Genomic DNA, 115,343 nt, shown 5'->3' with positions numbered 1-115,343 from the left:
GCGCTCTTGCAAAAGGATATGTATATCACGGCATTGATGAAAGCGATAAAAATGCGAAACTTTTTGATGGCGGCGCATTGGAAGCCGGACACGCATATTATATTTCATCATATCTGATTTCTGCGGGTGGTAGTATGGGTGGAGTTATCGTCAGTCTTTTTCGCGATCCTCATTACCGCTATGTAAACTACATAAGTCAAAAAGTAAAAGGTGAAGTGATCAATGCTGAACGTTCAATTTTCGGGGATATAAGCGTTGTAGTAGCCGGAGGAAAAGCACCTCTGTATATACCTGTCATTCTCGGAGTAGTAGAATAAATAAAGGAGAAAAGCTCGTATGGACATTAAAGATTTTACCGATGAGGTCATTGCTTTTAAAAACAAGTCGATAACCGACGAAGTATTTTTACTTATTCAAAATAACAGAGATTTTATGCAAAAATATTTGCAGTTGGTTGAAGAAAAAGGTCTTGCAGCTGTCAACAGACATATAGGTTTGGCTGTGGTGCATAAATACGGATTATCGGGGGAAGAAGGAAATATCAATAAAGAACCGAAAAGTACGCTTATTTCCTCTCATCAAAAATTTGAATAAGCGGTTTGGTACTGAATAATATTTTTAATCCCCATACCCCGACGAAAACATCGGGGTATATTGTTCTTATAAGGCGGTTGGACTCGGTTATGTACTGCACCTCATATCTCACTCTTTTTTGTTGACACTGTTTTTGTTTTGTATTAGCATTAATTAGGATGCAAAAACCTCATCATCGGTAAAAAAATCTAAAAACATTTATACGTACTGTGGCGGAGCCGGTCTTTTTTCGCTATACTGTTTATAATGACATCGATCGATTTTTTGGCATCGGAAATAACAAAGCGCTACGGTACCGTGCAGCGCGCGCGCGGCTGCTTTTTATATACGCGGAAAGGCGTGCGCCTCACCGACCTCTATCGCGAAGGGGGGCGGGCGATCCTCGGTTGGAAGGGCGGCGCAGCGCTGAAAGTTTTTAAAAATACGCTCGACCGCGGACTTGTCGGAAGCTTCGATACGGATTATGAGAGGCGCATCGCGAGGGCGGTGAGTTCGCTTATCGGGGATGAGCGCGTCGCGTACGTGTATACCGACCGTGCTTCCGCGTTGAAAACGGCGTTGGCGTTTTCGGAGAGCAGTACCGCTTTTTGGAAGCCGTGGAATCCGAATATTTCCGACTATCGAAAAATCGACTGTGTTATCGTAACGCCGCCGTTTCCGTGGGCTTCCGCGCTGTATTTTATCGCAGTACGTCCGTACGTACGTCGAGAGCGTATCGCTGCCGGATTTGTTCCGGCGGCATGCGAACGCATTCCGGCAGCCCTTGCGGCAGCTGCGGTGAGGGCGATCTACGATTGTATCGCTTCGGTAAATCGATTCGGAGAAAAAGATTGGTTTATCTACGATACGGTTTTAACAAAATATTGGACGCGCGAAGGGCCCTACCTCTATCCGAAAATCGCGGAAGCGCGCTATGCCGATTTTTTGCTGCACTGCCTTGACTGCGAGGTAGTCGTAAGCTGCGACTATAATGTACCGTCGATCGTTCCGTTCGGCGCGGACAGGGGTGTATTTACGAAGTTGAAAAATACTCCGTTCGAGTAGCTGCAAATCGATTGTTGGGGAAAAACAATGGCGCAAGGGGACATAATACTGTCGATTATTAAACTGGTGCTGGGCGGCATTTCGGCATTTTGTGCGATCATGCTGTGGTCGAAAACGCGGGATGCCGCATGGATGTCGCTCGCTGCGGGCGTCGTAACGTCGTATGCGAGTTTCGTATACGATATGATGACAAAACTCGGCGTCATCCTTCCGAACGCGTTGACCGTCGCCGGCATTCCGCTTCCGACGCTTTTGTTCGCCGTCGTGCCGAGCTGCTTTTTTATCGTCGCATTTATCCTCATGATCAGGCGGAACCGATGACGGCCGATGCCGCGTCTTATTGGCAAAAATTTTTGCAGAAAAGGGGACATAATCCCGTCGGCCGCTGCGCCGGCGAAATGTGTTTTGAAGCGGAGGGATTTTTCGGCGACGAGCTGCTCGCGCTTGTGCTTGCGGGAAAAAAGACTGCATTTTTTTCAAGCTATGCTTCATATATTATAGATAACGAAGATCTCCCCGCATCGGGAGAAAAGTACGTGGTGCTTGACAGAAGCGGTAGTCCGCGGTGTATTATCGAGCTGACTTCCGTGCGGATCGTTCCGTTTTGTGAAGTGACGCGCGAAATGGTGATCGCGGAAGGCGAGGACGAATCGCTTGAAGCGTGGCGTGAAAAAGAGAAGGGATATTTGGAAGACGAGGGAGAGATCGTCGGCTTTGCATTTGCCGAAGATATTAAACTTGTTTTTCATGAATTCCGTATTGTCGATTAGATTAAATTATTAATTAATAATTTAAGGAAAGTTACCGAAAACGGAAGTTTTGGAAACTTTCGATTATTATTAAATATTTTAGGGGGTATCGGTATGGCAGAACGGCATTCGATCGGGTATATGCTTACTCAGATCGCGCTCGGTTTGTATTTTTTTGTGACGGGAATTTGGACGCTGCAGGGCGGAAACGGCAACGAAATCGCGGCGGCGGTAAAATCGGTTACCGGCGGAGACACGGCGAGGATCATCTGCCTCGTGTTCGGAATCATCGAAGTGCTTGCGGGTCTTTTTTTGCTGCTCCGCATATTCGTAACGTTCAGTTCTCCGATTGACACGATTCTTATGGTCGTCATCATGATCGCGTGGATTGCGGCGATCGTGCTGCTCGATTTTATCGGTAAGGGCGCGCTGCCGTCGGGGAGCATCGATTCGGTTTTGCGCTGGCTCAGTACGCTTTCGCGGCACTTGCTCGTGCTCGGCGGGATCGTTATCGTAAAAAATTGAAAATAAAAAAGGCTTTGCAAAAACATGCAAAGCCTTTTTTATCCGCTTTCCATTTTGTCGAATCGGCGAATACCGCTGACGACGCGCCTGTGTGCGGCACACCGTCGGAAACTTCTGCTTTTACCGCGCGTATTCTACGATGCGCGTTTCGCGTATCATCGTGATTCTGATCCTGCCCGGATAGCGCAGATCCGATTCGATTTGTTTTGCGATATTCTGTGCGAGCGGTTTTACCTCTTCGTCGCCCACTTTCGCGTTGTCGACGAGGATGCGCAGTTCGCGGCCGGCTTGAATCGCGTACGCTTTTTCTACGCCGGAAAAACGTTCCGCCGTCTGTTCGAGATTTTCAAGCCGTTTGACGTAATTGTCGATCGTTTCTCGCCGGGCTCCCGGACGTGCGGCCGAAATGGCATCCGCGATCTGCACGTACACCGCTTCCGTACTCGTCGGTTCGATGTCGTTGTGGTGAGCTGCGATCGCGTTGATGACGCGGGGATCCTCGCCCATTTTCCGTGCGATTTCCGCACCGATTTCCGCGTGATTTTGATCGCTTTCCGTTTCGGCTCCTTTGCCGATATCGTGGAGCAGCGCCGCGCGTTTTGCAAGTTCGCGGTTTCCGCCGATTTCCGCAGCGAGGGCGGCCGCGATCATCGCCACTTCTTTCGAGTGCGTGAGTACGTTTTGCCCGTAGCTTGTGCGGAAATAAAGGCGTCCGAGCGCTCGCACGCCTTCCGTCGGCATATTGTGGATGCCTAAATCGAACAGCGCCTTTTCACCTTCTTCGTAAATTTTGTTTTGTACCTCGTGCGTAACTTTTTGCACGATTTCTTCGATGCGCGCCGGATGAATGCGGCCGTCGGATATGAGCCGTTCGAGTGCCACTTTTGCGATCTCTTTGCGCACCGGATCGAAACATGAAATGACAACCGCTTCCGGCGTATCGTCGATGATAATATCGACACCGGTGAGTGTTTCGAGCGTGCGGATATTGCGTCCTTCCCGCCCGATAATACGACCCTTCATCTCGTCGCTCGGAAGCGATACCGTCGTAACGGTAATATCGCTCGTAACTTCCGGCGCGAGGCGCTGAACGATCGTCACGAGTACGTCGCGTGCCTTTTTTTCCGCCGTGAGCTGAGCTTCCTGCTCGATTTTATTGAGCAGCGCTTGTGCATCGTGACGGGCATCGTTTTCGAGGTCTTTAATGATGAGTTCTTTTGCCTGCTGCTGCGAAAGCCCCGACACGTGCTCGAGACGCCTTCTGTATTCTTCTTCCTGCGTCATAACCGACGCTTCGCGCTTTTTCAGCGCTTCGATGCGGTCGGCAGCTTCTTTGTCGCGTTTTTCGTATTCGGCAGCCCGCTGATCGAGGAGCTCCTCTTTTTTATTTACGCGGGCTTCATAGCGTTGTACTTCGGCCCGTCGTTCTCTGTTTTCCCGTTCCTGCTGGTTTCGTTCCCGAATGAGTTCATCTTTTGCATTGAGCAAAATTTCTTTTTTCTGTGCTTCAGCTTCTCTAATTGCATCCTGTTTTACACGTTCAGCCTTTTGTTCTGACGCAGATAGTTGAAATCTGGCATACAGCCATCTAATAATCCATCCAAGAATAATTCCTGCAACCGGGAGAACAATGAATAAAATGATAATATTCATCTTTGTCTCCTTGTGTGCGTGGTATAGAATAATTCAGTATCTATATTAACCTACAATCTTCAAAATGTCAAATCGAAAATCGAAAAAACAAAAAGAAAAAAATACATATTTAAGGAAAATTTCTAAAAACCGAAATTTTTAGAGGTTCCCAAAACAAAAATTTGACAGATAAAAATACTCGTGCTATTATAATAATAATTAAAAATATACATATCGATGAAACTGTCTTGCAGTATGCAAGGATGTGTAGTCATCAAAAACAACTAAAGATTTTTATCTTTAAAAAACGCAAGGAGAATTTTCTATGCAGTACGGCATCATCGCTCTCATCCCCGTTGTATTCGTATTTGTTATCGCAATTACGACAAAAAAGACGCTGGATTCGCTTTTGATAGGTTCGTTAATCGGATTTATCATTTTAGAAAAGCAGAATTTTATCGGCGCATGGCTGGATTCGCTGATCGAAGTTTTGAAAACCGACAGCGTTTTGTGGGTTATCCTGGTAACGCTCTTTTTCGGAATTTTGCTTCAGCTGATCGAACAGTCGGGATCGCTCAGGGGTTTCAGCAAAACCATCGGCAGATACGCGAAAACAAAACGAAGCGCCATGCTGTTGTTGTGGATTTCGTCGCTCGCCATATTCATCGACGATTATCTGCACAATTTGGTCATCGGCGCGTCAATGAAAAAAGTCGGAGACGAACACAAAATATCGCGCGCGAAAATCGCCTATCTTACGAATTCGACGGCGGGAACGTTTTCATCGCTTGTTCCGATTTCAACGTGGGCGGTGTTTTATTCCGGCCTTATCGCAAGCCAAAATCTTTCGGTTGACGGAAATGCGATGGCGGGCTACATAAAGACGATCCCGTTTCAATTCTATCCGATAATCGCAATCACTATTTCGCTGCTCGTCGCGCTGCGGGTCATACCCAACATCGGCCCGATGAAAAAACACGAAGCGAATGCGGAAAGAGGAATTTTTTCGGATACGCAACAGTCGGAAGCGGAAACCGGTCAAGCATCTTCGCCGGTATGGTTTTTTGTCATACCGGTAGCGGTTTTGATTGCAGTGACGATTATTACCGGTATAGACGTTTTAAAAGGGATTATCGGTGCGCTCATCGCAGCTATCGCTTTATATTCCGTTACAAAAAAAATAAGCATAAAAGATTTTATGGATATCGCATTGGAAGGCATGAAAAATATGCTGCCGATCGCGTGTATTTTGGCGATAGCCTTTGTTCTCGTCGATGCGAATACGAAACTCGGCTTAGCCGAATACATCATCGATTTGGTTCGCCCGTTTATGTCTGGTAAAATGCTCCCTCTCGTCGTATTTTTGACCGCAGTCGCGTTTGCGTATTTTACGGGAATGTTTTGGGATATGGCGGCGGTCATGCTTCCTATCGCTATTCCGCTTGCACTGCAAGTCGGCGCGAATCCGTATTTGGTTGCAGCAGCGGTATTTTCCGCAGCCGCATGGGGCAGTCAAATCTGTATGTACGGCGATGCGGTTATCGTCAATTCGGGCGCATGTGAAATATCGCCTGCAGAAACGAGTTTTTCATCGCTGCCCTACGGCATCATCGGCGTAATCGTTTCGGCGATTTTATATACGGTATTCGGATTCATAGCATAAATTTTGTTGATTAAGAAAATTTTTTGAGGAGTCAATAATGGAACGATTGGCAAAAACATTAAGCGCGCTCGACAATACCTTCGGCGTTTCGGGCGAAGAAGAAGCGGTTGCTGCGCAGATAAAAAAAGAACTCGAAGGTTTTTACGACAGCTGCAAAGAAGATGCGCTCGGCAATATTATCCTTACGCAAAACGCGCGGGGCGGTAACAAAAAGATTGCACTGGCCGCGCACATGGATGAAATCGGTTTTATCGTGCGCTATATCGACGACAACGGTCAGCTTTTGATCGCACCTGTCGGATACCACGACGACCGCATGCTCATAAATCAGGACGTCGAAATCAAAACCAAAGACGGAATGATCGAAGGCGTCACCGGTTACAAACCCGCGCACATGCTCAAAGGCGATGAAGGAGAAAAAGTGATCCCGTTTGACAGCATTTACGTCGATGTCGGTACGCTTACGAGAGCGGAAACCGAAAAGCTCGGTGTGCGTATCGGCGATTACGGTCACTATCAGAGAACGGGAAAATTTATTAACGGCGGTAAAATCTATACCGGCAAATCCGTCGATAACCGTGTAGGCTGTACGGTCATCTGCGAAGTGATGCGGCGCGCGAAAGAAGCCGGCATAAAAAACGAATTGACGCTCATCGGAACGGTGCAGGAAGAAGTCGGCGCGCGCGGCGCCGGAGTTGCCGGTTTTTCGGTCAAGCCCGATGTCGCGATCGTCGTCGACGTAACGATTGCAGGAGGTGCATCCGGACTTGAACTGAGCGAATGCTGTATCGAACTCGGAAAAGGCCCGGCCATTAAATATTACGATTGGGACATGGGTTCCACGATGGGAAACAACGTTTCCAAAAAGATGACGCGCGCTTTCGAAGCGGTCGCCGAAAAAAACAATATCCAATTCCAGCGCGAAGTTTTAATCAACGGCGGCACCGACGGATGGACGCTCGCGACGAGCGGAAGCGGCGTGCTCACCGGTATCATATCCGTTCCGCAGCGCTATATGCATACGGCGGTCGGTACGGTATATATCGATGACTTGGAAGGTGCTGTCGATCTTATCGTAAAATACATCCAGAGCATCGACTGAAACTGTAATTGAAAACGGAAAGGCTTTCGCCTTTCCGTTTTTTTATTTGCGCAGGGGCTTATCTCACGTGCCGCGCCGGGGTTGTTGATTCGCAAGGAAAAAAAGTATGCATTATATAATAAAATATTTTTGGTCTTTGAGTATTATATGTGCGGCGGTCAATACGTTTTTTTTGATAAAACGCATGCCGAAAACGGAAGATGCGGAAGCGGCGGCCGAACAAAAAAAAGTTGTCGCCGGATATTTTTTGTTTTTTGCGCTGCCCTGTCTTTTGCTCCAGATATTTCAGCTGGCGGGAAAGTATGAAACGCCTTTATATATTTTTTCCGGAGATTTTTCAAATGTATTTTATCGATTCGGAATTTGTTCGGTGTTTTTGGATTATATCGTGTTGCTGGTTGTCGCAGTAAAATTTAAAAACTTTGAAAAATACAGTTTTCTCTTATTCCGAAAAGAGATGTCAAGAAAGCGGATCATTGTTATGGCAGTCGGCATAAGCGTATTTGCCGTCGTTATCATATTTTTCGGCACTCGACAATTAAAAGACGAAATTGCCGCAATGCAAATCGCCCCCCGATAAACGCACGGCTCGAAGATAAAACCCGGCTGCTTCGCATCGTAAGCATCGTTCGGCAAAAAATTAACAACCAGAAATCGACAGCCGGTACGGTTCGTGCATCGCTTCGGTTTCGGTTTTTTCCCTCGGATTTTCCGTGATGCGGCGTACGTACTCTTCGGCGCCCTGCGTACGTGTTGTCCTAAACCTCCGATTCGCATTATACTGCTTCTATGAATATCCACATCATTGAAATGCCGCTCGATTTCGGAGCTTCCCGGCACGGCAGCGATATGGGGCCGTCCGCGATACGGCTCGCGGGCTTACGCGCAAAACTCGAATCGCTCGGCCACACTTTGGTCAAATACAATTCGCCGATGCGCATACATCCTCAGGAATACGAAGAAGTCGGAAACCCCAAAGCAAAATATTTAAAGCCGATTGCGGATGCTTGCGGGCAGCTTGCAAAAGAAGTGGATGACTCTTTTGCTGTGGAAGAATTTCCGCTTACGCTCGGCGGCGATCACTCGATTGTGCTCGGCACGCTTGCCGGAGCCGCCGCGTCCGCAAAACGTAAGGGTCAAAGACTCGGCGTACTTTACGTCGACGCGCACGGAGATTTCAACACGCCCGAGACGACGCTTTCCGGCAACATCCACGGCGAATGCCTTGCCGCTTCGTGCGGGCTCGGTCTTCCGGAATTGACGAATTTATATTTTGACGGACGCAAAGTCGATCCGCGCAATGTGTGCTTTGTCGGCATCCGCGATTTGGATCCGGGTGAAAAAGAGCTGATGCGCAAATCCGGCGTCACGGTTTTTACGATGAGCGACATCGAACGGCAGGGCTTTCCGTCCGTCGTCAAACAAGTCGTACTCTTTTTTAAAACGCACGCGGACGTCGTACACGTGTCTTTCGATATGGACGTGCTCGATCCCATGTTCGCGCCCGGTACCGGCATTCCGCTTCCCGCCGGCATGACGAACCGCGAAGCGCTTTTGCTTATGGAAGAGATGAGCGATACCGGTATCGTAAAATCGGCCGACATCGTGGAAGTGAATCCGATCCTCGACGTGAGAAATCAAACCGCGGTGCTTGCCGTTTCTCTTGCCGCCCGCCTGCTCGGCGAAAAATTGTATTGACGCGTGCAGGGAGCTTCGCGCTCGTTGCAAGTAGCGCATTACTCGGATTTACGGAAATTAATTTTTACCTAAAAAGTCGGATGTCGAATTTTTTAAAAAGCAAATATCATTACAGCTTTTCGATTTCCGCTTCCGAAAGACCGGTCATCCGCTGTATAAAATCGACAGAACAGCTTTCTCGCTGCATCAGCTTTGCCGTCTCTCGTGCTTTTTGATGAGCTCCCGCGGCGATGCCGTCTCTTCTGCCTCTGCGTACCCCCGCAGCAACGCCTCGCTCAAAGCCGATCTTTTCACCTGCCATGCGTAAGTCATCTTCATGAATATTCAACGACATGTATACGCTCCTGAACTTTTCGTTCCGTTTCGCTTTTTCGACAAGCGCATCGATGTGCTGCGTAAAACCGCTCGTCGCCCGCCTCTCGCAAAGATACTGCAGCAACGCGCTCAATTCAGGCTCATCTTCTTTACCGTAGGCACCCACATTATAAAACACCTTAGCGCTTTTGTCATCAAGAATAATACTGCCGTCTTCACTGCACACGCTGCGGAATGTATACACGGGTAAGCCTTTGTTAAACGGATCCTGCGTACAGATAAAAATGACATAGCTCTCTTTCAGTTCGGCGTAGCTTTGACCGCGCAAGAGATTGTCGACATCCATAAGGCTTTGGTAATAACGCGTGCGCTTGGGAAGAGAAGGCGGAATCGACGTTTGTATTTCGATATCGAAGACACGCTCCGAGTCGGAAACATAAACGTCGAGGCGTATACCTTTGCTTTCGTAAAACGGTGCTATCGTTTTTTGCAGGGAGGGATATTCTATTTTGCCGACTTTGATGTGCAGGAGCCGTTCGATGACGCCTTTGCAAATTATTTTGTTTTTCATGACCGTGCCGAACATAAAGTCGTCGGTAAAGGTGAGTTCTTCGACGGGTTTATAGGTATATTCCATAGCTGCACCTTCGGTTATTGAGATAGCGCGGCAAGGAAGCCGCTGAACTATATATCGTTTACAAAGCTATAAATTACGCGCTTTTTTATAAAAATAAACGGGAACATCGTTTCCTGCGCTCGAAACTTCGCGCTTACGCGCTCGTTGCAAGTGGCGCGGGGAACTTCGCACTTCGTGCTCGTTGCAAGTGGCGCACTACTCGGATTTGATCAATATAAGTCGAGAGGCGAAAAACGCTCAACGCGTTTTTCTTTTATCCGTGCGGAGGCTTTTATACCTCATCCTTTCGGATGTAATAAAAGGTATGAAAGCCGACTGCAATTCCTTATGAGGACACACAGTGCGACGTTTACGGCGTGCTGTGTGATAGGAGACGCTCGCAAATCCTGCGCGGGGAACTTCGCACTTCGTGCTCGTTGCAAGTCGCGCACTGCTCGGAATCGTTCCGGAAGTCGAGAGTTGAAAAACGCTTATCGCGTTTTTCTTTTATAGGAGACGCGAAAAAATCCTCCGCACTGCTCGGATTTTTTCGCTCTTGCATTTTTCCATTTCTAACGCTATCATATACATATATTTCAAAACCGATGTAAATGAAAGCCGGCGGGTTTCGGCAGGAGAATACGATGTCAGACGGGATGAAAAAATTTTTACTGGGTGCGGTTGTCGGTGCGGCGGCGGCGGCGCTTATCAAAACGGATGTTTTCCGCAAAGGCTGTTCCAAACTGATGGTCGCCGGCTTGCAGCTCAAAGACGACGCTTCGGCTTTTTTTGAATCGGTAAAAGAAGACGCGGAAGACGCGGATGCCGAAGCAAAGCACAAAAAAGAAACAGCTGCAAAAGCATAATCATACTTTATGAATTTTTATGTAAAGCATTCTCTTCCGGGGCGCATCCGAATACGATATAATATATCCGAAGTGAATATGCGTCAGGCTGTGCTGGCGCAGAATTTACTCTCGGTCCAAGACGGAATGCATCAAGTGTCGGTCAATCACATCACGGGGTCATTCCTTATCTATTACGACCAAACAAGACAATCCGAACAAAGCATCAAAGCGTTGTTTAGAGCTCTTTCCGATAAATATCTCAACGACGGCGATATGCTTGCCTCCGTTGCGCTCCCGCCGAAGCAGACAAGCCTCTTCGAATCGCTCATTTCGATGGCGGTATGGCATTATGCAAAACGGCTTTTGCCGCCGCCGCTCAGATTGGTTTTCCAGACGGCTTCGATTGCGCGGCGGGTTTTAAAAGGCGGCAAACGGATTTTCTCCGGACGGCTGTTTTGTGCCGATGTGCTCGACGCAACGGCCATTACGGCAGCCGCGGTGACGGGCGATATGTCGACCGCGTCGAATATCAATTTTTTGCTCGACATCGGCGAAACGATCGAAGAATATACGAAAAAGAAATCTTATGAAGATTTGGCGTCGACGCTTTTTTCCGAAAACGATCAAGTGCAGCTCGTTGAAGGAGAAACCGAGCGCAAAGTTCCGCTCTACACGCTGAAAAAAGGCGATATCGTCGCAGTGCGCACGGGTTCGCTCATTCCGGCGGACGGTGAAGTCGTCAAAGGCGAAGCGCTTGTCAATCAAGCGTCGATCACCGGGGAACCGCTCGCCGTTGAAAAGCGAAAGGGGCAAAGCGTGTTTGCCGGAACGATCGTGCAGGAAGGGGAACTGTTCGTGCTCGTGCGTGCGACGGGCAGCCAAACAAAAGTGCAGAATATCCTCGCAATGATCGATTCGTCGCAGCAATTGAAAGTTTCGTCGCAAGTACGTTCGGAGCACCTTGCCGATCAGCTTGTCAAATATAATTTTTTGCTTTCGCTTTTGACGTTTATTTTTACCGGAAATATGGCAAAGATGCTGTCGACGCTTATGGTCGATTATTCGTGTGCGATGAAGCTCGCAGCTCCGCTTGCGGTTTTGAGCGCGATGAAAGAAGCGGCCGAACACGGTATTCTCGTCAAAGGCGGAAAATTTCTCGAAGACGCATCCCGCGCCGACACCGTCGTGTTCGACAAAACCGGCACTCTTACGGCAGCCGAACCGAAGCTTTCACGCATCATCGTATTCGGCAAAGAGAGCGAGGATGAAATGCTCGCAACGGCTGCGTGTTTGGAAGAGCATTTTAGCCATCCCGTCGCACACGCGATCGTACAGGCTGCCGTAGACAAAGGACTCAAGCATCCCGAGCGCCACGCAAAAGTCGAATATATCGTTGCGCACGGCATTGTAACGACGCTGAACGGCAAACGTCTTTCGATCGGCAGCAGGCATTTTATCTTTGACGACGAAAAGATACTGCCTCCGGAAAATCTGGATTCAATCGTAAAGGATGCGCTCGATCGAGGCGAATCGCTTTTGTATCTTGCAGAAGAAAAACAGCTGCTCGCCGCTTTTGCGATCACCGATCCCGTGAGAACCGATGCGAAAGAGATCGTCCGCCGCCTGCACGGTACGGGCATCGTCAACTGTACGATGATAACGGGTGACGATGCGGGTGCGGCGAAGACTGCGGCATCTCTTACGGGCATCGATCACTATATCGCACACGCGCTGCCGGAAGACAAAGTCGCATACATCGAAAAACAAAAACGGGAAGGGCATACCGTCATAATGATCGGCGACGGTATAAATGATGCACCTGCGCTCGCAGCTGCGAATACCGGAGTTGCCATGGGCGACTGCGCGGAAATCACCGGAGAGACGGCGGACATCGTGCTGCCGTCGGGCGACGGACTTGCGGCGCTGCTGAAAACGCGGATTATGGGTCAGCGGTTGATGAAAAAAATCGACGGCAACAATAAAAATATAATAATTATTAATTCCGCATTGATAGCCGCCGGTTTGTTCGGTTTTATTTCGCCGTCGCTCGCCGCCGTCCTGCACAATTCTTCGACGATCGCATTTGCAGTACGGGCGATGCAGCCGTTATTAAAAAAAGAATGATGCAGATCAATTATTTTCCGGGCAGACTGCGTTTGCGCGATCCCTCTCTCCGCGACGAAGCGATACGGTCGGCCGCTCTCGCCGTATTACACTCGATTTGTCCCGCAGCCGATCCGAAATACAACGAAAAAACGGGCAGCGTGCTTATCACATACGATCCTGACGGCGTGCCGCTCGAACGCTTGCAAACGCTGGTTCCCGCTTTAAAAAAGCTCCGTCAAAAACTCGCCGGTTATTCCGAAAAAAAACGCGGCGACATCCTTTCCGATATAGCGCAGATTCAATCGATTATCGATTCGTGGAAAGCGTAAATGCCGATCGTAGAATTTCATTCGTGCGGAGGGTTTAATACCCCGACGCCGCTTGAAGCTTCGCTGCGAGACTGTGTCGGGGTTGTTGATTCGTGCGGGCGCTTCAATACACAGGCTTGAAGCTTCGCTGTGAGTCTGCGGCAAGCTTGTCGATAAAGCGGTGCCGACCCGTCGCATTCGGATCGATCGGCACCTTTTTAAAACGTTTTACCGAACTCGAACGCCCTTTTCCGCAGCGGCGATAAAGCGCAGCGCTTCGCTCTTTTTTCCCTGACCGCCCAATTCTCCGCCGAGTATATAGATGCAGTCCGCACTGCTTCGAGTTTTGTAAGTAACGCCGTTCGGGTAGAGGATTTTATCGACGAAAGTGTATTGCTCGCTGTCGTAGGGTTTTCCGTCGTACGGCGGAATGCAATCGCGTTTTTGCTCCCAGCTTTCCGTCGTAGTTTTCAGCGCGCTTTTGTCCGGCTTGGGCTGCTTGGAAATAAACAGGAAGCGATAATTTTCCGCTCGCTTATTCGTAGACAAACTCAGCGCTCTTTCTTCCTGCACGACTTTACCGTCTTTAAACGCATAGCCGATCGAAAGACCGAGCGTCGTGTCATCCGCCGGCGTTAAAACCGAAGACGGCAGATCGACGGAATATGCGCCGGTTTTGAGGGCGATGCGTTTTTTTGAATAATCGAGAGAAAGAGAAGCGATAATCGGATCCCGTTTTCCCGCTTCGGCTTCGGAAAGCGAAAGGTATTCTTTCCAATTTTTCAATTCCGCCGAATACGACGGATACGCGTAATCGGCGATAAAAGCCATATCCTGCCGGTGCCCGTTTAAGACATCGCCGTACGAATCGAATTTGAGCATAACGTACACGCCGTCGGGCATAGGAAGCGCGTATGCGATCGCCATATAATCGACGAAGGGAAGCTCCCAATAGTTGATAAGCCACGTACGCCCGAAGCGGTCGATATGCTTGTCGGATTTGCACGGATCGCCGAGAGACGTGATCGCGATATTTTCACCGGCGACGTTCCGCGTAATTTTGCTCGCGGACAGGATGTAATCGACGTAGGTTTTCGGAGAAGCGATGAGGTTTTTCAGCGCGACCGATTCAGGCTTGACGATATATGCGAACGTGTATCCGAGCATGGATCCGAAATTGACAAAACCGTTGTCGCCGAGCTGATGCGTCGAAATCTCTTTCGGCCTCATGTAATCCCACTTGCCGGCATCCGACAGATATATCGTGTACGGAAAACCGATCATATACGAATTCGAAAGCATTTCAGCCGCCCCGGCAGCACGGGCAAAGCCTTCGTCCGCATCAGGCGCAAAGCGTTCGCCCAAATCGTGTACGAGGGCGTCGGTATTTTTTCTGTAACGCGACGTAATCTCCGCTCGCAGCGATCCGAGGTTTTGCGGCAGCGAAAGTTTTTCGTCGAAAATATGATAAAAGCGTTCCGTCAAAATCGTCGGCAGCCGATAGTAAAACGGAATGTGCACGACGCCCGTGTTGTCGGGGACGTTTTTCGTTTCCGCGAACGGCAGTGCGTAATTTAAATTTTCGTTTTGGCTTTTCATCGCGATGATGCCAAGCACGTCGCCTTTTTCCGTAATAAGCGGGCCTCCGGAATTTCCCGGGCTTGCTGCGGCCGAAAAACGGAGCCACTGCCACGCGCCGTTTTCCTGTTCGGGCGTACGGCTCGTGAGCACGCCGTTTCTGATGACGATGCCTTCACCGAGCGCGTTACCGACGGAAAACACGGTCGAGTTCAGCGACGCATCGGGTGCGACGGAGAGCCCCTTGTTTTTATCCGCAGTAAAATTTTCCGCGTCAAAACAAATAAAATCGCGGTCGGTCGCAAATTTCGTAACCGACGCGATCTTCCACGTTTTACCGTCTTTACCGCGCAAAAAATAATTCGTGTACAACGTTTCTTTGTACAACGAAAATACGTGTGCCGCCGAATAAAATTTTCCGTCGCTCATCAAAAACGCCGTACCGATCGGCAAATACGCGTCGTTGCGAATCGCAAACGGGATGCGTTCGAGCGGAAGTTTTTTTTCGTATGTGAGTTTTCCCTCCGCCGGTTTTTCAACGACAACTTCAAATACCGCCGCCTGCACTTTTTCCAAAACGGCGCTTTCCAAAATAGTTTGCGCGTAAACCGAAACAAACGCGCACGCCCAAACGACAAGGGCAAAATACAGTTTTCGTGTGTTTTTTATGTTTTTCATAAAACCAATTGTAACACGCTTTTATGAACATTTCCAGAGCACGAATTTCGTTTTACCGACCCCGCACAAAACATCCTCCGCAGTATTCCGTCTTCGTCGCACCTTCGCCGTTGTTGCTTTCCGCACGATGCGCTATACTTACACTATGACTCGTACAGCCCAATCTTCGCGCGTTCCGTTTTTTGCGGCGCTCTGTCTTTTTCTTTCCGCAGTCGAATACGCGATTCCGAAACCGCTGCCGTTTATGCGGCTCGGACTGGCAAACCTTCCCATCCTCATTTCGCTTGCGATGATGTCCAAACGCGACGTTGCCTTTCTTATCGTGCTCAAAGTGCTCGGTCAGGCGCTCATCTCCGGCACGCTTTTTTCATACGTGTTCGTCTTTTCCGCAGCGGGTTCGTTCGCTTCCGGCTTTGCGATGCTCCTGCTCTACGCGCTCTTTCACAAAACGAAGCTCATGTCGAATATCGGCTTGAGTCTGGCAGGTGCGCTTGCGAACAATGCGGCACAGGTTGCCGTCGCCCGCTTGATGATTTTCGGTGCCGAAACGCGCTTTATCGCTCCGCTCCTTTTTTTTACCGGACTCGTGACCGGACTCGTGCTTGGCGTTTTTGTCAATATTTTTTGCGCGAAGTCGTCGTGGTACAATCGGCTCCTCGCCGAGCAGCTTGATTCGAATACGGCAGGGGGGGAAGTCTCCCCCTCGCTCCAAAGTCCTCGCGCCGAAAGCGCTCCGGTCTTTTCCGCTGCCCCCTCTTCCGGCAGCCCGCTCGATGCCGACGCCAAAACTTCGCGCGTTCAGTTTATCGCCGCAATGATTTTGTTCCCGATCTTTTTACTGCACGGGCTGGTCGTTCCAAAAAGCGTATCCGGTATCGCGCGCATGTGCATCGTGTGGATTTTCGCCGCAGCCTTTTTCACAATGGCTGCAATAAAAAAACGCGGCCGCATCAAAGTGCTGCCGTCCGTCTTTATGACTATCGGCATTACGTTTTTTGCACTCCTTGCGCCCTCGGGCAGAGTGCTCCTTTCGCTCGGCAAATTCCGCATCACGCTCGACTCGCTCCTTGTGGGCTTACATAAAAGCGGCATCCTCACGGGTATGGTATTTCTTTCGCAATTTGCCATATCGCCGCACTTGCATTTGCCGGGCAAAGCGGGCGTATTTCTCGGGCAGATGTTTACGACTTTCGACGCGCTTACGGCAAAGCGTCTGCATTTTTCGCGCGGCCGCGTTATCGCCGCGCTCGATTCGCGCCTCAACGAATTATGGGAAGAGTGAGCGCTCAAGCATACCGATATACTGAAAAACAATAGACGCATCGACAGAGCCGCTTCGACGGATCGCAGAACGAAGGGCGGCGAAGGAGGTACGATAAAAAGCGCCGTCTGAAATATCGCCGTCGCTTTTTATCTCGAGTTTGCGTGGATGTTTGCAAAAAACGTGTATACATATTTGATTCGATGAAACTATATGAATACGATACACCCAATTTTGCAAACTCGATTATTTTAACGTGTGCGCTCACGCGCACGACTAAAAACTTTTTCGGATGTTGAAATATCCTGTAAAAGTTTTTATGGGAGTTTTCGATTATGGAATTGCAGTTTTTTATCGCGATTACGGGATTGCTTTTACTCGCCGTCATTTTATTAATCGTACTTATCATTAAAAACAACAGAATCGATTCGGCATCGGTTATGAATCGGCTTGAAAGTTACGAAAAAAATCTAAAAGACGAATTCGATCGGAGCAGAAAAGAAAATTCCGAAAGCGACAGAGAATCGCGAAAGGAAAACACCGAAACGCTCGTAAAATTTCAAGAATCGATAAACGGAAAACTTGATACGCTGACAAAAAACACGCACGAATCCCTGACTAATAATTTAACAAAATTTATGGCGCTCCTTTCCCAAAAGTTCGACAGCCTGTCGAGTGCGACGCAGGCAAACCTTTTCAAACAGCAGGAAACCATACAGGCCGGCCTTAAAAATATGCAGGACAACAACGAAAAAAAACTCGAACAGATGCGCATGACGGTAGACGAAAAACTGCAGTCGACGCTTGAAAAGCGATTGTCGAGTTCTTTCGAAATCGTGAGCAAGCAGCTCGAAGCCGTGCAAAAAGGACTCGGCGAAATGCAAAATCTTGCAAGCGACGTCGGCGGGCTCAAACGCGCATTGACAAATGTAAAGTCCGCCGGCGGCATGGGCGAAGTGCAGCTCGAAGCCGTCCTGTCGGATTTTTTGTCGACGGAGCAATACGAAAAAAACGCGCATCCGAATCCTTCCGATCCGAAAAAGGTCGTCGAATTCGCCGTAAAAATTCCGTCGAAAAGTACGGAACGCGATTATATCTATCTGCCGCTCGACTCGAAATATCCCGCCGTGATTTGGGATAAGCTCACGCTCGCGTATGAAACGGGGGATAAAGACGAAATCGACTCGCAAAAAAAAGCCTTGGCTTCCGAAATACGAAGCATGGCAAAGGATATTAAAGAAAAATATATCGAAGTTCCGTATACGACCGATTTCGGCATACTGTTCGTTCCGTACGAAAGTTTGTATGCGGAGTTGAACCGCATTCCGGGTTTTGTGCAGCAGCTGCAAAACGATTTTAAAGTTACGGTATCGGGACCGACGACGCTGACGGCTCTTTTGAACAGCTTACAGATGGGTTTCCGCACGCTCGCAATTCAAAAAGAGACGAGCAAAGTGTGGGAATTGCTCGGTGCGGTAAAAACGGAATTCGGAAAATTCGGCACGGTTTTGGCAAAGACAAAAGAAAAACTGCAGTCGGCGACAAATGAAATCGAAAACGCGGAAAAGCGCAGCCGCCAGATCGAAAAAAAATTGACACGGGTCGAATCTCTTCCCGAATCGAATGCCGGGCAACCGCTCATCGATACCGCTTTCGACGCGGAATAATTCCGGCGGAAAGCAAAACGCACGGCAGCGTTTACCTAACATCCGCCAAATCTTACCCGCGTCCGCCGAACCTTATCCGGCGAATTTCGTTTGCACACATACTAAAAAATCGATTGCCGTAAAAACTTTACCGCGCGCCGCATTGTCCGAAAGCGCGTTTAGCGATATACTCAAATTATGAAAATCGCTTCGGTATCGATAGTCGGATTGGGTGCGGTAGGAGCCGTCGTCGCGTCCCGCCTCACGTCTTTTTTGGGTAAAGCAAACGTACAGTGCATAGTCGACCCTGCTCGGAAAGCGCGTTATGAGAGCGACGGCATCTTCATCAACGGAGTGAAGCAGGATTTCAATTACCTCACGCCCGAAGATGCCGTGCCTGCGGATTTAATAATCATCGCGACGAAAAACCTTCAGCTCGGCGAAGCGCTCGAAAGCATCCGTAGCGCCGTCGGAACTCACACGGCGATCATGACACTCTGCAACGGCATTCAAAGCGAACGCGATGCGGCGGCGGTTTACGGCGAAGAGCGCGTACTCTACGGTTTTATCATCGGCATCAGTTCGATTCACGAAAAAAATCAAATCCGCTGTCCCGTCGAAGGCCGTATCGTATTCGGTGAAAAGGACAATAAAAAAACGGATCGGGTAAAAGCGATCGAAGAATTGTTTACAAAAGCGAAAATCGAAAGCGAAGTACCGGAAAACATTCACCTCGAGCAGTGGAAAAAATTTCTGCTCAACGTCGTGTTCAATACGCTGAGCGCTTTGTGCCGCGCTCCGTACGGTGCTTTTTCAGCCCCCGTTATGCGCGATCTTGCGCAGAGCGTCGGAAAAGAAGTCATCGCCGTCGCTCAAGCGGAAGGCATCCCGCTCACGCAAGCGATATTCGAAGATACGCTTTCGCTTATCATCGGTTTGGATGCGCACGGTAAAACTTCCATGCTGCAGGATTTTGAAGCAGGCAGAAAAAGCGAAAACGAGTGGTTTTGCGGCACGGTGAACAAGCTCGGAAAAGCGCACGGCATTCCGACGCCCGTGTGTACGCTGCTCGAAGCTCTCGTCGAAGGCACGGAAATCGCGCGCGGCATCTGACCGCTTCGAAGCACCGGCACGCTTTTCGAAATCAATAGGTTCAATTTCGATTTTTCCAAAACTCAATATTCAATCTGACAATCGCCCGTCGCTGAAGTTCGGGTTTTCAGCGCATTCCGCTTATTTTTTATCCGCGGCGAGTTTTTCTATCCAGCTTTCTTTTTCCGGCGTCACCGTGACGGTATGTTTATCGTCTATTTCCACTTTAATAGAACCGTTGTACAGCGTATGATAAAATTTTGAGCCGTATTTTACGTAATCGTTTACAACGTCCATACTGCCGAGTACATCGTTCATAGCGACGATAACGCTCGGATTCGTCGCTTTAATCCAGCGCCGTCTGCTGCTCGTAGCGTTTCCGTGATGATTGGCTTTTGCGACGTCGCATTTCAATTGTGCTTCATACGCATCAAGTACGGTCGTTTCGCCGCTCCGATACAAGTCTCCGCAAAAGAGCGCTTTCGATTGCCCGTAGACGAGCATCATCGAAATCGAACAATCGTTGATAAACTGTGTCGCGTTTGCCGGATAATTTTTCGGATAAACGATTTCATGCGCGGGGCCGAATATATCGACCCGTACCTTGTCTCCGAATGAAAAAGAGTCTCCCGCTTCGAGATACGACGACGGAATATCGTGCGCTTTAACGGCCGCATCGAATGCGCGCGTATAGCGCGTATCGTACTCCAAACGCGAGCGATACACGTGCGCAATCGGAAACGTACGCGCGATCAGCGGAAAGGCGCCGAGGTGATCGATATGCGGATGCGAAATGACGACGATATCGATTTTATCGATGCCGAGCGAACGCAGCAGCCTGACGACGTCTTTACCGGCATCGGGGTGCCCGCAGTCGATGAGCATCGTTTTGCCGTCGGGTGAAACGACGAGCGTGCTGTCGCCGCTTTTATCTTCGCTGTCCTTCGGAACATCCAAATCGATAAAATACATCGTGAGCTTTCCGTTCGTCCGTGCCGCAGACGCACGTTCGGATATTTTTTGCAGCGCCGGCTGACGATGTGTCTTCGCAGCGTGTGACGCCGTCTTTTGCGTTGATGCACAACGGCAAAAAAACGACAGACAAAAAACGGCCGCAAATATATAAACAATTTTTTTTCTGATTTTCATTTTTTCATCCTTATTAATGCGGCATTGCAGAAAATATCGATTTTCGAAAATGCCGCAGTAGTGTGCGAAAGCACACACGTATATCCGCGAGTTTTCAAAAGAAAACGGTTTGCCCTGCAAACTTGCAGTTAAACGGGACGCGCTATTTCAGCGTCCCGTTTAAACATTCCGTTGCAATATGCGCGGCACACCGCCGGATAATTCGTGATGATTCCGAAAATATCCCACGCATACATTTTTTCAAGTTCGGCCATCGAGTTGACCGTCCATACATTGATGCCGATACCGTGCCTCTTCAATTCCCCCACCGCTTCATCATTCAAATTTTTATAACTCGGATGGTAGAATTCAAAACCGTATTTTTTGCAGTAAAAACCGGCATTTACCAAACCCGCTTCTTCGACAAGCGCTCCGGCCGGAATCGAAGGCGCGATTTTTTTTGCCGTGATGAGCGAGCTGTGATTGAACGACGAAAACATCACTTTTTTTTCGAGTTTGTATTTATCGACGATATCGATCGTCTTTTGTTCGATGTCCTCATAATACACAAGCCCCGTTTTCAGTTCGATATTCGTCGTTATGTTTACCGTCGCCGCCCATTCGCAGTATTCTTCGAACGACGGTATCGCTTCTTTCGGATATTTTCCGTTCCACGTTTTCGCCGCGTCGAGTTTTCGAAGTTCCGCAAATGAATGATCGCGGACGGCGCCTGTGCCGTCGGTAGTGCGGTCGACTTTTTCATCGTGTATGACGACGACCGTCCCGTCTTTTGTAAGCTGTACGTCGAGTTCGATACCGTCCGAACCCGCTTCAACGGCTTTGCGGAATGCAAGCATCGTATTTTCAGGATAAACTCCGCTGTATCCGCGGTGTGCAACAACGTTCATAATGTCTCCTACTATAATTAATAATCAACTGTTTTTATTTATTTCATCGCGGCTTTACTGTAGCCGGAGAGCATATATTTTTGAAATATGAAAAATAAAATCACAACCGGGATAATCGCGAGTACCGCTCCGGCCATGATCTCGTGATTATTCATCGTGCCCTGCCCCGCAAAAGTGTCGCGGAGTTTTGCAAGACCGACGGTAAGTACGCGATGGCTTTCCTCTTTCGCGATGATCTTCGGCCAAAAATAGCTGTTCCATCCCGTCGTAAAAGTTACAAGCGTTACCGTAAACAGCGTCGAACGGCACATCGGTGTCAACACCCGCGTAATGATGCCGACTTTTCCGAGTCCGTCTATTTTCGCGGCATCGATATAGCTGTCGTCGATCGACATAAACGTCTGCCGCAGCATAAAAATATAGTACGGGCTCACGGCCGACGGTAAAATCAAGCCGGTAAAAGTATCGGTCAAATTAAAACGGGCGAACATGATATACAGCGGAATAAACGTAACCTGCACCGGAATCATGAGCGCACCGAGAACAAGCAAAAATATCTTATCGCGATATGGGAAATGACCTTTCGAAAAACCGTACGCCGCAAAGATGCCCGTTACGATTTGACTTGCCAAAATACCGAAAGTCATGACGATAGTATTGAAATAATATTTCGGAAAATTGCCTTTGCGTAAAACCGCAGTATAATTTTCAAAGTGAAATTCGCGCGGCCAAAAGGTCGGGCGCAGCTGCAGTATCTCATCTTGACTTTTTACCGACGAAATAAGCATCCAATAGATCGGATAAAACGCGATGACGGTTATAACAATCGCAAGCAGCAGTTGCAGCAGCGAGCCGTAAGAGCGATGAAAGTCGTCACGCTTTAACGCCGTAGTGCGGAACCGATTATCCATAATTGCTCCTTGGCTTACATAGCCTAAATTTCGAGTTTTCTAAAACTCGAAATTTTCCAACCGTTCCATACATCAATGAATGGCGAATTTCGAAAATAAATAAAATTATGCTTAAGGCGAGGTTCCGGCCGCGTGCCGTTTCGAGCGTTAGGCTTACGGAAGCCTGCCCTAAAAAGCTCGACCGCGGCTAAGCGGGCGGGTTCTCGCCGAAAGTATACCTTGTTAAAAAAAATACTTTCGAAATTCGCCATTCAAACTACATATCGTAATTGACGCGGCGATCGGAAAATTTCAGCGTCGACGCCGTAATGATCAACAGCAAAACGAAAAACGCGAGCGCCATGACCGACGCCCTGTCCATACGGAAGTCTTCCATCGCATATTGATAAATTTTATAGACGAATACTTCCGTCGATCGAAAAGGTCCGCCTGCAGTCATAATGTCGATACTTTGAAAAACTTTCATCGACGCGATAAACTGCGTAACGAACAAAAACAATGTCGTCGGGCTAAGCATCGGAAGCGTAATCCTGAACAGGCACTGCCAATACGTCGCTCCGTCAAGCGCGGCCGCTTCGTAATAGTCGTTCGGGATGCTCCGCATCGCCGCAAGGTATACGATCATGCCGTAACCGATGTCACGCCAACCGGTCAGCATCAACACGGAAATCATCGCACTTCCGCGTTCTCCGAGCCAATTGACGCGGTGCAAACCGATCTCCGAAAGAAAATAATTGAGGATACCGTAGTCGGTATCGAGGATCCACAAAAACACGACGGCCGCGGAACTCATCGCGACGTACTTCGGCATAAAGACGACGGCACGCATGGCGGAAAAGCCCCTGCCCATATTATTAAACGTCAACGCGAGCAGCAATCCTCCGACGATCGTGATAAAAAGAGAACCGATCGAAAATTCAAACGTGACGCGGAGCGAGTTTAAAAGGTAGCGCGTGCCGGATCCGGTAAACAGCCATTTCCAATTTTTAAATCCGACGTATTCGTACTTATCGTTTAATAAATTCCAATTCGTAAAACTGATCTGTATCAGTTTCGCTATCGGGTAGTAGGTAAATACGATTATCAATAAGAGGGCGGGAACCGTGCACGAAAAATCCTGCAGCCTATCCAATGTCCTCGGGTGAATGCCTCTGCTTTTCATGTATACTCCAAAAGAAGCGCCTGCAGATGGAACGTGCAGGCGCTTTTCGACCGGAAATCAGTCTTCGAGAACTTCGTTTATCTCGTCGGCCATTTTTTTAATATTGCTGTCGATATCCGTGTTATTGTTGTAAAATTCGGAAAGGTAATTTTTCCAAATCTCGGCCAACTGGTTCCAGTTTTTATTTTGGATACGCGGATAGATATTGTCGAGGTTGTCGAAGATACATTTGAATGCGGGCTTGCGTTTTAGAAAATCTTTGCCTTCCGCCGTTTCGAGGACGGATTTTCTCGTCGGCATATAACCGGTTGCTTCGGCCCATTTCATATTCGTATCTTTGCTGCACAAGTATGAAAGGAAATGCCATGCCGCGATTTTCGTCGCCGGCGGATTTTTTGCCGGAATCAACAAAACGCAGCCGCCGATTTCCTGTTTGCGCGTATTCGAAGCGGGAAGCCACGCCATACCCACTTCGAAGTTTTTGCACTTGCTCACATACGTGTTATACAAGCTGCTCGTGTGGATGACGGAAAACGCATTGCCTTCGATAAAATTTTGGCGCATCTTCGACGATCCGTCTTTGCCGACCGCAAAATACGCATAGCCGTTTTTAATCCATCGGCCGATCTCCTTTGTCGTATTGATCGAATTTTTTCCGCCGAGATCGGTAGAGGTTCCGTCTTTATTGATGATATTGACGCCGTTGTTGATAAAAAACGTTTCGAAATACCACTGATCCCAGCCCGGTATGATCGTCCCCCACACCTTTGTTGTCCCGTCGGAATTCAACGTCGACACTTTGGCGAGAAATTCGTTCATATCTTTAAATTGTGACGGAATGGAAACGCCCTTTGCCTTTGCCATGTTTTTATTGTAGTAAACGACTTGCGTAGAGATCAAAAACGGCAGCGATACCTGTTTGCCTTGGTATGCGGACGCTTTGATCATGCCTTCACCGAAGTCGCCGATATCGAATTTCGTCGCTTTGACATAGGGTGTCAAATCTTCGCACAGCCCGCTCGCTCCGTATTGCGCGACATAGGGCGTATTTGCAACCGTCAGCGCGGGGAGCCCCGTTCCCGCTGCATGGGCCGCGACGAGCGCTTGGTTCACCGCCGAATAATTGCCGATATACTCGGCTTTTACGGTGATCATCTTTTGGCTCTTATTGAAATCGTCTACGATCTGTTTGACAAAATCGCTGTACTGATTTTCGAGCGCATGCCACCATACGATTTCGATCGGTTCTTTTACCGTTGTGTCGCCGATAAAAGCTTTGCCCGCTTCCTGCTCCGATCCTCCCATCGCGAACGACGGCAGCATAAGCGCCGCCGCCAAAATCGCTGAAATCGCCGTTTTTTTCATAAGGCCTCCTGTGTTGATAATTCAACAAAATTAAACAACAGTTGATAGATATTCATCCGTATTTTTCATTAAATCATAAGGCCAAAACGTACACTTGTCAAATTTTTCTTGCGTTTTTTTTTAATCCGTGTTAAATTTTGTTTAATAAATGAAAGCAAAACCGACTTTACGCGATATCGCCGATGCCGTTCACGTTTCAACGGCAGCCGTTTCGATGATACTCGCAGGAAAAAATCTCTCGCGCTTTTCCGACGACACGATCGAAGCCGTCTACGCCGCCGCTCGAAAATTCAACTATAAACCGAAACACGGTATCGATAAAACGGGCATCATCGTCATCGTCTGTCCGTCCGTAATCAATCCGTACTACGCGACGCTCTTACAGGGTATGGAACTCGCCGCCGAAAAAAACGGTTATACGACGCTCATCTATAACACATATTGGAACATCGAACGCGAAAAGAACATCCTCAGCTTTGCGCAAAACCCCGCCGTGCGCGGATTGATTTTTTCGATGGTACCGCAGCAGCCCGGACTCGTCGAAAAAATGGCCGACAGTCTGCCTGTCGTCGCAGTCGGAGACAAACAGGATGCGATGCGGATCGATATGGCGGAAGTGAACAACTTCGATGCCGGTTATCAAATGGGAACGCATTTGATTTCGCTCGGACACAAGCGCGTCTGCTACGTTTCGACGACGCTCAACAAATATCATTCTTCGCGCGTATTGCGCTACAGGGGATTGTGCGAAAGCTTTAAAAAATTCGGTACCGTATCGCTTATCACGAGCGACGTCGATCCGATGTCGGAGCTTTCGACCGTTGAAATCGAACACCGCACGGGACGTGCGCTCGCGAAAAAATGCATACGGATGTATCCCGACGTTACCGCGATCGTCGCCATCAACGACATGGTCGCCTACGGCGTCATCGACGAAATCATCGATGAGGGATTCCGTATTCCCGGTGACTACAGCGTATGCGGTTTCGACAACATCTACCCGTCCAAGTTCAGCGGAGTGTCGCTTACGACGATCGACCACTTTATCAATCAGCGCGGACAGAGCGCGTTTTCGCTTTTGCAGGCGAAACTTGAAAACGGCGATATCGAACACGTCGCCTTAACCCGTCTCGAATTTAAAAACAAACTCATCGACAGAAAGACTACGGGGAAACCTCGGACGAAAGCGCATTGAAAACGCGTCGGAAAAAATACGACGATACGAAAAGCGAAAGCGCGAGCAAAACGGGAGATGCGAGAGGCCGCATATACGATGCCCATGCAAAAAACGCATACACGGCAAATACGCACAACGTCGTTCCGATATGCCGTATTCCCAAAATCAAAGCATCGTGCAGCGCTTTCCGTACCGGTATTGTAAAATACGCGATGAGCGGAAACGCCCAGCAAAACGAAGCGGCATATAAAAAGGCAAGACACGCGGCTGCGGCAAACGCGGTGATGCGGATCGGCTTCGGCACGGCGTAAAACAAGAGGGCATAAAAATCGAGCGCAAGGAAAGCGCCGCCTAAAATGAACAGCAGCCACAAGGCCGTCGCGGATTTGAAATTTCGGGCAAACGACGCGCAAAACGATCGGACGGCGTAGGATTCTTCGTCTTCCGCTTGCTTAAGCGTAAATTGAAAAAGCGCGACGGTTGCCGCTCCGGACGTAAAAAGCGGCACGGAAGCGACGAGCCAACAAAACGCGAGAATACACACGTCGGTTATCTTATCCATGAAAATCCAAAACTTGTTTTCGGGATTGAAGAGACGAGTCCAACGCATGTTATTTCAGGAACGAACCGATCTCGCTCAAGTCGCGGAAAATCGCATCGGGTTTCGTGTCGGATTTTTGTACGTCGCGCATGTTCGCTTCTCCGGTGAGCACGAGCAATCCGTGAGCGCCGTTGTTGACGCCGACTGCTATATCGGTGTAAAGGCGATCGCCGACAAAGGCGATTTCGCTGCGGTTTTTCCAGCCTGCGCGGAGCATCGCCATGTCGACGGTTTCGGGATTCGGTTTTCCGAGCGATTTTACTTCGCCGACCCCCGCCGACAGCGAAATCATCGCGCAGAACGCGCCGACGTCTGTGATGTAGCCGTTTTCGACGGGGCAGTTGATGTCGGGATGCGTCGCAAGATAGACGGCGCCGGCGCGCACGTAGTCGCTCGCTTTTACGATCTTTTCATACGTGAGCGTCGTGTCGAAACCGATGACGACGATATCCGGATCGTCTTCGACGAGGCCGATCCCTCCTTCGCGAAAACTTTTGATAAGCGCTTCCGTTCCGACGAGGTATACGCGTTTTCCCGGATACGCGGCGTTCAGATATTCGATCGTTACGTCTCCGCTCGTCATAATTTGCTTCCGCGAAATAACGCAGTTCATGCCCGCGAGCTTTTCGATGTACACGTCGGGGCTTTTCGACGAGTTATTCGTAAAAAATAAATAATCGCGTCCGGTTTTTTCGAGTGTCTTTAAAAAATCGAGACTGCCCGGCAAAATCGTATTGCCGAGATAAAAGGTGCCGTCCATGTCGAGTACAAAGTGTTTGCACGAATTGACGAGCGCGGCGCGGTCTATGTTTTTGTTAAACGCTTCGACGTCTTTCGGATCGTTGTAATTCAGCATCGCAAAACCTCATTGCCGCAATCCTAGCCGACCGGAGCGGATATGTCAACGTAAAACGTACAAGCGATATGTAAGCCGGTGCGGTAAAATCTTTCCGAAAATCCATCTTTTTTTTGATAAATTTCAAAAGCTGTGGTATAATATGAAAACATGATGATTTTAGTTAAAGGCGGCACATTTCAAATGGGTTCTCCGACCGGCATGGCCGATGAACGTCCCGTACATACCGTTACCGTCGACGACTTTTACATGGACGAACACTTGGTTACCCAAGCCGAATGGAAAAAAATTATGGGTGAAAATCCCGCGTATTTTTCAAGCAGCCCGAAAAAAGGCGAATCGCAGACAAAGCGTCCCATCGAACACATAAGCCAATACGACGTGTTCGTCTACTGCAATAAACGCAGCATCGCCGAAAAATTAAACCCCTGTTATGTCATCAAAGGCGAATCCGATCCGAAAAAATGGGGACCCGTTCCCGACGAACAAAACGACGCTTGGGACAACGCCGAATGTCGCTGGGACGCGAACGGCTACCGGCTTCCGACCGAATCCGAATGGGAATACGCGGCACGCGGCGGCGTACACGACGGTCAAAAAAAAGCGGCAAAAGACGCCGACGAAAACCGTTCATGGAACAAAAACAACAGCGATTGCATGACCCATTCCGTAGGCTTAAAGTCGGCGTCCGTGCTCGGTTTTTACGATCTTTTCGGAAACGTGTGGGAATGGTGCTGGGACTGGTACGACTGCTATATGCCCGGCGAATTCGTCAACCCGCACGGCGCCGAACGTACGATCGACAACACCGACCGCATAGGACGCGGCGGCGCATGGAATGCCGAAGCATCCGACTGCTCGCCGTATTTCAGAAACTGCGGCAGCCCCGCTTCCCGCTATAATTTTATCGGCATGCGCGTCGTCCGCTCGAAAAAATAATAGGTCGAATGTCGAGTTTGGAAAGTATAAGCTGATAAAGCCGTACTTTCGGAGAGAACGGCGTTCGCCGGCTCACGCCGTTCATTGCACTCACTGGCGAGTTTGCGTTGCAAATGCGCCGTATACATGGCGCGCTCTTTCTTTAATTATTGTCCGTCGGAATTCCTGTTCGCTGTGCGTTTCGCGCTTGACGATACCGCTTTTTTTACACCCGACGCGATTTTCTTCGCAGCTTCGGCCGCTTTTTTTTCCGCTTTCGGTGCGGATTTTTTTATTTCCGCAGTGATTTTACGCACGGTTTCAGGAGCGGTCTTTTTGACCTCATCCGCAATTTTTTTCGTCGTTGCCGCAGCCGGCGATTTTTTCAAACCCGTTGCGATCTTTTTTGCCGCCGCCGTCACCGCCTTTTCCGCAGCATCAATCGATCTCCGTACGGGGCCGACGGTTTTATGCTGTGCCGCATCGCAGATCATCGCCGCACACGTATCCAATCCGATCGCGCTGCTTTTGAGACACAAGTCATAATTTTTTACGTCCCCCCAAACGCGGTCGGTATTGTATTTGTAATAGAGCTTCCGCTTTTTGTCGCGGTCGAGCAGATAGCGTTCTATGTTCGGCGCATCGACTTTATAAATGCTGCCTGCGCGCGCGATTCGAAAATCCATATCCGCGTAGATAAAGACGTGGAAACAGTCCGTTCTGTCGCGCAGCACGTAATCGGCGCATCGCCCGACGATGACGCACGGTCCCTCTTCCGCAATCTCCCGGATGATGTTGTACTGCATCACGTACAGTTTATCGAATACCGATTGCCCCGTAGAAAACCCGCCGAAACCCGCCGGTGCGCTGTACACGAGATTTTGCCCTGCAGATGCGTATTCGCCGCGCTCTTCGATGAATTCTTTTGCGAGCCCGCTTTTTTCCGCAATCTTTTCTATGATTTCCCGATCGTAAAATTTCCAGCCGAGTTTATCCGCGACGTCTTTTGCAATGATGCGCCCGCCCGAACCGAACTGTCTGCTGACAGTGATGATTTTTATATCCATCATATAATGCCCCTTTATCGTACACACGGATACGATCCGTAAAGTCAGTATAACATATTTCGATGGATTTGTGTACGGAAAAAAAACGGGGAAAATTCTTCGGCTCGTCTGCAGTCAAGCGGTTTAAGAAAAATATTTTAAATGGGGAAAGCCTTCCCCTCGCGCGCACTCCGTTGCGCGCTGCCCCTTCCTGCGGGGACACCCCGCAACACCCCGCCCTCATCGCGGGCACTCTCTGCCTAAAAAAATTCTCCGAAAAACTTCGAAATCGCAACAGTTCCGCGATTTATATGGCAGATGGGCGCCTTCGTACACGAAGGCGCCCATCTTCGGAAGTTGAAACTTTCTGCAATGCCGCATTTTAAGGAACGACATACCCCGCCGCAAAGCGCAGGGGTATGTCGATTACGTGTTCCCGCAAACGGGAAATCGTATGCTTATTTTTTAATATAATCGCAGGCCGCGTCTCCGGCGATTTTGCCGAACACTTCGATATCCGCAACCGCGTTGCCGCCTAAACGGTTCGCACCGTGAACGCCGCCGGTCACTTCTCCCGCCGCAAAGAGACCGGGAATCACATTTCCTTTCGTGTTGAGCACTTCCGTCTTCGTATCGATTTTGATGCCGCCCATCGTGTGGTGTACGGCAGGTCCGACTTCGATCGCGTAGTACGGTCCCTTTGTCAAATCGCGCTCCAAGCCGTTCGGATTGCGGTTGAAGTCGGCGTCGTTTTTGTTGTGCACATAGCCGGCGTAAGTGTTCAGCGTCTTTTCAAATTCGGCCGCAGGTATGCCGAGCTTTTGCGCAAGCTCCGCGGGCGTTGCGGCTTCGGTCAGCAAACCTTTTTTCGCATAGCCTTCGATCGCTTTCAGAGAAGCGCGCACATCTTGATCGAAGACGAGGAACGCCGTTTTGTTCGGCTCTTTTAAAATCGCGGCGGACACGACATCGCGCGTTTCCATTTCGTTGATAAAGCGTTTGCCCGTTCGGCTTACGAGAATCGCACCGTTGCCGCGCACCGCTTCGGTGATCATAATACCCTTGCCGGGGACGACCGTCGGGTGCGTTTGAATCTGTTCCATCTGCGTGAGTGCGCCGTCGAATTTTTTGATCCACTCGAACGCGTCGCCCGTTGCGCCCGGATGATTCGTCGTACCGAATCCCGCAAGCTTCGGATTGTATTTTACGACCATGTCGGAATTCGCACCGAAACCGCCGGTCGCGATAATGATCGCTTTCGCTTTAACTTTATAATCGCCGTTCGGAGACGTGACGGTAACTCCTGCGGGCTTTCCGTTTTCCGCAAAGATGTCGGTCACTTTGTTGTTAAGGCGGATATCCGCGCCCTGCTTTTGCGCCGCAGCGTATAAAAGCGGAACGAGGTGAGAGCCGATCGCAGCTCCTCCCTGCGGACGGTGGATGCGTTTGTTCGTCGCGCCGCCGAAAAGACCGACGTCGCTCAAATCCGCACCGACGATATCCGACTGCAGCCACTCCACGATCGCCGCGGAATTGTCCACGAGCGTGTGAACGAGCGCGGGATCGTTGAGATTTTTTCCGCCCTTCATCGTATCTTCGTAAAACTGCTCTTTCGAATCTTTAATGCCGAGCTTCTCCTGCTCTTTCGTATACGCGGCATTCAAACCGCCGGTTGCACTGTTCGTGTTGCCGCCGACGATACCCATCTTTTCAAGGACGATAACTTTTGCGCCGCGGTTCGCAGCTTCCGTTGCCGCCGTAAGACCCGCGCCTCCCGCGCCGATAACGACGATATCGCACGACGTATCCGTCGCTTTTGCGGCAGCCGTCGTTTCTCCCTTCGACGCTTTGACCGCAGCCTGCAGCGCCGCAATCGTCGCGTTCGACGTGATCGTTGCGCCCGACATGATATCGAGTCCTTCGACCGACTGCTTTGCAACCGCCTGATCGATGACAAACTGTTCTGCAGGCTGCGCAAAACCGGTTTCCGATTCTTTCGTTACCTTTGCGCCTCTGATCTTTCCGCCCTTTACGGAAAGGATCAGCTCGATCGGACCGTTGCGGCCTTCGCCTTTTCCCGGCCATTCGCCGTCGACGAATTTTCCCTTTGATTTGCCTTTGTCACTCATTGCAATCGCCGCCGTCGCAGCGATGACAAACATACCGATCGCAATGCCGATAGCTTTTTTAGATTTCATATACGCTCCTCTTGCGCATGTGCGCATATAGTATACATCCAGCTTTTCAATTAGTAAGAATATAACAAATTTCCGTGCACAGTGCAATATTCGAAAAACAACCGCAAAAACGATCATTCTATCAATTACCCTTCCGCTTAAAAAAATAATAAAAAATTCCTTGCGGATTTTTCTTTTACATGCTATAATCGGTTTTGTATTTGATTTACCGCAAAATACAACCTTGTGATTTTTATTCAAAGTAAATCCAAATAACAATTATTATTTATACACGGAAAGGATTTTACCGGTAGGATTCCTTTTCATGTATACTGCGGAGAAAGCTGTTACAGCTGCAGCCTACTTAAAATACATTCCCCCTCTTTTTCCGACAGTTAAAACCGTCTTGTAGCTGAAAACAGCATTGTATGTGCCGTATATTTTATAATTCGGAAATCCGTAATTGAGAGGGAATATGTTGAATACTGAAAAAGATCGTCTGTCGTCGGTAAAATTTTCCATCCGCAAAAAACTGATATTGGTTTTTACATCCGTTATTTTATCACTCGTTTTATTTGTTTCCGTCTTTATCGGATATCGGGTAAAAAAATCGGACATCGCCTCTTTTCAAAAAAACGTTTTACGCGAGATGAAACTTACTGAAAGAGGTATACGGATATTTTTTGATAATACCGCAAAGATATTGAATACGCTTTCGGGACATCCCGATGTACGCGCGGCGGATATCTCGCTGCACTCGTATATACGGGAAAAAGAAAATATTAAATCCTCCGATGTGCTTCGCAGCGAAACCGAACTGAAAATTGCATCGTTATTCAAATCGATAGAAACCGGTTTTCCCGAATATTTAGAAGTATACATGGGAACCAAATGGGGCGGTTTCGTCAGCAGTTTCGAAGGAGAAATGTCCGCCGGTTATGATCCCCGTGAACGGGCTTGGTACGGTATCGGTTCCGACGCCAAGGGAGAGGTAGCGATTACCGACGCGTTTTATTCGGTTGATTTAAATGCCATTTCGATCGGCTTGGTAAAAAGTGCCTATGCCGCCGACAGTCGAACATTTATCGGAAATATTGCAATAGAGTTTACGCTCGATACATTAACCGATATGATTTCAAAATTCAAAATCGGAACGACGGGATATGTCATGCTTATGCAAAATGACGGGACCATACTGACCGATCCCGCCCATCCCGAAAATAATTTTAAAAACATCGCCGACACCGATTTATCAAACCCTCAGCGCTTTATGGAATTGATGGAAGGAAATATAAAAATAACGGCGGACGGTGAAAAGTGGCTTGCACAAATCTACACGATAGAAAATCCCGACTGGAAATTGATCGCTTTTGTTAAAGAAGCGGAAGTGCTCGATGAATATTATGTCATCATCAGGTCAATGGTTTTTATCGGTGTTATTTTATTGGTTCTCTTTATCGTCGTATCATCCCTCCTTGCATTCCGCATTGTTAAACCCATTAAATACATTATAGAAATACTGACCCGCGTTGCCGAAAACGACTATACGGGACAATTGACGGTTTCCGGTAACGATGAATTTTCGCTACTGTCGGAGCATTTTAACAATACCTCGTCACAGGTACGGAGTTCCATTAAATCGATTGCGAAAAATACCGGTGTCATGCGGGATATGACCGAAACGCTCGCTTCCAATATGACGGAGACCGCAAGCGCCGTGCACGAAATCAGTGCAAACATTGACGGCGTAAAACAACAAACGATGACTCAGGCCGCAAGCGTTACCGAAACGGCTGCGACCATCGAAGAAATCGTCCGAACCATTAAGCAGCTGAACGGCAGTATCGAAATGCAGGCGGCGAGCGTTGCACAGTCTTCCGCTTCGGTAGAGCAAATGGTTGCAAATATCGTCTCCATCGGGCAAACGCTCGGCAAAACCGATGATGTCGTAAAAGAGCTCACCGCGGCTACCGATGACGGCAAAGCGACGATTGCAACATCCAATACCGTTACGCAGAAGATTGCCGAAGAATCCGGTTCTCTGATGGAAGCTTCCGATGTCATTCAAAATATCGCTTCGCAGACAAACCTTTTGGCGATGAACGCCGCCATCGAAGCGGCCCATGCAGGAGAAGCGGGCAAAGGCTTTGCCGTCGTTGCCGATGAAATCCGCAAACTCGCAGAAAATTCCGCAACACAAGGCAAAACCATCACCGCTACACTGAAAACCTTATCCGGTGAAATCGAAACGCTTTCGGCTTCGTCCAAAACCGTAGAAGAAAAATTCAATACGATTTTCACGATCGCAGAGCAAGTTAAATCGATGAGCAATCGCCTCACCGAATCGATGCGGGAACAGGAAAGCGGCAGCAAGGAAGTTTTGGCTGCGATCAAAAACATCAACACGGTAACGATGGAAGTGCGGGCAGGTTCGGACGAAATGCTGAAAGGCGGAGAAGGAGTTGCATCCGAAATGCGCAAGCTCGACGATCTTACCCGCGTGATTACCGAAAGCATGAACGAGATGGCTTCCGGCGCCGTACAGATCAACAATGCCGTGCAGGAAGTCAATGAAATAACACAGAAAAATAAGCTGAGTATCGAGAATTTGGCGGAAGAGGTTGGAAAATTTAAAGTCTGATATGTAGAAAATTCACTCGGCCCTTTCGTCTTTCGCGGCTTTTTCTATGCTCACTTTCAGCGCATCGAGTTTTGCCTGCAATTCGGGAGAAAGAGGCTGACCTTTACGTGCGCCCTTTTTATCCTGCTCGCCGTAATGCGTTTTATAACGCTTTTCCATTTTCCGCCGCTCTTCGGCAACCTGTTCGTCGTAGCTTTTGCCGCAGAGTTCCGCGCCGCTTCCTTTCAGTTTAAACGACAGCGTCGTTATGCCGAGTTCCGGCGCAGCTCGCTGCAAGCCCGTCAAAATAAATTTCGAATAGAGCTGCAAAATCTGAATCCAGCCCGGATGATCGGCTTCGACAAGTAAAACGCCTTTTTCAAATTGTACGGGATTCGTATGAGCGCAAAGCTGCTCGCCGTAATCGCGGCCGGCCGAACGCACTTTCGACACGACGCGCTTCCACGTGTCGATGAGTTTTCCGCTTTCCTCGAGCGTTTTTTTGTCGAGGTTCGAAAATACGCTCGTTATCATATCCGCTGCGGAAACGATATTTTGTTCACCGTTATTCATATACGCTCCCGTATGCTCCTGCCGATTTTATTCGCGCGGCCGATTCGATAGCCCGCTCTCGCTTAAAACTTCGCTACGAGTCTACGTCGAGCTTGTTGATCTCTCTTCCCGCATCTCGTGCCATTCCCCGTTTTCGATGCCGAAAATGCGCGTCGTCGAACGTTTATAGCGTTCGTACGGTTCGCCCGGCAAAAACGTACAAAAAAGCTGATCGTAGTCTGGTAAAATCGCGGTCATCTTTTGCCGCTTGTCGGGGTCGAGTTCGAGCATGACGTCGTCCATCAAAAAAACCGGTTTTACTCCGGTAACCCTTGTATAATAAACGGCTTGAGACGCCCGAAGTAAAAGCGCCGTGAGCCGCTGCTGTCCCGTCGATGCCGTCGGTATAAATTGATTTCCTCCGCGCATAAAAACGACCCTGTCGCGGTGAGGTCCGCTCATCGTCGTCTCCATCATCTTGTCCCGATCGCGTCTTTCCGAAAGCTTCTCCCGTATTTCTTCCGGCAAAGGAAAACGCGTACCCGCTCTGTCCGGCATCTCTTTCCACGACGGCACGTAAACGATGTGCACACCGTCTATACCCGCGACGGCTTCGTATAATTTTTCGAAAATCTGATCGAATTGAAAGACCGCCGTTTTGCGTTTTTTTTGCACGTCAAGTCCGCACTGCGCAAGCTGCGTATCGTAGACGTCGAGCATTTCGTACGAACGGTCTTTTAACAATTGATTGCGGTTTTTCAAAATTTTTTTATACTTTCGCAGATCGTCGATATACAGCGTATCGAACATCGTCAGCGATTGATCGAGAAAAAAACGGCGATGCTCGGGTCCTCCGGTTGCAAAGCGCATATCGTCGTGACAAAAGAGCACGCACGGGATCGTGTTTATCAATTCTTTTCGATCCTGAACTCTCTTGCCGTTTTTTTCGATTCGTTTGATACCGTCCGCACAGCGTATGTCGATCTTTTGAACATTGCCGCTTTCCTGTTTGTAGAGCGCGTGAAGCGCAAAGGCCTCTTCTCCCGTTTTAACGATTTGCGAATCGGTATACGTGCGGAACGAAGAACCGTACGCGGAATAGTACAGCGCTTCGAGGATATTCGTTTTCCCCTGCCCGTTCGTGCCGACAAAATAGATTTCCTTTCCGGAAAAATCGATTCTGCCGTTTTTCAAATTGCGAAAATTGTCGACTGCAAGCGATAAAAACGGCATCAGTTGAGATTCATCGGCATGATGATGTGGAAATAATCGGCTGCCGGTTCGGCTCTCATCGTGATCGCTTTCATAGGTTCGGTAAATTCGAAAACGATATCTTCCGTACCGATCGCTTTGATAGGCTCTGCAACATAGAGATAGTTGAGCGCAATCGTCACTTCTTCGCCGTCGTATCTGCACGGGATCTCTTCGACCGCCGTTCCCAAATCGGTTTCAGGCGAAATGAGCGTCAGCGTACCCGGCGACACTTTGAACAAAAGACGACTCACCTTTTTGTCAATGAGGATCGTCGTGCGCCTCAGCGCCGAATCCAAATCGTTTTTATTAACTTGGAACGAAAATTTTTGTTTTTCGGGAATGACTTTTTGATAATTCGGAAATTGTCCTTCAAGAAGCGCGGAGGAAAATTCGTAATTGCCGAATTTTACGTAAATCAATTTATCGATGACGGCGACGGAAACGTTTCCTTCATCGCTCGCATTTTTCAAAATACAACTCAATATCTTTACCGGCACGATAGCCGACGGAAAATCTTTTATACCTTGCGCAATCGATTTTGCCGAATACGAAAGACGACGTCCGTCAGTCGAAACCATAACCAAATCGTCGTCTTTTTTCGTAAAAAAAACGCCCGTCATAAAATAGCGGTTCGCGTCTTCCGAAACGGCGAATATCGTCTGCGAAATCATCTCTTTCAAATCTTTTGCCGCGACGTCGAAAAAGGGCACGTCCTGTGCCTGATTGACCGAAGGAAATTTATCGCTTGCGATGCTTTTCAATTGAAATTTTATTTTTTTGGCAACGGGCGTAATCGTTATCTTTACGTCTTCCTGTTTGAACTCGATTTCACCCTGCGGAGAAGACGCGAGTATGCTCATAAACTTGTCGCAGTACACCGTCGTCGATCCTTCTTCCTGTACATCGACCGGAATTTTTGTTAAAAAACCGACCGACGAATCGGTCGCCTTTATCGTAAGCGTATTATTTTCCGCGCTGAAAAAGATATTCGATAAAATCGAAATCGCGCTTTTATTCGTGATGATTTCCTGAGCGACGGCGATTTCTTTGATCATCGCATCTCTGTCAAAAGAAAATTTCATAGTAAGCTCCTGTATCGATTACGCAATACTATTGTTTCTATTGCGTAGATTCGTTTTTATTCACAAAATGTTGCTTCTTAAATTTATATTATATATATAAATTTAGTCATAATAATAGTAAGGCCGGGCAAATTGTGGAAATCTCACGTATTTGATTGTATCATCGATATTTATACCGTATATAACTTGCTGCCCTTTGTCCACATATTATACACTTTTCCACATTGTATACCTTTTTGTGCATCTTTTCCACAGCATTATAGCACATTATTCACTTTTTGTAATCTTTGATTTCCCTCATCAAAAGTTGAATTCTCGCTTCCAGCGACGAATCGATTTTTATCTCCGATGAAATTTTATCGTACGAATGCATGACCGTCGAATGATCGCGCCCGCCGAATTCGCTGCCGACTTCCGTAAACGAATATTCGGTGAGCTCGCGTGCGATGTACATGGCTATTTGGCGCGGGATCACGTATTTTTGATCGCGTTTTTTGCTTTTCAAATCCGCAACCGAAATCGTATACAGATCGGCGACGACTTTTTGAATCGTGTCGATGGAAATCGTTCCGGCCGACGGACTCGAAAAGATATCGCGCAGCTGCTGTTGCGCCACTTCGATCGTGACCGGTTTTTGAATCAATTCCGCATAGCCCGTCATCTTCGTCAAAGCCGACTCCAAATCGCGCACGTTCGTTTCGATATTTTTTGCGATATAGTCGATGACGTCTTCGGGAATTTGCTTATCGAGCAATTTCAATTTATTTAATAAAATCGCACGCCGCGTTTCATACGACGGTAATTTCAAATCGATGCTGAATCCGTTCGACAAGCGGCTTTGCAAACGTTCGTTGAATACTTTCATCTCTTTGACCGGACGGTCGCACGTAAACACGAGCTGCGAGTTTTTATCGCGAAGCGCATTGAACGTATAAAACAATTCTTCCTGTACTTTTTCCTTTCCCTGCAAAAAGTGAATATCGTCTATGAGCAGCACGTCGAGGTTTCTGTATTTCGATTTGAATTTATCCATTTCTTTTATCTTCGATCCGATTGACCAGATAAATTCGTTCGTAAAAGATTCCGCCGAAATATAGCAGATTTTCAATTTTTCATCGCTTTGAAACAAATAATTTCCGATAGACTGCATGAGATGCGTTTTTCCGAGTCCGACTCCGCCGTAGAGCAACAGCGGGTTGAACCTTTTTCCCGGCTCTTTTGCCGCCGCAAGCGCCGCATTGTATGCAAAGCTGTTGTCTTCTCCGGGTATAAAGGTTTCAAATGTAAAAGCTTCGTTCAGCTGCGGGTGTTTTTTTTGAGAGGCCGGAAAAGCGGCTTTTTCGTCGTTCTTTTTTTGCGGAGCAGCGTTTTGTCCAGCTCCTTTTTCGGCAATATTTTCATTGCTTACGATATGCTGCAGCTTGATATTTTTTTGACCCGTCAGCGATTCTATTTTTTTTGCAATTTTATCGATATTGCCTTTTTTGAGCATCGTCTGCCACAAAAATTCGGACGGAACGGACACGGTTATCGTATTGTCGGTATCTTCAATATATTGCATATTGAACCAGAGCTTGAATTCCGTTTCCTGCTGAGGACCTGCATTTTTATATTCTTCGTGAATTTGATCCATCGCATAGAACCAAACTTCGCGATAGTTATTATTGGGCATAGAGATTAATTATAAACGAAAGTTCTCATATCTGTCAATTTTTAAAAACGGTATATCGGCTGTAACTATTATTCCATGTTATTATTTATAAAATAGATTGAGGTATAAATATGAAACGATTACAATGTATTAAAACGACTGTCGCATTTTTATGTGCCTTTGTATTGTGTGCGTCTTGTGCAAAATCGCAGGAACGAATTGTTTTGAAAAATGCTCAAAACAATGTAACATTAGGCGGTAAAACAATGAAACACGAAAAAGAAATCTTCCTTGCAGGCGGCTGTTTTTGGGGCGTCGAAGCCTATTTCGAGCGTCTTCCCGGCGTCGTGCTCACCGAAACGGGATACGCAAACGGAAAAACCGACAAAACTTCGTATTACGAATTATCCAAAACCGATCACGCGGAAACCGTCCGCATCGTCTACGATCCTACGACGATTACGCTGGAAGAATTACTTGCGCATTATTTTAGAATCATCGATCCGACTTCCGTCAATCGGCAGGGAAACGACAGAGGCCGCCAATACCGCACCGGCATTTACTATACCGATACTGCAGACGAAAAAAACGTGCAGGCATTTTTGGATTTTATGCAAAAAAAATATTCCGAACCGCTCGCTGTTGAAACGGGAGCGTTAAAAAATTTTATCCGCGCTGAAGACTATCATCAAAAATACCTCGATAAAAATCCAGGCGGCTATTGCCACATCGATTTGCGCCTCGCGGAAAAACCGCTGTACGATGAAAGCCGTTTTGCAGTACCGACCGAAGACGCGCTCAAAAAAAAGCTTTCTCCGCTGCAATACGACGTAACGCAGCGACAAGCGACCGAACGCCCCTATACGAGCGAATACGACGCTTTCGATGAAAAAGGGATCTACGTCGACATCGTAACGGGAAAGCCGCTTTTTTCTTCAACCGACAAATACGACGCGGGCTGCGGTTGGCCGAGTTTTACGAAACCTATAACGACAGATGCCGTCGGTTACGAAAAAGACACAAGTCTCGGCATGCTGCGCACCGAAGTGCATTCCCGAACGGGGGACTCTCATTTGGGACACGTGTTCGACGACGGGCCGGAAGATGCGGGCGGACTTCGTTACTGCATAAACGGAGCTTCTCTCAAGTTTATCCCCTATGCCGACATGGAAAAAGAAGGCTACGGTGACTACATACCCTATGTAAAATAAAAACGCCGCAAGTTTTTAATCGGACGGAGCCGGTCGGAAGATCCCGCCCTCCGCGGCTCACTCACGCTCGGCCTCCTCGCTCGCTTGCGCTCGCTCCGGTGGCTGCCTACGGCACCGCTCCGGCCGGGCGTAGGTTTTTATACTTTATCTTTTCGAATGCGACAAAAGGTATACAAGCCGACTGCGATTCCTTATGAGGACATAAAGCGCGGCGTTTATGCACGCTTTGTGATAGGAGACACTCACAAATTTTCGATTTCCGCTTCCGAAAGACCGGTCATAAGACGAATCTCAGAGAGCGGGTACTTGCGTTCGGCCATCAGCTTTGCCGTTTCCCGTGCTTTTTGATACGATCCTGCGGCAATACCGTCGCGTCGACCTTGTAAGAGTCCGTCTCTTCTGCCTTTGCGTATTCCCCGCTCAAAGCCGATCTTTTCACCCAGCTGTAAACTTTCTCTACGTAAGTCATCTTCATGAATATTCAACGACATATACCAGCTCCTGAACTTTTCGTTCCGTTTCGCTTTTTCGACAAGCTCATCGATCCGCTGTGTAAAACCGCTCGTCGCCCGCCTCTCGCAAAGATACTCCAACAAAGCGCTCAATTCAGGCTCATCTTCTTTACCGTAGGCACTCACATTATAAAATACTTTATACGATTTGTCATCAAGAATAATACTGCCATTCTCACTGCACACACTGCGAAACGTATACACAGGTAAGCCTTTACCGAAGGGATCCTGCGTACAGATAAAAATGACGTAGCTCTCTTTTAATTCGGCGTAACTCTGTCCCCTCAAGAGGTTATCGACATCCATAAGGCTTTGGTAATAACGCGTACGTTTGGGAAGAGAAGGCGGAAGTGACGTTTGTATTTCGATATCAAATACGCGGTCGGAATCGAAGACATAGACGTCAAAGCGTATACCCTTGCTTTCGTAAAAGGGTGCTATCGTTTTTTGCAGGGAGGGATATTCGATTTTGCCGACTTTGATATGCAAAAGCCGTTCGATGACACCCTTGCAGATCATTTTGTTCTTCATGACCGTGCCGAACATAAAGTCGTCGGTAAAGGAGAGTTCGTCGACGGGTTTATGGGTATATTCCATAGCTGCACCTTCGATTGTTGAGATAATGCGGCAAGGGAGCCGCTGACCTATATATCGTTTACAAAGTGATAAATTACGCGGTTTTTATGAAAATAACCGTAACTGCCCCGAACGGCGGTTCCGTAGCTCCTTTTCCAAAATTGCTTCAAAAAACTCCGAAATTGCAACATCTCCGCGATATATATATAGCGGAGGTATTTTATGGCAAAGCATAATCGTCGATATAAGGATTCGGTCTTTGTCGATTTTTTCGGCGAAGATAAAAACGCAAAGGCGAACTTCCTCGCTCTCTACAACGCATTGCATGAGACAGAACTTGACGCATCGGCGGAACTCGAACCGCTCCGTCTCGAACAGGTGATGTATATGGCTTTCCGCAATGACGTCGCCTGTCTCGTCGACGGAAAGATCATCGTATTGGTAGAACACCAATCTACAATCAACGCCAACATGCCGTTGCGATTTTTGCAGTATGCCGCGCGCCTCTATGAGCGCATCGAAAACCCGCGTGACCGCTATCTCCGCAGGTTGAAAAAGATTCCGACGCCGGAGTTCTACGTGTTCTACAACGGGGAAGAAGATTACCCTGAAACAGCGACATTACGTCTTTCCGATGCCTTTATGACGATGCCTGAAAAACCTGCTCTCGAAGTCGTTGTCAGCGTGACGAATATCAATTATACTAAGGGAAGTGAAATCTTACATACGTGCAAACCGCTGAAAGAATACACGCTGTTCGTAGAAGCCGTACGGCGGCATACGAAGCTCGACAGTGAAAACGGCTTTCAGAACGCGATCAAAGAGTGCATACAAAACGACATCTTACGGGAATACTTACAGCGAAAATCACGGGAGGTTATGAACATGTTGATAGCCGAATACGATTACGATGTGGACATCGCCGTGCAGCGGGAAGAAGAAAGAGAAATTGCACTACAGGAAGGCCTTTCCAAAGGCTCATATCAAGCGAAGCTCGAAACGGCACGCATATTAAAGCAATTGGGCGACTCGGCACAAAAGATAATGCAAGCTACCGGCCTCACCGAAGCGGAAATCGAACAGTTGTAAACAGAGCCGTCTCCCGCGGCAACAATTCGTCATATCTCGATTCGGCGCGCCTGCCCTGAAAACAATAATTAATAAAGCGAAAATATCACGTGTCCTCGATAAAATAATTAATAAAAGTTGTGAAAAGCGATGAAATATGTTATAATAATAAACGGCGGTTTATCCCGTCGAAGAGGAGGTTTATGATGAACAAAGTAAAATCGAACCCTGTACGTTTGTATAGGGGGGGGGGGGGAGCTCGGTAAAGCCCTTTTAAAAAAAGTACCGATTGCAGCGGCCGGCGTTTTGCTTTTTGCCGCAGCGCTCGTTTTTACAGGCTGTTCGAACGGCAGCGATTCCGGCGGCGGAACACCCAAACACGCCGTAACGTTCAGCGTAGACGGCGGCAACGGTACGATCAAAGCGACGGTCGACGGCAGCGAAATCAATTCGGGCGATACGGTCGAACAGGGCAAAATCGTCGAGTTTACCGCAATGCCGGACAATCCCGCGACGCACAACGTTGACTTTTGGTCGGTAGACACAGGTGCCTTTGAAGCGGGAACGGGAGCAAGCGAGAGCACGATTGCAAAGATAAAAGTAGTGCAGCCGGTAAGCGTAACGGTGAAGTTTAAGCTTAAAAGCGCGCCGCCGACAAAGTACGCGGTAACCTTCGGCGTAGAAGGCGGAAACGGAAAGCTCACAGCAAAGGCGGACGGAGGCACGGAAACGGAGACGAGTCCCGTAAACGTCGAAAAGAACAAAACCGTAACCTTTACGGCGACGCCCGCTGCAAATCACAAAGTAAAAGAATGGAAGGTAGACGGCGCCGTTATAAGCAATACGACGACTACCCATACCCTCATCGTAACAAAGGCGGCAGATGTCAAAGTGAGCTTCGAAGCGCTTCCGGCAGGCCAAGCTTCGTATACGGTAGAGCACTATCGGGAAAAAACGGACGGCACCTACCCTGCAGAGCCGACGGAAAGCGAAGACAAAAGCGGCACGGCGGGAGACCCCGTCGTATACACGCCGAAAGCCTACGAAGGCTTTACCTACAAATCGAACCTCACCGAAATAAACGGCACCGTGCAGGAAAACGGCACGATAGCCGCCGACGGCAGCACTGTTATAAAACTCTATTACGAGCGCAAAACGGTAAACGTAACTTTTAAACTTGCAGGCGGTAACATTGCAGGCGATACGGCCGATGTCGTAAAAACAGGCAAATACGGCACGGCATTGGAAGCTCCCGTCGATCCCGTACAAGCGGGTTTCGTTTTTAAAGGATGGACTCCCGCGCTGCCTGCACCGCTCGTCTTCCCCGCTTCGAATGCGGAATACACCGCAAACTGGGCGCAGCTTTATACTATCGATTTCGGCGTGGACGGCGGAAACGGTACGCTTACAGCCGAAGTTGACGGTACGGAAATCCATTCGGGCGATACGGTCGAACAGGGTAAAACCGTTGTCTTTACCGCAGAGGCTGATCTCGGCTATGCGGTGGAAAAATGGACGGACGGAGGAACGCCCATCGCCGCGGCGGGAGCAAACGCAACGTACAGCCATACCGTAACGGAAGATGCAGACATCGCCGTGCACTTTAAAACCGTCCCCGTCGACGTGTACGTTACGGGAACAAGCGGCGGCAAAGGCTATGTGTGGAAAAACGTCGCGCCTACTCAACTGAGCGCGCACGAAGCTGCCCCCGGCGAAGTATCTCCGTATGCAGTGCGTTCCCTTGGGAAAAACGTATACATTACAGGTAAGGAAAATGTCAGCGGTGCTACTCGGCCGCTCGTGTGGAAAAAAGACGGCAGCCTGCACTGGATCAGCAAGTACCGGTGGTCTGATGCGTATGACATCACCTTTTATAAGGGAAAAACCTTTGTTGCGGGCAAAATGTATGACTTCACCGATGAAGGTGCAAGCATTACCGATATCAGCGACCCCGAAAACCCTACCGTAACCTTTTTATGTAAAAAAACACCCCAGATGAGCGCGCACGCCCGTGCGCTGTGCGCCGGCACCGGCAAGTTGTATGCGGCAGGCCATAAACGTGACAACGATACCCTGAAAGATACCGTCTTTTTATGGACAAAACCCGATGCGGGCACGGTGAGCGAATTGGAATTGGGGCTTGTAGGCACTTATACCGACATTCCCTACGGCGTATGTACGGCGGGCTCTTCGGTCTATGTTGCCGCAAGAAAGTTATGGAAAGTAGACGATGCGACCGTTACCCCGATTACCGTTCCCGAAGCCAACGGGGTCTATGCCCTGTGCGTGTGTAACGGCACCGTCTATGCCGCAGGACAGACGAACGGTGAAGCTGCCGTATGGAAAATCGAAGGGATAAATGCGTCGCTTCACAAAAAGCTTTCAACCGTTTATAGCGCTTCTCTTGCGCTGTGCGCTGGCCGCGATGACTTGTATGCCGCAGGTTTTTATGAGGATACCGACAACAAGTACAAACCTGTGTGGTGGCACATTGCAGCAGACCTTAGCGTTACCGAACACAAACTCGGCACCGACGAAGGCGAAGCGCTCGGCATTTGCGTTGCACCGCAGGAGTAATAATTGAGCACCGCCCAAACCTCCGGTTTGGGGATTCCAAAGGGGTGTCCCCTTTGGCAGTGCGAGGAAGAAGGATGGGGTTATAGGGGCAGGGAGAAACCCCTGCCCTGAACGGGGGTGTCGCCCTGCCCCTGTTTTATTACAAATTGAAAACGGATTGACCGCTCTCAACTCGGACAAAGTTCCGGCTTGGGGGCGGTTTTTTTGTGTGCGGGATGAGCTCAATGCTCAAAACGCCTCGCGTCCGGCACCTCTCTCGCCGCCGGTTTTCCCCGCCAACTACGGCGGAACAATAATTGCAAAAACTTTTCCCTTTTGTTCCTATTTTTATTACGCGACGGGACAAAAAAGGTTATAATAAATGCGGAAGCTTTTAGGAAAGCCGAGAATAAAGAACTCAAAGGCTTTTTGGAGTATGTCAAAACCGGGACGGCGAATACGGAGTATACAGGGAGGATAGAAACGATGATACAGGCAGTAAAACAGAACGAACAGGCGCGGCAGGAATACCGCTTTATGTCGGGGTTTGAAATGGATGCCCGGGAAGAGGGCATACAGCAAGGTTTTGCCGACGGATCGTACCGAAAAGCTCTTGAAACGGCGAAGATACTGAAACAGCTCGGCGATTCCGTTCAAAAGATAATGCAAGCTACCGGCCTTTCTAAGGAAGAAGTAGAAGCGATTAATTAATTGGTAATTGGTTTCGATAATTACAAATTAAAATAATCGGCCGCTCTCAAGAAAGAAGCGTATAATAAAATAAAAAAGGCGGAACGCGAGGCATAGGAAACACACGAAAATCCTGCGCGGGGAACTTCGCACTTCGTGCTCGTTGCAAGGTTGCGCGGGGAACTTCGCACTTCGTGCTCGTTGCAAGGCACGGAGGCCGTGTCGTATTTTTGCAAAACAGTCGCGTATTTTTGCTGCGCAAAAATACGGTAGTGAGCGCTGCACGGATGCTGCGCGAACGACCACTGCTCGAAATCGCTCGTTCTTTACTTTTTTCCCTTTTTTTGCTATATTAAAATATCAATTTTTTCTATAATATATACAAATATACTGAAAATCATCAAAGGTAAAGCATGAGTCAATCACCGGAAAATTATTCAGCGGGCAGCATTCAAGTTTTAAAAGGTCTCGAAGCGGTGCGCAAACGGCCGGGTATGTATATCGGTTCGACCGGGCCGCAGGGACTTCATCATCTCGTATATGAAGTCGTAGACAACAGTATCGACGAAGCGATGGCAGGTTTTTGCGACCGGATCATCGTTGCCCTCGAAAAAGACGATATCGTACGCGTCGAAGACAACGGGCGCGGTATTCCCGTCGGTATGCATCCGACGGAGCACGTGAGCGCGCTGGAACTCGTTTTAACGCGTCTGCACGCCGGCGGCAAATTCGACAAAGGCGCGTACAAAGTTTCCGGCGGTCTCCACGGCGTCGGCGTCAGCTGCGTCAACGCGCTTTCCTCATGGATGGAAGCGACGATCGATTCCGACGGCAAACGCTGGTTTCAGCGGTACGAAATCGGTGTACCCAAGACGAAAGTGCAGGAAATCGGGCCGATCGACCGACACGGTACGCAGATACGCTGGAAAGCCGACAAAACGATTTTTACCGAAACGACGACATACGATTTCGACGTGCTTGCAAAGCGCTTGCGCGAACTCGCGTTTTTGAACAGCGGCATTACGATCGTATTCCGCGACGAGCGGCTCGAAACGCCGAAAGAGGTCGTCTTTAAATTTGACGGCGGCATCCGCCACTTCGTATCTTATCTCAACGAAGGGAAAAACGTCATTCCAGCGGAACCGGCGTTTATCGAAGGCGAAGACAACGGCGTTATGACCGAACTCGCGCTCCAATACAACGACGGCTATAACGAAACGATTTATACTTACGTCAACGATATCAATACGGTTGAAGGCGGAACTCACCTCGACGGCTTTAAAATCGCGCTGACTTTTGTACTCAATAAATTTTTGGAAGCGAATCAAAAACTTTCCAAAAAAATGGACGAAAAGCTCACCGGCGAAGACGTCCGTGCGGGCATTACCGCCGTTTTATCGCTCAAAGTGCCCGAACCGCAGTTTGAAGGGCAGACAAAAACGAAGCTCGGCAACAGCGAAGTGCGCACGATCGTTGATTCCCTCATCAAAGAAAAATTGACGCTCTTTTTCGAACAGCATCCGCAGGATTTGGAAAAGATCCTCGAAAAAGCGGTCGGAGAAGCGAGCGCGCGGATCGCGGCTCGGCGGGCAAAAGAAGCGACGAGACGTAAAAGCGGTCTCGACAGTTTCGGTCTTCCGGGCAAACTTTCCGATTGTTCGTCGAAAGATCCCGCCGAATGCGAAGTGTACATCGTTGAGGGCGATTCCGCAGGCGGTTCGGCCAAAAAAGGCCGCGATTCGAAGCGGCAGGCCATCCTTCCGCTGTGGGGCAAAATGCTCAACGTCGAAAAGACGCGGATCGATAAAGTGATCAACAACGACAAACTCGAACCGGTTATCGCGTCTTTGGGCGCCGGGATCGGAAAAGATTTCGACATATCGAAACTCCGCTATCACAAGATAATCATCATGGCCGATGCCGATGTCGACGGTTCGCACATCCGCACGCTGCTGTTGACTTTCTTTTTCCGCTATATGCCGCAGATCATCGAAGACGGCTATGTGTATCTTGCGATGCCGCCGCTGTACAAAGTGAGCTGGAATAAAAAAGAGTGGTACGTATACGACGACAACGAAAAAGCTGAAGTTTTGAAGCAGCTCGGCGACAATGCGGTAAAGGCTTCCGTTCAGCGCTACAAAGGTCTCGGCGAAATGGACGGTACGCAGCTGTGGGAAACGACGATGGATCCCGCGAGACGAAAAATGAAGCGTGTGACGATTCCCGATGTCGTCGCCGCCGATAAAATGTTCAGCGTGTGTATGGGAGAAGCGGTTGAACCGCGCCGCAAATTTATCGAAGAAAACGCCGTTTACGCCAATTTGGACGTTTGACGTTTTGCGCTTGTTATCCGCCGGCTCGATCGCTCGCAGCTCGTGCTTTCGGCGGCAAAACGCAAGCATAATGACCCGATAAAATCAATAAGGATTGCAATTATGGAAGAGATACAAACACCGGAAGGCGGTACGCTGATACCGATTCCTATCGATGCGGAAGTCAAACAGGCGTATATCGATTATTCGATGTCGGTCATCACGAGCCGCGCGCTCCCCGACGTCCGCGACGGATTAAAACCCGTTCACCGCCGCATATTGTACGCGATGGACGAACTCGGTCTTCGAAGCAGCGGTGCGACGAGAAAGTGCGCGAAAATCGTCGGAGACGTGCTCGGTAAATTCCACCCGCACGGAGATGCTTCCGTCTACGACGCGATCGTTCACTTGGGTCAGGATTTTTATCTGCGCTATCCGGTGATTACGCCGCAGGGAAATTTCGGTACGATTGCCGGAGACCCCGCTGCCGCATACCGCTATACCGAAGCGAAGATGGCAAAGCTCGCCGAAGAGATGGTCGCGGACATAGACAAAGATACGGTCGATTTTGTTCCGAACTTCGACGAAACGGCAAAGGAGCCGACCGTACTCCCGTCGAAACTGCCGTATCTGCTCGTGAACGGTGCGTCCGGCATCGCAGTCGGTATGGCGACGAATATGCCGCCGCACAATCTCCGTGAAATCGCGTCGGCCGTATCGGCCTATATCGACAATCCCGACATAACGATAGAAGAATTGAGTAAAATCGTGCGCGGCCCCGATTTTCCGACCGGCGGCATTATCTTCGGGAGAGGCGGCATCAAACAGGCGTACAAAACGGGTCGCGGTAAAATAATCGTGCGCGGCCGGTTCAATATCGAAACGGCGAAGGGCGGCCGAGAGTCGATTATCTTTACGGAAGTGCCCTACGGTGTAAATACGAAAGTGCTGTGCGAACGCATCGGCGAACTCGCGCGCAACAAAGATATCGACGGTATAACCGGCATAAACGACGAAAGCTCCGACCGCACCGGTATGAGGATCGTCATCGATTTGAAGCGGGGTGCAATTACGAAAATCGTATTGAATCAGCTGTTTACGAAGACGGCGCTTCAATCGAATTTCGGCGTTATCAACCTCGCGCTCGTCGGCGGGCGGCCGCAGATACTCACGCTCAAACAGCTTGTACAGCATTTTGTCGAACACCGCGATCAGGTCGTCACGCGCCGTACGCAGTTCGAACTCAACAAAGCGCTCGCGCGTGAGCATATTTTGCAGGCGCTTATCGTCGCGATCAACAATATCGACGAAGTGATCAAAATAATCCGTGCGAGCCGCGATACCGAAGAAGCGAAAAACAATCTCAAAAAGCGTTTCGATTTCGACGACGTGCAGGCGCAGGCGATCGTCGATATGCAGTTGAAACGCCTCACACACCTTGAAATCGACGATCTGAAAAAAGAGCTTGCGGAACTTGAAGCGCTTATCGCACACTTACGCGATCTCCTTGCGCATCACGAAAAGCTGCTTGCGCTTGTCAAAACGGAAACGAACGAACTTGCCGAAAAATACGGCGACGACCGCCGCACCGATATCGTTGCGGATGAAATCGAAGAGATCAACGTCGAAGACATGATCAAACAGGAAGACGTCGTTATCCTCGTTTCAAAGCTCGGCTATATCAAGCGGCTTGCCGCGACGCAGTATAAAAGTCAGGGGAGAGGCGGCAAGGGCAGCTTCAGCGCAAACCTCGTCGAAGACGATTACATCAATCAGATTTTTATCGCATCGACGCACGACTGTATCATGTTTATCACGAACGAAGGAAAAGCGTATTGGATAAAAGTCCACGAAATTCCCGAAGCGTCGAAGATGAGCCGCGGTTCGCACATCAAAAGCCTGCTCGCCGTTTCCGCCGACGAAGAGATTACGACGACGGTGACGGTAAAAGAATTCAGCGGAGATAATTACGTGCTCATGGCGACGACGAACGGCGTCGTCAAAAAAACCGCACTCAGCGATTTTGCAAACGCAAAGACGAAGGGCGTTATTGCGATCAGACTCGACGGCGGCGACAAGCTCGTCAGCGCGATTTTGACCGCCGGCAAAAACGACGTATTTTTCGTTTCACGCAGAGGCAAAGCGCTCCGCATATCGGAAGACGACGTGCGGCCGATGGGGCGGGCGAGCCGCGGAACGCGCGGTATGAAACTTGCCGAAGGAGACGAAATCGCGGCGGCCGTGCGGGCGGAAGCGGGTAAGAGCATCATGCTCGTCACCGAAAAAGGCTTCGGCAAGCGCATCAATCCCGAAGACTTCAAATCGCACGGACGCGGTACCGGCGGCCAGCGGTGCTACGGCAATACCGAAGAGCGCGGCGAAATAATCGGCGCCCTTGCCGTCGCCGACGGAGATGAAGTGCTGTGTATTACGAGCCAAGGGAAAACGCTTCGGGTTGCGGCAGGCGATATCAAAGAGCAGGGCACTGCTTCGACGGGGGTTTCCGTCGTAAAAGTCGACGCACCCGATTATTTGGTCGGCATCGACCGCGTAGCCGATGAAGAAGCGGATAAAGACGATACAAAAAACACGTAGTCGTATGTATTTTGTTATAATACAAAGAAATAGACGGTTTTGTCGGAGTCGATTTTTTTAAGAAATTTCGTATTTTTTTTAAGAATATGCTGACAAAAATGCAACATTGCCGTATAATGAGATAATACGGGACAACCGATGTTGCGCATTTTATACGGTTGCGGGTGGTCATCAGGCAAGAGCCGGATCGCGGAAAGCGATCCGGCTCTCTTTTTTTTGTTTAAGGGTTTTTGGTATTGCCGATGCGGCCGCCGCTTTCCGCGAATTCAAAATACAGCGCAAACCTGTGAACTCGGAACGATTGTAATACTTGCAGGGTTTTCAACAATGGGCATAACTTGTGGAAAAACCTTGCCTGCCGCTTGATGTTTCACGTGAAACACACTCTGCGCTCTGAGACTGCTGTGGGACGGGTAAAGCGCATTTGCAGTGATACCTGCCGACCGTCGGAGATTCGAATCGGTATTCGGCCGATATGTTTCACGTGAAACAATTGAAAAAGCAAACGCGATAATACAAAGTTAGGAGTGAATGTAAGATCGAAGGTTAAAAAACACTGCGGGCGGAACAAAGCTTTCGGCAGGCACAGGGTAGGGTAATTTTATAAAAAATATAGAAGAACTTTCGGTATGCGGTAAACTTTACCGATATTTTGATCGGCGTGTCAGATGTTTCACGTGAAACAAAAAACTTATCCACAGCTTTTCAACAATGTGGATAACTAACGAACGGTTGTTTGTATGTCTGCAAACGGACCTTTGTTTATTCCGTTGCTGCCGTCGGTTGGCCAAAAACTGTAAGCCTACCGGCTTGTTCTGAAAGGAAATTTATCATAGTATCCGCCAAAGCGGATCGCAAATCGATTTTTTGAAAGTTTCCTTGATTTAGTATTCGGCTGTATTTTTTATTATATATAGTGTATGCTTACTGCGATGAGGATTTTTTCAACGGGCGATACTATATGTATCATATCGTTTATACCCGGTATGATCGGATTGCTTTTGATACTTGTCGGCTTGATTCTATTGCTTGTTCGAGCCGTTCGCAAAAAAATAAGTGGGGTGCAAAGACCCAAAAAGAAAGCCGTAAAATGTATTGTGATCGGCATAATTTTTGTAGTGCCTCTTTTTATCGGGATAATCTACGATGAAAATATTCAGCCTGTCATCGATGCGGTAGTATTCAAATCGACTCGAGGACCGCTGCTTCCGGCAATAGAGCGGATAGATAAATCCCGCGTTGCCCGTCTCCTTGAAAAAGGTGCGGCCGTCAATTATGTGTCATGGGACGGTGCGACTCCTTTGACGGCCGCATGCGTCATAGCGCGGCGGCGTGACAAGCTGACGAAAAAGCAGCTCGACGATATAATGGAAATTATAAGACTTTTAATACGATTCGGCGCAGATATGGAATTGCGTCCTGACGAAAAAATCGGAAGAGGTCACGCAACCCCTTCTCCGAAAAGCATCAAGTACATCAATCGCGCCGTTCAATCGCGCCTCGACAGTTACACAACCCCCTTACAAGGAAGCATTAGGTACGGCAATAATGATGCGCTCGTAGAGCTGCTGTTGAAATCGGGTGCCGATCCGAATAACGGACGTACTAATAGTCCGTTATCGATCGCCGTATATTACAATATGGAATACGCAGAGATGCTCGTCCGGTACGGGGCAGATGTCGAGCGAGCTCTTTTTTACGTTTGCAAAGATTCCCATTCTTACAATGAATTGTATATCGACGATTTGCCGAGCGTTATACGGTATTTGTGTGTTCATTTCGGCGCCGATAAAAATGCTGTGGACGCCAAAGGAAACCGTCCGTACGACATAGTAAAAAAGCAGTATCTTGAAGATGAAAACGCTTTTCCCGAAAAACTCAAGCAATGTAACGACGAGGGTGAACGTCAAAAGCTGCAGGAGCAGTTCGAAAAAAAACGGAAAATCTACGAAAAAACACTCGCGCTGTTACAGTAAACGTTTTTTTATATTTCCCAGCGGTGTTTTTCCAGATCGACGCAGGTGTCGTTTTTGAACGCAACGCCTTCGGCAAGCAGGCGATCTTTTTGCTCGGGAAAATTCGGCGCGATGCGGCCCGAATGATTGACGACCCGGTGGCACGGATAGTCGCCGTAATCTTCGGCGCGGCTCAGCACTTTTCCCACAAGACGCGCGTTTTTGTCCCTGCCGATGAGGCGTGCGATTTGCCCGTAGCTTGCGACCTTGCCATCGGGGATTTCTTCGACCGCCGAAAGGATTTCGTATACCAAATCTTCCGTTACGATTTTCCGCATGGCGAATGTTCCGTTTATATGATTTGCAAAAATTCAGCCGGCGTATAAACGGCAATTTTAGAAGCAAGAAAATCAACGATGATATTCGTATCAAGTAAGACTTTCATATTTTTTCAATATGGCGTTGCCGACCTCCCGTTTGTAATCGATATCGGCAGGCAAGCAACCCGTATAGTTTAATAATTTTTGAAATGCGTCGGATTTTGCTTTTTTAGAAGACGGATCCGATACGCCGTTTTGAGATGTTTTTGCTTTGAAGAAAAGATATTCGACGTAATCCTGCACTTCTCTTTGCAGTTTTTTTGGAAGCGAATCGTATTGCTGTAAAAACATATCGCTCATGGAATACATCCTCTTTTTAATTATATCACGGTTTTTTAAATTTTATAAGACGTTATCCCAAAAACCGTCAATAACTATCATTGTTACGATTTTCCGCATGATGAATGTTCCAAAAGCACTTTTAATAATCGTTCGACCTGCTCGTCCGTCGTTGCCCAGCTTGTCGCAATGCGGACGACAGAGTGCGCTTCATCCGTTTTTTCCCAAAAAGAAAGACCGATTTTTTCAGAAAGCAGGGCGTAGTTTTCGTTTTTCAAAACGATAAAAATTTGATTTGTCGGGGAGGCGAAATACTGCCGGAAACCGTAGGCATCGAGGAATGAGCGGATTTTGTCTGCAGCGCGGATCGCGTTGCTTCCGATACGGAAGTACAGGCCGTCTTCAAAAAGCGTTTCAAATTGAACGCCCAAAAGCCTGCCTTTTGCAAGAAGTGCGCCGTGCTGTTTTATCGTCGTTATAAAATGAGGCAAACGGTTTTTATCGGGAATAACGAGCGCTTCGCCGAAAAGAGCGCCGCACTTTGTCCCGCCTATGTAAAAAGCGTCCGAAACGGCCGCAAGGTCGGAAAGCGTTACGTCGTTTTTCGGAGATGAAAGCGCATAAGCAAGCCGCGCTCCGTCGATGTAAAACGCAAGCGCATATTCGCGGCATAGGGCGGCAATATCGGAAAGTTCCTTTTTCGAATAAAGCGTGCCGCATTCGGTCGGCTGGGAGATATAAACCATACCGGGCTGAACCGCGTGCGCTCTATTTTCATCGGCATAAAAATCGTGCAGATACCGCTTGAGCGTTTCGGCCGAAAGCTTTCCCGCCTCTCCTGCAAGCGTGAGCACTTTGTGGCCGCCTGCTTCGATTGCGCCGGCTTCGTGTACGGCGATGTGTCCCGTGTCAGCCGCGATGACTCCTTCGTACGGGCGCAAAAACGCGTCGATGACCGCTGCGTTCGTCTGCGTTCCGCCGACAAGAAAATGAACGGCGGCATTCGGACAGCCTGCAGCTTTTCGTATCAGATTCCGTGCGCGTTCGCAGTGTTCGTCCGTTCCGTAGCCGGAAGTTTGCTCCGTATTCGTTTCCGCGAGGCGCTGCAAAATTGCCGGATGAGCACCTTCCAAATAGTCCGATGCAAAATTCGGTTTGTTTTCGGTTTGCATAGCGGGTGTATAGTATCACAAAAGCTTTGCAAGGGCGAGAGCGGTGTTGACGTTGCGTATCGTTATATCTTTAAAAAAATCCCGCCGCGCAACGCGCGGCGGGGTCTCTCTGAAAACTTTAACTCATACGGCACGATCGATGTACCGTGCGGTCTGCCCGTGCCGTATCTTTCGTTCATCCTTCGTCAGTCGGCAGTGATAGCTATGCGTTTGGGAGCGGAAAGCGCTTTACGCGGTATGGCTACCGTGAGCACTCCGTTCTTAAAGGACGCGGCAACCTGTTCGCCGTTGACATCGTCGGGAAGCGTAAAGCGGCGACTGAACTCGCTGACGCGGCGTTCGCGGATGAGCCATTTGCTTTCATCCTTTTTCGCGTTTTTATTCTGCTCCTCTTTTTTCTCTTCGTGATGCGAAGAGATGGTCAAAACGTTGTGATCGAGTTCGACGTTTACGTCCTTTTCGGTCATGCCGGGCAAATCCATTTCAAGCATGTACGCGTCTTTCGTTTCTTTTACGTCGACTTTCGGCACGTTGAAAGAAGTACCGAAATTGAAATCGCCCATCGTGTCGTTCAGCGCGTGATTAAAAAAGCTGTTGAAAAGTGCCAATTCGTTCATATCAAACCTCCATAAAAACTTTTGCAGAAAGTTGCAACTTTCGAAAAAGTTTTTAGCCGTGCGCAAATGCGCACACGTTCAATAATTGAGTTTGCAAATACAGTGTTATTGTACTCGTACGATTTTTATCGGAACGATATATATACACGTCTTCTGCAAACATCCAGCAAACTCGAGATAAAAAGCGACGGCGATATTTCAGACGACGCTTTTTATCGTACCTCCAAATGTTTTTGTAATTCACGGAAGCCGCTTTTTAGAGCCGTTTCCGAGCGGGTTGCGATCCTTTCGATTTCGCAGCTCTCACTTATCTTTATAGCAATTTTTATGCCAACTGTCTAAAAAAAGGTAAAAGCAGTAAAAAACGCCGATTTTATCCCGTATAGATCGATAAAACGACGTTTTTGTCGAAAATTTTGCATTGGAACAGAAAATTTTTTTTCTGCAGAGGTAAACGGCACCGAATTTTTTACGGATGAGGAAAAATCTTGTCAAAAATATACATATTGAATCGTTTTGGCGCGCTTATATGTGTCAAAAATACACATTTCGATGTGTCTGTTAGGAGCGATTGTGAGTATGCGTATTCTTAATTGGCAATTTCCGTTTCCACTGCTGCGCGATACAGCCTACGCCGCCGTGGAGCCGTGCCGAAGGCAGCGACCGGAGCGGAGCGAGGACGCCGCGCGTGAGCAAGCGGCGGAAGGGCGGCCGGCAAAAAGGTTTCGTCCCGATTAAAAAACAAAGAGCCGAAGGGGCACAGTAAAGCCTTGCTGCGGGAAAACTTAAAATACGGGAAAAACCGCCTGTGAAAAATATTTTCTGCGCGTTTTATAAAGCGGTGCTATACTGATAACGTTATGGCAAAAAAGTTGAAAAAAGACCGTGAAGAAAAAGTAAAAGTTTTTCGCATTCTCAAAATCGACGAAATCATCCGTTACGGGAAATTTCCGAATGCATCGTATCTGTGTAAAAAGTTTGAAGTGTCGCGCAGTACGATTATGCGCGATATCGATTTTTTGCGCGACCGGTACAACGCTCCGCTTGAATACGATGAGGCAAAGCGCGGTTATTATTATACCGATCCGACGTTTTTTATAAAGAGCGTCATGCTTTCCGAAGGCGATCTGTTTGCGGTGTCGGCGGTTATTCCGCTCTTGGAGCAATATCGAAATACGCCGCTCGAATCGTCCATGAAAAATATTTTCGATACGATTATAAATCTTATGCCCGAAGAAGTTTCCGTCGATTCGTTTTTTTTGTCGGGCGATTTAAGCTTTATAAGCGATCCGCTGCCGCAGATAGACAACGGCGTTTTTTATGCGGTTTTCGAAAGTCTGAAAATGCAGCGTACGCTCGAATTCGAATACAAATCGCTCGGAGATAAAACGTATTGCGTGCGGCTCGCCCAGCCCTATCACGTGATTTGCCAAAAAGGGAACTGGTATATGCTCGCTTATTGTTTGAAACACAAAAAGTGCAGGATATTCGCATTTTCGCGGATGAAAAATCCGAAAACGACGGAAGAGCGTTTTGACCGCCCGAAAGATTTTAATCCGAAAAAATATTTCGACAGCGAATTCGGCGTTTGGAATACCGCCGGCGCTCCGGTGAAGATAGAGCTTTTGTTCGATGAAAAGATAAATACGTATATTTTGGAACGCAGCTGGCACCCGACGCAGCGCCTTCGGCACAACAAAGACGGCAGCGTATATCTTTCATTTAAAACGAATCAACTGCCGGAAGCGCTTCATTGGGTTATGAGCTTCGGGAGCGCCGTTACCGTGCTCAATCCGCCCGAACTTGTCGAAGCGGTAAAAGCGGAAGTTCGAAAGATGGGTAAATTGTATTGACGAAACGGAGCAAGTGCGTAAACGCGCCGCCCGCGATTTTTTAGTTTTTTACCGGTTTTGATCAAATCAAAAAAATAATAAAACGGCTCACCTGTATCATTTGTTGACACACCCCCTGTTGTATACTTTCTTTGTAAAGCTCTTACAGCACTGTTACGGCAATGATTGTGCCGCAGCGATTCGGCACGTTTATCGAGCTGTGTGCAAGGAGGTTTGTATGACGGAACAACAGATGAAAAATCGAAAGATGCTTCAGGACGGAGCGGCGCTTACGGCGCTTGAATGCCTGGATGAGTCGGGCGGAGATATGGACTATGCTTGGGAAAGTATTCAAGGTTATTGTCTTACCTCTGCGGAAAACACTCATATCATTCACGAAGCAAAAAGAGCGTATAAACAGGTGCTTAGAATGCGGGAAGAGGAAGAACGGCTCAGAAGAGAAGCCGAAGCAGCTTCATGGGGAGGACTCATCGGTGAGTTGATTACTTTGGGCAGTGTTATTCTGTTTTTTTCATGGGTTTGGCGAGCATGTACTTCTTTTTGAAAAGGCTGCGTATCATTGCTGACGATACGCAGGATCATGTAACCGTAGGGATGATAATCAAAGATGAGAGGTTTGTATGACGGAACTGAAAAATCGAAACGATGCGGATGTCATCGTTCTGGCGGCAGGAAAAACGGATCCCCTTTGTTGGGGCTTTAATCGGACGCGGACGGGGCAGCTTGATTTTTGCGGAAAGCTTGAAGGCATCACGGACGGAGTGCTTGCCGCAAGACAGATGCTCGACGGAAGCGCATATTTTTCGAGCGCATGGTATACGTATGCGGACGAAACGCTTTGCAGGGACATCCGCGTGTATCTTGCAAACGATTTTGAAATCGCGGATGCCGATACGTTTGCGTTTTTGACCCACGTCGGCGCGCTTTTGCTTGCAGTCGAAAACGGCGATTCTTTGCTTGCCGCGGAACTGCTTGCACGCCGGACGGCTTTGTTTATGAAGTTTCCGCAGCTTACGCTCTTTATCGTAAAACCGGTTGCGGCGGAAGCGCTTTTTGCGTGGCTATACGGGCGCACGCACAGCGATACGGCCGCCTTTACCGCGCTGTACAAAACGAATGCGTTGCTCGGTGCAGGCAAAACGGATACGGGGTTTTTGCTGTATTGCGCGGCAAAAGATGTTTTAAAACCTGATACCGCAAACGAAACGCCCGAGCAAATGTTTATACGGTATTTTAAAAATCGCAATGCGGCATTTACGATCGGCATTGTCGGGACGAACTTTTACGGTTGGAACGACGGATCGGATTTTCTCGATGATACGCTTTCCGAAAAAATCGGCGACGATATTTTAAACGGCACGCAAAAAGTACGCGACGCAAAGAAAAAGCTCTATGCTTCGCTCCGTGTGAGCGTTCAAGCCGAACCGTATAATCCGCACGATGCCAATGCGATTTCCGTTTCGGCGGAAGACGTTTGCGCGAAAGTCTTGGGCAATGCGGGTTTGCAGCGTGCCGGGTACATCCGTGCGACCGGAGCTGCGATCCTTCGCGCCGCCAAACCGAATACATTCCGTTTTAACGCACGCCTTGCACGTATCGGCGATATGCAAAACGGGCGCGGCGGTATCGTTGTGCGGGTGGAAGTGTGAGAGGGGATAGGCGTCTTCGGCTGACGCAAGGATGAGCTGTAAGCGGGTAGGCGGTAAAACGCTACAGGCAGGTTCCGCATAAAATGAGTTGCGGAACCTGCCTAGTGTAGACATTATACACAAACAATAAGTTTCAATTCACGTGTTTGACAAGTCGCTCCCTCGCGGGAGCGTGAATTGAAACTCCTTGTTCGAGAAAAACGTTTTTACAGGAGTTTTCCGAAACGCCGGATGCGACGTTTACATTTGACTGCGCATTTTTTTATTCGACAGCATGAGCCCACAGATCGTCAGCGCGACACCCGCTATGCCGGGTGCGGTGATCCGTTCACCGAGTGCAAAATACGCGAATACAATCGTCACGACGGGAATTAAATAAATGCCGACGGTTGCACGGACGGAACCGAGCTTATCGCATGCGGTGTTCCACGCGGCAAAACAGAGCGCGGACGCGGCGACGCCGAGAAAGAGCAGATTTATCCAGTTGAGCGGTTTTGCAAAACGGGACATATTGACAGCCGCATCGAACGTTACAAAAAAATTGTTATTGTCTTTTGCAAGCGGTGACAGAGCACCGAAAAGTACGAGCGGTACCATGCAAACGATCGCGTAAAAGAATATATGTCGTACGACTGCCAATTTATTGCAGCGCAACGCGTTGATTTTCGTGACAAAGAGCGTATAGAATCCCCATGAAACTGCGGAGCCGAGCGCAAGCAAGTCGCCTTTCGGCTTGAGATGAAATTCCGCCGCTCCGTTAAAGCTTACGAGTGCGACACCTGAAATCGCAATGACAAAACCGGCGATAAAAAAAGGCGTGACGTGTTTTTCGTGCAGAAAAATCTGTGCGACGATTGCAGCGAAGATCGGACAGATCGAAACGATAACGCTTATGTTCGACGCCGACGAAAACATGATCGCGATGTTTTCGAGAAATTGATATACCGCAACGCCGCTTAAGCCTGCCGCGACGAAAAGCCATTCGTCTTTTTTGCACGCAAGCCGAAGCGGATGCGGGCACAAAATCCACAGCATGACATAGGCGAATAAAAATCGGATGACGAGAATTTCCAGTGCGGAAAAATCTTGTAAAAGCGATTTCGTACAAACAAAGGTGATGCCCCACACAAAGATCGAAAAAGCGGCAAAGAAAAAACCGGTGAGCGATTTTTGCGGTTGTCGATTTTTAAACATGACGAAAGTATAGCACATTCGCTTGATAAAAAACAGCGTATTCGATACGATAATACCGTGCACGAGCACGGTATTATCCCTTAATCAGGAGAACACAGCTATGAAAAAAATTACAAACGTCCCCGAAGTCAAACTCGGGATCATCGCGGTAAGCCGCGACTGTTTTGTCATCTCGCTTTCGGAGCGGAGGCGCAAAGCAATCGTAGAATCCTTTTCGCAGTACGGCACGATTTACGAAGCGAAGACGACGGTCGAAAACGAAGTCGATATGCTCAAAGCCGTCGACGAAGTAAAACAGGCGGGCTGCAACGCGCTGTGCGTATTTCTCGGAAACTTCGGCCCCGAAACGCCTGAAACGCTCATCGCAAAAGAATTCGACGGCCCCGTATTGTACGCCGCTGCGGCCGAAGAGCGCGCAGGCGATTTAATCGACGGGAGAGGAGACGCGTACTGCGGTATGCTCAACTGTTCGTACAATCTCGGGCTTCGAAAACTCAATGCAGTCATCCCCGAATATCCGATCGGAACCGCCTGCGACATTGCAAAAATGCTGCGTGATTTTATTCCGGTCGCGCGTGCCTGCATCGGCATCGCGAATTTGAAAATCATCACGTTCGGCCCTCGCCCTCAGGATTTTTTTGCGTGTAACGCGCCGATCAAAGCGCTCTACGATATCGGCGTCGAAATTCAGGAAAACTCGGAACTCGATTTACTCGTGTCGTACCGCGCGCATAAAGACGACGGCCGCATTCCCGAAGTCGTAAAAGATATGGAAAGTGAACTGGGTACGGAAGGCAACCGATTTCCCGATCTGCTCCCGCGCATGGCGCAGTTTGAACTTACGCTGCTCGATTGGGCGGAAGCGAACAAAGGTGCGCGAAAATACGTCGCGTTTGCAAACAAATGCTGGCCGGCGTTTCCGAAAGAATTCGGCTTCGAACCCTGCTATGTAAACAGCCGTCTTGCGACACGCGGCATTCCGGTTGCGTGTGAAGTCGACATCTACGGCGCGCTCAGCGAATATATCGGCACCTGTGTGACGGGCTCTCCGGTCACGCTCCTCGATATCAACAATTCCGTACCCGCCGATATGTACGAAAACGATATCAAAGGAAAATTCCCTTACGCTTACAAAGCGACGGACGTGTTTATGGGATTTCACTGCGGTAATACGCCGTTTTGTCGTTTAAATCCGAAAAGCAAACCCGCGATCAAATATCAGCTCATTCAGCATCGCCTGCTCGAACCGTCGGGCAGTGCACCCGATTTTACGCGCGGTACGCTCGAAGGCGATATCGATTCCGGCGATATCACGTTTTTCAGACTTCAGAGCGCTGCGGACACGACGCTGCACGCGTACATCGCGCAGGGCGAAGTGCTTCCCGTCGCGACGCGTTCGTTCGGCGGCATCGGCGTGTTTGCGATTCCCGAAATGGGCAGGTTTTACCGTCACGTACTCATTTCAAAACGGTACCCGCACCACGGAGCGGTAGCCTTCGGACACGCGGGCAAAGCGTTATTCACCGTGTTCGACTATCTTGGCGTACAGGATATTTCATACAATAAACCCGCCGGGCAGCTGTACGGTGATGAAAATCCGTTTGAAAACCGATGCGACGAATACCGGGCGTAAAAACCGCTCGGCATTCGATCGATATCGAAAAGGCTGAACATGGCTGTTACGATAAAAGATATTGCGGCAAAAGCCGGCGTGTCCCGCGGAACCGTCGATCGCGTGCTTCACAACAGAAAGGATGTCAAACCCGAAGTAGCGAAACGGATCCTTCTCATCGCCGACAAACTGGGCTACATACCGAACCGCGCAGGCAAAGCGCTTGCAGCTCGCAAACAGCCTATTCGCTTCGGCTGCCTGCTTCCCGACAGAGACAATCCGTTTTTCAACGATGTCATCAAAGGATTTCGGCGAGCCGAAGCGGAGCTTAAAGATTACGGCGTAAGCGTAGAGCTGATTCACATACGCGGATTCGACGCACAAACGCATATCGCCGCGATAAAAAAAGCGACAAAAAAAGGCTACAGCGGTATGTGCATCACAACGCTCGACTTACCCGAAGTACAGCGGGAAGTTTTCGCGTTCACGGACGGCGGCATCCCCGTCGTCAGCGTCAACACCGATATCCCCGACAGCGGAAGAATCTGCTATGTCGGCACCGACTACAAAAAAGCGGGGTACACCGCAGCGGGCATGTTGTCGCTTATCACAAAAGAAAAACAAAAATTATTAATCGTAAGCGGTTCATTCCACATGCGCGGGCACAACGATAGAATCAAAGGATTTTGCTCCGGGCTTGCAAAACACGGCATTGCATACGAAATTATTAAAACGGTAGAAGCTTTCGACAACAATGAAGATTCATATACGCTCACACGCACGATTCTTTCGGAGCATCCCGAAATCACCGGCGTCTTCGTCGTCGCAGGCGGCGTCCCCGGAGTATACCGTGCGATAAAAGAGCTCGGTCGCTCTTCAATCGCGCTACTCGTGTTCGACGATTTGCCGGAGATTAAAAAAATTATTAAAGAAGGCGGCATTGCTTTTACGATCTGCCAAGAGCCGGAAACGCAAGGCTATATCGGCATCATGCGATTGTTCTCCTATCTCATGGAAGAAGGCAAAAAGCCGCCCCAAGACTATATCACACAGACGATTATTAAAATCGCCGGCAACCTATAGGAATAGCGTACCGAAAAAACGCGTTGTCACGTGCGGCGCAATCGGCTACAATAAATTCATGCGAAACAAACAAAACGACGAACTTGCGGTGTGCGGACTTTCCGCCGTAAAAAAGCTCGAAAAAAAAGATTGGAAAAAAATCCGCCGATTGTATTTTACAAAAGAAACCGCGCCGTTTTTCGGAGGCTTGTGCAAAAAGCTTGCGGAAAAGGGCGGCATATATAATTTGGTCGAGCCGGCCGATTTGGAAAAACTTTCCGGAACCGTGCATCATCAGGGCGTCGTCGCGATGATCTTTATGCCGAAAATTATGCCGCTCGATTCCGACGTCGCGGACGAGTGGATCGCAAACGGCGAAAACGTGCTCGTGCTCGACCGCATCGGCAATGCGAACAATTTCGGCGCAATCGTCAGGAGCGCAGCTTTTTTCGGTATGAAAAACATCGTTATCCCGGCGGACGAATCGCAGTCGGCCATTACGACGAGCAGCTACCGCATCGCCCAAGGGGGCATGGAATTCGTCGATATCTATTCGGCGAATTCGATTGCGCGTTTTATGGAAGCGGTACGCGGATGCATGATGCGGATCGGCACCGATTTGCGTGCAAAAAAAACGCTTGCGGAAATTGCCGGTATGCGCGGCGAAAAACCTCTGCTCATCGTGCTCGGCAACGAAGAGGACGGCATCTCAGACGACGTGCGCAAAAACTGCGATGAATGCGTCATCATCCCCTTTGCCGGGTTCGCCGAAGGAGCCGAACCTGCGATACAGAGCTTAAACGTCGCGCAGGCGGCATCGGTCATTTTATACGAACTGCAAAAAACGCAGCCGCCGCACTGATGCGGGACGGAAAATATGATTTCCGATATTGTTGTCCCGAATGAGATATTTTCAAAACATTGTCAAAAGACGCTAAGCGTGTTATGATTCGTATTATGAAATACTTTATCATGTCCGATATTCACGGAAGCGCCGCCGCGTGCGAAAAAGCGCTTGCGCACTTTCAAACGCTCGAATGCGATAAAGTTATTTTACTCGGCGACGTGCTGTACCACGGACCGAGAAATCCGCTACCGGAAAATTATGCGCCCGCCCTTGTCTCGCAAATGCTCAATCCGCTTGCACATAAGATAATCGCGTGCCGCGGAAACTGCGATGCCGAAGTCGATCAGATGGTACTTGCCTTTCCGATTTCTGCGGATTACGCCTGTATCGTCGATGACGGTGTGAGAATTTTCGCATCGCACGGGCATATCTATTCTCCGGCGAAAAAAACGTCGGACGAAGCGGTCGTCGCCGGAAGCAAAATTCCGCCGCTTTCGCCGAACGATATCGAATTGTTCGGACACATCCACGAACAGCATTTGTATAAAACGCAAGAAGGTGTGCTTGTATGCAATCCCGGTTCGACATCGCTTCCGAAGAACGGCTCTCCTGCGGGATTTGCCGTATACGAAAAGGGTGAAATCGCACTGTACGATATGGATGGGCGAGAACTCAAGCGGATGAGCTGCAAATAAGCAGCCCGCAAAAAATTGCATTAAATTAAATCAAGGAAACTGTCCATAAACTGAAGTTTTTGGACGCCGCCTGTGTAATTTTAAGGGACGGCAAACCGGTTTTGTCTGAATATATTTGGAGGACTTTACATGATGAAAAAAATTATTAATTTCATACTGCTCGCATTTGCAGGGGCGGTACTTTTTGCAAATGAAAAAACCGGAGAGCGCTCTCCTGTACGAAGTGTGTCCGAAACGAAACCGCGCGTAGTTGCGTCGACGTCGTGGACGGCCGCCTTTGCCGATATCGCAGGAGCGGACGGCGTCGAAACGATCGCACCCGCAAACCTCCGTCATCCGCCGGAATACGAAGTGACGGTGAGCGACATTCAAAAAATCGCAGCGAGCGATTTTTTCGTCTACGCCGGTTTTGAGCGTATGATGAAAACACTCGGCACTTCCGTCGGCACTGTGCAGATGATACGGATTGCGAACAACAATTCGATTGCGACTGTGACGAGCGAAACGGCAAAAATCGCGGAAAAGCTGGGTACGGAAAAAGAAAACGAAGCGCGCCTCGCGCTCTACGTAAACGCAATACGAGAAGCGAAAGCGGAAATCGAGCGCAGAGGAAAATCGAATGCAAAAGTTCTGTGCCACACGCATCAGCGCTATCTCGCCGCCGATTTGGGTTTTACCGTTGCGGCGATATTCGGAGCGGAGGGAGTGACGGCGAATCAAATCGCGGATGCGAAAAGCGGCGGCTACGATATAATCATCGACAACGTGCACAACCCCGTCGGCAGCCCGCTTGCCGAAGTCGCGCCGAAAGCGGTATACGTCGTGTGGCGGAACTTTCCCGATAAAGTTGAACGGAACGCGCTGCTGCGCGTCGTACAGGAAAATATCGCCGCGCTGATGAAGGCGCTCTAACAATTTACTCGATGCGGGTTTATGCTATTGATTTGCCGCTTTATAAATTTCGAACATATCCGCTTCGTATAACACTTTTGCAGAACCGCGCTTGCCGCCCGTCGCGAGGCTGCATTTGTGCGCGAGCGTTTTCATTTGCTCTTCGGAAAGATTGATGTCGAGCTCTTTGAGGTTCGTCGGCATTTTTATTTTGCGGAAGAATTTTTCCATCGCTTGAATGCCGCGCAGTGCGATCTCTTCCGGATTACCGTCCGCAATCCCCATGACGTTAACGGCAAACTTATGGAAACGCGGCAGGCAATCCTTATACACGTAGCGCGCCCAGCTTCCCCAAATCGCCGCGAGTCCTGCGCCGTGCGCGACGTCGAACATACCGCTCAATTCGTGTTCGAGCGCGTGCGACGACCAATCGCCGCCGCGGTCGTTACCGCAGCCGGTGAGCCCGTTGTGTGAAAGGCTTCCCGCCCACATGATTTCCGCGCGCGCATCGTAATTTTGCGGTTCGTCGCGCAGTATCCGCGCATTTATCATAACCGTGCGCATGAGCGATTCGGCGATGCCGTCGGTGATTTCCATATTGCCGCCGTTTGTAAAATAGCGTTCCATCGTATGCATGAGGATATCGGTACAGCCGCACGCGGTTTGATAATCGGGAAGCGTCATCGTCAATTCGGGATTCATTATCGCAAATTTCGGACGGCAAAAATCCGTATTGCAGCCGCGCTTTACCTGCCCTTCTTCTTTGGTGATAACCGTACTGTTGCTCATTTCGCTTCCTGCCGCTGCAATCGTCACTACGACGCCGATCGGCATACACGCTTCCGGCACACGCGTGTGTTCATAGAAATCCCACACGTCGCCTTCGTTTGCAACGCCGTAGCCGATTGCTTTTGCCGAATCGATAACGCTGCCGCCGCCGACTGCAAGGATAAAATCGACGTTTTCTTTTTTAACAAGATCGATGCCTTGATACACGAGGGAAAGGCGCGGGTTCGGTACGACGCCGCCGAGTTCAATATACGAAATATGCATTTCATCGAGCGATTTTTTTATGCGGTCGAGAAGCCCCGACTTTTGTACGCTGCCGCTCCCGTAATGGATGAGTACCTTTTTGCATTTTTGTTCTGCGACGAGCGCACCGATTTGCTTTTCCGTCTCTTTTCCGAAAACGACTTTCGTCGGTGTAAAATATGTAAAATTGAACATACAACCCCCTATAAAGTTGAAATACAAAGCGACGGCGATATTTCAGACATCGCTTTGTACCTCCTTTCGTTACGGTTTCGATAGTTCCAGTATATATCGATTGAACGACACGTGCAATAAGTTTTTATCTGCCGTGTCTAAAAAGCCGTTCGGCGGCTGCCCGTACACTGATTCGCGCAGAGGCTTATCTCTCATGCCTGCCCGTCCGTTGATGTGTGCCGATTGTTGATTGCACTGCACGCTTGTGTTATGATAAAAAAGGAGGCCGGTATGATTATTAAAAAAATCGCTTTGCCGCTTTCCGTACTCTGCGCGCTTGCATTCGCATTTTTTCCCGCATCGTGTACCGTAAAATCTTCGGAAAAAGCGGCACAGGAAGCGACCGACGCACTCGCGATGCCTTTTGCGCCGATCGATTTCGACAAAGCGGAAGCCGCAAATGAGGGGCTGCAAAAAGAATCGGAGACGGGGAAATAAGAGCGTTAAATTATCTACCTTTTTTCGGAAAAAAACGAACTTTTTCGCGGCCGCGGCTGCGATCGTACGGATATCGGCTTCCGTTCAAAAAAACTTAAACCGAAATCGATAAAATTATTTATGTACTTTTTTAAAATACCGCCGTACAATCGATTCATCGGTTCTTATAGAAAAGGAGGAACTTTATGAAATTGATTAAAACGATAAGCTGCATCGTAGCGGCAAGCATCTGCATGGCGGGCGCGTTTGCAGCCGGACCGAAGGGTGTCATCACGGTCGGCTATGCGCAGGTCGGCGCCGAATCGGATTGGCGGACGGCGAACACGGAATCTTTTAAAAGCACGTTCACCAAAGCGAACGGCTATAAACTGATTTTCGACGATGCACAGCAAAAACAGGAAAATCAAATCAAAGCGATCCGCAATTTTATCCAACAGGATGTCGATTACATCGTCGTCGCTCCCGTCGTTGAAACGGGATGGGAAACGGTTCTCAACGAAGCCAAGCGCGCAGGTATCCCCGTTTTGCTTTCCGACCGCTTAATGAAAGTTTCCGACAACAGCTTGTACGTCTGCTGGGTCGGCGGAAATTTCGTCAAAGAAGGAAACGATGCGGTCGCGTGGCTCAACGGATATTTGCAAAAAATCGGCCGCGATAAAGACGATTTGAATGTCGTCCTCATTCAGGGAACGATCGGTTCTTCCGCACAAGTCGGACGCACGCAGGGCATCACCGAAGGGCTCGCAAAAAATCCCAAATATCATCTGCTTGCAAAACAATCCGGCGAATTCACGCAGGCAAAGGGACAGGAAGTGATGGAATCGTTCTTAAAAGCGTATCCGAAAATCGACGTCGTATTCTGTGAAAACGACAACGAAGCGTTCGGCGCAATCGATGCCATCAAAGCCGCCGGCAAACGCCCGGGCAAAGACATCATCATCATTTCGTTTGACGCCGTTCACGAAGCGTTTAATAAAATGATCGCAGGAGAGCTCAACTGCGCGGTCGAATGCAATCCGCTTCACGGGCCGCGTATCGCCGAAATCATTCAAAAACTTGAAAAGGGTGAAAAGGTTGAAAAGATTCAGTACGTTGTCGAAAGCGTGTTCGATCAGGCAAATGCTGCAAAAGAATTACCGAACCGCAAATATTAATTGCACAATATATTAATAAATTTGCCGGAACGCCTGAAGCCCGTGCGTCTCCGGCATTTTCAATTAGTCGAAATCTCGAAAAAATCGCTAAAGGCGAGTTTTTCGAGATGCCTTATCGCAACAGCGGAGGAACTATGAACGGCGATGTTATGCTTTCTATGAAAAATATTTCCATAACATTTCCGGGCGTAAAAGCGCTTCAGCATGTCGATTTCACGCTGCGCCGCGGAGAAATACACGCGCTGATGGGAGAAAACGGCGCCGGAAAAAGTACGCTTATCAAAGTTCTCACCGGAGTACATACGCGGGACGAAGGGACGATACTGCTAGACGGTAAAGAGATCGACAACCGTTCGCCCGAAGAAGCGCTGCAAAACGGTATCAGTACCGTATATCAGGAAGTAAATCTTTGTCCGAATCTTTCCGTTGCCGAAAATATTTTCGTCGGACATCAGCCGAAAAAACATTTTGCCATCGATTGGAAAAAGATGAACGAGACGGCAAAAGAAATTCTCGGTAATGTCGGACTTTCGCATATCGATGTAACGCGCGCGCTCGGCAAATACTCCGTCGCGATCCAGCAGATGATCGCCATCGCGCGCGCGGTCAACTTCAACTGCAAAGTGCTCATCCTCGACGAGCCGACGAGTTCGCTCGACGATCGTGAAGTCGCAAATCTCTTTGCGGTTATGAAAAAATTAAAATCGCAGGGAACGGGTATCGTGTTCGTTACGCACTTTCTCGAACAAGTATACGAAGTGTGCGACAGAATTACCGTGCTTCGCAACGGAGAGCTCGAAGGCGAATTTCCTATCGGCGAACTGCCGCGTGTCAAACTCGTTGCGACGATGCTCGGCCACGAATTCGACGAACTCGCGTCCATCCGCAGCAATACGCAGGACAGCGATCGTTCCGATCACGCAGCGGAAGTCGTTCGTGCGGTCGGACTTTCTCACACGGGTACGATAAAGCCGTTCGATATCGCAATCAAGCAGGGTGAAGTCGTCGGGCTGACGGGATTGCTCGGCTCCGGCCGCTCGGAGCTTGCGCGCACCTTGTACGGTGCGGACAAAGTCGATACCGGTACGCTGTTTTTCAAAAACGAAAAACTGAAAGCGTCGGAACCGATCGACTCCATGCGCGCGGGAATGGCGTTTTTGCCGGAAGACCGCAAAGATGAAAGCATCATCGCCGATCTGTCGGTGCGAGAAAATTTAATAATCGCGCTGCAGGCTAAAACCGGCGTTTTCAAACTGCTGCCGGCGGCGAAGCAAAACGAACTTGCCGAACGGTACATCAAAGCGCTCAATATTAAAACGCCGTCACCGGAAACGCTCGTTCGTCAGCTGTCGGGCGGAAATCAGCAGAAAGTGATCATCGGGCGATGGCTTATAACGCATCCCGATTTTTTGATTCTCGACGAACCGACGCGCGGCATCGATGTCGGAACAAAAACGGAAATTCAAAAACTTATCGTTCAGCTTGCAGGGCAAGGCATGACTATTATGTTTATCAGTTCCGAAATCGACGAAATGCTCCGTACGGTGAACCGTCTGTGTGTACTCCGCGACGGAAAAAAAGTCGGCGAACTCGAAAACGACGACCTCACGCAGCACGACGTTATGGCGGCGATAGCCGGAGGAGAAAACAATGGCAACGAATAAATCGCTGCGGCAATCGTTAACGCGCAATCCTCTGTTGCTGCCGGTCGCCGCGCTTATCATCATGCTTTGCGTAAACGTAATCATTACGCCGTCGTTTTTTAAAATATCCATTCAAAACGGTGTGCTGTACGGCTATACGATCGACATTTTAAACCGTGCGTGCGAATTGGTCATTTTGTCGATCGGCATGACGCTCGCCGTCGCTTCTTCACGCGGTACGGATATCTCCGTAGGTGCGGTCGAAGCGGTCGCAGCCGCAGTCTGCGTCCGCCTGCTCGGTTCAAGCTACGACGCGTATGCCGTCCCTTTCGCATTCGCGGCGTTGATGTGTCTGATTGCAGGCGTCGCGTGCGGCGCGTTCAACGGGTTTCTCGTGGCTCGCCTTCGTATACAACCGATGATCGCCACACTTATCCTGTTTACCGCAGGGCGCGGCATCGCGCAGTTGTTGAGCGCGCGGGAGATCAACGGCGTCATGGTGCCCGGTCAAATTCTCTACGTGCGCATGGAATCGTTTAAATACATCGGAGGTTTTATTCCGGGCGTCGTCATTCCCACGCCCGTTTTTATCGCCGCCGCTTTCGTCATCGCGACGACGCTGCTGCTCAGAAAAACCGCGCTCGGTATGTATATTGAAACGGTCGGCATAAATCCGAAAGCGGGCCGGCTCGTCGGCATCAATTCGACGCTCGGCATCTTTTTTTGCTATGTGTTTTGCGGACTCGCATCGGGCTTCGCAGGTCTCATCTCGTCGAGCCGTATCTATTCGAGCGATGCAAACAATATCGGACTCTACATGGAGCTCGATGCGATCCTCGCGGTAGCCCTCGGCGGCAACAGTCTCGGCGGCGGTAAATTCAATCTTGCCGGTTCCGTCATCGGCGCGATTACGATTCAAGCGCTCACGACGGGACTCTATGCCGTGGGCGTTTCGGCGGATCAGCTTCCCGTATATAAAGCGATCGTCGTCGTTCTCATCGTGACGCTGCAGTCGGAGGAGTTCAAACGGATCCGTGCGGTGTATAAGCTGAAGCGCAGACATGCCCGCAGCGCAACGATGGAGGCATCACAATGAAAACTCAGCTGTTCAAACGAAAACTCGACGGCAGCAATTTTTTGCTTTTCGTTACGATCGTTCTGTTCGTCATAATGTATATCGCAGGCTGTATCATCTTTGCCGATGCGGGTTTCGGTAAATTTCAAACGTTTTGCAATATGCTTATCGACAATGCAGGATTGATAATCGCCGCTTCAGGTATGACGATCATCATGATCACCGGCGGCATCGATATTTCCATCGGTTCGGTCGTCGGTCTTGTGTGTATGATGCTCGCGTATTCCATGCAAAACATGGGGATGAATGCGTGGGCTGCGATTTTTTTCGTGCTGCTGTTCGGGGTCGTATTCGGAGCGGTTCAGGGATTTCTCGTCGCCTATATGAAGCTGCAGCCCTTTATCATCACGCTCGCGGGAATGTTTTTTTGCCGCGGACTGACGGCGATCATCAGCGTCAACCAAATCGCCATCACCGAAAACCGAACCTTTCTCGCCATCGCGAATAAAGATATCCATCTGCTTATCGGCGCGACGGTAAACAGACGCGGTGTAAAGATGTATCCGTTTATCCATCCGAGCGTTATCATCGCGCTCGCCGCAATGGCCGTTATCTGGTACGTTTGCAAGTATACGAAATTCGGACGCAATCTTTTTGCGGTCGGCGGCAACGAACAGTCGGCTCTGCTTATGGGTATCAATGTGCGCAAAACGAAATTCCTCGCGTATATGCTCAACGGATTCCTCGCCTCTCTTGCGGGATTCGTCTTTTGTCTCAACACGACGAGCGGTTTCGTCGAACAGGCGCGCGGCTTTGAAATGGATGCCATCGCATCGGCGGTTATCGGCGGTACGATGCTTACCGGCGGCGTCGGCACCGTTGTCGGAACCTTTTTCGGCGTGCTCATCAAAGCGACGATCGAAACCTATATCCGGTGTAACGGAACGCTTTCGTCGTGGTGGAATAAAATCGTGCTGTCCGCACTGCTCTGTTTTTTCATCGTGTTGCAGAGCGTCTTTATCATGATGAAAAATCAAAAGCGGCAGTAAGTGCAAATGCGCGCGTCGGCGCGTTCGGTATGTCCGCATCGTTTGTATTTGCAGCCGTTACGGTGTATAATGCGCTATACGGAAAGTATTATGCGTAACATAAGCCTTTGTATCGGAGCTGCGTTTTTGTGTGCGCTCTCCGGCTGTACAAAAAAAGCAAACGAAGAGCGGACGCAAAGCAGTATCATACTCGGATTTTCGCAGATCGGCGCGGAAAGCGCATGGCGCACGTTCAATACAAAATCGATGCGCCTTGCCGCCGAGCGCTCAGGTATCCGGCTCCTGTATGAAAATGCCGAACAAAAGCAGGAAAATCAAATCAAAGCGATTCGTTCGTTTATAGTTTATCAAGTCGATGTCATCGTTTTCGTTCCGATCGTGCAGGACGGCTGGGACAATGTATTGCGCGAAGCGAAAGATGCGGGTATTCCCGTCATCGTGTACGACAGAAAGCTCACCGTGTCGAACGAAGACCTCTATGCCGGATACATCGGAACGGACAGCGTCGAAGAAGGACGCGCCGCCGCGCGTTTTTTGCTCGGTAAATTTAAAAACAAGGGCGGCCCGTTCAATATCCTCGAAATACGCGGTACCGACGGGTCATCCGCATCGGACGGCCGCTCAAGCGGCTTTCGGGAAGTGCTCGGGGACGATGACCGCTTTTCGATCGTATACAGCGAAAGCGGAGACTTTATCCGGTCGCGGGGAAAAGAGATCGCAAAGACGATTTTAGCGGCGAACGGCTCCCTTTCGATAGACGGAAAGCCGATCGATATAATCGTCTCCAACAACGACGGGATGACGCTCGGTTTTTTGGACGTGCTCCGCGAACACGGAATCCGAACGGGAAAGGATATCGTCGTCGTAAGCTACGACGCGGAACAGGAAGCGCTCGATAGGCTGAGGGCGGGAGAGATCAACTGTGTCGTCGAATGCAATCCCGACAGCGGTGAGCGTGTTATGGAACTCGTCAAACTTTTGGCGGCGGGAAAATCCATTCCGCGTCGTACCGATATACTCGAGCGGGTGTTTACTGAAAACGACAATCTCGATGATGTGCCGCCGCGAGGTTATTGATATACGATCATGCAAAAAACGAACAGCATAAAAAAGCACTTGAGCTTTTCCTATATCTTCATCATCGTCCTCATGATCATACCGACGGCTTATTCCATAATTGCGCAGCGCATGTACACGCTGCAGTACGATAAAATCATTACCAACGTGAGCCGTGCGAACAGGCTGAGCCAAATCGTCAAAACCGAAATTTCCGACGAAATATGGGACATCGTTGCGGGAAAAGTCGATTTTGCCGAAGGACGGCAATACGTCATACTCGAACGCATACGATCGGGCATCGCCGAGATCGCGCGCTCGACGATACGCGATGACAACCGGCAGCTGCTTGTCGTCGTTTCGCGGGCGGAAAAAACGCTTGAAAATTACGTCGATATGCTCGGCAGGCAAATCGACTCGGGCACAACGGTCGCCGAAAACGAAAAGACGATGGATGAAATACGCGGCGTATCATCGCTCATCTACGACATTTTGCAGGATTACATCGTTGCGGAAATCGAATCGTCGACGAATACGAACGAAAGTTTAAAACACTCGTCGATTACGCTTATGTATATACAGATCGGCATCATAATAATTATTATTATGATTTCCGTGTACGCGTTCACTTCGGTATCGGAAAACATACGGCGTCCGATCCACGATATGGAAATACTGTCGTCGCGCATCGCGAACGGAGACTTGAGCGCGCGTGCGGAAAAGCCCTATGTAGAAGAGCTCGACAACCTTGCGCTCAACCTTAACATCATGGCGGGAAAGATAACCGACCTCATCGATGAGAATATTAAAGAGCAGCAAAATCTGCAAAAGGCGGAAATGAAAACGCTGCAGGCGCAGATTACACCGCACTTTTTATACAATACATTCGATACGATTATCTGGCTCGCCGAATCGGAAAAAAAAGACGCCGTCATAAAAATAACACGCGCGTTTTCCGATTTTTTTCGCATTTCGCTGAGTAAGGGACACGAGTGGATAACGATCGCACAGGAACTCGATCACGTGCGGAATTACCTGACGATCCAGCGTATCCGCTATGCCGATATCCTCGACTATACGCTCGATGCCGATGAAGGGATCGGCGACATCCCCGTCCTTAAATTGGTTTTGCAGCCGCTCGTCGAAAACGCGATCTATCACGGTATCAAAAATAAACGAGGGCGGGGGATTATCTCCGTAACGGCAAAAAAAACTACGGCAGCGGACGGCGGCGATACGCGCATACGATTTACCGTCGAAGATAACGGCATAGGATTTACGGAAGAGCGGCTTAAAATCATCCGCGATGAGTTGCTGCAAACGTCTCCTGCGGAAAACCTGCACACATACGGTCTGTACAATGTGAACAAGCGCCTCAATCTGTATTACGATACGTCGGTGTCGCTTTCGATAACGAGCGAACGCGGCAAAGGGACGCGCGTTTCGTTTACGGTGCCCGTCGAAACGTACGGGAGCGGGGGATAATATGTACAGCGTTTTTATCGTCGACGATGAAATGATCGTCCGCGAAGGTCTCCGTACAAAAATCGATTGGGAAAAGTCGCGCTTTTCGTTTGCCGGCGAAGCGGGCGACGGAGAAATCGCGCTTTCGATGATACAGGATATAAAGCCGGACATCCTCATCACCGATATCAAAATGCCGTTTATGGACGGGCTCGAGCTCGCGCAGGCGGTAAAAAAATTGCAGCCGAAAATATCGATCATCATCCTGTCCGGACACGACGAATTCGATTACGCAAAAAAAGCGATTTCGATCGGTGTGGAAGATTATATTTTAAAACCGTTTACGCTCGATGAAATTCTTCGCTGCTTAAACCGCGTTGCCGAAAAGCTCGACTTGGAGCGCCGGCAATTTACCGACATCTCGCGGATGAAAGCGGAACTCGAATCGAATATCGTGCTCGCTCGCGAAAAGCTTTGTTCGGATATCGTACTCGGCGCACTCGATACGCATACGGCCATCCAAAAAGCGGAAGCGCTCGGCATCAATCTCGTCGCGCGCTTTTATATCGTAAGCGTCGGCACGATCGCAAGCGCGGACGATACGGTCGATGCGTTGATCGCCGCAAAATCGATTGTCCTGTCGGTAAGCGCAAGCATGCCCGACAGCATCGGATTTTTTATCGCGCCCGATACTTTCGTTTCGATCATCAAAAGCGGCGCAAAAGAATCGTGCGAAGAGGCGGCGTTCAACATCGCCGACACGATCCGGCATGAAATCGCAAAAAACACGGCGTGTACGGTTATCACCGCGATCGGTTCGGTCGCCGAACACATATCGCACATCGTCAATTCGTTTCAAGACGCATCGTCGATTTTAAAACGCTGCCGCATTTCGGACAAAAATAAAATAATAAGTGCGGGTGATATCGACGCATCGCAAAACAATTCCATCGTGCTGCAGGAAAACGATCCGCTGGTCGAACGCCTCAATTATGCCGACGAAAGCGAAATCGATCAAATCATACGGGAATACATAGCGCTGCTCGGCGACAATCGGGAGCGCTTTTCGATCATCGCATCCTATCTTCTCGTCGACGTGATCATGGCGGTGTCGAAGATAATCGAACAGTTCGGCGGAAACATTCAAAGCGTTATGCCGGAAATCCTCACGCATGCGTTTATCGATGCCGCCGTGCAGAACGAAAAAACCTTTATCGCGGAAATCGAAAAAGTGCTCGCTTCCGTGCTGCGCTACCGCAACGAGCACGTACGCGGACACTACGCCGACGTCATCCTGCGCGCAAAAAAATATATCGACGCGAATTTTGCAGACCCCGACATTTGCCTGCGTTCGGTTGCGGACGCGGTGCATTTCAGTCCGAATCATTTCAGCACGATATTTTCACAGGAATGCCATACGACGTTTATCGAATATTTAACGGGGGTACGGATCGCCCGCGCAAAAAAATTATTAAAATCGACCGATATGAAAAGCGCGGACATCGCATACAAAACAGGTTTCAACGATCCGCACTACTTCAGTTTTATTTTCAAAAAAGTGACCGGGCTTTCGCCGCGCGAATACCGAACCGATCCGGCAAACGATACATACGCACCGCGGCGATCCGGCTCGGTTTCGGACAACGGCTGAGCGTTTCGTTTAAACCTCGGAAAAACGATCACTTTTTCAGCGCGAGCGTACACCTTTCAACTTCGTCGAATGTCGGAATCGACGGGGATGCGCCTTTTCGCGACACCGCAATGGACGACGCTTTCGATGCGTATTCGAGCGCTTTTTCGACGGGCATGCCGAGCGCGCGGCACACGATAAAATAGCCGGTAAAAGTATCTCCCGCCGCCGTCGTGTCGACGACATCCACGTCGTAAACTCCGTGGCGGTACGTGCCGCTCGCATCTTTGTAGGCGACGCCGTGTTTTCCGAGCGTCAGCACGACCGACGCGCTGCTGAATTTTTGCGTCACGGCGCGAAGGAGTTCATCGCCGTCTCCGAGAGGCGTTTCCGCGATATCGGCGGCTTCCACTTCGTTTACGAGAAAACAATCGACGTAGTGCAGCGGCAGATCGAGAATGCTTTTTTCGAACGGCGACGGATTGAAAAAAATCACGAGTCCGCGCTCGTGCGCTTTTTCGATGATGTAATCGAGCATATTGATTTCGTTTTGGAGGATAATAAAATCGCCTTTTGAAAAATGAGCGAGCACGCCGTCGATGAAATCTTTCGTCTGCATTTTGTTCGTTCCGGCGTAATAGACGATGCTGTTTTGCCCCGATGCGTCCACTTGTATAAACGTGTGTCCCGACGGCGCATCGTATTCTCCGAGCAATGCCTTATCGACGTTCATATCGATGATCGCCTGTTTTAAAATCGCGCCGTCGTTTTTACCGATCCCGCCTGCAATGCAGATTTCAATACCGGACGCTTTGCCGAGCGCGCGGGTAAGCGCCGTCGTCTGATTCAATCCTTTGCCGCCGGGAAATATGTCGCGCCGCACGGCCGCAAGCGTTTCTCCCGGACGCACGAAATGCGGCACCGTATAGACATAATCGATGTTCAACGAACCGAAATTGACTATTTTCATATAATCCTCCGAAAACAATGTAAATAAAAAACACATTTAATCATGTAATGCGCCGTTACGGTTTTTTGCATGTTATAAAATGTTCCAGCGTTGCCCGATCGACGAGCGAAGGAACCACGCCCACACGAGTTGTTGAAAAACCTGCCGCATAGGCGGCATACTGTAAGGCATCCGCAAGGCTTTTATTTTCCGATAAAAATACCGCCAATGCCGAAATAAATGCATCGGCGGCACCTGTCGTATCGACGGGGTCGAAAGAACCTGCTGCGGGAAAGTACCGTTCAACTTCCCGCGTCCGTACGTAGCAGCCGCCGCTGCCGAGCGTTACGATAACCGTTTTAACGCCCTTTTCCAAAAACAGGTCGGCCTTTTCTTCCAATGAATTGCCGGCCGGACAAAGCCGATACAATTCTTTGCGGTTGGGAATAAAATAATCCAAATCCCGCAAAAGTGCATCATCGATTGTTTTTGCGGCGGAAGGTTTTAACATAATCGCAACGTTGTTTTTATGCGCAACGCGGACAGCAGCTTGCACGGCATCCGTCGGAATTTCGGTTTGCAAAAGACAAAAGGTCGCATCCGTAAAAAGGCTCTCGTTACGGTACACCGTTTCCGCCGAAACCGATTCGTTCGCTCCTCCGTATAAAACAATCCCGCTCTCTCCGTCTTCTTGAACGTGAATATACGCTTTGCCCGTAGACTTTTCCCCGTCGATTTCCACGGCGGACGTATCGACACCGTTTTCATACAGCACATTCAAAATCATATCGCCGTCGAAATCCCTTCCCACTTTTCCAATCAACGATACCTTTGCGCCGAGTTTCGCTGCGCCGACCGCTTGGTTTATTCCCTTTCCTCCCGGAAGTATCGAAACGTTATCCGCGGAAATGCTTTCTCCCGTCTGCGGATAATTCTTTACGGCGAGCAATATATCGGTATTGATGCTGCCCGCAACGATGATACGTTTTTTCCGCAACGGAAAAGGCAAATCGATACTACCGCCGCCCTTACAACTATAGCTCCCTGCGTATACCGAAACGACGTTCTTTTTCTTTTCGATTTTATTAATCATATAATCGCACGCAAATGCTCCGAAATCGAACAACGGAAGCGGAAGTGCGGATAACGAGGGAAACGATTTGATATTTTCCGCATCATCGATACATAACACGGACACATCATGCGGTATGCGGAATTTATGCAGCGCCGCATATTCGTATGCCGCCAGCGCCGTATCCCAAGTACAGCAAATGAGCGCCGAACAGCCGTGTAGCGTCAGCGCTTCCTGCAAGCAGCCGTATTCATCGGAAAGGCAATGGTTGTCGAACAGACATCGCTCCACTCCGCTGCGCATCGCACATTGGCGTTCGTCGGTCGGATCATACAAACAATGTATTTTCGTATGTCCCGATGTTATTACTATTTTTGCGGCGTCATATCCCGCTTTTTTATAATCGTAGGAAATACTGTCTTCCGAATCTCCTTCACCCAACAGCACACAAGAAATGCCGCTTTTATGCAGCAAAGAAAGCGCTTCGACATCATCACCGGCGATCCGTTCCCGTAAAATCGCATCCGCCCGATTTTTACACAGCGCCGCAATATGTTTCAGTTCGCTTTCCGCTGAAGATGCGAGGCATACCTGTACTTGGTACCCTCGTTTTTCCGCTTCGTGTAAAAACCCACGTTGAAACGAATCGCGTTTTTTTGTACCGGACAACAAAAGACCCAGCAAAAAATTTTTCGCACCGGTATTTTTTTTAATAAAATCGTAAGGTTTATAGCGGTAGTCTTTAACGATTTTAAGCACCCGCTCGCGTGTTTCGTTTTTGATACCCGCGTCTTTACCGTTAATAATTTTTGAAACGGTCGAAACGGAAACGCCTGCAAGTCCTGCGATATCGTTAATTGTCAAAGAAAATCCCTCTCGCCGAAATCGGGGATTGAACGAGGTTATACGAAACGGCAATTACGATGCCCGTACGTATACGGCAAAATACCGCAGCGTCATTTAAACCGGCACTATATAAAGCGCTATTGTATGATATTTTCGTCATAATAATCCTTGTCACATAATAGCTGCGTTACGATACAAAGCCATATCGCATAAAGAATTACAGACACTAATAAGTATACCACAAAGCTCTGACAATTGCTATCTTTAGCGAACAGATCGTGATTTTATAGGTATATGTACGTCTGCCGAAACGACGGAATGATTTTTTAATAATATGCCTTTACCGTCTTTTGCTGCAGTACGCGCGAACACCCGCTTTCAGACGCACAAGACCGTCGTCGACCGTCGCGTTCGGACAGGCGACGTTCATGCGGAGGAATTTATTTCCGTTTCCGCCGTACACCGAACCTGCCGTAAGGTAGAGTCCCGTTTCGCTTCTGATAAACGCGGCAAGTTCTTTTGAGTCTTCGGTGATTTTCGAACAGTCGAGCCATAAAAGGTAGGTCGCGTCCGACGGAACTGCAAAGATTTCGGGAATTTCCTTTTTAATAAATTCGCGCACCGTTTTTTTATTTTCGAAAATGTACGCGCGGAGTTCGTCGAGCCACGCACCTCCTTTCGTAAAAGCCGCCGCAGCCGCGATGCATGCAAATACATTCGGTTCAGCGACTTCGTCGGTGTTGAGCGCACGGTCGATCTTTGCGTGAAGTTTGGGATTTTTTGAAAATACCGCTGCCGTGTGCAAGCCTGCAATATTGAACGTTTTCGACGGTGCGATGCACGTAACGCCGTTCATCGCACAAGTTTCAGAAACCGATGCGAACGGAACGTAGTTTTTCCCGGGATCGGTGAGATCGCAGTGGATTTCGTCGCTTATGACGGTAACGCCGTGCTTTGCGCAGAGCTCTCCGATACGCCCAAGCGTTTCGACGTCCCAAATTTTTCCGACAGGATTGTGCGGATTGCACAAAATAAAAAGTGACGTCTGTGGATCAGAAAGCTTTTTTTCAAAATCGGCAAAGTCGATTTCATACGCGCCGTCTTTGTATGCGAGCGGGCTTTCGAGAATACGTCTTCCGTTATTGACGATGGAGTTGAAAAACACATTGTATACCGGCGTCAAAACAACGACGTATTCGGCGGGCGTCGTAAATTTTCGAACGGCGCTCGAAAGCGCCGGTACGACGCCTGTACAAAACGAAAGCCATTCTTTTTCAATCGGAAAGTCGTGCCGCGCTTTCCACCAGCCGATAAGGGCGTCATACCAATCGTCTTCGATGACCGGATAGCCGAAAACGCCGTGCTTTATGCGTTCGGAAATCGCATCGATTATTTCAGGAGCGGCTTTAAAATCCATATCGGCGACCCACATCGGAAGCTCGCCGTCTTTTACGTCCCATTTATACGACGCCGTATGTCTCCGATCGATGATCGTATCGAAATCGTATTTTGCCATTTCCGTCGCCTCCGTAAACATATATGTTTGCACACGCGCAACTATATGCGTTTTATTAATTTTATAACAATCCGATATTAATTTTCTTCCACATCTTTGCACACGATTTTCGTTTTTGCCGGATCGACTTGCTCTTTTTCGACAATGAGCTTTGCGATGCGTTCGGCGCGTATCGTACCGCTTGAAGGATTAAACACGCTGTCGATCACATTCGTTATGTCGGCGTTGACGGACGAGTATTCGAAAGCGAGCGTCGTATTGATGAGCTTACAGTTTTTCATGACGAGGTTGTCGATGTAACACATGCCCTGCAAGCTTTCGATCGTGCAGTTTTCGAACGTCAGATTTTTCGAATTCCAGCCGAGGTACTCGCCCGAAATAAATGAGTTGCGGACGACGATGTTTTCGGCATTCCATAACGGGTCTTTTGAAATGAGTTTTGAATTGTCGATTTCGATATTTTGTGCGCCGTCGAAAGGATAGTTCCCGTCAATAATGAGCTTGTCGATTTTCATGTTTCGACTGTTCATCGCAAAATAGTCGCCTCTAGCTCTGACGTTTTCGAAAACGACACCGTCGCACGACCAAAACGTTTCGGCAGCGTTCGGCATGTCGACATTTACAAGACGCACGTTTCGGCATCGGCGGAAATTTTTCGGCGCTTCGATGACGCAGTCTTCGACCGTGATGTTATCCGTGTACCATACGCCCGCGCGCCCCATTTCAAACCACGTACAGTTTTTCGCCTTAACGTTTTTACCGTACCACAGCGGGTATTTCCATTTGAACATACAGCCGTCAAGTTCGATATCCGATGCGTGCTTCAGCGGCGATTCGCCGTCGGCAAAAATCGTGTCGACGATTTTCATATCGTGTGCTTGGAACAGTGCGCGTTCACCCGTCAAAAATTCCTGCTTAATTTCTTTCATACCGTAATCCTTGTGCGCTTACGTATAAAATATAATGAAATACCAACGAAAGTGCAAACGGAAAGTGTACGGTTTACCTATACCGGCGTAGTCGTGTAAATAAAATGTCCGATTTTTTATGCCGGATCGATATCAAGTTGATGAAATGATGCATCGATATGATCGCGCATATACGAGCCGGCGGTATCGACATCGTGATTTTTTATTGCATCAACAATTTTCTGATGCCAGATAATTCCAAGTTCGTTTCCTTGAGGATTTTGTTCCAATCTGATACGGATATATTCTTTTATCATATCCATAATCGAATTGATGAGCACGGCAAGCAGCATATTGCCGCTGCATTCCGCTATGTATCGATGAAATTCACAATCTATTTGGGTACGTTTTTCGGTATCAGTATTGTCTTTATACTGCTTCATTCTATCTAGAATTGCTTCCAACTCGGCGATTTGTTTGTCCGTGGCATTCTTTGCCGCATCTCGGACTGCAGTAACTTCCAATGCGATTCTAATTTCAGTAATATTGTCGTCGGAGTAACGATTAAATTGAATAACTCGCCTTAAAGTTTGACTGATTAATGTCGAACCGGGACGCACAGTATATGTTCCGTCGCCTGCCCGCATTACAATTAATCCTCGTTCTTGCAATAATTTTAAAGCTTCACGAATAACGGATCGGCTTACTCCATATTTTTCCGATAATTCGCGTTCGGTTGGAAAACGCGTTAAATTATCGCCTTTTTGAATAATGATATGTTCTAATTCGTCTGATATTTGCTCCGAAAGCGTTCTGTAACGGATATTTGATGTATCGATTTGCCAAATTTGTTCTACTGCCATACAAATTTAAATAATACTTTATATGGTCTTTATTTGTCAATGTAATAAAAATTATGTTAACTCTAAAAAATACTTGACAAATCCATAAAATAGGGTATTATCATATTGTCTGATAATATGATAATTGTATTATTATCCGAATTTTTAGGAGGTCCTTATGAAAAAGATTTCGGCATTGATTGCAATGGTATGCGGTGTATGGGCTTCATTGTTTGCAACAGGGATAAATGAAACAAAATTTCCGACACGGCAAATCACTATTATTTGTCAGGCTAATCCAGGAGGATCTTCCGATTTAAATTGCCGGACTATTGCACCCGGCATTTCGGAAAGTCTTGAAGTACCAGTAACAGTTGAAAATAGACCGGGTGCGGGCGGTGGTGTTGGTATTTCATACGGCGCAGCGGCTGCACCGGACGGTTATACGATTGTTCACTTGCCGAATGATATTGCCCAAATAAAGCCTGCGGGTAATGCCGATGTCACGCCTGATGATTTTCGTTTTCTATGTCGCGTCGTAACTCATCCTGCTTCCATCGCAGTTCTGAAAAATTCTCCATACAAAAATTTTAATGATTTTATCGTCGCAGCAAAAACAAAACCAGGGAAAATTTCTGTCGGCAACTCCGGGACCGGCGCCGTTTGGCATCTTGCGGCATCACAACTTGAACAAGTATGCGGTGCTACGTTTAACCATATTCCATTTGAAGGAGCGGCGCCAGCTATTACTGCAGTTATGGGAGGTCATATCGATTCGATTTGCGCTTCGGCAGCAGAAGTTCGTTCTTATGTACAAAACGGTGATTTACGCTTGTTAATTGTGATGAGCGATGAAAAGTTTGGCTTGTTTCCCGATGTTCCGACGGCAAAAGATTTGGGATATGACATCAATATCCAGGCATGGCTTGCTTTCGGCGTACCGAAAAATACTCCAGATGACATTTTTTCCATTTTATATAACGCCATGAAAAAATCATATAAATCCGATACATATCAAAAAATGCTCCGCCAAAACGGATTTGTTCCCGGTTGGATGGAACCGGCGGAAATCCAAAAATTTGCACGCGATGAATATGAAGTGTATCGTAAATTAATACCACGCGTACTCGGCTATAAGGAAGTCCCTCCGCTTAAATAAATTATTAATTACTGAAAAGAAAGAAAGATTGTATAAAGCTACCTTAAAATATAACGGGTAGCTTTATAAGAATGAAAATATTACAGGAGGAGGCTATGTCGAATATAATCGTTTGTATAATAAATATAGCGTTTAGTTTATTTTTGCTGATCGTGTCCTGTTTCTTTCCCGTATCAATGAAGCAGAATATTCCCAGCGCTTCTTTCTTTCCGCGTATTGTCGGCAGTATTTTATTGTGCCTCAGTGTATATAATTTTATACGTGTCATTTTTGTATTACGCAAAAATAAAAAATCGTTTTCTGCAGAAAAAAACACTATAGCGAAAGCAAAGATTTTTCAAATCCTTGAAATTATTTTGCTGTTATTCGCATACGCGGTCTTATGGCAATTACATATCGGGCATTTTCTTTTAAATTCATTTGCAGCTTTTATTCCCGTTTCCATTTTGCTTGGAAATGAGGTCGCTTGGTACAAAAGTACAATATATACAATCTGTCTCATCATATTTATCTATTTATTTTTTACTTTGTTATTGAGAGTGAAACTTTGGTAGGAGGTATATATGCCGGAAGCGATACATAGCGCATTTTCTACGGTATTTACGGGACCGATATTAATTTATACATTTGCCGGCGTAATACTCGGTATGTTTATCGGAGCAATGCCCGGATTATCGGCAACAATGGGCGTTGCCATCTTATTACCGATTACGTTTTGGCTTGAACCGCGAGCCGGACTCGGTATGTTATTCGGAATTTATAATTCTGCAATTTATGCGGGCGGTATTTCTGCTGTCCTACTCGGTATTCCGGGTACGCCGGCATCAATTGCATCGACATTCGACGGCCCTGCGATTTCCAAACGAGGCCAACCAACGCTTGCACTCTGGATAAATACAGTATATTCGGCATCCGGCGGTATTTTCGGTATTATTATTTTAATGGCAGCTTCTTTTCCTATTGCGCGCTTTGCGTTGCGATTCGGCGCGCCTGAATACGCGATGACGGCATTATTCGGTCTTTCCATGATAGTTGCGGTTTCTGGTAAAAACATATCAAAGGGACTCATGATAGGATTTTTCGGTCTCGGACTTGCAATGGTCGGTATGGATTCCATGCAGGGAGTAAAGCGGTATACATTCGGATTACCGATTTTGCTTGACGGTTTTTCTTTTGTACCGATTATGATTGGGCTTTTCGGTATTGGTGAAGCACTTAAACAGTTATCTGAAAGTCCGATACCGAATTATAAAAAGGTAGATAAAAAAAGTACACAGTCGGATTTTATTAAAGAAACTCCCGAAGTAAAAAAGCGATTAACGATAAAAGAAATGTTTGCATATAAATGGGCATTTTTCTTAACCGCGATAATAAGCGTATTTATCGGAGCAGTGCCCGGTACAGGCGGCGACATCGCATCGCTTGTTAGCTGGACGCAATGCAGAAATTTTTCTAAAGAACGTGAAAAATATGGCAACGGATCCGAAGAAGCCTTAGCGGTTACCTGTACGGCAAATAACGCAAGTATCGGAGGTGCTATGACAACAATGCTTTCGCTCGGTATTCCGGGAGATTCCGTTACTGCGATTTTAATCGGTGCATTGATGATGTATAATTATACACCCGGCCCATTGTTGTTTAGAGATCATGCCGATATGGTATATGTCATTTTTTTGCTGTTGATTATCTGTAATGCTATGATTTTATTTCTCGGTAATTTGAGTTCAAGGATATTTGCAAAATTTACCAAATTACCGCGCGCATGGATTTCTACAACAATCGTTTTATTTTCGTTTGTCGGATCCTATGCTATCCAAAACAGCACTTTCGATGTTTTCGTATGTTTTGCGGCAGGCTTGCTCGGTTTTACTTTGGCGAAAGCAGGTATTTCATCCGGACCGCTTGTACTTGCATTGATTCTCGGTGATATGCTCGAATCGAATTTTGTACGCTCTATGATGTTACCGCCGGGAACATATGCTACGTTTTTTGTACGTCCCATTTCTTTTATTCTTATCATTTTAATAATCTTATCCTTGTTCGGGAGAAATATTATCGATACAATATTAAATTCATTGAAAAGGAATAGACGCTAAAATGATTAATTTAAAAGAAAAATTACATAATTGCGAACCGGTCGCAGGAATGCATATTTCGCTTACCGATTGCTGTTGTACGGAACTGTGCGGTAACATCGGTTACGATTTTTTATGGATCGATACCGAACATAGTGCTATCGATTTACATTGTTTGGAAGAGCATATTATTAGCGCAAAAGCGGCAGATGTGTGTTCATTGGTACGTATTCCTTGGAACGATCCCGTTATGGCAAAACATGTACTGGAAATGGGGCCGACTGGTATTATTTTTCCTATGATAAATACAACTGAAGAACTTGACAAAGCAATGAATTCGACATTGTATCCTCCGCTTGGAACGCGGGGATTCGGGCCGATGCGGGCGGTACGGTACGGATTGGATGATATCGATGAATATATACATAAAGCAAGCCTTGACATAGTACGCGCAGTACAAATTGAAACCGAAACAGCGGTCGACAATCTTGAAGCGATGGCAAAAAATCCCTATGTTGATTGTTTCATTTTCGGCCCGTGCGATCTTTCGGGTTCTATAGGACAACTGAATCGCGTTTTTGAAGATAAAACACAAAATTTAATAAAACGGGCAATAAAAATATTAAAAAAAGCGGCACATAAATCGATTGGAGTTTCTACCGGTTCTAATGATCCTGAAATTATAAAACGATGGGTTGCACTCGGGATCAATTTTATCAGTGCAGGGACAGATTATCTGCATATAGTAAGCGGAGCAAAAAAAGAACTTGCTACTATACGGCAAGCTCAAAACAAGATATTCGATTGATTTGTGGGAAGGGGCTGTCTCAAAAGTCGGTTACTTTTTCGACAGTCCTTTTTGAAAAACCTGTTACCTATCCAAAACCGATGTCTCGTTTTTCGTCGAATTCAGGCAATATGCCGTTTTCGCTTTGACGAAGCTTTCGCACGAACATGAATAAATATCGGAAATAAAATCCTTTTCCCTATTAAAGATCGTAAAAAACTCCGGCGCCGTACATATTTCCGCGCGCCTTGCCCCAAATTTCACATTGCGATATACTGAATTTCAAATGGACGTAAAAATTATTAATCCGTTTTTAATATCGTGTGAAAATGCATTTAAAAATATGTTCGATATGCCGCCGCAGCATAAAGATCCGTACCTGCTCGACCCGAATGCCGGCCATGCGTGGGAAATTTCCGGACTGCTCGGCCTCACGGGCGATTGCAACGGCGTCGTCGCGTTTCGTCTGCATAAAATCCTTGCAGACAAAATGCTCGAGCGTTCGGGTATAGAGATCGTCATAGAATCGGAGCGGGAAGAGCTCGCAAAACAGCTCGTAAGCGAGTTTACGAATATCATCGCCGGGAACGCGATTTCGGAAATCAAAAACCGGGATATACAAGTGTCGCCACCCGTCGTTGTAGCGGGGAAAGATCACACGCTTTCATGGCCGAAAAATTATCCGATTATCGGCATCCCGTTTGCGACGCAATACGGACCGTTTGAAGTCGACGTATGTTTTAAATAATATCGATCAGGTTTTTATAAGTACGCATATAATTATAATGAGGAGCATATATGGACGAAAAATTTATCAACGCTTACAAAAAATTTTTGGACGGTGGAAAAACCGAACGCGAATGTGCTGCACAAATCATCGCAGCGGCGGAAAAGCACGGTTATAAAGACATTGCGAAATATACGACGCTGAAAGCGGGCGATAAAGTTTACGTGCAAAAGATGAATAAAACCGTCGCCCTGTTCGACATCGGAACGGCGAGCCTTGAAGACGGCATGAACATCCTCGGTGCGCATATCGATTCGCCGCGTCTCGACGTAAAGCAAAATCCCGTCTATGAAAAAGACTGCATCGTGTATTTGAATACGCACTACTACGGCGGCATTAAAAAATACCAATGGGTAACGCTGCCGCTTGCGATTCACGGCGTCGTATGCAAAACCGACGGCAGCGTCATTCACGTAACAATCGGCGAAGCTGCGAACGATCCGGTGTTTTGCGTATCGGATATTCTGCCGCACCTCGCACAGGAGCAGATGAAAGAAAAGGCGTCGGATTTTATCCCCGGCGAAAATCTCGACCTCATTTTGAGTTCCGGCATTCCGCAAAAAAAAGACAAACAAAAAGAACAAAGCGATGAAAAATCTTCGAAGAATAAAGAAAAATATAAAAAAGCCGTTTTAAAATTATTAAAATCGAAATACAATATCGACGAAGACGACTTTGCATCCGCCGAACTTGAAATCGTTCCGGCAGGCTTATCGCGCGATTGCGGCATCGACCGGTCACTCATCCTCGCTTACGGACAGGACGACCGCGCGTGCGCATTTACATCGGTGCAGGCGCTTTTCGACAGCTCGGCTAAAGCGCGTACGAACTGCTGCCTCTGCGTCGATAAAGAAGAGATCGGAAGCGTAGGAGCTACGGGCATGGGTTCGCACTTGCTCGAAAATGCGGTCGCCGAAATCATTTCGCGTATGAGCGGCGGCTACAGCGATCTGACGCTCAGGCGCTGCCTCGCACATTCGGCGATGCTTTCAAGCGATGTCAACGCCGCCTTCGATCCGATGAACGGTAATCTCTACGACAAAGATAATTCATCGTTTCTCGGCGGCGGAATCGTCTTTAATAAATACACCGGAAGCCGCGGCAAATATTCCGCAAGCGACGCGAATCCCGAATTCATCGCAAAGGTGCGCGCACTTATGGAAAAGAACGATATCCCGTTTCAAATGGCCGAGCTCGGAAAAGTCGATCAAGGCGGCGGCGGTACGATCGCCTATCTTGCGGCAAAGTACGGCATGGACGTGCTCGACGCGGGCGTTTCGGTTTTAAGTATGCATGCACCGTGGGAATTGACGAACAAAGAAGACATCTGCACGGCATATAATTGCTATAAAATATTTTTATCGCTTGAAAAATAATATCGGTATCGTTGTACGGAGGCGTATAATGTGGCTGTCGTTTGCCGTCTGTTCAGCAGTGTTCGCCGCGCTCACTTCGATCCTCGCCAAAATCGGAATCGAAGGAGTCAATTCGAATCTCGCCACTGCTATTCGAACTTTTGTCGTACTCGCGATGGCGTGGCTTATGGTTTTCATCACACACGAACAGAGCGGCATCACGACGATTTCAAAAAAGAGCTGGATCTTTTTAATTTTGTCGGGACTTGCGACTGGCGCATCGTGGCTTTGCTATTACCGTGCGCTGCAGACGGGAGAAGCTTCGAAAGTCGTCCCCATCGACAAAATGAGCGTCGTGATCACGATCGCGCTCGCCTTTATTTTCCTGCACGAAAAGGTTTCGGTAAAATCGATCGCCGGTGCGTTCCTTCTCACTGCAGGTACGCTCGTCATGGTGTTGTAAAAACGGCGGATGCGTAAGGGAGCGTTCAGCATAATTTAATAAGCAAGATTCCATCCGAATTCGAATGCAAAATAATTTTGCTTTTTAGTTTCATGAATGACATAACGCAAACCCGCGCGCAGGGTCGATGTCAAAAGCGGCGTCGCTGCGGCACCGAAGTTCGGTGTAAAGGTCAGCGACGCGGACAGTACGGCCGAATCGCAATAGCGCATTTCGCCCGAAAAAAGATTCCGTACAAGATGCGGCGTATCAAAAAAATCCCACGATGTGCCGCCCGTATAATCGAAGCGGCCGGTATACGATGCACGCAGTGCCCAGCGGTTTACGTAGAAAAGCGGAATCGCTTTTTGCACTTCGCCCGCAAACAGGATGATTTCGGCGGTATTTTTAATAAAAGTCGATTTGTTCGGAAAAAGCTGTGTGCCGAGCGCAAACGGAAAATTATACGTATAATCACAGCGGCATACATACGGCAAAAGACGCGGCGAACGCAGAGCGGCGTTGACGGAAATGTTCTGATATACCTTATCCTGCGAAAAAGGCGTTCCCGGCTCGGATTCGTATTTGGCAATATATAACGCGCCTGCGGCAAAGCCCGCTCTCTCATATACACCCGCACCGGTTTTATAAATATTCGAATAACCGACGGATAATTTATTAATTGCGATAAACATCGGTAAAGCATCGTCATCTTTAAGGATGCCGAAAAGCGATGTGCCGTCCTTTGGGAATTCCGTGCGGCTTTGCCTGCCGGCAAAAATATGTGCATCGTTCCCGAACGTAAGGCGCGATATCCTGCCGACGGGAATCGCCGATGAAAGATTCACCGTGTGAGCCGTCTGCTTAAAGCCGCGACGATCGAATTCGATTTGATCGCTGAGCGAATATTTGAAAAGCGAAGTCGCCGTTCCGCTTTGGAAGCGCGTTTCGATCGCTCCGCTGTTTGAAAGAATACTGTAGCCGCCGCTCACGATTGCAATTTTCGACGACCACGGATTATTGGACGCATAGGTAAGTCCCAACGGCAAAAGCATACTTGTCACATCGCCGCGCGCATTATGTCCGTATGTCGATGCGATGCCGACCGGCAAAAAGATGCCGCGTTTATAATAATCGAACGGATTGTATTTTTTCGATCGGGCAAAAATCGTTTGTACGTCTCGATTGCCGGCCGCCTGCTCTCCGCTTTGCACATTGTCGGCAGTTTCCACCGATCGCGCTTTGTCTGCATCGGAATTTTCAACTCTTTCGCGTTTTGCGTCGAGCGCGATTTCCCGCATCGTCATACTGTCGCTTTCCGCAGTCAAAAGGCGATTGTCTCGGAAAAAATGTCCCGTATACGCGATACTACCGTTTTGCAGCATGACGGGATTATATACACCGCCTGACACATCGTCCGTCTGTAAAAGCATTACGGCGGAATCTCTTCGTTCGTCATCAGAATTATTAATTATTAATTTTCCGAAGCGCGGCATCGTATCTTCGGCAGCCCACGAAAACGTAAATACTTTTTCAGCGTTAGCCGAGTTTGCAAGAGAGACATCGCCGATAACCATGCGATCGTACGGCGCATCGTATACCTTTTCCGTACCGTCCGCAATCGAATACAATCGAATCGACCGGTGCATACCGCTTTTGCATACGTATACGATCTCACCGCCGCCCGCATCGCTCGGCGTAAATGCGACGTCTCCTCGAGCGAGGGGACGGGATGCGATAAGCGAAGCGCCGCGCACTTTGCCGTCCGCTCTTTTGTCGAGTTTGTAGACAGTGAGCGTGCTTTGCTGCGACTTCGTTTTTACCGCCGCGAGATAATATGAATCATTCCATAAAACGACGGCTGCATCGCGCAGACTCGTTTCGCTCATCGTATATCGCGAGCGGTTTTTCATATTAAAGATATGCACTTCGCTTTTCGGAACGGCATGCCTTTCGCTCATCACGCTGAAGGCCGCATATTCGCCGTCAGTCGAAAGAGATGTGTGCCGCAGATTTTTGACGGTACATATTTTTTTTGCGCGATCGTAGCATCTTCGTTCGGCATCCCATTTTGAAAAATAAAAACTTCCGGCTGCGTCGTCGACAAAGCCGAAGCCTGAGCTGCACGAAACGAGCGACGCATATCGTGAGGCGCGCGCGTTTTCTTTCGAGCGTTTATCGGTGCCGGAAAAATAATCCTTGCATCCGCCTTTAACGAGCGGGTCGGGATACTGCGCGGCGGAAGCGGGCACGGCGACCGAATCGTAAAAATGTTTCCACGCTTCTTTGACGGAAATCCCATACACCGATTTGAATGCGGCGGATGCGTGTACCGTTTGAAAGTTGACGCACTTGTATAAAAACCGCGCGTAGTTTTTCATACCGTACGTTTTTTGAATCCAGTTTTCAAATGCCGCACCGAAATGATAATTCGTATCGTACGGATAGATATCGCGTGAACCGTAGATATCGGCATGCGACGGAAAAGCGCTTTCGATCTTTGCCTGCCGCACCGTTTGCGCGCTGTACGGGTCGTTCAACCGTCCTTCGCCGCCGGCACTTTCCGATGCGACGGCAACGCCTTCTGTTCGCGACCGCGTGATAAACAGGTATGCAGGATTTACGACGTCGCCGAAGACCGCGCCGACTCCGCGCCAAAATGCATTTTTCATATTGTACGAAACGGCGTGCGTGAGCTCGTGTCGGAACGTCGACAAAAAATCGTCCGATGCGACGGCGATTTTTTTCGTCACCGGCGTATCGTACATGACGATCGTGTCGTAACACGCAGGCGAATAGTATGCGTTGAATTCGTCCTGTGCAGGCGTTATGACGACGGGAAAACGCTTCCATTGCTCGGTTTCAAGATACGCGCATACGTCTTCGTATATCGCATCCGCATGACGCGCGAGATGTTCGGCGCTTTCAGCGGAATCCGGAGCATAGATGATATCGAACCACTGCGTCTTTACGACGCGGATATCTTTTTCGCCCCACATGACACCGTCGGCGGCGCTGAGCGAAAGCGATACGAAAATCGAGACGATAAAAAAATTAATTATTATTTTTTTCATACACTATACTGCTCTTGCCGCCGTTTTGCGAAGCGGCAAAATCGCGCGGCAAAGCCGTCTTACCGCGCATTTCTCTTTCTTTCCGCCATACCGGAAGCTCAGGTATTTCATCGCCGCGACGGACATATTCGAGCCAAGCTTCGGGTTCGGGAACTTCGAAGCGTACGGTTTTGTGCGTTGCGGGATGGACGAATTCGATAGTACGCGCGTGAAGCGCAAGGCGGCAAAACGGATCGGTACGAGCGCGGTGCGTTTCATCTCCCGCAATCGGACAGCCTTTCGACGCGAGGTGCGCGCGTATTTGATTTTTTTTGCCGGTATCGAGGTCGAGCTCGAAAAGCGTATGCGTCTGCCCCCGCTCTACGATGCGATAGCGTGTACGCGCTTCGACCGTTTTAAACTTCGCCTTTCCGCCGGAAAAATCCAGATGCTTCACGTAAGTCGTTTTATTTTTATCGGATCGTTTTATCCGGTACGCTTTGTCGGAAGGCTTATCGTCCGCTTTCGGAACGAAGCCGATATTGTACGCGTTGTACGCAAGAGGCGCGTCGATGACGCCGAAATCGGGAAGCGCAGGCCCCTTCGGATTTTCGGCAACGGCGCGATATATCCGCTTACTGACGACTTTTTTCCAAGAACGCATAAGCGAGCGCTGTACCTGCTCGCTCAGCGCAAAGAGCATGACGCCGGACGTGTCGCGGTCGAGGCGGTGTACGACGAAGGGACGATGCCGCTGCGAATACGTACCCTTACTCCTCATGATGCGGCAGAGCACGTCGAGCGCCGTCCGAGCTTTGCTGCCCGGATACGGAACGGAAAGCATGCCCGACGGTTTATGTATGACGACGATGTATGCGTCTTCATAGAGGACATCGATTCGCTCGCGGCCGAAATCGATTTTATGTTCGCGCTTGTATTGTGTGCTCGGCTTTTCCATACGGCTGTCTTTCGATAAGCATCAATAATGCGGCGGCATGCGGTTGGGAATCTCTTCCGCCGCATCGGCCAATTCGCGCAGTTTTTCCGACATCTCTTTGCACTGCGCCGTAATCCCGTCGATCGATTTCGTGTGAACGACGGAAACGCCCTGCAGCTGATTTACAAAATCTTCGAGATAGGCAAGTTTCGTTTCGAGCGCGACGATGCGCTTTTCGGTTTCGATATCCGTAAACAACTCCTTGTAAGATGCGGTTTATCGCTCTTCGAAATATTCGTATGCATCGACGATGTCGAGGTAAACGCCGTCGAATCCCGCATCGATAATTTTTTGAATATACGAATCCTTGCCGCCGCAGATGATAGTTTGCCAATCTTCGTTCCAGTATTGCACTTTGTAATTTCCTTTCCAATCGGGATTCAATTTGTCGAGCCACGCGGGCGCATTTTTTGTCAATTTTTTTCCGCGTATCCAGCGCTCATCCCAATACCAGCGATAGTCTTCCGCTTCGCCGATACTCATATATGCGATGACAAAGCGCGCTCCTCCGGAAGCTTTTTTCTTAATCGATTCGACAGCCGCACGGGAAAACGGCACATTGCCGCCGTCTACAAAGGCGTCCATGATCACGGCGTCGTAATCCGTCGCCCGTATTTTTTTGATGAGCGCACTTCCGTCCGCGTCGCCTGAAGACATGCCGAGCAAAAATAAAAAATTTTTCGCGTCGGAAAGTTTCGTCACGTCGTTTCGGTTTTTACGGTACGGATAATACTCTCGCCCGTATCCGCTTTGTTCCGGAATAAGGGCGAGATTTCTGTCGGGCGCGGCAAAACCGATAAAGCCCGCCGCGGCGTTTTTCGCGTAAGAGTCGGCGATCGCGGCTCCGGAAGAACAATAATCGATCGAAAAGACGGTCTTACCTTTTTCCGAAAATTTTTTGCACGTACCGACAAAATATGCGGACGCCCTCGAAGATGTCGCTTTGCCCGCTCCCCTTTCGCCGTAAAACGTATCTTCGCGGCCGCATCCGTCGATTGCATCCATGTACGACGTATCGGCTTCCGTAAGCGGCACGCCGTTTTCGTCGGTTGGGACATCGCTGTCCCACGCGACCGTCTGCCCGTTTTGCGGAATGACGACAAAGTGCGGGTTCTGCGCCTTTGCATAGGCGGATATTTTTTTAATAAACGCGCGCATTTCTTCGCGGTAACGCGGCGGCACATCGTGTGCGATACAGGGTGAATTGTCGCTGCAAAAAGCGGCCGCGGCAAACATAAAATTAATAATTATTAAAATTGTACATCGTCTTCTGTCGTTTTGTTTCATACTGCTCCCTTGGAAGTGCTCCGGACATCTTTAAACATCGCCATGTTGACACCTTCCAGCTCAAGAAGTTTTATTTTTTTATCGATACCGCCGGCATATCCGGTCAGCTTTCCGTCCGATCCGACGACTCTGTGACACGGAATGATTACGGAAACGGGATTATGCGCAACCGCTCCTCCGACCGCGCGCGCCGATACCTGTTCAAACCCTTTGCGTTTTGCAAGCGTTCGGGCGATGTCGCCGTAGGAAAGCGTTTTACCGTACGGAATCTTTCGGAGAACGGCCCATACCGCCTGCCGAAAATCGCTTCCTGCCGGAGCGAGCGCGAGTTCCGCTGCATCCGGTTTTTGTCCCGCAAAATATCGATCGAGCCAACGTTTTACTTTGACCAATATTTTATCGTCGTCTTTCGGCACCGCCTCCGAAATCGCCGCGCCGTAATATTTTTGCCCTTCGAACCACAGTCCGACGAGCGCTCCGTCCTTTTGCGCCAAGAGCATATCGCCGAACGGCGACGAATAAAATGTCGTATATATTATCATAACACTCCTTACCGGGACACGCCCGTTTAATGCGCCTTTGTATTTTCGAGCGAATACTTACAGCCGCAATAGTCCTGCCGATACATGCCGTATTCTTTGCTGATTTCGAGACTGCGTTTAAAACCGTTTCGCTTTTTAAAATCGCTTGTGAGAAAACGCGGTCCGCCGGAAGCTTCGAGCATCGCACCGATACCGTTGATTTTATCCGCGTCTTTAAACGGGCTGATCGAAAGCGTCGTCGTAAACCAATCGAAAGAGTGAGCGCGCGCGTATTCGTATGCGCGCTTCATACGCAGTTCGTAGCATCGTCTGCATCGCTCTCCGCGTTCGGCTTCGGAAGCGAGTTCGGGATTTTCGGCTACGCGCACGGCCTCTTCGAATTCGCGTACATCGTAATCCGCACGTATGAGCCGAACGCGGTTTTCGAGCGCCGGCGGAAATTGCGGCAAAAAAACTTCGAGTTCGTGTAAGCGCCGCTCGTATTCTTTTTGCGGATGGATATTCGGATTGTAATAATAAATCGAAATGTCGAAATAGGATGCGAGATATTCGATGACATAAGATGAGCACGGCGCGCAGCACGCATGGAGGAGCAGCGAAGGCTTTGCTGCAGGCGCTCCCGCTCTTTCTTCCGCTGAGATGCGGTCGAGGATGCCGTCGAGTTCCGATTGATAATTACGCTTCATCGCTTTAGATTATAGCACTTGCCGACAGACGCTCGCAATACGATACGGCTTACGCCGCCGTGGAGCCGTGCCGAAGGCAGCGACCGGAGCGGAGCGAGGACGCCGCGCGAAAGCAAGCGGCGGAAGGGCGGACAGCAAAAAAGTTTCGTCCCGAAGACAAACCGATGAAACTGCTTCAGATATGACGCGGGATTTAAATTGTTAATTTGTAAATTGTATGCTCGTTTGAACCGATATCATCGCATTATCGATTATCAATTTATTTAAACCTTCTGCTTCATGCGCTCTTCAAGTATCGCAAGGTATGCCTTTTTTTCCGCTGCCATATACTGACAGTGCCCGTACCCTTTATGCAGTACGATATGCACAAAAGGGTAGCGGCGCAAAATCGTCTTTGCTTGCCGTGCATCTATTTCTTTACTGCCGAATTCAAAATACATACGCTGCTGCACATCTTTCGGATACGGATAAAAATCGAAGCGGCTGCATGCCGCTATGATATTTCGCAGGCTTTTTTCACACATGCTTTCAAACGTGCTTCCCATTACTTCGCCCGCTTCACCGAACAATGCGGTCATTTTCTTTTGAGCAAACCCCTTGCATTTTCGCGCCTTTTTCCATTTGCTTAAAAAGACGGCGGTATACACAAAGCGCAAAAAGCGGGCATTTTTGTATACCGGCGCACCGTCCAAAACAATGCATTTCCAGTGTATGTCGTCATCCTTCAACAGTTCCAGCACAATCCGCGCTCCCAGGGAAATACCGAGCGTCAATGCAATATCCGTATAGCCTTTTTCTTTCAGATAGCAAAGGATTTGCGCAGCTTCGTTTTCGGCGGAAACAAACTCGCTCGAAGATGCTTGCCCGTGAGCCGACAAATCCGGCGCAATAATACAGTACCGATCGCTTAGCGGCGCAAACAGCTTTGCCGCAAAGGCACCGGTCAGCAACATCGGGTGCAAAACCAGTATTTTTTCCGCCTCAATGTTTCCGTATTCGTGTATAACCATATCGCCTGTTCTCCCGCAAAATAATAATGTTTACCACGTGTTGAGCCGTGCGTCGCTTTTTACACCTTCCACTCGATGCCTTTTTGGAAGTTGTCCCACATGCCGGCATAAAGACCTTTGCGTTCGAGCAGCTCGGTGTGGGATTCCGTCATCCGAATCGAAAGGTTTTCCTGAATGGTAAACGCGGTCGTATGCGAAAGCATAAGCGCCGCATAATAGAGCACAAAGCCTGTTGCAGCCGAACCGACGAGAGCGCTCAAGCCGGAAAGCACGAGCGGCAGCGACAAAAGCCCTCTGCTCTTTCCCGCATAGCTTAAAAGCCGCTTGATAGTCTGCTACTTTGCGGGATTGCGTTCCGCGCGCGGCTCCGTCTGCTTTCGGTTTTCCGTCCGATTTTCCGATGCCCTTTTTTTGTTTCATTCATATAATAATTCTCCCGATTATCAATTACCCGTTCATCCTCTTTTCCACGGAATAAAGCGGTTGACTCGTTTGCAATACGCCGCATATTCATCGCCGAAGCGTTCGATAAGCCATTTTTCTTCCGTCAGCTTCATAAACACGGTAAGGTACAGCCAAAAAAGCGGCGGTAAAATCAACACGTACCGATTTCGGCAAAACAGCAGTGCGCCGGTACAAATAAATAAAAATGCCGAATAAATGGGATTGCGCACAAGGGCATATACGCCGTCGGTTGCAAGCCGATTCGATTTTATCTTGATGTCGATGCGCGCGCCGAATACCGCGGCGCACCACAACGCAACGCCGCCTGCAATACACAGGATTCCGGCAATGATAAAAAGAATCGCGGCCGGCGTGCCGTTCACTTTTCCGCCGGCAAACATATCGAATTTGACAAGCGCAATGCCCGCAGCCGTAAATGCAATCATAATCGCAATGCACACCGGTCCGATGCCCATCACCGGAAGATGCTCTTGCGGAGCAGGCGGTAAAATTTTATCCTTCCGTTTAATAAACATACGTCTCCGTCAAACCCGACTTTTCAATCATGTCGCGGTAGAGCGGTGAGGTTTTTAGGAGTTCAGCGTGTGTACCTTCCGCATCGATTTTGCCCTTATTCATTACGATGATTTTATCGACGTTTTCGATCGACTTTAAGCGATGTGAAATGATAATCACGGTTTTGCCCTTTATGAGCGTGTTGAGGCTTTCCTGAATGTTCATTTCGTTTTCCACATCGAGCGAAGCGCTGATTTCGTCGAGGATGATAATCGGCGCATTTTTCAAAAGGGCGCGGGCAATGGAAAGACGCTGACGCTCTCCGCCGGAAAGCCTGCTGCCGTTTTCACCGATGACCGTATTATAGCCGTCCGGCAGCGCTTCGATAAACTCGGTGCAGTTTGCAAGGCGCGCGGCTTCTTTTACTTCGTCGTCGTTTGCGTTTTTGTTTCCGACGCGGATGTTTTCCATAATCGACGTATTAAAAAGTCCGACATCCTGAAACACAATCGAAATTTTGTCGAAGAGGCTGTCGGTGTCGATCGTTGCAATGTCTTTGCCGTCGATGAGGATTTGTCCTTTGTCGTAATCGTAGAGGCGGGATGCAAGGCGGAGCACGGTTGTTTTTCCGCAGCCTGAAGGACCGACAAGGGCGGTAACGCGGTTTTGTTCGGCCGTAAACGAAATACCGTCGATAACCTTTTGCCCGCTGTTATAGGAAAACTCGACGTTTTCAAATTGAATGCCGTAATGCTGCAACGAAGCGGGCTCGCCGTCCTGCGTTTCCGTTTCGCGCAGCTCGTTAATGCGTTTAACGCGCGAATCGATATACATCATTTCGGCAAGATTCGCTTCAACGCCTGCAACCGCATCCGTAACACGGGAAGCGGCGATAATATAGCCGATAAGATACAAAAGCGGTGCCGTGCCAGCCAAATACATTTTTAGTCCGAAAAATACGGTAACGCCGATGGAAAACTTTAAAAACAGCAGTGCAATATTGAGGGGAATCGCTTGATGCGCTTCCACAACCAAATGCAGTTTTTCCGCTTCGTCGACATTGCGATTCAATTTTGTCGCCGTGTCTTCCGTAAGACCATAGCTTTTAATTTCCTGTTGCAGTTCTATCGTTTCCTGAAAAAACTCAGAACGTTCACGCTGCTTATGAAAGTCGCGCGTCGTTTCCCGTATTTGAATTTTTTTCGACAAGATTAACAGAATAAAACTGATGATAATCGGAACAAACACGCACAAGCCCAATCCCGGGTGTGCGGCAATCATCATCGCGCCGATTACAATCAAATACAACACAAGACCGATTGTTTGCGGAATTGCGTGGCTGAGGGCATGTTCGATTGCGGCAACGTCGGTCATCACCGTTTGCGACAAATCGGAAACGTCGTGCTTCGAAAAATACGCAAGCGGCAGGGCTTTGAGCCGGTCGGCAATGTTGACGCGCAGTTCCGTGCATTCTTTGAACGTCGCCGTGTAGAGCGTGTTGTAATTGATATGCACGAGCACATACATCACAAACGCAAGGGCAGCGATAATACCGATATAAAATCCCGCCGGCCGCAGTGTTCCGTCAAAATAACTTTGCAGGAAAAACATTGTCAAAAACATCGGTAAAATAAACGAAATATCCGCAAGCATCGACCATACCGACGCCGTAACTATTCCTTTTGCTCCCGATTCGGTAACCCCGAACCATTTTTGTAATTTAGTCATATTACACCCTCCAGTCATTTGCCTTAGAATACAGCTTTTGCAGCCGGCTGTACTTTCCGCCTTTTTGCATAAGTTCGGCATCGCTGCCGCGCTCGACGATGTTTCCGTCTTCGACAACCAAAATTTCATCGACATTTTTAATCGAGCTGAGGCGGTGGGCAATCATAATAACCGTTTTGTTTTTCATCAAATTGGAAAATGCCTGCTGAATTTCGTATTCATTTTCGGGGTCGGCGGCCGCGGAGGCTTCGTCCAAAATGATGATGTCCGCGTTTTTCAAAATAGCGCGGGCGATCGCAACGCGCTGAATTTCTCCGCCGGATAAGTGTACGCCCTTTGAACCGATAACCGTTTTTTCACGTTCGGGGAATTTTGCCAAAATGTCTTCGCAGCGGGCAAGCCGAAGCGCATTCATCACTTCTTCATCGCTTGCATGTTTATTACCCATTTTGACGTTTTCAAAAATGCTTGTTTTAAAGAGCTTCGATGTTTGGAACACAAAGGCGATACTGTGCATGAGCGCATTCCGTGAATATGACGAAATATTTTTTCCGCCGATTAAAATTTCACCCGAATTTATTTTATAAAAACCCGAAATCAATTTTGCTATTGTACTCTTTCCGCCGCCTGAAGAGCCGACAAGCGCGTAGGTTTTATTCGGAGCCAAAGTAAAGCTGACGTCTTTTAAAATCTTTTCGTCGGTATAGCCGAACGAAACGTTTTTAAATTCGATTCCGAAGTTGTCAAACGTTTCTTCCGTGCCGTGTTCAAGGTTATCCTTTTCCATGTCTGCAAAAAGATTTTCAAGTTTATCCACAACGCTTTTTGCCTGAAAGTTGTACATTCCGACATACATCACGCGCATAAACGCCGAAAAAAGAATGCCGGCAATGCACACAAAAAAGACGATTTTTGCAATGATGAGATTTCCGTCAGCGCCCTTATTCATAAAATAAATGGCGGCAGGAATGGTGAATACCGCGAACAGGTTAAACAACACTTGAAACATCACATACGGAGAACGGCAGCTGAGCGTGTACTTGTATGCCAAATCCGAATAACCGGTAATCGCTTCGTAAAACGCTTTGAAAGATTCAACGGTGCTTCTAAAGATTTTTACAATCTGCATACCGCGCACATATTCGACCGCTTCGGCATTCATCCGCTCCAACGCCGCTTGATACTTCTGCATAAAGTTTTTATTGCCCATCATAAACATCATCTGTACACCGCCGATAAGGGCAACGGCAACCAGCAAAAGACCGAGCTTTACATCGACCGCAAATACGATGATAAACATAAAAATCGGCGTAAACAATGCGGAAATATTGTCGGGAATTAAATGCGCAACCAGCATATGCGTTTCCTGCGCATTGTCGTCTATGAGCTTCCGGATTTTTCCCGACGGGTTCAGATCGAAAAACGCAAACGATGCGTTCATCAAATGTTTGATCGCGGTTTTGCGCAAATTCGATTCAAGCCGAAAGCCGAGCACGTGCGATGCCCACAAAGCGGCAAAGTATACAATCGAATAGCCCGCCAACAGTGAAACGATCACCGTTGCGTACATCGAGCCGTCCGTAACGTTTTTTGTAACCAAAAGCGCGTACAAAAACTTCCATAAAAACCAAAATGCCCCCATCTGAGAAGCGACTCCCAGCATGGCGCATAACGCCGAAATATACACGCAATGTATTTTTTCCGGCGTATATTTAAACAATCTTTTATATGTGTCCATTCAGACCTCCTATACTTATTAATTAGTAATTGATAATTTGTAATGTTTAATTTAATGTGTAATTGTTAATTTGTAATGAGTAATTGCGTACGCTTTAATTACCAATTAAACATTACCCATTAACTCTTCACTTGCTCCATCCAATATTGTTTCCAGCCGGCACAATGGTATACGTTAAAATCGAGCACATATTCCACCGCTTCCGATTTTTTTAAATTATGATAAAAAATCTCTTTTAAATTTTCACAGTGGGACGTTACCATGACGTGAATAAAAAATCGTATGCGGCGCGACATCTTAACACCGTCTTGTTTCAGCCATCGAAGTGTTTCACGGTCGATTAAATCGATTGCTTTATCAAAAATGCGCTCATAGGAGCTTCCCTTCGAACAGCAGACAATCAGTTTCATCGCATCCCAATTATCGTAAAAAAAATCCACCATTTTTAAGAACCGGCGTTGCGATAGTTCGATAATTGCTGAAAGCTCGCTTGTTTTCATACCGAAATTTTCAGCGTCGAATACATTGCGATGCGCTACTATGTCTAAAAATTCGTCGAACACACCGCTTACAAGAGCTTCGAATATGCCGTCCTTGTTATCAAAAAGGTTATACAGTGCCCCCGTCGTAACCCCTGCCTTTTCGGCGATAGTGCGCACATTGGTATCTGCAAAGCCGTTGGCAAAAAACTCCTGTTTTGCAGCGCGTAAAATCTTTGCCCGTGTGTTCAGTTCATCTTTATCGGCTAATATTTTTTCCATAATAGTTATCCATATTTGTCATAACATTTCTATTAATTGATAACAATGTTACTAAAAAGAGCTGGAAATGTCAAGTATGGATAATTATCATAATGCAAAATCCGGATATGAAAAGGAAACATCGAGCAGTGTTATTATTCCGATAACTGCTCCAAAATAAAATCTAAATATGTTTTACTCGATGCCATAATTATCCATTCTATTCGCTCTAAAATTTCAATAGGCCATCTTCGTCAAATTGAAAATTGGGACCCCAAGATACTTCCCAATAGTATCCATCTAAATCGGAAAAATATGCATGATATCCGCCCCAAAATACTTTTTGCGGCTCTTTAACAATAGTTCCTCCGGCTTTTCTTACCGAATTTCGCACGCCTAAACAAATACATGTTATTTTATTCGTGCGGAGGGTTTAATACCCCGACGCTTTGCGTCGTAACAAGGGGTATTAAAGCCCGACTGCAACCACCTTATGAGAACAACATACCCCGATGCTCTGCGTCGGGGTATGTTGATTCATTTCTCACTCCATACATTTCAGATTGCTGATTTCCTTAATCTACTGTTTTTAACTATTATTTGTCTATACTGTTGTTAGATAAAGGCTTTCAGAATACAACAATGGAAGATGTCATTACGGAAATAGGTATGAGTAGAGGCGGCGTGTATCATCATTATGCAAGTACAACGGAAATGTTGAAAGACTTAATGCTTGATGGAAATGAATACAGAAATAGCTTGATAACCGAATATTTAGCGCATAATCGGAGCAAAGATAAATATCGGCAAATGGGTGATATTTTAACAAGTAAGGCATTAGCGAAAACCGATTTAATGAAGCTGTACGCACTTCTTTTGCAAGCAAAAAATTATAATCAAGATTTGGAAGATTTATATCAAGAACTAAAATTGCACACAGCTAAAGAACTTGATCTCATTGCAAAGAAACTGGGAATTACGGCACATATTTTTAAGGATGGTTTTTTAGTTCATTACATTAACAGTTTAATAGTGAGTTCGGAAGTGCTTAATGCACGGAATTCTTTTGACGCGCATAAGAAGTATATAAAAGAAACAATGATACAATACATTATTGATCTTGAAAAAAAATAACTAAACCAATAAGGAAATTTAAAAATAAGAAATAATATTTTAAGAGGTGAGTTGCAATGAAACAAGATATGAAAACACAGCTATTAACTAAAAGTCCTAAAGAATTGTTATTCAAGTTAGCTATCCCGGGAATAATCGGAATGCTGGTTATCGGTCTGTATCCGTTTATGGATGGGATATTTGCAGGGCGGATTGCAAACGGGGTTCGTCCGAAGTAAAAACAAACCGATGAAACTGCTTCAGATATGACGCGGGATTTAAATTGTTAATTTGTAAATTGTATGCTCGTTTGAACCGATATCATCGCATTATCGATTATCAATTTATTTAAACCTTCTGCTTCATGCGCTCTTCAAGTATCGCAAGGTATGCCTTTTTTTCCGCTGCCATATACTGACAGTGCCCGTACCCTTTATGCAGTACGATATGCACAAAAGGGTAGCGGCGCAAAATCGTCTTTGCTTGCCGTGCATCTATTTCTTTACTGCCGAATTCAAAATACATACGCTGCTGCACATCTTTCGGATACGGATAAAAATCGAAGCGGCTGCATGCCGCTATGATATTTCGCAGGCTTTTTTCACACATGCTTTCAAACGTGCTTCCCATTACTTCGCCCGCTTCACCGAACAATGCGGTCATTTTCTTTTGAGCAAACCCCTTGCATTTTCGCGCCTTTTTCCATTTGCTTAAAAAGACGGCGGTATACACAAAGCGCAAAAAGCGGGCATTTTTGTATACCGGCGCACCGTCCAAAACAATGCATTTCCAGTGTATGTCGTCATCCTTCAACAGTTCCAGCACAATCCGCGCTCCCAGGGAAATACCGAGCGTCAATGCAATATCCGTATAGCCTTTTTCTTTCAGATAGCAAAGGATTTGCGCAGCTTCGTTTTCGGCGGAAACAAACTCGCTCGAAGATGCTTGCCCGTGAGCCGACAAATCCGGCGCAATAATACAGTACCGATCGCTTAGCGGCGCAAACAGCTTTGCCGCAAAGGCACCGGTCAGCAACATCGGGTGCAAAACCAGTATTTTTTCCGCCTCAATGTTTCCGTATTCGTGTATAACCATATCGCCTGTTCTCCCGCAAAATAATAATGTTTACCACGTGTTGAGCCGTGCGTCGCTTTTTACACCTTCCATTCGATGCTTTTTTGGAAGTTGTCCCACATACCGGCATAAAGACCTTTGCGTTCGAGCAGCTCGGCATGCGTTCCCGTTTCGGCAAGCTTGCCTTCATCGATGACACAGATTGTATCGGCGTTGACGACCGACGAAAGACGGTGAGCGATCATAATGACGGTTTTGTCTTTGAGCAGCACGTCGAATGTTTTTTTGATTTTGTATTCGTTTTCGGCGTCGGCAAAGGCGGTCGCTTCGTCAAGTACAATAATCGGTGCGTCCTGCAAAAGCGCGCGGGCAATGGCAAGCCGCTGCGCTTCTCCGCCGGATACGTATGTGCCCTTGGTGCCGTAGACGGTGTCTATACCGGCAGGCAGTTTTTCGATGATATCCATGCACTCGGCTTTACGGAGTGCTTCCGTCACTTCTTCGCGGCTTGCGTCTTTTTTGCCGTAGCGGATATTTTCGAAAATGCTTTCTTTAAAAAGCTTGTTTTCCTGAAACACGAAGCCGACGGTGTGCAAAAGGTCGCTTGTTTTAATATCGCGGATATCGACGCCGCCGATACTGATTGTACCCGAATCAACTTCCCAAAAGCGGCCGAGCAAATTGACAAGGGTAGTTTTGCCGCCGCCTGAGGGACCGACCAGCGCGGTCAGCGAATGTTCGGGGATGTGCAAACTGATGCCGTTTACTGCGGGGCGGCCGGCGGTTTGCGGCATTTTATCGCCGCCGGGGTTTGTGTTCTCCGTTTCCGCAGATCCCGCCGTTTCCGTTTTATAGGAAAACACCACATCCTTAAATGCAATATCGTATCTTTCCGGCAGCACGGACTTTTCCGGTTCTTCGGTCAGCGGTGCCTGTAAAATATCTTCAATACGGTTGAGCGCATCGTTCGACCGCTGATGAAAGGTATTTGAGTACATGATTTTTATCAGCATGGTGTAAGTAACCGGTGCAAAGGCAAGGTAAAACACAAAGCTGTAAAAGAAACGCGCATCGAGCGTTGCCGTTCCGGCTATCAAAAGCGCGGCAGGCAGCAGGAATAAAAAGCCCGCTTTAATGAGCGCGAGAAAAATCGAATACCCGTTTTCCCACGATATCGAATATTTGTGCACGAACTCTTTGTAGTTCATAATCGACGTGTAGAAGTTTTTAAAATAGTAGACGGACTGATTAAAGGTTTTAATAACCGAAATACCGCGCACATATTCGGTGCCGGCATTATTCATTTGCTCAAGCGCGTCTTCGTACTTTTGCATAAAGCCCGAGCTTGAACTGATGCGCATTAAAAGCATTTGCAGCACGAACGCAAGCACGAGCGGCAGCAGGGACACCAGCCCCTGCCGCCAATCGAAGGCGAGCATGAGAACGAGTATCGCAAAGGGAGAAACCGTATTTTGCGCGGTATCCGGCAGGCTATGAGCGATCAGCGTTTCAAGCTGGTTGACGTTTTTTTCAAACACTTTGCGCACTTTACCGCTCACATGCGTGATATGCCAGCCGATGGGAAGTTCCGCAAGCGTTTCAGTCATCCGAATCGAAAGGTTTTCCTGAATGGTAAACGCGGTCGCGTGCGAAAGCATAAGCGCCGCATAATAGAGCACAAAGCCTGTTGCAGCCGAACCGACTGCCCACAGTCCGTAACGTGCAAGGGCGGCGGCGTTTACCACCTCTTTTGCCGCAACTGAGGAAATCACGTCGCGCATTACAAAGAACACCATAATGTACGGCACAAAACCGATGAGGGCGCTCAAACCGGAAAGCACAAGCGACAGCGACAAAAGCCCTCTGCTCTTTCCCGCATAGCTTAAAAGCCGCTTGATAGTCTGCTGCTTTGCGGGATTGCGTTCAGCCGTTTGCTGTGCCGGCTGTTCTTTTGCCGGATTTTCCGCCGGCCGGTTTTGTTTATTATTCATAGAGAAATCCCCCTACTTATCAATTACGCATTACCAATTATTAAGCCGACCACTGCTCGCTTTCCCGCTGCAGCCGATACATCTGTCGATAAATGCCGTCCTTTTCCATCAACTCGGAGTGGGTGCCGGTTTCGGCAATCATACCCTTGTTGAGTACGATAATCTTGTCGGCGTTTTCGACGGTGCGCAGGCGGTGAGCGATGACGATAACGGTTTTGCCCTTTATAAGTGTGCCGATAGCGTGTTGGATGAGCGTTTCGTTTTCAGGGTCGAGGGCGGCGGTCGCCTCATCCAAAAGGATGATCGGCGCGTCTTTTAAGAGGGCGCGGGCAATGGAAAGCCGCTGACGTTCTCCGCCTGAAAGGGTATAACCGTTTTCGCCGATTTCCGTGTCATAGCCTTGCGGCAGTTTTTCGATAAACGAATCGCACCGGGCGGCTTTTGCAGCGGCAAGCACTTGTTCCCTTGTAGCGTTTCGGTTGCCGATTAAGATATTGTTGTATACCGTATCGTTAAAAAGCACGACGTCCTGAAACACAATCGAAAAGGCTGCGAGCAGGGTTTCCGGATCTACGGTGGAAACATCGACGCCGCCGACGCTCACCGTGCCCGATGAAGCGTCCCAAAAGCGAGCCGCCAAGCGTGCAATCGTGGACTTGCCGCAGCCGGAGTGCCCGACGAGGGCGGTAATTTCGCCCTGCTTTGCGGTAAAGTCGATTCCGCTTACCGTGTTTTCTTCGGTATCGCTGTCCGCATCTTTGCCGTTCGGTTCATTATATGAGAATGAAACATTATCGTAGCGGATGTCGTAACCGTTCGGCTTGAAGGTTTCGCTTCCCGTCTGCTTGGGATAGTTGACAATCGCCTGTTTGCGTTCAACGGCAATCATCATTAAAAAGAATTCGCCGAGCATCATAAACACCGTCGTCAGCGGATCGAAAATACGGCAGGAAACGAGCAAAAAGACGATATACGTCAACAGTTCGATTCCTCCCTGCGACAAGAGGTACGCGCCGTATGAAATCACCAGCGGAAAGCCGAATCGGACAATCGCCGCCGAACCGAAAATAAACGCTCCGCCCACTGCTTCCGCTTTGAGCGTTACGTACGTTGACTCGGTAATATCGTCTTTGAGTTTTTGCACATACACCGCTTTTTTATCGGAAGATTTCAGCACTTTGATATTGTCGATCATCTGCTGAAAGGAATCGTAGATCAAATCTTTTCGCGCAAACACCTGCTTTGCTTTTTTATCCAGCACTGATCGGGCGGCGACGATGATAAAAAATCCTGCAAAAGCGAAGATAAAAAGCGCAATCGTCATCCGCCAATCCAAAAACGCCAACAGTGCGGCAGCAATCAAAATCGAAATGACGCCGCCGAACAGCTCCGGTACGGCGTGCGAAAGCGATTCTTCAATCAGAGTAACGTCGTTCAAAAGCGTCGAAGTCAAATACGACAAATCCCGCCTGCCGAAATACGACAGCGGGAGTTTCCGAAGCGATTCGGCAAGCGAAATGCGTACGTTTGCCGCTTCTTCATACGCACCGTTGTACATTCTGCCGTACTTCAGCTTTTCGAGGATGAACAGTACGGCAATCATCGCGAGAGCGGCCGCCGACACCGCCCATACATTCGGCACTTGAAAACCTTGTTGCATAATGCGCGCCAAAAAATACTGCAGCACATACAGCGAAAGCCCCAATGGAACCATCAAAAACAAATTGATAATAGTGCCGAACGTAACCGCCGAACGCAAGTTCCGCGTCCCCGCGTCAGACAACGCGAAAAATCTTTGCAGCATAAAACCCCCGTAAATTAGCTTTGGCTAACATAACATTGTTATAATACAGACCGCAAAGAAATTTGTCAAGGAAAAAAGCGGCGAAACGCTAAAGTTCTTAAAAACAAAACCGAAAATCGTATCAACCGTACGATGTCTGCTCGGGTACTCCTATAGGCAAATCGAAAACGGCGCACCGGGTCGCAAAAGCAATCATCCTTCCCACTTGGTAAGACCCGAGCGCAGCAAGCGGAATTCGCGTTTGAGCAATATGACGATGGGAAGTGCCGTCGTCAATTCGATCAAAAAGGTGCCGTAATATACGCCCGTAACTCCGGTAAAGATCGGCAAAACAAGCATGGCCGGAACGTATAACACAATTTGCTGCAAAATACCGATGATTGACGCGATGTGTCCCTTGTTGATTACCGGAAAAAACGCAAGCGTCAAAAAGCTGAGCGGCATGACGGGCAGCAAGGCCATGTAGAGCCTGAAGTTAAACATATCGGATGCGCTCAGCGAAGAATTTTTCATCATAATCGATACGGCGCCTTCGGGAAAGATAAGCATGCACAACCAAAACGGTATAATGAGCGCAAGTGCAGCCGCCAAAAAGCATTTAAAGCCCGCGATAACCCGATCGATTTTTGCCGCCCCGAAATTGATTCCGATAATCGGCGGCAGGGCAATCATAAGTCCCGAAAGCGGCTGCACAACAAAGCTGAAAAGCCGCGTAACGACGCCGTAAAACGCTATATCGGCTTCACCGCCGTAGGCGCTCAGCACATTCAAAACAAGCACGCTTTGCACGCCCATCATAATCTGTATAATAAAAGCGGACAGTCCCATGCCGGAAATTTTTGCGATAATATTTTTGTCGAAACGGAATGCAAAGGTTTGCCGGAACAAACCGAATTCGCCGGCGAGCGGTTTGCGCAAAAAGTACGCAATGCTGATAAACGATTGTAGGGCCATGCCGATATTCGTTCCCAATGCAGCCCCGCGGATGCCCATGCCGAAAATCACCATCAAAACATAATTCGCACACGCATTGCACGCAAGACCGCATGCCATAATCAGCGCTCCGGTTTTCATCTTACCTTCCGAGCGGATAAGCGCATTGGAAGCGATTGCGTAAATCCAAAACGGAGCGCCGTACAGCAAAGTCCGATAATATGTTTCGCCGAGCGCCAAAGCTTCGCCGCGCCCTCCCATCAAAAAAACGATGCGGTGCGAAAATGCAAAACCGATGCACATCAAAAAGAGCGCGCTCATAAGCATGAGCGTATTCATATTACCCAAGAGTTTTTTTTGAATATCCTTATCGCCGGCCCCGATCGCAATGCTCAAAAGAGAACCCGCACCCGTTCCGCACAAAAGGGCAAAGCCGATTAATACAAGCAGGGGCGGAAGAACTACGGAAATACCGGCGAGCGCTTCCGGCCCTACAAGGCGGCCTACAAAGACACCGTCGAGCACATTGTTCGCGCCCAAAAGCGCCATGGCGACTACGGCCGGCCATGAAAAATCGAAAATAAGCTTCCACAAACCGTCATTTAAAATACGCTGTTTTTGTTTTTCATCGTTCATAATAACCCCTTGTGCAGTAAGGCGTAAAACGCAGGTTTTCATTTTCCGATGAGGCAATTATCGCACAGGATTTTGTACCAGCCGGCTTCGTAAAACTCGTCGAGCAGGGCAACATACTTGAGCGCGCCTTCGTAGGGAATGTCCAAGCGGACGGTTTCGAACAGGCAGTTCCAAAAGCTTTTGTCGATCGCAGAATACAGACGCAAATCTATGCCGGGACGCAGTACACCGCCGCAGTCTTTGAGCGACGACAAAGCGCGCACATCGGCTTTGTACGTATCTTCCATCATCAGTGAAAAAAAATCGGCATAGCGGGTACCGGCCGAACCGCACACGAGCAGTTTTACCGCCCGGTAATTTTCGTACACAAAGTCGATCGTTTTTTTGCGGCTTTCAAAACGGAAGGCGCGCCGCTTTTCTATGTCGGGCGGTATCGTAAAAAAAGTGTCGTACATTGCGCGGTGGTTCGCCAAAAGAGAATCGTACACGTCTTTTACAAGCGCGTCGAAAAGCGCTTCTTTATTTTTAAAATGAAAGTACAGAGAACCGGTCGTAAGGCCGGCAAGTTTTGCAACCTCTCGCATCGAACTTTTCGCCCAGCCCTTTTGCAAAAATTCGGAAGCGGCGCACTGCAAAATGCGCTCTTTGGAATTCGGCGCTTTTGTCTTTGCGTGTTTCGTCGATCGCTTCGATTGTATCGGCGATTTTATCTTTGTATGCTCCGATGCTTGTTCCGATTGCGACGGCGATTTCGTATGAGTTTTCGTTTTTCCGAGTTCGGATTTTGCTGTGTTTGCTTTCATATCGGCTGCAAATAACGCTAATGTGTTTTTATCGCTTTGTCAATGTTTGGCAGTTTGTATTCGGGGCTTCCGCATGAAAATCTGTATTCCTCAAAAAATAAGCGTTACCGTAAAAATCGGCTGCACTCCCGGCAGCAGCCCTGCCGTTCACCGCGGCTGACCGTGATTGGAATCGGACTGCGCAAAATTTCTTCGAAATTTTGCTTGCCATCGGTCAGAGCGGCTCGGCGGCATTGCCGCTGCCTCGCGTTCCGCCTTTTTTTATTTTATTATACGTCTCTTTTCTGTGTATACATTTTTCATGCGGAATCCCTGGTTTGCACTTTCGCGCCGCGCTGTTTGCGCAATATGCCTGCGGATAAAGCGCCCGCATTACGACACCGCCTACGCCGCCGTGGAGCCGTGCCGAAGGCAGCGACCGGAGCGGAGCGAGGACGCCGCGCGCGAGCAAGCGGCGGAAGGGCGGATGGCAAAAAGGTTTCGTCCGAAAACGACGTCTCCGAAACCTGCGCGCTTTAGAGGTATTGTTTCATCGCTTCGCCTTCGACGCCGGCGAGCAGTTCGATGTAGGGTTTTGCGGGGCTTGCGTTTATCTTTTGCAGCAACACTTCTTCGATTTGGAAAAAGCCGACTTCCGCCGACATGTATATTTGAATGCGCACGGGTTTTTCGCTGCCTGCGCCGATTTCGACGCGTTCGATCGAGTTCGCCGAATACTTATGGATATCGCCGATCGTCGGAGCGTTGTCGAGTCCGAGGGGAATACGTGCTCTGCCCTTTGTCATATCGCAGCCGTCGGCGATGAGGATGATGCCGGCTTCGAGCGAATGGATTTTGTGCGTACCCATGTGGCCGATGATGCCTTCCATCGCGAGCGAGCGGACGGTTACGCGCCGTACGATGTTTTCGCCTCCGGGAATGAATTTGTTGAGAAGCCGTTCGATGACGGGAAGCGCGAGAAAAACGCTGTACAATTCGTGATCCTGCCGGCCGATCGACATACCGAAGTCGTGCAAAAACGAAGCGAATATGACGGCGGTCAAACTGTCGGCAAAGGTGCCCGCTTTTTCTTTTTGCAGGCTCAACTGTACGCCCGCTTTGTACAATATCTCCGTCATTTTGATCGCGTTGTGCGTAACCGTGCGCATGTGTACCGGCCCGTGATCGTTGTAGCCGAGCCGTACGATCGAAACGTTGTTGGCATAATTTTGCACCGCTTCGATTTCCTGGTCGCGCATGAGCGCTTTTGCGACGGTGAGCGGTAAACCGTCTTTTTCCGGCGTAAGCGCAATCAGCTTTTCAAGCGCGGATATGATTTTTTTATCGACCGAAATTTCTTTCGGCGATCGTTCGGTTTTCATGATTTGCTCCTATGAGTATTGCGCTTTCCATTGTAAACGGAATGCGTAAAAACGTCATCAGAGGACAGGTTCGTATCTCCGATCAAATGCGGCGGCACAATAACGATGTGTTAATAATTATCGCACGGTAACCGCATTGACAGGGCGGTCGATTCTTTGTATTATTTTATTATCTTATCTCTCAATCCTTATATGGAGTTATTACATGGCAAAGACAAAACTCGTTTATTTTTTCGGTAACAAAAAAGCCGAGGGCAACGCCGATATGCGTGCCGAACTCGGAGGCAAAGGTGCAAACCTTGCCGAAATGACGAACATTGGTGTTCCGGTTCCGCCGGGATTTACCATTTCAACCGATGTGTGCAAGATGTATTACGATAATGACAGAAAATATCCTAAAGAGCTGTATTCCGACGTTTCGGCAAATCTTGTAAAACTCGAGCGCGCGTTCGGCAAAAAACTCGGCGCAGAGGACGATCCGCTGCTCGTTTCCGTCCGCTCGGGCGCTGCAATTTCTATGCCCGGTATGATGGACACGATCCTGAACCTCGGCCTCAATGACAAATCGGTGCTCGGCCTTGCAAAAAAAACGAACAATCCGCGCTTTGCGTGGGATGCGTACCGCCGCTTTATCCAGATGTTCGGTGACGTCGCGATGGGCGTTCCGCACGATGAATTCGAAAAAATCCTTTCGGAAGCGAAAGCGCGCGCGGGCAAAAAACTCGACAACGAACTCGATACGTCCGAACTTCAGGAAATCGTCGGAAAGTATAAAGCGTTGTACCAAAAGACGACGGGAACGGAATTTCCGCAGGATCCCGAAAAACAGATGTGGCACGCGATCAACGCGGTTTTCGGTTCGTGGATGAACGCACGCGCCATCAAGTACCGCGAACTCAACAATATTAAAGGCTTGAAAGGAACGGCCGTCACCGTTATGGCGATGGTGTTCGGTAATATGGGCAACGATTCCGGTACGGGTGTATGCTTCAGCCGCAGTCCTTCGACCGGTGAAAATAAATTCTTCGGCGAATATTTGATAAATGCGCAGGGCGAAGACGTCGTCGCCGGCATCCGTACGCCTGAGGAAATCAGTCAGCTGAAAAAAGACAATCCGAAAATATACGACGAACTCATCAAAATCCGCAACAATCTCGAAAAGCACTATCACGATATGCAGGACATGGAATTTACCGTTCAGCAGGGTAAACTCTACATGCTCCAGTGCCGCAACGGCAAACGTACCGGTCCTGCGGCGGTCAAAATGGCCGTCGATATGGTCGGCGAAAAACTCATCACGAAAGAAGAGGCGATTCTCCGCGTCGATGCGGAGCAGATCGACCAGCTGCTCCACCCGATGATCGATAAAGATGCCGCAAAGCGCTCCGGCGTCATCGCGAGCGGTTTGAACGCTTCTCCGGGAGCGGGCTGCGGTCAAATCGTGTTTACGGCAGACGAAGCGGAAAAGCTTGCAAAAGAAGGCAAAAAAGTGCTCCTCGTCCGCAAAGAGACGAGTCCGGACGATATCGCCGGTATGGCGGCCGCTCAGGGTATCCTCACTGCAACGGGCGGACGCACGTCACACGCGGCTGTCGTCGCACGCCAGATGGGTAAGCCCTGCGTTTCGGGTGTCGAAGCGATTCAGTTTTCCGCAGGCGGCATTACCGTTAACGGTAAATCGTACCGGCAGGGCGATTGGCTTACGATCGACGGTTCGACGGGCAACGTATACGCCGGACAGATTCCGACAAAAGAACCGCAGATCACCGGAGACTTCGGCACCTTTATGAAGTGGTGCGATGAAATCCGTAACGGATCCGTCCGCAAAGTCGGTAAGTCGACGATCAAAGGTTTCGGAGTGCGCGCAAATGCCGACCAGCCGGATCAGGCGCAGGCTGCGTTCAACTTCGGTGCGGAAGGTGTCGGACTGTGCCGTACGGAACACATGTTCTTTGATCCTGCAAAGCTCGTATACTTCCAGGCGATGATCGCGTCCGATACGACTGCTGCGCGCGAAAAAGCGCTTGCAAAGATTATGCCGCTGCAGAAAAAAGATTTTTCCGGCATCTTCGACGCGATGAAGGGCAGACCTGTCATCATCCGCTTCCTCGATCCGCCGCTCCATGAATTTATTCCGAAAGACGAAGAGGGAACGCGCAAAGTGCAGCAAGTGCTGAAAGAAGAAGGTATCGACGTGTCGGTTGAAACGCTCACCGCGCGCTTCAACTCCTTGAAAGAGTTTAACCCGATGCTCGGCCACCGCGGCTGCCGCCTCACGATCACCTATCCCGAAATCTACAAAATGCAGACGGAAGCGGTTACGCTTGCAGCGATCGAATGCAAAAAGCGCGGCGTCCCCGTCCGCCCGATGATTATGATTCCGATCGTGTGCGAACCGACAGAGCTTGCGACGATCCGCAAAGAATGTGAAGAAGTCATCGCGAAAATCGAAAAAGAGAGCGGCATGAAAGTCGCAATCGAAATCGGTACGATGATCGAAGTTCCGCGCGCCGCGCTCCTTTCCGGAGAGATTGCGAAGGTTGCGGATTTCTACAGCTTCGGTTCGAACGATTTGACGCAGTTGACTTTCGGCTTCAGCCGCGACGATGCGGGCAAATTCCTCGACGCGTACTACCACCGCAACATCCTCGACGACGATCCGTTTAAGACGCTCGACGAAAAGGGTGTCGGTAAACTCATGGATATGGCGGTTGCGGCTGCGCGCGAAGTCAAACCGGAAATGCACCTCGGTATCTGCGGTGAACACGGAGGCGATCCTGCGACGATCGACTTCTGCTACCGCGTCGGTCTCGATTACGTTTCGTGCTCGCCCTATCGCGTACCGATCGCACGTCTTTCGGCGGCGCAAGCGGTTATCCGTGCGGTAAAAGCGAAAAAGACCGCCGCAAAAAAAACGGCTGCGAAAAAAGCTCCGGCAAAAAAAATCGCCGCAAAAACGGTAAAAAAAGCCGCGCAGAAAAAAGCCGTCGGAAAAACGACAGCGAAAGCTTCAGCAAAGAAAGCGGCAGCCAAAAAGCCCGTTGCAAAAAAAGCCGCCGCGAAAAAACCGGTTGCAAAAAAAACCGCGAAAAAAGCAAAAAAATAATGTAAGCGGTTCTGTTTGACAGCGAAAACCGTCCGGTAAAACGCGAAAGCGAAATACCGGGCGGTTTTTTTATGTGTTGACGTATGTAAACACTTCACGCAAAAATTTCCGACATGATCGAAACATAGCAATTTTCCGCTGTTATTATCTTTAAAATCTTGCTATACTTTTTCCATGTTTCAATTATTGCTCGCCATCATCTATACCGCCTTTATCAGTCTCGGTTTGCCGGATGCGCTGCTCGGATCCGCATGGCCGGTTATGTACCGCGAATTCGGAGTGAAGGTTTCTTATGCCGGTATCATTTCGATGATCATAGCTTTGGGAACCGTCGTTTCGAGTTTGCAGAGCGATCGATTGACGAAAAAATTCGGAACCGGACGAGTGACCGCCGCGAGCGTTGCGCTGACCGCGTTCGCGCTTTTCGGTTTTTCGCTCTCGCATTCGTTTTATGCGCTCGTTTTTTTGGCCCTTCCGTACGGACTCGGTGCGGGCAGCGTGGATGCGTCGCTGAATAATTACGTCGCGCTGCATTATAAAAGCCGCCATATGAGCTGGCTGCACTGTATGTGGGGAGTAGGAGCGGCCGCCGGTCCCCACGTTATGGGTTTTATGCTTGCGCACGGGAACACGTGGAATGCGGGTTATCGCACGATTGCGGTACTGCAAACTGCACTCACGGCGCTTCTCGTTTTCAGTTTGCCGCTTTGGAAGCGAAACGATAAAAACGATGCAGCCGAACGGATATCCGGAGCAGCGCAAGCTTCCGTATTCGATATACGCCCATCCGTGCCGAAGACGACGGAGGCTTCCGCATTCGATTCGGCAAATACCCGTCCGCTTTCGCTTGAAGAAATTATTAATTTACCCGGCGCAAAAGCGGTGATGCTTTCATTCTTTTGTTATTCCGCGGTGGAACAGACGAGCGGCCTTTGGGCTGCAAGCTACGCGGTTTTGTACAACGGTGTTTCGACGGACGTCGCGGCGCGCTATGCAAGTCTCGTCTACCTCGGCATTACCGTCGGCCGAGCGCTCGGCGGTTTTCTTTCGATGTATTTGAGCGACACGCAGATGGTGCGAACGGGCGAAATCGTTATCCTTGCCGGAGTGATTTTGCTCTTTGTGCCGTTCGGAAATGCGTTTACACTTTCGGGTTTCGCGCTTATAGGGCTCGGCTGTGCGCCCGTTTTTCCGAGCCTCATCCATGCAACGCCGCATCATTTCGGGGCAAATAAATCGCAGGCGGTTATCGGTGTACAAATGGCAAGCGCGTATATCGGCACTTGCTCGCTGCCGCCGCTCTTCGGTTTTATCGCGAACAGATTCGGCATCTCGCTTTTGCCGGTATACGTGCTGTTCTTTTGCGCTCTCATGATCGCTTCTCACGAGCGGCTCATACGGCTGACAGAGCGGCGGCCTGAATAGGTTGTGTGAAAATCAGCTTAATAATTTATTCGTGCGGAGGGTTTAATATCCCGGCGCTCTAGGCCGTATAAAGCTGTGCTTTCGACGAAAAGCCGTCCGTTCAGCCGGTAAAATCCTGCACACACATAAAACGATATATTTTATGCGGACCGCAGCCGATACCGACGTGCGTATAAGCACGGCTCAAAATAGTTTTCCGGTGTTCGCGTCCCGGCACTTTATCGTCTTCCAAAAGTTGGATGACGATTTTTCTT

At 48.6% G+C, this 115,343-nt stretch carries 98 protein-coding genes and 3 pseudogenes (2 of these 101 cut by a window edge); 53 read left to right on the top strand and 48 right to left on the bottom strand.

The window, feature by feature from the left end:
• From IZU26_RS10510 to IZU26_RS10485, 6 genes are all read left to right on the top strand, one after another.
• Positions 1–317, top strand: the 3' end of a protein-coding gene (locus IZU26_RS10510) for a hypothetical protein (protein WP_433278904.1). 520 nt of this gene lie to the left of the window's left edge; only the last 317 of its 837 coding nucleotides appear in the window; its start codon lies off the left edge, out of view; its stop codon occupies positions 315–317.
• A gap of 19 nt (positions 318–336) precedes the next feature.
• The gene (locus IZU26_RS10505; protein ID WP_433278902.1) at positions 337–594 is read left to right on the top strand and encodes a hypothetical protein; all 258 of its coding nucleotides are present in this window, start codon (positions 337–339) and stop codon (positions 592–594) included.
• A 246-nt stretch (positions 595–840) separates the two neighbouring features.
• Positions 841–1,638, top strand: a complete 798-nt coding sequence (locus IZU26_RS10500) for a hypothetical protein (RefSeq protein ID WP_433278900.1) — start codon at positions 841–843, stop codon at positions 1,636–1,638.
• A gap of 27 nt (positions 1,639–1,665) precedes the next feature.
• A complete protein-coding gene (locus IZU26_RS10495; protein WP_433278898.1) occupies positions 1,666–1,959 on the top strand; it encodes a hypothetical protein in 294 nt (97 codons plus the stop codon).
• On the top strand, positions 1,956–2,408 hold the full coding sequence (locus tag IZU26_RS10490; RefSeq protein WP_433278897.1) for an ASCH domain-containing protein: 453 nt from the start codon (positions 1,956–1,958) through the stop codon (positions 2,406–2,408). Before IZU26_RS10495 ends, IZU26_RS10490 begins: the two co-directional genes overlap by 4 nt.
• 93 nt (positions 2,409–2,501) lie before the next feature.
• Positions 2,502–2,912 (top strand): hypothetical protein, encoded by a 411-nt coding sequence (locus IZU26_RS10485; RefSeq protein WP_021330487.1) that lies wholly within the window; start codon positions 2,502–2,504, stop codon positions 2,910–2,912.
• 120 nt (positions 2,913–3,032) lie between these two features.
• On the opposite strand, the gene rny is transcribed toward IZU26_RS10485, so the two are convergent.
• A complete protein-coding gene (gene rny, locus IZU26_RS10480; protein WP_021330425.1) occupies positions 3,033–4,565 on the bottom strand; it encodes a ribonuclease Y in 1,533 nt (510 codons plus the stop codon).
• A 304-nt stretch (positions 4,566–4,869) separates the two neighbouring features.
• Between rny and IZU26_RS10475 the strand changes: the two genes are divergently transcribed.
• The 4 genes from IZU26_RS10475 (at position 4,870) to rocF (ending at position 9,007) form a co-directional block, all read left to right on the top strand.
• A complete protein-coding gene (locus IZU26_RS10475) occupies positions 4,870–6,207 on the top strand; it encodes a Na+/H+ antiporter NhaC family protein (protein WP_433278894.1) in 1,338 nt (445 codons plus the stop codon).
• A 37-nt stretch (positions 6,208–6,244) separates the two neighbouring features.
• Entirely contained in the window at positions 6,245–7,309 is a 1,065-nt protein-coding gene (locus IZU26_RS10470; RefSeq protein ID WP_433278892.1) for a M42 family metallopeptidase, read from the top strand.
• 136 nt (positions 7,310–7,445) lie between these two features.
• A complete protein-coding gene (locus IZU26_RS10465; RefSeq protein WP_156002096.1) occupies positions 7,446–7,889 on the top strand; it encodes a hypothetical protein in 444 nt (147 codons plus the stop codon).
• 209 nt (positions 7,890–8,098) lie between these two features.
• Positions 8,099–9,007 (top strand): arginase, encoded by a 909-nt coding sequence (rocF, locus tag IZU26_RS10460; RefSeq protein ID WP_433278890.1) that lies wholly within the window; start codon positions 8,099–8,101, stop codon positions 9,005–9,007.
• A gap of 109 nt (positions 9,008–9,116) precedes the next feature.
• Here the strand turns inward: rocF and IZU26_RS10455 are convergent, their stop codons facing one another.
• Entirely contained in the window at positions 9,117–9,959 is an 843-nt protein-coding gene (locus IZU26_RS10455) for an Rpn family recombination-promoting nuclease/putative transposase (RefSeq protein ID WP_433278888.1), read from the bottom strand.
• A 623-nt stretch (positions 9,960–10,582) separates the two neighbouring features.
• Between IZU26_RS10455 and IZU26_RS10450 the strand changes: the two genes are divergently transcribed.
• The 3 genes from IZU26_RS10450 to IZU26_RS10440 are packed head-to-tail and all read left to right on the top strand — an operon-like array spanning position 10,583 to position 13,221.
• Positions 10,583–10,804 carry a hypothetical protein gene (locus tag IZU26_RS10450; RefSeq protein ID WP_021330250.1) on the top strand — a complete coding sequence of 74 codons (222 nt, stop codon included), beginning with the start codon at positions 10,583–10,585 and terminating at the stop codon, positions 10,802–10,804.
• 9 nt (positions 10,805–10,813) lie between these two features.
• Positions 10,814–12,910 (top strand): heavy metal translocating P-type ATPase, encoded by a 2,097-nt coding sequence (locus tag IZU26_RS10445; protein ID WP_433278885.1) that lies wholly within the window; start codon positions 10,814–10,816, stop codon positions 12,908–12,910.
• Positions 12,907–13,221 (top strand): hypothetical protein, encoded by a 315-nt coding sequence (locus IZU26_RS10440; protein WP_433278883.1) that lies wholly within the window; start codon positions 12,907–12,909, stop codon positions 13,219–13,221. Before IZU26_RS10445 ends, IZU26_RS10440 begins: the two co-directional genes overlap by 4 nt.
• Before the next feature lie 207 nt (positions 13,222–13,428).
• On the opposite strand, the gene IZU26_RS10435 is transcribed toward IZU26_RS10440, so the two are convergent.
• Positions 13,429–15,456: a S1 family peptidase gene (locus IZU26_RS10435; protein WP_021330260.1), complete on the bottom strand. Its 2,028-nt coding sequence runs from the start codon at positions 15,454–15,456 to the stop codon at positions 13,429–13,431.
• A 145-nt stretch (positions 15,457–15,601) separates the two neighbouring features.
• Here IZU26_RS10435 and IZU26_RS10430 point away from each other — a divergent pair, with 145 nt between their 5' ends.
• The 3 genes from IZU26_RS10430 to IZU26_RS10420 all read left to right on the top strand — a co-directional run bounded on the left by IZU26_RS10430 (position 15,602) and on the right by IZU26_RS10420 (position 19,476).
• Positions 15,602–16,738, top strand: coding sequence for a Gx transporter family protein (locus tag IZU26_RS10430; protein ID WP_433278881.1), 1,137 nt, complete (start codon positions 15,602–15,604; stop codon positions 16,736–16,738).
• 314 nt (positions 16,739–17,052) lie between these two features.
• Positions 17,053–18,384, top strand: a complete 1,332-nt coding sequence (locus tag IZU26_RS10425; protein ID WP_433278879.1) for a DNA recombination protein RmuC — start codon at positions 17,053–17,055, stop codon at positions 18,382–18,384.
• A 177-nt stretch (positions 18,385–18,561) separates the two neighbouring features.
• Positions 18,562–19,476 (top strand): ketopantoate reductase family protein, encoded by a 915-nt coding sequence (locus IZU26_RS10420; protein ID WP_433278877.1) that lies wholly within the window; start codon positions 18,562–18,564, stop codon positions 19,474–19,476.
• Positions 19,477–19,596: 120 nt separating this feature from the next.
• Here IZU26_RS10420 and IZU26_RS10415 read toward each other — a convergent pair whose 3' ends face one another.
• The 5 genes from IZU26_RS10415 to IZU26_RS10395 form a co-directional block, all read right to left on the bottom strand.
• Positions 19,597–20,604 (bottom strand): ComEC/Rec2 family competence protein, encoded by a 1,008-nt coding sequence (locus IZU26_RS10415; protein ID WP_433278875.1) that lies wholly within the window; start codon positions 20,602–20,604, stop codon positions 19,597–19,599.
• 128 nt (positions 20,605–20,732) lie between these two features.
• A complete protein-coding gene (locus tag IZU26_RS10410) occupies positions 20,733–21,491 on the bottom strand; it encodes a glycerophosphodiester phosphodiesterase (RefSeq protein ID WP_433278873.1) in 759 nt (252 codons plus the stop codon).
• A 38-nt stretch (positions 21,492–21,529) separates the two neighbouring features.
• Entirely contained in the window at positions 21,530–22,402 is an 873-nt protein-coding gene (locus IZU26_RS10405; protein ID WP_433278871.1) for a carbohydrate ABC transporter permease, read from the bottom strand.
• A gap of 256 nt (positions 22,403–22,658) precedes the next feature.
• On the bottom strand, positions 22,659–23,564 hold the full coding sequence (locus IZU26_RS10400) for a carbohydrate ABC transporter permease (RefSeq protein WP_433278869.1): 906 nt from the start codon (positions 23,562–23,564) through the stop codon (positions 22,659–22,661).
• 57 nt (positions 23,565–23,621) lie between these two features.
• Positions 23,622–24,929: an ABC transporter substrate-binding protein gene (locus IZU26_RS10395; RefSeq protein ID WP_433278866.1), complete on the bottom strand. Its 1,308-nt coding sequence runs from the start codon at positions 24,927–24,929 to the stop codon at positions 23,622–23,624.
• A 148-nt stretch (positions 24,930–25,077) separates the two neighbouring features.
• Between IZU26_RS10395 and IZU26_RS10390 the strand changes: the two genes are divergently transcribed.
• The gene (locus IZU26_RS10390; RefSeq protein WP_433278864.1) at positions 25,078–26,124 is read left to right on the top strand and encodes a LacI family DNA-binding transcriptional regulator; all 1,047 of its coding nucleotides are present in this window, start codon (positions 25,078–25,080) and stop codon (positions 26,122–26,124) included.
• Here the strand turns inward: IZU26_RS10390 and IZU26_RS10385 are convergent.
• Both IZU26_RS10385 and IZU26_RS10380 read right to left on the bottom strand, forming a co-directional pair.
• A complete protein-coding gene (locus tag IZU26_RS10385; RefSeq protein WP_310824357.1) occupies positions 26,093–26,668 on the bottom strand; it encodes a DUF624 domain-containing protein in 576 nt (191 codons plus the stop codon). The two genes, IZU26_RS10390 and IZU26_RS10385, sit on opposite strands and share 32 nt — an antisense overlap.
• Before the next feature lie 49 nt (positions 26,669–26,717).
• A complete protein-coding gene (locus IZU26_RS10380) occupies positions 26,718–27,563 on the bottom strand; it encodes an HAD-IIA family hydrolase (protein ID WP_433278862.1) in 846 nt (281 codons plus the stop codon).
• A gap of 150 nt (positions 27,564–27,713) precedes the next feature.
• Here IZU26_RS10380 and IZU26_RS10375 point away from each other — a divergent pair, with 150 nt between their 5' ends.
• A complete protein-coding gene (locus tag IZU26_RS10375; protein WP_433278860.1) occupies positions 27,714–28,502 on the top strand; it encodes a formylglycine-generating enzyme family protein in 789 nt (262 codons plus the stop codon).
• Positions 28,503–28,648: 146 nt separating this feature from the next.
• Here the strand turns inward: IZU26_RS10375 and IZU26_RS10370 are convergent, their stop codons facing one another.
• Together IZU26_RS10370 and IZU26_RS10365 are read right to left on the bottom strand one after the other, a co-directional pair.
• A complete protein-coding gene (locus IZU26_RS10370; protein WP_433278858.1) occupies positions 28,649–29,551 on the bottom strand; it encodes an AAA family ATPase in 903 nt (300 codons plus the stop codon).
• Between the two features lie 434 nt (positions 29,552–29,985).
• Positions 29,986–31,725: a flavocytochrome c gene (locus IZU26_RS10365; protein ID WP_433278856.1), complete on the bottom strand. Its 1,740-nt coding sequence runs from the start codon at positions 31,723–31,725 to the stop codon at positions 29,986–29,988.
• A gap of 454 nt (positions 31,726–32,179) precedes the next feature.
• On the opposite strand from IZU26_RS10365, the gene IZU26_RS10360 reads away from it, so the two are divergent.
• Positions 32,180–34,345, top strand: coding sequence for a methyl-accepting chemotaxis protein (locus tag IZU26_RS10360; protein ID WP_433278854.1), 2,166 nt, complete (start codon positions 32,180–32,182; stop codon positions 34,343–34,345).
• A gap of 12 nt (positions 34,346–34,357) precedes the next feature.
• Here the strand turns inward: IZU26_RS10360 and IZU26_RS10355 are convergent, their stop codons facing one another.
• The 4 genes from IZU26_RS10355 to dnaA all read right to left on the bottom strand — a co-directional run bounded on the left by IZU26_RS10355 (position 34,358) and on the right by dnaA (position 38,884).
• Complete coding sequence (locus IZU26_RS10355; protein WP_433278852.1) at positions 34,358–34,897, bottom strand: DUF721 domain-containing protein; 540 nt, start codon at positions 34,895–34,897, stop codon at positions 34,358–34,360.
• 81 nt (positions 34,898–34,978) lie between these two features.
• Positions 34,979–36,109, bottom strand: coding sequence for a DNA replication/repair protein RecF (gene recF, locus IZU26_RS10350; protein ID WP_433278850.1), 1,131 nt, complete (start codon positions 36,107–36,109; stop codon positions 34,979–34,981).
• Positions 36,109–37,212 (bottom strand): DNA polymerase III subunit beta, encoded by a 1,104-nt coding sequence (dnaN, locus tag IZU26_RS10345; RefSeq protein WP_310824342.1) that lies wholly within the window; start codon positions 37,210–37,212, stop codon positions 36,109–36,111. The genes recF and dnaN overlap by 1 nt, the downstream gene beginning before the upstream one ends.
• A gap of 271 nt (positions 37,213–37,483) precedes the next feature.
• The gene (gene dnaA, locus IZU26_RS10340; RefSeq protein ID WP_433278848.1) at positions 37,484–38,884 is read right to left on the bottom strand and encodes a chromosomal replication initiator protein DnaA; all 1,401 of its coding nucleotides are present in this window, start codon (positions 38,882–38,884) and stop codon (positions 37,484–37,486) included.
• A 110-nt stretch (positions 38,885–38,994) separates the two neighbouring features.
• On the opposite strand from dnaA, the gene msrB reads away from it, so the two are divergent.
• Positions 38,995–40,074, top strand: a complete 1,080-nt coding sequence (gene msrB, locus IZU26_RS10335) for a peptide-methionine (R)-S-oxide reductase MsrB (RefSeq protein ID WP_433278846.1) — start codon at positions 38,995–38,997, stop codon at positions 40,072–40,074.
• 242 nt (positions 40,075–40,316) lie between these two features.
• Here the strand turns inward: msrB and IZU26_RS10330 are convergent, their stop codons facing one another.
• Positions 40,317–41,183 carry an Rpn family recombination-promoting nuclease/putative transposase gene (locus IZU26_RS10330; protein WP_433278844.1) on the bottom strand — a complete coding sequence of 289 codons (867 nt, stop codon included), beginning with the start codon at positions 41,181–41,183 and terminating at the stop codon, positions 40,317–40,319.
• Between the two features lie 201 nt (positions 41,184–41,384).
• On the opposite strand from IZU26_RS10330, the gene IZU26_RS10325 reads away from it, so the two are divergent.
• The 6 genes and pseudogenes from IZU26_RS10325 (at position 41,385) to IZU26_RS10300 (ending at position 52,359) form a co-directional block, all read left to right on the top strand.
• Positions 41,385–42,251, top strand: coding sequence for an Rpn family recombination-promoting nuclease/putative transposase (locus IZU26_RS10325; protein WP_433278842.1), 867 nt, complete (start codon positions 41,385–41,387; stop codon positions 42,249–42,251).
• Between the two features lie 285 nt (positions 42,252–42,536).
• On the top strand, positions 42,537–44,807 hold the full coding sequence (locus IZU26_RS10320) for an InlB B-repeat-containing protein (protein ID WP_433278840.1): 2,271 nt from the start codon (positions 42,537–42,539) through the stop codon (positions 44,805–44,807).
• A 330-nt stretch (positions 44,808–45,137) separates the two neighbouring features.
• Positions 45,138–45,497, top strand: a pseudogene (locus tag IZU26_RS10315) (hypothetical protein); the annotation flags it as partial.
• A gap of 392 nt (positions 45,498–45,889) precedes the next feature.
• Complete coding sequence (gene gyrB, locus IZU26_RS10310; RefSeq protein ID WP_433278838.1) at positions 45,890–47,809, top strand: DNA topoisomerase (ATP-hydrolyzing) subunit B; 1,920 nt, start codon at positions 45,890–45,892, stop codon at positions 47,807–47,809.
• 102 nt (positions 47,810–47,911) lie between these two features.
• Positions 47,912–50,383 carry a DNA topoisomerase (ATP-hydrolyzing) subunit A gene (gene gyrA, locus IZU26_RS10305; RefSeq protein WP_315602285.1) on the top strand — a complete coding sequence of 824 codons (2,472 nt, stop codon included), beginning with the start codon at positions 47,912–47,914 and terminating at the stop codon, positions 50,381–50,383.
• Between the two features lie 1,097 nt (positions 50,384–51,480).
• Positions 51,481–52,359, top strand: a complete 879-nt coding sequence (locus IZU26_RS10300; protein ID WP_433278836.1) for an ankyrin repeat domain-containing protein — start codon at positions 51,481–51,483, stop codon at positions 52,357–52,359.
• Between the two features lie 8 nt (positions 52,360–52,367).
• Here IZU26_RS10300 and IZU26_RS10295 read toward each other — a convergent pair whose 3' ends face one another.
• The 4 genes from IZU26_RS10295 to IZU26_RS10280 form a co-directional block, all read right to left on the bottom strand.
• Positions 52,368–52,676 (bottom strand): MGMT family protein, encoded by a 309-nt coding sequence (locus IZU26_RS10295; RefSeq protein ID WP_433278835.1) that lies wholly within the window; start codon positions 52,674–52,676, stop codon positions 52,368–52,370.
• 90 nt (positions 52,677–52,766) lie between these two features.
• Complete coding sequence (locus IZU26_RS10290) at positions 52,767–53,018, bottom strand: hypothetical protein (protein ID WP_277055473.1); 252 nt, start codon at positions 53,016–53,018, stop codon at positions 52,767–52,769.
• Positions 53,019–53,101: 83 nt separating this feature from the next.
• Positions 53,102–54,169, bottom strand: coding sequence for a threonine aldolase family protein (locus IZU26_RS10285; RefSeq protein ID WP_433278833.1), 1,068 nt, complete (start codon positions 54,167–54,169; stop codon positions 53,102–53,104).
• A gap of 185 nt (positions 54,170–54,354) precedes the next feature.
• Entirely contained in the window at positions 54,355–54,786 is a 432-nt protein-coding gene (locus IZU26_RS10280; protein ID WP_021331300.1) for an Hsp20/alpha crystallin family protein, read from the bottom strand.
• A gap of 860 nt (positions 54,787–55,646) precedes the next feature.
• Between IZU26_RS10280 and IZU26_RS10275 the strand changes: the two genes are divergently transcribed.
• The 3 genes from IZU26_RS10275 to IZU26_RS10265 all read left to right on the top strand — a co-directional run bounded on the left by IZU26_RS10275 (position 55,647) and on the right by IZU26_RS10265 (position 58,288).
• Positions 55,647–56,639: a helix-turn-helix transcriptional regulator gene (locus tag IZU26_RS10275; RefSeq protein ID WP_433278831.1), complete on the top strand. Its 993-nt coding sequence runs from the start codon at positions 55,647–55,649 to the stop codon at positions 56,637–56,639.
• 217 nt (positions 56,640–56,856) lie between these two features.
• Positions 56,857–57,183, top strand: coding sequence for a hypothetical protein (locus IZU26_RS10270; RefSeq protein ID WP_021331296.1), 327 nt, complete (start codon positions 56,857–56,859; stop codon positions 57,181–57,183).
• 76 nt (positions 57,184–57,259) lie between these two features.
• The gene (locus tag IZU26_RS10265; protein WP_433278829.1) at positions 57,260–58,288 is read left to right on the top strand and encodes a hypothetical protein; all 1,029 of its coding nucleotides are present in this window, start codon (positions 57,260–57,262) and stop codon (positions 58,286–58,288) included.
• 240 nt (positions 58,289–58,528) lie between these two features.
• On the opposite strand, the gene IZU26_RS10260 is transcribed toward IZU26_RS10265, so the two are convergent.
• A complete protein-coding gene (locus IZU26_RS10260) occupies positions 58,529–59,482 on the bottom strand; it encodes a DMT family transporter (RefSeq protein WP_433278827.1) in 954 nt (317 codons plus the stop codon).
• Between the two features lie 100 nt (positions 59,483–59,582).
• Here IZU26_RS10260 and IZU26_RS10255 point away from each other — a divergent pair, with 100 nt between their 5' ends.
• The 5 genes from IZU26_RS10255 to IZU26_RS10235 all read left to right on the top strand — a co-directional run bounded on the left by IZU26_RS10255 (position 59,583) and on the right by IZU26_RS10235 (position 64,610).
• Complete coding sequence (locus IZU26_RS10255) at positions 59,583–61,115, top strand: L-fucose/L-arabinose isomerase family protein (protein ID WP_433278825.1); 1,533 nt, start codon at positions 59,583–59,585, stop codon at positions 61,113–61,115.
• Positions 61,116–61,154: 39 nt separating this feature from the next.
• Positions 61,155–62,177, top strand: coding sequence for a LacI family DNA-binding transcriptional regulator (locus tag IZU26_RS10250; RefSeq protein WP_021331141.1), 1,023 nt, complete (start codon positions 61,155–61,157; stop codon positions 62,175–62,177).
• 58 nt (positions 62,178–62,235) lie between these two features.
• The gene (locus IZU26_RS10245; RefSeq protein WP_433278823.1) at positions 62,236–63,018 is read left to right on the top strand and encodes a TrmH family RNA methyltransferase; all 783 of its coding nucleotides are present in this window, start codon (positions 62,236–62,238) and stop codon (positions 63,016–63,018) included.
• A gap of 95 nt (positions 63,019–63,113) precedes the next feature.
• Complete coding sequence (yfcE, locus tag IZU26_RS10240) at positions 63,114–63,698, top strand: phosphodiesterase (protein ID WP_310824303.1); 585 nt, start codon at positions 63,114–63,116, stop codon at positions 63,696–63,698.
• Positions 63,699–63,827: 129 nt separating this feature from the next.
• Positions 63,828–64,610, top strand: coding sequence for an ABC transporter substrate-binding protein (locus IZU26_RS10235; protein ID WP_433175458.1), 783 nt, complete (start codon positions 63,828–63,830; stop codon positions 64,608–64,610).
• A 24-nt stretch (positions 64,611–64,634) separates the two neighbouring features.
• Here IZU26_RS10235 and IZU26_RS10230 read toward each other — a convergent pair whose 3' ends face one another.
• Entirely contained in the window at positions 64,635–65,816 is a 1,182-nt protein-coding gene (locus tag IZU26_RS10230) for an iron-containing alcohol dehydrogenase (protein WP_433278820.1), read from the bottom strand.
• Between the two features lie 270 nt (positions 65,817–66,086).
• Here IZU26_RS10230 and IZU26_RS10225 point away from each other — a divergent pair, with 270 nt between their 5' ends.
• The 8 genes from IZU26_RS10225 (at position 66,087) to IZU26_RS10190 (ending at position 75,385) form a co-directional block, all read left to right on the top strand.
• Positions 66,087–66,293, top strand: a complete 207-nt coding sequence (locus IZU26_RS10225) for a hypothetical protein (RefSeq protein ID WP_433278818.1) — start codon at positions 66,087–66,089, stop codon at positions 66,291–66,293.
• Positions 66,294–66,478: 185 nt separating this feature from the next.
• Positions 66,479–67,447: an ABC transporter substrate-binding protein gene (locus tag IZU26_RS10220; RefSeq protein ID WP_433278816.1), complete on the top strand. Its 969-nt coding sequence runs from the start codon at positions 66,479–66,481 to the stop codon at positions 67,445–67,447.
• 134 nt (positions 67,448–67,581) lie between these two features.
• Positions 67,582–69,111: a sugar ABC transporter ATP-binding protein gene (locus tag IZU26_RS10215; RefSeq protein WP_315328754.1), complete on the top strand. Its 1,530-nt coding sequence runs from the start codon at positions 67,582–67,584 to the stop codon at positions 69,109–69,111.
• On the top strand, positions 69,098–70,186 hold the full coding sequence (locus IZU26_RS10210) for an ABC transporter permease (protein WP_433278814.1): 1,089 nt from the start codon (positions 69,098–69,100) through the stop codon (positions 70,184–70,186). The genes IZU26_RS10215 and IZU26_RS10210 overlap by 14 nt, the downstream gene beginning before the upstream one ends.
• Positions 70,183–71,214, top strand: coding sequence for an ABC transporter permease subunit (locus IZU26_RS10205; protein WP_433005157.1), 1,032 nt, complete (start codon positions 70,183–70,185; stop codon positions 71,212–71,214). Before IZU26_RS10210 ends, IZU26_RS10205 begins: the two co-directional genes overlap by 4 nt.
• Positions 71,215–71,304: 90 nt before the next feature.
• Entirely contained in the window at positions 71,305–72,291 is a 987-nt protein-coding gene (locus tag IZU26_RS10200) for an ABC transporter substrate-binding protein (RefSeq protein ID WP_433278811.1), read from the top strand.
• A 9-nt stretch (positions 72,292–72,300) separates the two neighbouring features.
• Positions 72,301–73,755, top strand: coding sequence for a sensor histidine kinase (locus IZU26_RS10195; RefSeq protein ID WP_433278810.1), 1,455 nt, complete (start codon positions 72,301–72,303; stop codon positions 73,753–73,755).
• Between the two features lies 1 nt (position 73,756).
• Positions 73,757–75,385, top strand: a complete 1,629-nt coding sequence (locus tag IZU26_RS10190; protein WP_433278808.1) for a response regulator — start codon at positions 73,757–73,759, stop codon at positions 75,383–75,385.
• A 28-nt stretch (positions 75,386–75,413) separates the two neighbouring features.
• On the opposite strand, the gene IZU26_RS10185 is transcribed toward IZU26_RS10190, so the two are convergent.
• From IZU26_RS10185 to IZU26_RS10165, 5 genes are all read right to left on the bottom strand, one after another.
• Entirely contained in the window at positions 75,414–76,334 is a 921-nt protein-coding gene (locus tag IZU26_RS10185) for a ribokinase (protein WP_433278806.1), read from the bottom strand.
• A gap of 55 nt (positions 76,335–76,389) precedes the next feature.
• A complete protein-coding gene (locus tag IZU26_RS10180) occupies positions 76,390–78,249 on the bottom strand; it encodes a PfkB family carbohydrate kinase (protein WP_433278804.1) in 1,860 nt (619 codons plus the stop codon).
• Positions 78,250–78,571: 322 nt separating this feature from the next.
• Positions 78,572–79,747: a MalY/PatB family protein gene (locus IZU26_RS10175; RefSeq protein WP_433175437.1), complete on the bottom strand. Its 1,176-nt coding sequence runs from the start codon at positions 79,745–79,747 to the stop codon at positions 78,572–78,574.
• 77 nt (positions 79,748–79,824) lie between these two features.
• Positions 79,825–80,676: a DUF3737 family protein gene (locus IZU26_RS10170; RefSeq protein ID WP_433278802.1), complete on the bottom strand. Its 852-nt coding sequence runs from the start codon at positions 80,674–80,676 to the stop codon at positions 79,825–79,827.
• A 116-nt stretch (positions 80,677–80,792) separates the two neighbouring features.
• Positions 80,793–81,518, bottom strand: a complete 726-nt coding sequence (locus IZU26_RS10165; RefSeq protein WP_433278800.1) for a FadR/GntR family transcriptional regulator — start codon at positions 81,516–81,518, stop codon at positions 80,793–80,795.
• A gap of 157 nt (positions 81,519–81,675) precedes the next feature.
• Between IZU26_RS10165 and IZU26_RS10160 the strand changes: the two genes are divergently transcribed.
• The 7 genes from IZU26_RS10160 to IZU26_RS10130 all read left to right on the top strand — a co-directional run bounded on the left by IZU26_RS10160 (position 81,676) and on the right by IZU26_RS10130 (position 88,123).
• Positions 81,676–82,656, top strand: coding sequence for a tripartite tricarboxylate transporter substrate binding protein (locus IZU26_RS10160; protein ID WP_433278798.1), 981 nt, complete (start codon positions 81,676–81,678; stop codon positions 82,654–82,656).
• 71 nt (positions 82,657–82,727) lie between these two features.
• Positions 82,728–83,210, top strand: coding sequence for a tripartite tricarboxylate transporter TctB family protein (locus IZU26_RS10155; protein ID WP_433278796.1), 483 nt, complete (start codon positions 82,728–82,730; stop codon positions 83,208–83,210).
• Between the two features lie 9 nt (positions 83,211–83,219).
• Complete coding sequence (locus tag IZU26_RS10150) at positions 83,220–84,752, top strand: tripartite tricarboxylate transporter permease (RefSeq protein WP_433278794.1); 1,533 nt, start codon at positions 83,220–83,222, stop codon at positions 84,750–84,752.
• Position 84,753: 1 nt separating this feature from the next.
• Complete coding sequence (locus IZU26_RS10145; RefSeq protein ID WP_433278792.1) at positions 84,754–85,539, top strand: HpcH/HpaI aldolase family protein; 786 nt, start codon at positions 84,754–84,756, stop codon at positions 85,537–85,539.
• Between the two features lie 265 nt (positions 85,540–85,804).
• Complete coding sequence (locus IZU26_RS10140) at positions 85,805–86,266, top strand: chemotaxis protein CheX (RefSeq protein ID WP_021330919.1); 462 nt, start codon at positions 85,805–85,807, stop codon at positions 86,264–86,266.
• Positions 86,267–86,316: 50 nt separating this feature from the next.
• Positions 86,317–87,681: an aminopeptidase gene (locus tag IZU26_RS10135; RefSeq protein WP_433278790.1), complete on the top strand. Its 1,365-nt coding sequence runs from the start codon at positions 86,317–86,319 to the stop codon at positions 87,679–87,681.
• Between the two features lie 25 nt (positions 87,682–87,706).
• Positions 87,707–88,123 carry an EamA family transporter gene (locus IZU26_RS10130; protein ID WP_433279015.1) on the top strand — a complete coding sequence of 139 codons (417 nt, stop codon included), beginning with the start codon at positions 87,707–87,709 and terminating at the stop codon, positions 88,121–88,123.
• A gap of 35 nt (positions 88,124–88,158) precedes the next feature.
• Here the strand turns inward: IZU26_RS10130 and IZU26_RS10125 are convergent, their stop codons facing one another.
• The 13 genes and pseudogenes from IZU26_RS10125 to IZU26_RS10065 form a co-directional block, all read right to left on the bottom strand.
• A complete protein-coding gene (locus IZU26_RS10125) occupies positions 88,159–91,176 on the bottom strand; it encodes a hypothetical protein (protein ID WP_433278788.1) in 3,018 nt (1,005 codons plus the stop codon).
• A complete protein-coding gene (locus IZU26_RS10120; RefSeq protein ID WP_433278786.1) occupies positions 91,157–92,113 on the bottom strand; it encodes an RluA family pseudouridine synthase in 957 nt (318 codons plus the stop codon). The genes IZU26_RS10125 and IZU26_RS10120 overlap by 20 nt, the downstream gene beginning before the upstream one ends.
• A 21-nt stretch (positions 92,114–92,134) precedes the next feature.
• The gene (locus IZU26_RS10115) at positions 92,135–92,350 is read right to left on the bottom strand and encodes a SlyX family protein (RefSeq protein WP_310824237.1); all 216 of its coding nucleotides are present in this window, start codon (positions 92,348–92,350) and stop codon (positions 92,135–92,137) included.
• Between the two features lie 18 nt (positions 92,351–92,368).
• Positions 92,369–93,439: an endo alpha-1,4 polygalactosaminidase gene (locus IZU26_RS10110; protein WP_433278783.1), complete on the bottom strand. Its 1,071-nt coding sequence runs from the start codon at positions 93,437–93,439 to the stop codon at positions 92,369–92,371.
• Positions 93,436–93,981, bottom strand: a complete 546-nt coding sequence (locus IZU26_RS10105; protein ID WP_433278781.1) for a methylated-DNA--[protein]-cysteine S-methyltransferase — start codon at positions 93,979–93,981, stop codon at positions 93,436–93,438. Before IZU26_RS10105 ends, IZU26_RS10110 begins: the two co-directional genes overlap by 4 nt.
• Before the next feature lie 26 nt (positions 93,982–94,007).
• Positions 94,008–94,667 (bottom strand): epoxyqueuosine reductase QueH, encoded by a 660-nt coding sequence (locus IZU26_RS10100; protein WP_433278779.1) that lies wholly within the window; start codon positions 94,665–94,667, stop codon positions 94,008–94,010.
• Positions 94,668–94,930: 263 nt separating this feature from the next.
• On the bottom strand, positions 94,931–95,677 hold the full coding sequence (locus IZU26_RS10095; RefSeq protein WP_433278767.1) for an alpha/beta fold hydrolase: 747 nt from the start codon (positions 95,675–95,677) through the stop codon (positions 94,931–94,933).
• A gap of 59 nt (positions 95,678–95,736) precedes the next feature.
• Entirely contained in the window at positions 95,737–95,964 is a 228-nt protein-coding gene (locus tag IZU26_RS10090; RefSeq protein WP_021331290.1) for an ABC transporter permease/ATP-binding protein, read from the bottom strand.
• 168 nt (positions 95,965–96,132) lie between these two features.
• Complete coding sequence (locus tag IZU26_RS10085) at positions 96,133–96,657, bottom strand: methyltransferase family protein (RefSeq protein WP_433278777.1); 525 nt, start codon at positions 96,655–96,657, stop codon at positions 96,133–96,135.
• Positions 96,647–98,365 (bottom strand): ABC transporter ATP-binding protein, encoded by a 1,719-nt coding sequence (locus IZU26_RS10080; RefSeq protein ID WP_433278775.1) that lies wholly within the window; start codon positions 98,363–98,365, stop codon positions 96,647–96,649. Before IZU26_RS10080 ends, IZU26_RS10085 begins: the two co-directional genes overlap by 11 nt.
• Position 98,366: 1 nt before the next feature.
• Entirely contained in the window at positions 98,367–100,103 is a 1,737-nt protein-coding gene (locus tag IZU26_RS10075) for an ABC transporter ATP-binding protein (RefSeq protein WP_433278773.1), read from the bottom strand.
• 119 nt (positions 100,104–100,222) lie between these two features.
• Positions 100,223–100,886 (bottom strand): annotated as a pseudogene (locus IZU26_RS10070) (TetR/AcrR family transcriptional regulator).
• Between the two features lie 186 nt (positions 100,887–101,072).
• Positions 101,073–101,237 carry a VOC family protein gene (locus tag IZU26_RS10065; protein ID WP_433278771.1) on the bottom strand — a complete coding sequence of 55 codons (165 nt, stop codon included), beginning with the start codon at positions 101,235–101,237 and terminating at the stop codon, positions 101,073–101,075.
• Between the two features lie 206 nt (positions 101,238–101,443).
• On the opposite strand from IZU26_RS10065, the gene IZU26_RS10060 reads away from it, so the two are divergent.
• Complete coding sequence (locus IZU26_RS10060) at positions 101,444–101,977, top strand: TetR/AcrR family transcriptional regulator (protein ID WP_433278769.1); 534 nt, start codon at positions 101,444–101,446, stop codon at positions 101,975–101,977.
• A 56-nt stretch (positions 101,978–102,033) separates the two neighbouring features.
• Positions 102,034–102,171, top strand: a pseudogene (locus IZU26_RS10055) (MATE family efflux transporter); the annotation flags it as partial.
• A gap of 133 nt (positions 102,172–102,304) precedes the next feature.
• On the opposite strand, the gene IZU26_RS10050 reads toward IZU26_RS10055, so the two are convergent.
• From IZU26_RS10050 to IZU26_RS10025, 6 genes are all read right to left on the bottom strand, one after another.
• On the bottom strand, positions 102,305–103,051 hold the full coding sequence (locus IZU26_RS10050) for an alpha/beta fold hydrolase (protein ID WP_433278767.1): 747 nt from the start codon (positions 103,049–103,051) through the stop codon (positions 102,305–102,307).
• A gap of 59 nt (positions 103,052–103,110) precedes the next feature.
• Entirely contained in the window at positions 103,111–105,021 is a 1,911-nt protein-coding gene (locus tag IZU26_RS10045; protein ID WP_433278765.1) for an ABC transporter ATP-binding protein, read from the bottom strand.
• A 40-nt stretch (positions 105,022–105,061) separates the two neighbouring features.
• Complete coding sequence (locus IZU26_RS10040; RefSeq protein WP_433278762.1) at positions 105,062–106,825, bottom strand: ABC transporter ATP-binding protein; 1,764 nt, start codon at positions 106,823–106,825, stop codon at positions 105,062–105,064.
• Positions 106,826–107,017: 192 nt separating this feature from the next.
• Complete coding sequence (locus IZU26_RS10035) at positions 107,018–108,394, bottom strand: MATE family efflux transporter (RefSeq protein ID WP_433278761.1); 1,377 nt, start codon at positions 108,392–108,394, stop codon at positions 107,018–107,020.
• A 38-nt stretch (positions 108,395–108,432) separates the two neighbouring features.
• Positions 108,433–109,197: a TetR/AcrR family transcriptional regulator gene (locus IZU26_RS10030; protein WP_433278759.1), complete on the bottom strand. Its 765-nt coding sequence runs from the start codon at positions 109,195–109,197 to the stop codon at positions 108,433–108,435.
• A gap of 515 nt (positions 109,198–109,712) precedes the next feature.
• Positions 109,713–110,558: a phosphohydrolase gene (locus tag IZU26_RS10025; protein WP_433278757.1), complete on the bottom strand. Its 846-nt coding sequence runs from the start codon at positions 110,556–110,558 to the stop codon at positions 109,713–109,715.
• 205 nt (positions 110,559–110,763) lie between these two features.
• Between IZU26_RS10025 and ppdK the strand changes: the two genes are divergently transcribed.
• Both ppdK and IZU26_RS10015 read left to right on the top strand, forming a co-directional pair.
• Complete coding sequence (gene ppdK, locus IZU26_RS10020; RefSeq protein WP_433278754.1) at positions 110,764–113,664, top strand: pyruvate, phosphate dikinase; 2,901 nt, start codon at positions 110,764–110,766, stop codon at positions 113,662–113,664.
• 174 nt (positions 113,665–113,838) lie between these two features.
• On the top strand, positions 113,839–115,089 hold the full coding sequence (locus IZU26_RS10015) for an MFS transporter (RefSeq protein WP_433278751.1): 1,251 nt from the start codon (positions 113,839–113,841) through the stop codon (positions 115,087–115,089).
• 100 nt (positions 115,090–115,189) lie between these two features.
• On the opposite strand, the gene IZU26_RS10010 is transcribed toward IZU26_RS10015, so the two are convergent.
• Positions 115,190–115,343 carry the end of a CAP domain-containing protein gene (locus tag IZU26_RS10010; RefSeq protein WP_433278749.1) on the bottom strand. The gene runs 419 nt beyond the window's last position, so only the last 154 of its 573 coding nucleotides appear in the window; its start codon lies off the right edge, out of view — the gene reads right to left on this strand; its stop codon occupies positions 115,190–115,192.

The sequence above is a fragment of the Treponema sp. SP13 genome (assembly GCF_050938355.1).
Classification (GTDB): domain Bacteria; phylum Spirochaetota; class Spirochaetia; order Treponematales; family Treponemataceae; genus Treponema_D; species Treponema_D socranskii.
Note: the sequence above shows the minus strand (reverse complement) of the source record. Positions and strands in the feature narration are given on the sequence as shown.

What these genes read in the sequence shown, in the direction of transcription:
- IZU26_RS10505 (WP_433278902.1), top strand. Translation starts at nt 337, where the DNA reads ATGGACATTAAAGATTTTACCGATGAGGTCATTGCTTTTAAAAACAAG.
- IZU26_RS10500 (WP_433278900.1), top strand. Translation starts at nt 841, where the DNA reads ATGACATCGATCGATTTTTTGGCATCGGAAATAACAAAGCGCTACGGT.
- IZU26_RS10495 (WP_433278898.1), top strand. Translation starts at nt 1,666, where the DNA reads ATGGCGCAAGGGGACATAATACTGTCGATTATTAAACTGGTGCTGGGC.
- IZU26_RS10490 (WP_433278897.1), top strand. Translation starts at nt 1,956, where the DNA reads ATGACGGCCGATGCCGCGTCTTATTGGCAAAAATTTTTGCAGAAAAGG.
- IZU26_RS10485 (WP_021330487.1), top strand. Translation starts at nt 2,502, where the DNA reads ATGGCAGAACGGCATTCGATCGGGTATATGCTTACTCAGATCGCGCTC.
- rny (WP_021330425.1), bottom strand. Translation starts at nt 4,565, where the DNA reads ATGAATATTATCATTTTATTCATTGTTCTCCCGGTTGCAGGAATTATT.
- IZU26_RS10475 (WP_433278894.1), top strand. Translation starts at nt 4,870, where the DNA reads ATGCAGTACGGCATCATCGCTCTCATCCCCGTTGTATTCGTATTTGTT.
- IZU26_RS10470 (WP_433278892.1), top strand. Translation starts at nt 6,245, where the DNA reads ATGGAACGATTGGCAAAAACATTAAGCGCGCTCGACAATACCTTCGGC.
- rocF (WP_433278890.1), top strand. Translation starts at nt 8,099, where the DNA reads ATGAATATCCACATCATTGAAATGCCGCTCGATTTCGGAGCTTCCCGG.
- IZU26_RS10455 (WP_433278888.1), bottom strand. Translation starts at nt 9,959, where the DNA reads ATGGAATATACCTATAAACCCGTCGAAGAACTCACCTTTACCGACGAC.
- IZU26_RS10450 (WP_021330250.1), top strand. Translation starts at nt 10,583, where the DNA reads ATGTCAGACGGGATGAAAAAATTTTTACTGGGTGCGGTTGTCGGTGCG.
- IZU26_RS10445 (WP_433278885.1), top strand. Translation starts at nt 10,814, where the DNA reads ATGAATTTTTATGTAAAGCATTCTCTTCCGGGGCGCATCCGAATACGA.
- IZU26_RS10440 (WP_433278883.1), top strand. Translation starts at nt 12,907, where the DNA reads ATGATGCAGATCAATTATTTTCCGGGCAGACTGCGTTTGCGCGATCCC.
- IZU26_RS10435 (WP_021330260.1), bottom strand. Translation starts at nt 15,456, where the DNA reads ATGAAAAACATAAAAAACACACGAAAACTGTATTTTGCCCTTGTCGTT.
- IZU26_RS10430 (WP_433278881.1), top strand. Translation starts at nt 15,602, where the DNA reads ATGACTCGTACAGCCCAATCTTCGCGCGTTCCGTTTTTTGCGGCGCTC.
- IZU26_RS10425 (WP_433278879.1), top strand. Translation starts at nt 17,053, where the DNA reads ATGGAATTGCAGTTTTTTATCGCGATTACGGGATTGCTTTTACTCGCC.
- IZU26_RS10420 (WP_433278877.1), top strand. Translation starts at nt 18,562, where the DNA reads ATGAAAATCGCTTCGGTATCGATAGTCGGATTGGGTGCGGTAGGAGCC.
- IZU26_RS10415 (WP_433278875.1), bottom strand. Translation starts at nt 20,604, where the DNA reads ATGAAAATCAGAAAAAAAATTGTTTATATATTTGCGGCCGTTTTTTGT.
- IZU26_RS10410 (WP_433278873.1), bottom strand. Translation starts at nt 21,491, where the DNA reads ATGAACGTTGTTGCACACCGCGGATACAGCGGAGTTTATCCTGAAAAT.
- IZU26_RS10405 (WP_433278871.1), bottom strand. Translation starts at nt 22,402, where the DNA reads ATGGATAATCGGTTCCGCACTACGGCGTTAAAGCGTGACGACTTTCAT.
- IZU26_RS10400 (WP_433278869.1), bottom strand. Translation starts at nt 23,564, where the DNA reads ATGAAAAGCAGAGGCATTCACCCGAGGACATTGGATAGGCTGCAGGAT.
- IZU26_RS10395 (WP_433278866.1), bottom strand. Translation starts at nt 24,929, where the DNA reads ATGAAAAAAACGGCGATTTCAGCGATTTTGGCGGCGGCGCTTATGCTG.
- IZU26_RS10390 (WP_433278864.1), top strand. Translation starts at nt 25,078, where the DNA reads ATGAAAGCAAAACCGACTTTACGCGATATCGCCGATGCCGTTCACGTT.
- IZU26_RS10385 (WP_310824357.1), bottom strand. Translation starts at nt 26,668, where the DNA reads ATGGATAAGATAACCGACGTGTGTATTCTCGCGTTTTGTTGGCTCGTC.
- IZU26_RS10380 (WP_433278862.1), bottom strand. Translation starts at nt 27,563, where the DNA reads ATGCTGAATTACAACGATCCGAAAGACGTCGAAGCGTTTAACAAAAAC.
- IZU26_RS10375 (WP_433278860.1), top strand. Translation starts at nt 27,714, where the DNA reads ATGATGATTTTAGTTAAAGGCGGCACATTTCAAATGGGTTCTCCGACC.
- IZU26_RS10370 (WP_433278858.1), bottom strand. Translation starts at nt 29,551, where the DNA reads ATGATGGATATAAAAATCATCACTGTCAGCAGACAGTTCGGTTCGGGC.
- IZU26_RS10365 (WP_433278856.1), bottom strand. Translation starts at nt 31,725, where the DNA reads ATGAAATCTAAAAAAGCTATCGGCATTGCGATCGGTATGTTTGTCATC.
- IZU26_RS10360 (WP_433278854.1), top strand. Translation starts at nt 32,180, where the DNA reads ATGTTGAATACTGAAAAAGATCGTCTGTCGTCGGTAAAATTTTCCATC.
- IZU26_RS10355 (WP_433278852.1), bottom strand. Translation starts at nt 34,897, where the DNA reads ATGAATAACGGTGAACAAAATATCGTTTCCGCAGCGGATATGATAACG.
- recF (WP_433278850.1), bottom strand. Translation starts at nt 36,109, where the DNA reads ATGCCGTTTTTATCGCTTGCAGTCGACAATTTTCGCAATTTGAAAAAC.
- dnaN (WP_310824342.1), bottom strand. Translation starts at nt 37,212, where the DNA reads ATGAAATTTTCTTTTGACAGAGATGCGATGATCAAAGAAATCGCCGTC.
- dnaA (WP_433278848.1), bottom strand. Translation starts at nt 38,884, where the DNA reads ATGCCCAATAATAACTATCGCGAAGTTTGGTTCTATGCGATGGATCAA.
- msrB (WP_433278846.1), top strand. Translation starts at nt 38,995, where the DNA reads ATGAAACGATTACAATGTATTAAAACGACTGTCGCATTTTTATGTGCC.
- IZU26_RS10330 (WP_433278844.1), bottom strand. Translation starts at nt 41,183, where the DNA reads ATGGAATATACCCATAAACCCGTCGACGAACTCTCCTTTACCGACGAC.
- IZU26_RS10325 (WP_433278842.1), top strand. Translation starts at nt 41,385, where the DNA reads ATGGCAAAGCATAATCGTCGATATAAGGATTCGGTCTTTGTCGATTTT.
- gyrB (WP_433278838.1), top strand. Translation starts at nt 45,890, where the DNA reads ATGAGTCAATCACCGGAAAATTATTCAGCGGGCAGCATTCAAGTTTTA.
- gyrA (WP_315602285.1), top strand. Translation starts at nt 47,912, where the DNA reads ATGGAAGAGATACAAACACCGGAAGGCGGTACGCTGATACCGATTCCT.
- IZU26_RS10295 (WP_433278835.1), bottom strand. Translation starts at nt 52,676, where the DNA reads ATGCGGAAAATCGTAACGGAAGATTTGGTATACGAAATCCTTTCGGCG.
- IZU26_RS10290 (WP_277055473.1), bottom strand. Translation starts at nt 53,018, where the DNA reads ATGAGCGATATGTTTTTACAGCAATACGATTCGCTTCCAAAAAAACTG.
- IZU26_RS10285 (WP_433278833.1), bottom strand. Translation starts at nt 54,169, where the DNA reads ATGCAAACCGAAAACAAACCGAATTTTGCATCGGACTATTTGGAAGGT.
- IZU26_RS10280 (WP_021331300.1), bottom strand. Translation starts at nt 54,786, where the DNA reads ATGAACGAATTGGCACTTTTCAACAGCTTTTTTAATCACGCGCTGAAC.
- IZU26_RS10275 (WP_433278831.1), top strand. Translation starts at nt 55,647, where the DNA reads ATGGCAAAAAAGTTGAAAAAAGACCGTGAAGAAAAAGTAAAAGTTTTT.
- IZU26_RS10270 (WP_021331296.1), top strand. Translation starts at nt 56,857, where the DNA reads ATGACGGAACAACAGATGAAAAATCGAAAGATGCTTCAGGACGGAGCG.
- IZU26_RS10265 (WP_433278829.1), top strand. Translation starts at nt 57,260, where the DNA reads ATGACGGAACTGAAAAATCGAAACGATGCGGATGTCATCGTTCTGGCG.
- IZU26_RS10260 (WP_433278827.1), bottom strand. Translation starts at nt 59,482, where the DNA reads ATGTTTAAAAATCGACAACCGCAAAAATCGCTCACCGGTTTTTTCTTT.
- IZU26_RS10255 (WP_433278825.1), top strand. Translation starts at nt 59,583, where the DNA reads ATGAAAAAAATTACAAACGTCCCCGAAGTCAAACTCGGGATCATCGCG.
- IZU26_RS10250 (WP_021331141.1), top strand. Translation starts at nt 61,155, where the DNA reads ATGGCTGTTACGATAAAAGATATTGCGGCAAAAGCCGGCGTGTCCCGC.
- IZU26_RS10245 (WP_433278823.1), top strand. Translation starts at nt 62,236, where the DNA reads ATGCGAAACAAACAAAACGACGAACTTGCGGTGTGCGGACTTTCCGCC.
- yfcE (WP_310824303.1), top strand. Translation starts at nt 63,114, where the DNA reads ATGAAATACTTTATCATGTCCGATATTCACGGAAGCGCCGCCGCGTGC.
- IZU26_RS10235 (WP_433175458.1), top strand. Translation starts at nt 63,828, where the DNA reads ATGATGAAAAAAATTATTAATTTCATACTGCTCGCATTTGCAGGGGCG.
- IZU26_RS10230 (WP_433278820.1), bottom strand. Translation starts at nt 65,816, where the DNA reads ATGTTCAATTTTACATATTTTACACCGACGAAAGTCGTTTTCGGAAAA.
- IZU26_RS10225 (WP_433278818.1), top strand. Translation starts at nt 66,087, where the DNA reads ATGATTATTAAAAAAATCGCTTTGCCGCTTTCCGTACTCTGCGCGCTT.
- IZU26_RS10220 (WP_433278816.1), top strand. Translation starts at nt 66,479, where the DNA reads ATGAAATTGATTAAAACGATAAGCTGCATCGTAGCGGCAAGCATCTGC.
- IZU26_RS10215 (WP_315328754.1), top strand. Translation starts at nt 67,582, where the DNA reads ATGAACGGCGATGTTATGCTTTCTATGAAAAATATTTCCATAACATTT.
- IZU26_RS10210 (WP_433278814.1), top strand. Translation starts at nt 69,098, where the DNA reads ATGGCAACGAATAAATCGCTGCGGCAATCGTTAACGCGCAATCCTCTG.
- IZU26_RS10205 (WP_433005157.1), top strand. Translation starts at nt 70,183, where the DNA reads ATGAAAACTCAGCTGTTCAAACGAAAACTCGACGGCAGCAATTTTTTG.
- IZU26_RS10200 (WP_433278811.1), top strand. Translation starts at nt 71,305, where the DNA reads ATGCGTAACATAAGCCTTTGTATCGGAGCTGCGTTTTTGTGTGCGCTC.
- IZU26_RS10195 (WP_433278810.1), top strand. Translation starts at nt 72,301, where the DNA reads ATGCAAAAAACGAACAGCATAAAAAAGCACTTGAGCTTTTCCTATATC.
- IZU26_RS10190 (WP_433278808.1), top strand. Translation starts at nt 73,757, where the DNA reads ATGTACAGCGTTTTTATCGTCGACGATGAAATGATCGTCCGCGAAGGT.
- IZU26_RS10185 (WP_433278806.1), bottom strand. Translation starts at nt 76,334, where the DNA reads ATGAAAATAGTCAATTTCGGTTCGTTGAACATCGATTATGTCTATACG.
- IZU26_RS10175 (WP_433175437.1), bottom strand. Translation starts at nt 79,747, where the DNA reads ATGGCAAAATACGATTTCGATACGATCATCGATCGGAGACATACGGCG.
- IZU26_RS10170 (WP_433278802.1), bottom strand. Translation starts at nt 80,676, where the DNA reads ATGAAAGAAATTAAGCAGGAATTTTTGACGGGTGAACGCGCACTGTTC.
- IZU26_RS10165 (WP_433278800.1), bottom strand. Translation starts at nt 81,518, where the DNA reads ATGGCAGTAGAACAAATTTGGCAAATCGATACATCAAATATCCGTTAC.
- IZU26_RS10160 (WP_433278798.1), top strand. Translation starts at nt 81,676, where the DNA reads ATGAAAAAGATTTCGGCATTGATTGCAATGGTATGCGGTGTATGGGCT.
- IZU26_RS10155 (WP_433278796.1), top strand. Translation starts at nt 82,728, where the DNA reads ATGAAAATATTACAGGAGGAGGCTATGTCGAATATAATCGTTTGTATA.
- IZU26_RS10150 (WP_433278794.1), top strand. Translation starts at nt 83,220, where the DNA reads ATGCCGGAAGCGATACATAGCGCATTTTCTACGGTATTTACGGGACCG.
- IZU26_RS10145 (WP_433278792.1), top strand. Translation starts at nt 84,754, where the DNA reads ATGATTAATTTAAAAGAAAAATTACATAATTGCGAACCGGTCGCAGGA.
- IZU26_RS10140 (WP_021330919.1), top strand. Translation starts at nt 85,805, where the DNA reads ATGGACGTAAAAATTATTAATCCGTTTTTAATATCGTGTGAAAATGCA.
- IZU26_RS10135 (WP_433278790.1), top strand. Translation starts at nt 86,317, where the DNA reads ATGGACGAAAAATTTATCAACGCTTACAAAAAATTTTTGGACGGTGGA.
- IZU26_RS10125 (WP_433278788.1), bottom strand. Translation starts at nt 91,176, where the DNA reads ATGAAAAAAATAATAATTAATTTTTTTATCGTCTCGATTTTCGTATCG.
- IZU26_RS10120 (WP_433278786.1), bottom strand. Translation starts at nt 92,113, where the DNA reads ATGGAAAAGCCGAGCACACAATACAAGCGCGAACATAAAATCGATTTC.
- IZU26_RS10110 (WP_433278783.1), bottom strand. Translation starts at nt 93,439, where the DNA reads ATGAAACAAAACGACAGAAGACGATGTACAATTTTAATAATTATTAAT.
- IZU26_RS10105 (WP_433278781.1), bottom strand. Translation starts at nt 93,981, where the DNA reads ATGATAATATATACGACATTTTATTCGTCGCCGTTCGGCGATATGCTC.
- IZU26_RS10100 (WP_433278779.1), bottom strand. Translation starts at nt 94,667, where the DNA reads ATGAAGCGTAATTATCAATCGGAACTCGACGGCATCCTCGACCGCATC.
- IZU26_RS10095 (WP_433278767.1), bottom strand. Translation starts at nt 95,677, where the DNA reads ATGGTTATACACGAATACGGAAACATTGAGGCGGAAAAAATACTGGTT.
- IZU26_RS10085 (WP_433278777.1), bottom strand. Translation starts at nt 96,657, where the DNA reads ATGTTTATTAAACGGAAGGATAAAATTTTACCGCCTGCTCCGCAAGAG.
- IZU26_RS10080 (WP_433278775.1), bottom strand. Translation starts at nt 98,365, where the DNA reads ATGACTAAATTACAAAAATGGTTCGGGGTTACCGAATCGGGAGCAAAA.
- IZU26_RS10075 (WP_433278773.1), bottom strand. Translation starts at nt 100,103, where the DNA reads ATGGACACATATAAAAGATTGTTTAAATATACGCCGGAAAAAATACAT.
- IZU26_RS10050 (WP_433278767.1), bottom strand. Translation starts at nt 103,051, where the DNA reads ATGGTTATACACGAATACGGAAACATTGAGGCGGAAAAAATACTGGTT.
- IZU26_RS10045 (WP_433278765.1), bottom strand. Translation starts at nt 105,021, where the DNA reads ATGAATAATAAACAAAACCGGCCGGCGGAAAATCCGGCAAAAGAACAG.
- IZU26_RS10040 (WP_433278762.1), bottom strand. Translation starts at nt 106,825, where the DNA reads ATGCTGCAAAGATTTTTCGCGTTGTCTGACGCGGGGACGCGGAACTTG.
- IZU26_RS10035 (WP_433278761.1), bottom strand. Translation starts at nt 108,394, where the DNA reads ATGAACGATGAAAAACAAAAACAGCGTATTTTAAATGACGGTTTGTGG.
- IZU26_RS10030 (WP_433278759.1), bottom strand. Translation starts at nt 109,197, where the DNA reads ATGAAAGCAAACACAGCAAAATCCGAACTCGGAAAAACGAAAACTCAT.
- IZU26_RS10025 (WP_433278757.1), bottom strand. Translation starts at nt 110,558, where the DNA reads ATGAAAACCGAACGATCGCCGAAAGAAATTTCGGTCGATAAAAAAATC.
- ppdK (WP_433278754.1), top strand. Translation starts at nt 110,764, where the DNA reads ATGGCAAAGACAAAACTCGTTTATTTTTTCGGTAACAAAAAAGCCGAG.
- IZU26_RS10015 (WP_433278751.1), top strand. Translation starts at nt 113,839, where the DNA reads ATGTTTCAATTATTGCTCGCCATCATCTATACCGCCTTTATCAGTCTC.